Origin of the sequence: Delftia deserti (assembly GCF_042653485.1) — a bacterium.
Lineage (GTDB): Bacteria > Pseudomonadota > Gammaproteobacteria > Burkholderiales > Burkholderiaceae_C > Comamonas > Comamonas acidovorans.
The window spans coordinates 5,562,745-5,674,902 of sequence record NZ_JBHSIH010000001.1 but is presented as its reverse complement, the minus strand read 5'-3'; the positions used below and the strand labels follow the sequence as shown (position 1 = coordinate 5,674,902).

Annotated in this window: 99 protein-coding genes and 1 pseudogene (2 of these 100 cut by a window edge); 43 read left to right on the top strand and 57 right to left on the bottom strand. The window is 67.4% G+C overall.

Features of this window, described 5'->3' with window-relative positions; genetic code table 11:
• The 5 genes from ACFPFG_RS26825 to ahpC form a co-directional block, all read right to left on the bottom strand.
• A protein-coding gene (locus ACFPFG_RS26825) for a hemin-degrading factor (RefSeq protein ID WP_197955535.1) crosses the window boundary here: on the bottom strand, positions 1 to 1,043 show its 5' portion. Its footprint begins 82 nt before the window's first position; 1,043 of the gene's 1,125 nt are visible here — the first part of the coding sequence; it begins with the start codon at positions 1,041 to 1,043; its stop codon lies beyond the left edge, outside the window.
• Positions 1,040 to 1,438 carry a hypothetical protein gene (locus ACFPFG_RS26820; RefSeq protein WP_259649276.1) on the bottom strand — a complete coding sequence of 133 codons (399 nt, stop codon included), beginning with the start codon at positions 1,436 to 1,438 and terminating at the stop codon, positions 1,040 to 1,042. The genes ACFPFG_RS26825 and ACFPFG_RS26820 overlap by 4 nt, the downstream gene beginning before the upstream one ends.
• Before the next feature lie 66 nt (positions 1,439 to 1,504).
• Positions 1,505 to 3,766 carry a TonB-dependent hemoglobin/transferrin/lactoferrin family receptor gene (locus ACFPFG_RS26815; RefSeq protein ID WP_380108943.1) on the bottom strand — a complete coding sequence of 754 codons (2,262 nt, stop codon included), beginning with the start codon at positions 3,764 to 3,766 and terminating at the stop codon, positions 1,505 to 1,507.
• Positions 3,767 to 4,167: 401 nt separating this feature from the next.
• A complete protein-coding gene (gene ahpF, locus ACFPFG_RS26810) occupies positions 4,168 to 5,724 on the bottom strand; it encodes an alkyl hydroperoxide reductase subunit F (protein ID WP_197955529.1) in 1,557 nt (518 codons plus the stop codon).
• 103 nt (positions 5,725 to 5,827) lie between these two features.
• The gene (gene ahpC / locus ACFPFG_RS26805; RefSeq protein ID WP_012206871.1) at positions 5,828 to 6,391 is read right to left on the bottom strand and encodes an alkyl hydroperoxide reductase subunit C; all 564 of its coding nucleotides are present in this window, start codon (positions 6,389 to 6,391) and stop codon (positions 5,828 to 5,830) included.
• Positions 6,392 to 6,760: 369 nt separating this feature from the next.
• On the opposite strand from ahpC, the gene bfr reads away from it, so the two are divergent.
• A complete protein-coding gene (bfr, locus tag ACFPFG_RS26800) occupies positions 6,761 to 7,237 on the top strand; it encodes a bacterioferritin (protein WP_016447611.1) in 477 nt (158 codons plus the stop codon).
• A gap of 94 nt (positions 7,238 to 7,331) precedes the next feature.
• Here the strand turns inward: bfr and ACFPFG_RS26795 are convergent, their stop codons facing one another.
• The 3 genes from ACFPFG_RS26795 to ACFPFG_RS26785 all read right to left on the bottom strand — a co-directional run bounded on the left by ACFPFG_RS26795 (position 7,332) and on the right by ACFPFG_RS26785 (position 10,889).
• The gene (locus ACFPFG_RS26795) at positions 7,332 to 8,630 is read right to left on the bottom strand and encodes a sensor histidine kinase (protein ID WP_312373134.1); all 1,299 of its coding nucleotides are present in this window, start codon (positions 8,628 to 8,630) and stop codon (positions 7,332 to 7,334) included.
• A gap of 98 nt (positions 8,631 to 8,728) precedes the next feature.
• Positions 8,729 to 9,448, bottom strand: coding sequence for a FadR/GntR family transcriptional regulator (locus tag ACFPFG_RS26790; protein ID WP_183020888.1), 720 nt, complete (start codon positions 9,446 to 9,448; stop codon positions 8,729 to 8,731).
• Between the two features lie 106 nt (positions 9,449 to 9,554).
• A complete protein-coding gene (locus ACFPFG_RS26785; protein ID WP_123690735.1) occupies positions 9,555 to 10,889 on the bottom strand; it encodes an MFS transporter in 1,335 nt (444 codons plus the stop codon).
• 203 nt (positions 10,890 to 11,092) lie between these two features.
• On the opposite strand from ACFPFG_RS26785, the gene ACFPFG_RS26780 reads away from it, so the two are divergent.
• Positions 11,093 to 11,635, top strand: a complete 543-nt coding sequence (locus ACFPFG_RS26780) for an ureidoglycolate lyase (RefSeq protein WP_183020890.1) — start codon at positions 11,093 to 11,095, stop codon at positions 11,633 to 11,635.
• A gap of 73 nt (positions 11,636 to 11,708) precedes the next feature.
• Here ACFPFG_RS26780 and ACFPFG_RS26775 read toward each other — a convergent pair whose 3' ends face one another.
• The 3 genes from ACFPFG_RS26775 to ACFPFG_RS26765 all read right to left on the bottom strand — a co-directional run bounded on the left by ACFPFG_RS26775 (position 11,709) and on the right by ACFPFG_RS26765 (position 16,780).
• Positions 11,709 to 12,677 (bottom strand): alpha-E domain-containing protein, encoded by a 969-nt coding sequence (locus tag ACFPFG_RS26775; protein ID WP_197955526.1) that lies wholly within the window; start codon positions 12,675 to 12,677, stop codon positions 11,709 to 11,711.
• Positions 12,678 to 14,147, bottom strand: a complete 1,470-nt coding sequence (locus ACFPFG_RS26770) for a circularly permuted type 2 ATP-grasp protein (RefSeq protein ID WP_183020892.1) — start codon at positions 14,145 to 14,147, stop codon at positions 12,678 to 12,680. It lies immediately after the preceding gene.
• 143 nt (positions 14,148 to 14,290) lie between these two features.
• A complete protein-coding gene (locus tag ACFPFG_RS26765) occupies positions 14,291 to 16,780 on the bottom strand; it encodes a DNA internalization-related competence protein ComEC/Rec2 (RefSeq protein ID WP_380108938.1) in 2,490 nt (829 codons plus the stop codon).
• A gap of 174 nt (positions 16,781 to 16,954) precedes the next feature.
• Between ACFPFG_RS26765 and ACFPFG_RS26760 the strand changes: the two genes are divergently transcribed.
• On the top strand, positions 16,955 to 17,413 hold the full coding sequence (locus ACFPFG_RS26760; RefSeq protein WP_380108936.1) for a RidA family protein: 459 nt from the start codon (positions 16,955 to 16,957) through the stop codon (positions 17,411 to 17,413).
• 40 nt (positions 17,414 to 17,453) lie between these two features.
• Here the strand turns inward: ACFPFG_RS26760 and ACFPFG_RS26755 are convergent, their stop codons facing one another.
• From ACFPFG_RS26755 to ACFPFG_RS26740, 4 genes are all read right to left on the bottom strand, one after another.
• Positions 17,454 to 19,235, bottom strand: a complete 1,782-nt coding sequence (locus tag ACFPFG_RS26755) for a methyl-accepting chemotaxis protein (RefSeq protein WP_183020894.1) — start codon at positions 19,233 to 19,235, stop codon at positions 17,454 to 17,456.
• Positions 19,236 to 19,361: 126 nt separating this feature from the next.
• Entirely contained in the window at positions 19,362 to 21,749 is a 2,388-nt protein-coding gene (gene parC / locus ACFPFG_RS26750) for a DNA topoisomerase IV subunit A (protein ID WP_380108934.1), read from the bottom strand.
• A gap of 39 nt (positions 21,750 to 21,788) precedes the next feature.
• Positions 21,789 to 22,661, bottom strand: a complete 873-nt coding sequence (locus ACFPFG_RS26745; protein WP_183020896.1) for a lytic transglycosylase domain-containing protein — start codon at positions 22,659 to 22,661, stop codon at positions 21,789 to 21,791.
• A 3-nt stretch (positions 22,662 to 22,664) separates the two neighbouring features.
• Positions 22,665 to 24,647: a DNA topoisomerase IV subunit B gene (locus tag ACFPFG_RS26740; protein ID WP_183020897.1), complete on the bottom strand. Its 1,983-nt coding sequence runs from the start codon at positions 24,645 to 24,647 to the stop codon at positions 22,665 to 22,667.
• Positions 24,648 to 24,827: 180 nt separating this feature from the next.
• Between ACFPFG_RS26740 and ACFPFG_RS26735 the strand changes: the two genes are divergently transcribed.
• From ACFPFG_RS26735 to bamC, 5 genes are all read left to right on the top strand, one after another.
• Complete coding sequence (locus ACFPFG_RS26735; protein WP_183020926.1) at positions 24,828 to 26,033, top strand: MFS transporter; 1,206 nt, start codon at positions 24,828 to 24,830, stop codon at positions 26,031 to 26,033.
• Between the two features lies 1 nt (position 26,034).
• The gene (locus ACFPFG_RS26730; RefSeq protein WP_180319011.1) at positions 26,035 to 26,184 is read left to right on the top strand and encodes a hypothetical protein; all 150 of its coding nucleotides are present in this window, start codon (positions 26,035 to 26,037) and stop codon (positions 26,182 to 26,184) included.
• 71 nt (positions 26,185 to 26,255) lie between these two features.
• Positions 26,256 to 26,825 (top strand): class I SAM-dependent methyltransferase, encoded by a 570-nt coding sequence (locus tag ACFPFG_RS26725; protein WP_380108931.1) that lies wholly within the window; start codon positions 26,256 to 26,258, stop codon positions 26,823 to 26,825.
• 75 nt (positions 26,826 to 26,900) lie between these two features.
• The gene (gene dapA, locus ACFPFG_RS26720) at positions 26,901 to 27,797 is read left to right on the top strand and encodes a 4-hydroxy-tetrahydrodipicolinate synthase (RefSeq protein WP_012206888.1); all 897 of its coding nucleotides are present in this window, start codon (positions 26,901 to 26,903) and stop codon (positions 27,795 to 27,797) included.
• 47 nt (positions 27,798 to 27,844) lie between these two features.
• The gene (gene bamC / locus ACFPFG_RS26715; protein ID WP_183020899.1) at positions 27,845 to 28,957 is read left to right on the top strand and encodes an outer membrane protein assembly factor BamC; all 1,113 of its coding nucleotides are present in this window, start codon (positions 27,845 to 27,847) and stop codon (positions 28,955 to 28,957) included.
• A 183-nt stretch (positions 28,958 to 29,140) separates the two neighbouring features.
• On the opposite strand, the gene ACFPFG_RS26710 is transcribed toward bamC, so the two are convergent.
• The 3 genes from ACFPFG_RS26710 to ACFPFG_RS26700 form a co-directional block, all read right to left on the bottom strand.
• Positions 29,141 to 29,425 (bottom strand): hypothetical protein, encoded by a 285-nt coding sequence (locus ACFPFG_RS26710; protein WP_012206890.1) that lies wholly within the window; start codon positions 29,423 to 29,425, stop codon positions 29,141 to 29,143.
• 387 nt (positions 29,426 to 29,812) lie between these two features.
• On the bottom strand, positions 29,813 to 30,943 hold the full coding sequence (locus ACFPFG_RS26705) for a cupin domain-containing protein (protein WP_312373091.1): 1,131 nt from the start codon (positions 30,941 to 30,943) through the stop codon (positions 29,813 to 29,815).
• 103 nt (positions 30,944 to 31,046) lie between these two features.
• A complete protein-coding gene (locus ACFPFG_RS26700; RefSeq protein WP_380108928.1) occupies positions 31,047 to 32,006 on the bottom strand; it encodes an AraC-like ligand-binding domain-containing protein in 960 nt (319 codons plus the stop codon).
• A gap of 272 nt (positions 32,007 to 32,278) precedes the next feature.
• Between ACFPFG_RS26700 and ACFPFG_RS26695 the strand changes: the two genes are divergently transcribed.
• Together ACFPFG_RS26695 and ACFPFG_RS26690 are read left to right on the top strand one after the other, a co-directional pair.
• Positions 32,279 to 33,730, top strand: a complete 1,452-nt coding sequence (locus ACFPFG_RS26695; protein ID WP_183020902.1) for an aldehyde dehydrogenase — start codon at positions 32,279 to 32,281, stop codon at positions 33,728 to 33,730.
• Positions 33,731 to 33,881: 151 nt separating this feature from the next.
• A complete protein-coding gene (locus ACFPFG_RS26690) occupies positions 33,882 to 34,403 on the top strand; it encodes an FKBP-type peptidyl-prolyl cis-trans isomerase (protein ID WP_012206894.1) in 522 nt (173 codons plus the stop codon).
• Between the two features lie 67 nt (positions 34,404 to 34,470).
• Here the strand turns inward: ACFPFG_RS26690 and ACFPFG_RS26685 are convergent, their stop codons facing one another.
• Positions 34,471 to 35,025, bottom strand: coding sequence for a glycine zipper 2TM domain-containing protein (locus ACFPFG_RS26685; RefSeq protein ID WP_380108926.1), 555 nt, complete (start codon positions 35,023 to 35,025; stop codon positions 34,471 to 34,473).
• Between the two features lie 140 nt (positions 35,026 to 35,165).
• Positions 35,166 to 35,546: a PepSY domain-containing protein gene (locus tag ACFPFG_RS26680; protein WP_013801111.1), complete on the bottom strand. Its 381-nt coding sequence runs from the start codon at positions 35,544 to 35,546 to the stop codon at positions 35,166 to 35,168.
• 256 nt (positions 35,547 to 35,802) lie between these two features.
• On the opposite strand from ACFPFG_RS26680, the gene ACFPFG_RS26675 reads away from it, so the two are divergent.
• Genes ACFPFG_RS26675 through ACFPFG_RS26665 form a run of 3 tightly spaced genes read left to right on the top strand, consistent with a single transcriptional unit; the run spans position 35,803 to position 38,231 of the window.
• On the top strand, positions 35,803 to 36,108 hold the full coding sequence (locus ACFPFG_RS26675) for a PepSY domain-containing protein (protein WP_012206897.1): 306 nt from the start codon (positions 35,803 to 35,805) through the stop codon (positions 36,106 to 36,108).
• Between the two features lie 6 nt (positions 36,109 to 36,114).
• A complete protein-coding gene (locus ACFPFG_RS26670) occupies positions 36,115 to 36,786 on the top strand; it encodes a response regulator transcription factor (RefSeq protein ID WP_012206898.1) in 672 nt (223 codons plus the stop codon).
• Positions 36,783 to 38,231 carry a sensor histidine kinase gene (locus ACFPFG_RS26665; protein WP_312373080.1) on the top strand — a complete coding sequence of 483 codons (1,449 nt, stop codon included), beginning with the start codon at positions 36,783 to 36,785 and terminating at the stop codon, positions 38,229 to 38,231. The genes ACFPFG_RS26670 and ACFPFG_RS26665 overlap by 4 nt, the downstream gene beginning before the upstream one ends.
• A gap of 46 nt (positions 38,232 to 38,277) precedes the next feature.
• On the opposite strand, the gene ACFPFG_RS26660 is transcribed toward ACFPFG_RS26665, so the two are convergent.
• From ACFPFG_RS26660 to coaBC, 4 genes are all read right to left on the bottom strand, one after another.
• On the bottom strand, positions 38,278 to 39,093 hold the full coding sequence (locus ACFPFG_RS26660) for a hypothetical protein (protein ID WP_183020906.1): 816 nt from the start codon (positions 39,091 to 39,093) through the stop codon (positions 38,278 to 38,280).
• A 66-nt stretch (positions 39,094 to 39,159) separates the two neighbouring features.
• Positions 39,160 to 39,609 (bottom strand): dUTP diphosphatase, encoded by a 450-nt coding sequence (gene dut, locus ACFPFG_RS26655; protein ID WP_034396440.1) that lies wholly within the window; start codon positions 39,607 to 39,609, stop codon positions 39,160 to 39,162.
• Positions 39,610 to 39,679: 70 nt separating this feature from the next.
• Positions 39,680 to 40,225: a hypothetical protein gene (locus ACFPFG_RS26650; protein WP_197955511.1), complete on the bottom strand. Its 546-nt coding sequence runs from the start codon at positions 40,223 to 40,225 to the stop codon at positions 39,680 to 39,682.
• Between the two features lie 17 nt (positions 40,226 to 40,242).
• The gene (gene coaBC / locus ACFPFG_RS26645) at positions 40,243 to 41,466 is read right to left on the bottom strand and encodes a bifunctional phosphopantothenoylcysteine decarboxylase/phosphopantothenate--cysteine ligase CoaBC (RefSeq protein WP_183020908.1); all 1,224 of its coding nucleotides are present in this window, start codon (positions 41,464 to 41,466) and stop codon (positions 40,243 to 40,245) included.
• 102 nt (positions 41,467 to 41,568) lie between these two features.
• Here coaBC and ACFPFG_RS26640 point away from each other — a divergent pair, with 102 nt between their 5' ends.
• The 6 genes from ACFPFG_RS26640 (at position 41,569) to ACFPFG_RS26615 (ending at position 46,889) form a co-directional block, all read left to right on the top strand.
• Positions 41,569 to 43,227: a CTP synthase gene (locus tag ACFPFG_RS26640; protein ID WP_197955509.1), complete on the top strand. Its 1,659-nt coding sequence runs from the start codon at positions 41,569 to 41,571 to the stop codon at positions 43,225 to 43,227.
• A 41-nt stretch (positions 43,228 to 43,268) separates the two neighbouring features.
• Entirely contained in the window at positions 43,269 to 44,126 is an 858-nt protein-coding gene (kdsA, locus tag ACFPFG_RS26635) for a 3-deoxy-8-phosphooctulonate synthase (protein ID WP_183020910.1), read from the top strand.
• A gap of 3 nt (positions 44,127 to 44,129) precedes the next feature.
• On the top strand, positions 44,130 to 44,420 hold the full coding sequence (locus tag ACFPFG_RS26630; protein WP_183020911.1) for a DUF1330 domain-containing protein: 291 nt from the start codon (positions 44,130 to 44,132) through the stop codon (positions 44,418 to 44,420).
• A gap of 234 nt (positions 44,421 to 44,654) precedes the next feature.
• Positions 44,655 to 45,941, top strand: coding sequence for a phosphopyruvate hydratase (eno, locus tag ACFPFG_RS26625; RefSeq protein ID WP_012206907.1), 1,287 nt, complete (start codon positions 44,655 to 44,657; stop codon positions 45,939 to 45,941).
• 65 nt (positions 45,942 to 46,006) lie between these two features.
• A complete protein-coding gene (ftsB, locus tag ACFPFG_RS26620) occupies positions 46,007 to 46,285 on the top strand; it encodes a cell division protein FtsB (protein ID WP_012206908.1) in 279 nt (92 codons plus the stop codon).
• Positions 46,286 to 46,460: 175 nt separating this feature from the next.
• Entirely contained in the window at positions 46,461 to 46,889 is a 429-nt protein-coding gene (locus ACFPFG_RS26615; RefSeq protein ID WP_380108920.1) for a hypothetical protein, read from the top strand.
• A gap of 12 nt (positions 46,890 to 46,901) precedes the next feature.
• Here the strand turns inward: ACFPFG_RS26615 and hslO are convergent, their stop codons facing one another.
• Together hslO and ACFPFG_RS26605 are read right to left on the bottom strand one after the other, a co-directional pair.
• Complete coding sequence (hslO, locus tag ACFPFG_RS26610; protein WP_183020913.1) at positions 46,902 to 47,894, bottom strand: Hsp33 family molecular chaperone HslO; 993 nt, start codon at positions 47,892 to 47,894, stop codon at positions 46,902 to 46,904.
• A 35-nt stretch (positions 47,895 to 47,929) separates the two neighbouring features.
• On the bottom strand, positions 47,930 to 48,454 hold the full coding sequence (locus tag ACFPFG_RS26605) for a gamma carbonic anhydrase family protein (protein WP_012206911.1): 525 nt from the start codon (positions 48,452 to 48,454) through the stop codon (positions 47,930 to 47,932).
• Between the two features lie 54 nt (positions 48,455 to 48,508).
• Between ACFPFG_RS26605 and ACFPFG_RS26600 the strand changes: the two genes are divergently transcribed.
• The 3 genes from ACFPFG_RS26600 to ACFPFG_RS26590 all read left to right on the top strand — a co-directional run bounded on the left by ACFPFG_RS26600 (position 48,509) and on the right by ACFPFG_RS26590 (position 52,129).
• Positions 48,509 to 49,315, top strand: a complete 807-nt coding sequence (locus ACFPFG_RS26600; RefSeq protein WP_013801101.1) for a ferritin-like domain-containing protein — start codon at positions 48,509 to 48,511, stop codon at positions 49,313 to 49,315.
• 188 nt (positions 49,316 to 49,503) lie between these two features.
• Positions 49,504 to 50,781, top strand: a complete 1,278-nt coding sequence (locus tag ACFPFG_RS26595) for an EAL and HDOD domain-containing protein (RefSeq protein ID WP_183020914.1) — start codon at positions 49,504 to 49,506, stop codon at positions 50,779 to 50,781.
• A gap of 58 nt (positions 50,782 to 50,839) precedes the next feature.
• Positions 50,840 to 52,129 (top strand): EAL and HDOD domain-containing protein, encoded by a 1,290-nt coding sequence (locus tag ACFPFG_RS26590; RefSeq protein ID WP_183020915.1) that lies wholly within the window; start codon positions 50,840 to 50,842, stop codon positions 52,127 to 52,129.
• Positions 52,130 to 52,247: 118 nt separating this feature from the next.
• Here the strand turns inward: ACFPFG_RS26590 and ACFPFG_RS26585 are convergent, their stop codons facing one another.
• From ACFPFG_RS26585 to ACFPFG_RS26575, 3 genes are all read right to left on the bottom strand, one after another.
• A complete protein-coding gene (locus ACFPFG_RS26585) occupies positions 52,248 to 53,246 on the bottom strand; it encodes a Bug family tripartite tricarboxylate transporter substrate binding protein (RefSeq protein ID WP_380108916.1) in 999 nt (332 codons plus the stop codon).
• Positions 53,247 to 53,378: 132 nt separating this feature from the next.
• A complete protein-coding gene (gene xerD / locus ACFPFG_RS26580) occupies positions 53,379 to 54,362 on the bottom strand; it encodes a site-specific tyrosine recombinase XerD (protein ID WP_183020917.1) in 984 nt (327 codons plus the stop codon).
• 76 nt (positions 54,363 to 54,438) lie between these two features.
• Positions 54,439 to 55,401 carry a tripartite tricarboxylate transporter substrate binding protein BugE gene (locus ACFPFG_RS26575; RefSeq protein WP_012206917.1) on the bottom strand — a complete coding sequence of 321 codons (963 nt, stop codon included), beginning with the start codon at positions 55,399 to 55,401 and terminating at the stop codon, positions 54,439 to 54,441.
• Between the two features lie 329 nt (positions 55,402 to 55,730).
• On the opposite strand from ACFPFG_RS26575, the gene ACFPFG_RS26570 reads away from it, so the two are divergent.
• The gene (locus ACFPFG_RS26570; RefSeq protein ID WP_183020918.1) at positions 55,731 to 56,639 is read left to right on the top strand and encodes an AEC family transporter; all 909 of its coding nucleotides are present in this window, start codon (positions 55,731 to 55,733) and stop codon (positions 56,637 to 56,639) included.
• Between the two features lie 21 nt (positions 56,640 to 56,660).
• Here the strand turns inward: ACFPFG_RS26570 and ACFPFG_RS26565 are convergent, their stop codons facing one another.
• Positions 56,661 to 57,554 carry a LysR family transcriptional regulator gene (locus ACFPFG_RS26565; protein WP_380108914.1) on the bottom strand — a complete coding sequence of 298 codons (894 nt, stop codon included), beginning with the start codon at positions 57,552 to 57,554 and terminating at the stop codon, positions 56,661 to 56,663.
• A 230-nt stretch (positions 57,555 to 57,784) separates the two neighbouring features.
• Between ACFPFG_RS26565 and ACFPFG_RS26560 the strand changes: the two genes are divergently transcribed.
• Together ACFPFG_RS26560 and speB are read left to right on the top strand one after the other, a co-directional pair.
• Positions 57,785 to 59,173 carry a sodium:solute symporter family protein gene (locus ACFPFG_RS26560; RefSeq protein WP_380108912.1) on the top strand — a complete coding sequence of 463 codons (1,389 nt, stop codon included), beginning with the start codon at positions 57,785 to 57,787 and terminating at the stop codon, positions 59,171 to 59,173.
• 16 nt (positions 59,174 to 59,189) lie between these two features.
• Positions 59,190 to 60,260: an agmatinase gene (gene speB / locus ACFPFG_RS26555; protein WP_380108910.1), complete on the top strand. Its 1,071-nt coding sequence runs from the start codon at positions 59,190 to 59,192 to the stop codon at positions 60,258 to 60,260.
• Here speB and ACFPFG_RS26550 read toward each other — a convergent pair.
• The 4 genes from ACFPFG_RS26550 to queG form a co-directional block, all read right to left on the bottom strand.
• Entirely contained in the window at positions 60,257 to 61,294 is a 1,038-nt protein-coding gene (locus ACFPFG_RS26550; protein ID WP_380108908.1) for a helix-turn-helix transcriptional regulator, read from the bottom strand. The genes speB and ACFPFG_RS26550 overlap by 4 nt on opposite strands.
• A gap of 226 nt (positions 61,295 to 61,520) precedes the next feature.
• Positions 61,521 to 62,195 carry a GGDEF domain-containing protein gene (locus ACFPFG_RS26545; protein WP_380108906.1) on the bottom strand — a complete coding sequence of 225 codons (675 nt, stop codon included), beginning with the start codon at positions 62,193 to 62,195 and terminating at the stop codon, positions 61,521 to 61,523.
• Positions 62,119 to 64,554, bottom strand: coding sequence for a PAS domain-containing protein (locus tag ACFPFG_RS26540; protein ID WP_380108904.1), 2,436 nt, complete (start codon positions 64,552 to 64,554; stop codon positions 62,119 to 62,121). Before ACFPFG_RS26540 ends, ACFPFG_RS26545 begins: the two co-directional genes overlap by 77 nt.
• 126 nt (positions 64,555 to 64,680) lie before the next feature.
• On the bottom strand, positions 64,681 to 65,736 hold the full coding sequence (gene queG / locus ACFPFG_RS26535) for a tRNA epoxyqueuosine(34) reductase QueG (RefSeq protein WP_380108902.1): 1,056 nt from the start codon (positions 65,734 to 65,736) through the stop codon (positions 64,681 to 64,683).
• Positions 65,737 to 65,748: 12 nt separating this feature from the next.
• Here queG and tsaE point away from each other — a divergent pair, with 12 nt between their 5' ends.
• The 3 genes from tsaE to ACFPFG_RS26520 all read left to right on the top strand — a co-directional run bounded on the left by tsaE (position 65,749) and on the right by ACFPFG_RS26520 (position 68,195).
• Complete coding sequence (tsaE, locus tag ACFPFG_RS26530; protein ID WP_183020925.1) at positions 65,749 to 66,276, top strand: tRNA (adenosine(37)-N6)-threonylcarbamoyltransferase complex ATPase subunit type 1 TsaE; 528 nt, start codon at positions 65,749 to 65,751, stop codon at positions 66,274 to 66,276.
• A complete protein-coding gene (locus tag ACFPFG_RS26525; RefSeq protein WP_380108899.1) occupies positions 66,273 to 67,745 on the top strand; it encodes an N-acetylmuramoyl-L-alanine amidase in 1,473 nt (490 codons plus the stop codon). Before tsaE ends, ACFPFG_RS26525 begins: the two co-directional genes overlap by 4 nt.
• 216 nt (positions 67,746 to 67,961) lie before the next feature.
• Entirely contained in the window at positions 67,962 to 68,195 is a 234-nt protein-coding gene (locus ACFPFG_RS26520) for a glycine zipper domain-containing protein (RefSeq protein WP_197955471.1), read from the top strand.
• A gap of 77 nt (positions 68,196 to 68,272) precedes the next feature.
• Here ACFPFG_RS26520 and ACFPFG_RS26515 read toward each other — a convergent pair whose 3' ends face one another.
• The gene (locus ACFPFG_RS26515) at positions 68,273 to 68,923 is read right to left on the bottom strand and encodes a DedA family protein (protein WP_043782650.1); all 651 of its coding nucleotides are present in this window, start codon (positions 68,921 to 68,923) and stop codon (positions 68,273 to 68,275) included.
• 273 nt (positions 68,924 to 69,196) lie between these two features.
• Between ACFPFG_RS26515 and ACFPFG_RS26510 the strand changes: the two genes are divergently transcribed.
• Complete coding sequence (locus tag ACFPFG_RS26510) at positions 69,197 to 69,487, top strand: glycine zipper 2TM domain-containing protein (protein WP_232245739.1); 291 nt, start codon at positions 69,197 to 69,199, stop codon at positions 69,485 to 69,487.
• Between the two features lie 164 nt (positions 69,488 to 69,651).
• Positions 69,652 to 71,679: a DNA mismatch repair endonuclease MutL gene (mutL, locus tag ACFPFG_RS26505; protein ID WP_380108896.1), complete on the top strand. Its 2,028-nt coding sequence runs from the start codon at positions 69,652 to 69,654 to the stop codon at positions 71,677 to 71,679.
• A 16-nt stretch (positions 71,680 to 71,695) separates the two neighbouring features.
• Here mutL and ACFPFG_RS26500 read toward each other — a convergent pair whose 3' ends face one another.
• Both ACFPFG_RS26500 and ACFPFG_RS26495 read right to left on the bottom strand, forming a co-directional pair.
• Positions 71,696 to 71,899 (bottom strand): type 2 periplasmic-binding domain-containing protein, encoded by a 204-nt coding sequence (locus tag ACFPFG_RS26500; RefSeq protein ID WP_380108894.1) that lies wholly within the window; start codon positions 71,897 to 71,899, stop codon positions 71,696 to 71,698.
• 23 nt (positions 71,900 to 71,922) lie between these two features.
• Positions 71,923 to 72,489, bottom strand: a pseudogene (locus tag ACFPFG_RS26495) (amidohydrolase); the annotation flags it as partial.
• Positions 72,490 to 72,495: 6 nt separating this feature from the next.
• On the opposite strand from ACFPFG_RS26495, the gene ACFPFG_RS26490 reads away from it, so the two are divergent.
• On the top strand, positions 72,496 to 72,963 hold the full coding sequence (locus ACFPFG_RS26490) for a LysR substrate-binding domain-containing protein (protein WP_380110340.1): 468 nt from the start codon (positions 72,496 to 72,498) through the stop codon (positions 72,961 to 72,963).
• 7 nt (positions 72,964 to 72,970) lie between these two features.
• On the opposite strand, the gene ACFPFG_RS26485 is transcribed toward ACFPFG_RS26490, so the two are convergent.
• From ACFPFG_RS26485 to ACFPFG_RS26470, 4 genes are all read right to left on the bottom strand, one after another.
• Positions 72,971 to 74,428 carry an efflux transporter outer membrane subunit gene (locus tag ACFPFG_RS26485; protein ID WP_183019768.1) on the bottom strand — a complete coding sequence of 486 codons (1,458 nt, stop codon included), beginning with the start codon at positions 74,426 to 74,428 and terminating at the stop codon, positions 72,971 to 72,973.
• Positions 74,429 to 74,456: 28 nt separating this feature from the next.
• Positions 74,457 to 77,708 (bottom strand): efflux RND transporter permease subunit, encoded by a 3,252-nt coding sequence (locus tag ACFPFG_RS26480; protein WP_013801083.1) that lies wholly within the window; start codon positions 77,706 to 77,708, stop codon positions 74,457 to 74,459.
• 86 nt (positions 77,709 to 77,794) lie between these two features.
• Complete coding sequence (locus tag ACFPFG_RS26475; protein ID WP_380108892.1) at positions 77,795 to 79,087, bottom strand: efflux RND transporter periplasmic adaptor subunit; 1,293 nt, start codon at positions 79,085 to 79,087, stop codon at positions 77,795 to 77,797.
• A 118-nt stretch (positions 79,088 to 79,205) separates the two neighbouring features.
• Entirely contained in the window at positions 79,206 to 80,066 is an 861-nt protein-coding gene (locus ACFPFG_RS26470) for an alpha/beta hydrolase (protein ID WP_380108890.1), read from the bottom strand.
• 175 nt (positions 80,067 to 80,241) lie between these two features.
• Here ACFPFG_RS26470 and ACFPFG_RS26465 point away from each other — a divergent pair, with 175 nt between their 5' ends.
• Positions 80,242 to 81,156: a LysR family transcriptional regulator gene (locus ACFPFG_RS26465; protein ID WP_183019771.1), complete on the top strand. Its 915-nt coding sequence runs from the start codon at positions 80,242 to 80,244 to the stop codon at positions 81,154 to 81,156.
• A gap of 352 nt (positions 81,157 to 81,508) precedes the next feature.
• The gene (gdhA, locus tag ACFPFG_RS26460; RefSeq protein WP_013801081.1) at positions 81,509 to 82,852 is read left to right on the top strand and encodes an NADP-specific glutamate dehydrogenase; all 1,344 of its coding nucleotides are present in this window, start codon (positions 81,509 to 81,511) and stop codon (positions 82,850 to 82,852) included.
• Between the two features lie 84 nt (positions 82,853 to 82,936).
• Here the strand turns inward: gdhA and ACFPFG_RS26455 are convergent, their stop codons facing one another.
• Positions 82,937 to 84,271, bottom strand: coding sequence for a serine hydrolase domain-containing protein (locus tag ACFPFG_RS26455; protein WP_380108887.1), 1,335 nt, complete (start codon positions 84,269 to 84,271; stop codon positions 82,937 to 82,939).
• A gap of 109 nt (positions 84,272 to 84,380) precedes the next feature.
• On the bottom strand, positions 84,381 to 85,253 hold the full coding sequence (locus tag ACFPFG_RS26450; RefSeq protein WP_012206945.1) for a methylglyoxal synthase: 873 nt from the start codon (positions 85,251 to 85,253) through the stop codon (positions 84,381 to 84,383).
• Between the two features lie 149 nt (positions 85,254 to 85,402).
• On the opposite strand from ACFPFG_RS26450, the gene ACFPFG_RS26445 reads away from it, so the two are divergent.
• Entirely contained in the window at positions 85,403 to 86,305 is a 903-nt protein-coding gene (locus tag ACFPFG_RS26445) for an alpha/beta hydrolase (protein WP_065347720.1), read from the top strand.
• Between the two features lie 27 nt (positions 86,306 to 86,332).
• Here the strand turns inward: ACFPFG_RS26445 and ACFPFG_RS26440 are convergent, their stop codons facing one another.
• Positions 86,333 to 87,772 (bottom strand): alpha/beta hydrolase family protein, encoded by a 1,440-nt coding sequence (locus ACFPFG_RS26440; protein WP_043819206.1) that lies wholly within the window; start codon positions 87,770 to 87,772, stop codon positions 86,333 to 86,335.
• Between the two features lie 311 nt (positions 87,773 to 88,083).
• On the opposite strand from ACFPFG_RS26440, the gene ACFPFG_RS26435 reads away from it, so the two are divergent.
• Entirely contained in the window at positions 88,084 to 89,754 is a 1,671-nt protein-coding gene (locus ACFPFG_RS26435) for an ankyrin repeat domain-containing protein (protein WP_380108885.1), read from the top strand.
• Between the two features lie 6 nt (positions 89,755 to 89,760).
• Here ACFPFG_RS26435 and ACFPFG_RS26430 read toward each other — a convergent pair whose 3' ends face one another.
• Both ACFPFG_RS26430 and ACFPFG_RS26425 read right to left on the bottom strand, forming a co-directional pair.
• Positions 89,761 to 91,011, bottom strand: a complete 1,251-nt coding sequence (locus ACFPFG_RS26430; RefSeq protein ID WP_380108883.1) for a YeeE/YedE family protein — start codon at positions 91,009 to 91,011, stop codon at positions 89,761 to 89,763.
• Positions 91,012 to 91,186: 175 nt separating this feature from the next.
• Complete coding sequence (locus ACFPFG_RS26425; RefSeq protein WP_099753072.1) at positions 91,187 to 92,152, bottom strand: sulfurtransferase; 966 nt, start codon at positions 92,150 to 92,152, stop codon at positions 91,187 to 91,189.
• Positions 92,153 to 92,355: 203 nt separating this feature from the next.
• Here ACFPFG_RS26425 and ACFPFG_RS26420 point away from each other — a divergent pair, with 203 nt between their 5' ends.
• The 8 genes from ACFPFG_RS26420 (at position 92,356) to ACFPFG_RS26385 (ending at position 100,722) form a co-directional block, all read left to right on the top strand.
• Complete coding sequence (locus ACFPFG_RS26420) at positions 92,356 to 93,552, top strand: multidrug effflux MFS transporter (RefSeq protein WP_197955458.1); 1,197 nt, start codon at positions 92,356 to 92,358, stop codon at positions 93,550 to 93,552.
• Between the two features lie 29 nt (positions 93,553 to 93,581).
• Positions 93,582 to 94,571 carry a tRNA (adenosine(37)-N6)-dimethylallyltransferase MiaA gene (gene miaA / locus ACFPFG_RS26415; protein ID WP_380108881.1) on the top strand — a complete coding sequence of 330 codons (990 nt, stop codon included), beginning with the start codon at positions 93,582 to 93,584 and terminating at the stop codon, positions 94,569 to 94,571.
• A 16-nt stretch (positions 94,572 to 94,587) separates the two neighbouring features.
• Positions 94,588 to 95,304: an ABC transporter ATP-binding protein gene (locus ACFPFG_RS26410; RefSeq protein WP_380108879.1), complete on the top strand. Its 717-nt coding sequence runs from the start codon at positions 94,588 to 94,590 to the stop codon at positions 95,302 to 95,304.
• Positions 95,305 to 95,323: 19 nt separating this feature from the next.
• Positions 95,324 to 97,891 (top strand): FtsX-like permease family protein, encoded by a 2,568-nt coding sequence (locus tag ACFPFG_RS26405; RefSeq protein ID WP_380108877.1) that lies wholly within the window; start codon positions 95,324 to 95,326, stop codon positions 97,889 to 97,891.
• Positions 97,892 to 97,907: 16 nt separating this feature from the next.
• A complete protein-coding gene (locus tag ACFPFG_RS26400; protein WP_380108875.1) occupies positions 97,908 to 98,975 on the top strand; it encodes a PLP-dependent cysteine synthase family protein in 1,068 nt (355 codons plus the stop codon).
• A 3-nt stretch (positions 98,976 to 98,978) separates the two neighbouring features.
• The gene (locus tag ACFPFG_RS26395) at positions 98,979 to 100,091 is read left to right on the top strand and encodes a lipocalin-like domain-containing protein (RefSeq protein WP_380108873.1); all 1,113 of its coding nucleotides are present in this window, start codon (positions 98,979 to 98,981) and stop codon (positions 100,089 to 100,091) included.
• 71 nt (positions 100,092 to 100,162) lie between these two features.
• On the top strand, positions 100,163 to 100,396 hold the full coding sequence (locus ACFPFG_RS26390) for a type II toxin-antitoxin system ParD family antitoxin (protein WP_183019783.1): 234 nt from the start codon (positions 100,163 to 100,165) through the stop codon (positions 100,394 to 100,396).
• The gene (locus ACFPFG_RS26385) at positions 100,393 to 100,722 is read left to right on the top strand and encodes a type II toxin-antitoxin system RelE/ParE family toxin (RefSeq protein ID WP_312373005.1); all 330 of its coding nucleotides are present in this window, start codon (positions 100,393 to 100,395) and stop codon (positions 100,720 to 100,722) included. Before ACFPFG_RS26390 ends, ACFPFG_RS26385 begins: the two co-directional genes overlap by 4 nt.
• A 72-nt stretch (positions 100,723 to 100,794) precedes the next feature.
• On the opposite strand, the gene ACFPFG_RS26380 is transcribed toward ACFPFG_RS26385, so the two are convergent.
• The 11 genes from ACFPFG_RS26380 to nuoK all read right to left on the bottom strand — a co-directional run.
• Positions 100,795 to 101,793, bottom strand: coding sequence for a branched-chain amino acid ABC transporter permease (locus tag ACFPFG_RS26380; protein WP_012206959.1), 999 nt, complete (start codon positions 101,791 to 101,793; stop codon positions 100,795 to 100,797).
• Positions 101,794 to 101,820: 27 nt separating this feature from the next.
• The gene (locus ACFPFG_RS26375) at positions 101,821 to 102,705 is read right to left on the bottom strand and encodes a branched-chain amino acid ABC transporter permease (RefSeq protein ID WP_012206960.1); all 885 of its coding nucleotides are present in this window, start codon (positions 102,703 to 102,705) and stop codon (positions 101,821 to 101,823) included.
• A gap of 57 nt (positions 102,706 to 102,762) precedes the next feature.
• Positions 102,763 to 103,959, bottom strand: coding sequence for an ABC transporter substrate-binding protein (locus tag ACFPFG_RS26370; RefSeq protein ID WP_380108870.1), 1,197 nt, complete (start codon positions 103,957 to 103,959; stop codon positions 102,763 to 102,765).
• A 100-nt stretch (positions 103,960 to 104,059) separates the two neighbouring features.
• Positions 104,060 to 104,770 (bottom strand): ABC transporter ATP-binding protein, encoded by a 711-nt coding sequence (locus ACFPFG_RS26365; RefSeq protein ID WP_012206962.1) that lies wholly within the window; start codon positions 104,768 to 104,770, stop codon positions 104,060 to 104,062.
• Position 104,771: 1 nt separating this feature from the next.
• A complete protein-coding gene (locus ACFPFG_RS26360) occupies positions 104,772 to 105,542 on the bottom strand; it encodes an ABC transporter ATP-binding protein (RefSeq protein ID WP_012206963.1) in 771 nt (256 codons plus the stop codon).
• A 613-nt stretch (positions 105,543 to 106,155) separates the two neighbouring features.
• Complete coding sequence (locus tag ACFPFG_RS26355) at positions 106,156 to 106,650, bottom strand: DUF1178 family protein (protein ID WP_183019786.1); 495 nt, start codon at positions 106,648 to 106,650, stop codon at positions 106,156 to 106,158.
• Between the two features lie 38 nt (positions 106,651 to 106,688).
• Positions 106,689 to 106,994 carry a DUF2818 family protein gene (locus ACFPFG_RS26350; RefSeq protein ID WP_183019787.1) on the bottom strand — a complete coding sequence of 102 codons (306 nt, stop codon included), beginning with the start codon at positions 106,992 to 106,994 and terminating at the stop codon, positions 106,689 to 106,691.
• 55 nt (positions 106,995 to 107,049) lie between these two features.
• A complete protein-coding gene (gene nuoN, locus ACFPFG_RS26345) occupies positions 107,050 to 108,543 on the bottom strand; it encodes an NADH-quinone oxidoreductase subunit NuoN (protein WP_183019788.1) in 1,494 nt (497 codons plus the stop codon).
• Positions 108,544 to 108,567: 24 nt separating this feature from the next.
• Positions 108,568 to 110,043 (bottom strand): NADH-quinone oxidoreductase subunit M, encoded by a 1,476-nt coding sequence (locus tag ACFPFG_RS26340; RefSeq protein WP_197955449.1) that lies wholly within the window; start codon positions 110,041 to 110,043, stop codon positions 108,568 to 108,570.
• Positions 110,044 to 110,059: 16 nt separating this feature from the next.
• The gene (nuoL, locus tag ACFPFG_RS26335) at positions 110,060 to 112,099 is read right to left on the bottom strand and encodes an NADH-quinone oxidoreductase subunit L (RefSeq protein WP_013801065.1); all 2,040 of its coding nucleotides are present in this window, start codon (positions 112,097 to 112,099) and stop codon (positions 110,060 to 110,062) included.
• A 29-nt stretch (positions 112,100 to 112,128) separates the two neighbouring features.
• A protein-coding gene (gene nuoK / locus ACFPFG_RS26330; RefSeq protein ID WP_012206969.1) for an NADH-quinone oxidoreductase subunit NuoK crosses the window boundary here: on the bottom strand, positions 112,129 to 112,158 show its 3' end. It continues 279 nt past the right edge of the window; only the last 30 of its 309 coding nucleotides appear in the window; its start codon lies off the right edge, out of view — the gene reads right to left on this strand; it ends in the stop codon at positions 112,129 to 112,131.

The following is a 112,158-nucleotide window of genomic DNA, read 5'->3' as shown; positions in this document are numbered from 1 at the left end:
CGCTCGCCAAAGAACATGGCCATCAGGTCGCCCCGGGCATCGAAGGCCTCGACCGAGGTGACCACGCCATCGGCCGTGGGCTTTTGCACGGCCCAGACGCTGGCGATCAGGTCGCAGCGCAGATGCAGGTTGAAACCCGGGTCCATCACATTGATCCACTGTGCGCCGCCGGGCGTGTCCATGGGCTGGATGTTGTGCACGGGGCCGGTGTGGATCTGGATGCAGCCGCCGCTGTCCACGAAGACCATGATGGGCAGGCCGTCCACGGCCGCATCGCCCAGCAACTGGGCCACGGACTCGGGCGCCAGCCGCGCGCAGTGGCCGGGCACCAGGCGGAAGGCCTGCTGGCGCTCGGCGCCAAACCGGCGCAGCAGGTCGAAGAATTCATGCGTGTCCTGCATGACGGCCCAGGCAGTGCTCAGGCCGGGCACGTCGATGGCCTCGTCGGCCTGCGGCAGCGCACGCGGGCGAGCATGGCGGAACAGGTAACCAGCGCTGGGCTCGGCGAAACGCTGCACCAGCGCCTCCCACGCCTGCAGGTCGGTGGACTCGCGCGCATGGACCTTGTGCACGGCACGGCCCTGCGCATTGAAGAACTGCAGGCTGCGCATGGCCGGCCTGCCGGCCTGGGCAGCCTGTTCGGTCACGGCATAGCCGGCATGCCATTGGGCAAAGAACATTCGCAGGTCGATGTCGCGGCCCAGGGCAAGACCCACGCCGCCGTTGGCCGAAAGCTTCTGGTAGACCCCGGTCTTTTCGTGGACCGCGGACTCGTTGCGCGTCAGCGCCATCACGGGGCCGCAGTCCTGCAAGCCCTTCAGGATGGCCAGCCATTCGGCGCGCAGCGGCACGGCCTGGAGGTTGCCCTCATGCTGGCCCGCATGCGCGGCAATGGCGGCGCCTTCCGGCAGGCCCAGGGAATCGGCGGCCTCCTTGGCGCGCAGGCCATCCTGGCGCGCCCGCGCAAAGCGCTGGCGGACTGCGGGGGCATCGACGGGAATCAGGCGTCCGCCCTCCTCGGCATCGTGGACGGCGCTGCTCATTGCAGGGTGTCCAGCGGTGCGTGCCAGAGCGCATGGGGCACCGGCTGGGCTGCATGGGCTGCATGGGCTAAATCGGCTGCATGGGCTCCGGGCAGGGGCACTCCGGCCTCGGGCACGGCGCGGTGCGAGCGCGACGGCGCGCCCGCATCGGCCACCGCCTGCCAGCGTTGCTGCAGCCGCCCCAGCAGGGCGCGCATGTCGTGGGACAAGCCGCCCGCGCAGGCCAGGTTTTCGAGCTGCTCGGCCACCCGGGCGGCCATGGCCGGCCTATGGGTGTCGCAGCAGCCGTGGCCGAAGCCGGTCATCAGGGCCAGCGTGGCAGCCAGCGCGGCCTCGTTCTCGGGCAGCAGGTATTCCTCGTCCTGGGCAAGGTTCTCACTCTTGGATGGATGCATGGGGTTCTCCTTGCGTTTCAGTTGGCAGCGTTGCACATGCATGCGCCCGCGCCCCAGGCGCATGCTTCAGAAATCCTTGACCATCGACACCCGCACATGGCGGCCGGGCTGGCTGTAGGCGTCGGCAATCGCCGTGCTGGCAGCCAGGCCACGCACATCGGCCCAGCGCCAGTACTTCTTGTCGGTCAGGTTGTAGATGCCTGCGTTCAGGCGCAGGTCGGGGCGTATGCGCCACTGGGCGCTCAGGTCGGCCACGGTGGCCGAGGGGCTGAGCCAGGCGGCGCTGCCGTTGGACACGTCGCCGGCCATCTTGCCGCTCCAGTGCGAGACGTTGAACTGCACGCCCACGGCAGAGTGCTCGTAGCGCACGCCCAGCACAATTTGCTGGGGCGAGATGGTGTCCAGCGGCTTGTCGGACTGCGTGTCCTTGCCATCGGTATAGCCGTAGGCCAGGCGCGTCTGCCAGTCGCCACCGGCCCAGCGGCCCCAGTCGTAGTCGGCCTTGAGTTCGAAGCCGCTGATGCGGGCGCGGCCCACGTTGATGGACTGGTAGATGGCGGGGTTGGCCGCGTTGCCGGGCTGGCCCGAGACCAGTTGCTGGTCGACGATGAAGTCCTTGTAGCGCCCAGTGAACACGGCCGCATCCATGCGCAGCCTGTCCATGCGCCCGCGCAGGCCCAGCTCGAAGGTCTGGCTCTTTTCGGGCCGCAGGTCGGGGTTGGGGATGTTGCGGTAGAACGCCACCGGGTTCTCGAAGAAGGCGTTGATCTGGCCGGCATTGGGCGCCCGGAAACCTGCCGCGTAGTTGCCATAGACGGACCAGGCCGGGCTGGCCTGCAGCATGACGCCCAGCTTGGGCGAGAGCGCGGAGTCGGAGTTGCTGACCACGGTGGGCAGAAAACCGTTCTGCCGGGGCTTGATGCTGTAGTGCTCGGCGCGCAGGCCCGGGGTCACGCTCCAGGGGCCGTTGTGCAGTTCGGCCTGGGCGAACAGGGCGGTGGCGCTTTCGGTGGTGTCGGGGAAGCGCTTGAGCGGGAAGCTCTCGCCCACGGGCGGCGTGATGCCGTTTTGCTCGTTGACCACCTTGTTGCGGAGGTAGTCCAGCCCGTAGGTGAACTTGCCGCTGGCCGAGGAACTCCAGCGCAGCAGGCGGCTGGCCTGGGCGTGCAGCTGGATCGCGTCCTCGTCATAGGTCACGTCGCGCTCGCGGTAGGGCAGGCCGATGCGCGTCTCGGTGACGAATTCGCGCGCGTCGGACTTCTGGTAGCTGGCCATCAGCTGCAGTTCGTCGGCCAGCGCCGTGCCCAGCTGCTGCCACTGGCCCTGCCAGCTGGCCCGCCAGCGCTTCATGTCGGTACGCGAATCCGAGTTGGCCACGGTGGCCGAGCGCGCGGACAGCAGGGCGTAGTCGGCACGCTTGTCCACGTTCTCGAAGGTGAAGACATGCTTTTGCACGGCACTGGGCGTGAAGACCAGGCGGCCCATCAGCGACTCGCTGCGGTCTTTCTCGGGATTGGGCGTGGTGCGCGCAGCCCCCGTCACGTTGTTCGTGCCCATGTTCTCCAGCGCGTGCGAACGGCCCAGGCCCGCCGACAGCAGCCATGCCCATTCGGGGCTGGCACGGCCCGCCACGGTGGCGCCCAGCTTGCGGCCGTTGTCCGAGCCGTCATGGCCGGCAGCCACGCGGCCGGCGATGCGCTTGTCCTTGCCCAGCAGATCGTCCGGCTGCACGGTCACGAAGTTGACCAGGCCGCCCATGCCGTCCGAGCCATAGAGCGCGGGCGTGGAGCCGCGCAGGATTTCCACGCGCTGCACCAGGCCCAGGTCCAGGTAGTCGCGGCCGAAGCTGTTGGCGCTGAAGCTGTAGCTGCGCGGCAGGCGCACGCCATCGACCAGCATGAGCACGCGGTTGCCATCCAGGCCACGGATGTTGAAGCCGCTGTTCTGGTCGCGCCCGGCCGGAGAGGCCGCCAGCGAGAAGCGGGCCGGGGCACGCGGCACCTCCACATTGGGCAGCAGGTTGACCATCTCGCGGATGTCGCTGGCCTGCTCGCGTTCCATGCGGCCGGCGTCGATCACGTCGATGCTCATGGGCAGGATGTCGGGGTCCTGCACCTCGCGCGAGGCGCTGATCACCATCTCCTTGAGGGCCGGGGCACGGCTCCGTGCCCCGGACGCGGCCTGCGCCAGCAATTGCGTGTCGGCGTCTGCGGCGGCCTGCCCCGGCTCCTGTGCCACGGCGATGGAGGCACACAGCAGCGCACAGGCTGCGGCCAGTGGACGGCGCGCCAGCAAGGCGCGTGGTTGCGTCGCGAAGATGTCAGCCATTCCAGAAACCCTCTCTCTGATCGACATGGATTTGCGAGAGCTGGCTTCTGGTTGCAGCAGCTGGCGGATGGCCCGCCAGCCGTTGGCGCGTCATGTGCTGGCTGGATGAAGAAAAATTATATGCGAATAGTTCTCATTTATTGGTTTGACTTGGCGCATGGAACCCGGAACAAACCCTGCTGGCGCCGCGTGCCGCCAGGCAGCCATCGGTACGACACGCGCAGCGACAAGGCCCGCGCCTGGAGCCGCAGGCATGAAAAATGGAGCCCGCACTCCCCTTGCCGCGCAAGGTCTTCTACCCCTGGCCGGGCAATGAAAAAAGGGCCCGGATGCCTTGGCATCCGGGCCCTTTCCATGGCCTGCTCCGCGCCATGGCGCAACAGCGGCTGGTCAGCGGCTGGTCAGTGGCGGATCAGGTGGTCGAAGGCCGACAGCGCGGCGGTGGAGCCGGCGCCGGCAGCGATGATGATCTGCTTGTACGGCACGTTGGTGCAGTCGCCTGCGCCGAACACGCCGGGCACGCTGGTGTGGCCCTTGGCGTCGATCACGATCTCGCCGAAGCGCGTCAGCTCCACCGTGCCCTTGAGCCAGTCGGTGTTGGGCAGCAGGCCGATCTGCACGAAGATGCCTTCCAGCGCCACGGTCTTGACCTCTTCCGTCGTGCGGTCCTTGTAGGTCAGGCCGGTGACCTTCTTGCCATCGCCGTTGACCTCGGTGGTCTGGGCGTTGAGGATGACGGTCACATTGGGCAGGCTCTTGAGCTTCTTCTGCAGCACGGCATCGGCCTTGAGTTCGCCGGCGAACTCCAGCAGCGTCACGCTGCGCACGATGCCGGCCAGGTCGATGGCCGCTTCCACGCCCGAGTTGCCGCCGCCGATCACGGCCACATTCTTGCCCTTGAACAGCGGGCCGTCGCAGTGCGGGCAGTAGGTCACGCCCTTGGTGCGGTACTTGTCCTCGCCCGGCACGTTCATGTTGCGCCAGCGCGCGCCGGTCGAGAGGATGACGGTCTTGGCCTTGAGGCTGGCGCCCGAGGCGGTCTGCACCTCGATCAGCCCGCCTTCCGTGGCGGCCGGGATCAGTTTGGACGCCGTCTGCAGGTTCATGATGTCCACCTCATAGTCGCGCACATGGCGCTCCATGGCGGCGGCCAGTTGCGGGCCTTCGGTCTTGGAGACCGAGATGAAGTTCTCGATGTCCACGGTGTCCAGCACCTGGCCACCGAAGCGCTCGGCGGCAATGCCGGTGCGGATGCCCTTGCGCGCCGCATAGATGGCAGCGGCCGCGCCGGCGGGGCCACCACCGACGATCAGCACATCGAAGGCGTCCTTGGCGGAAATCTTGGCCGCTTCACGCGAAGCGGCGCCGGTGTCGACCTTGGCCACGATCTCGGCCAGCTCCATGCGGCCCTGGCCGAAGCGCTGGCCGTTGACGAAGACGGTGGGCACGCCCATGACTTCGCGCTGCTCGACCTCCTTCTGGAACAGCCCGCCGTCGATGGCGGTGTGGCTGATCTTGGGATTGAGCACGGACATCAGGTTCAGCGCCTGCACCACGTCCGGGCAGTTGTGGCAGGACAGCGAGTAATAGGTCTCGAAGTGCAGCGGCACATCGATATTGCGCACCTGCTCCAGCAGCTCGGCCGATTCCTTGGACGGATGGCCGCCGACCTGCAGCAGGGCCAGCACCAGCGAGGTGAACTCATGGCCCAGGGGGACGCCTGCGAAACGCACGCCGCTGTCCACGCCGGGATTGGTGATCAGGAACGAGGGCTTGCGCACCTCGGCGTCGTTGTGCTCGACGACGGTGATCTTGTCGCTCAGCTCGCGGATTTCCAGCAGCAGTTCCTTCAGCTCGCGCGCACCCTGGCTGTCATCCAGCGAAGCCACCAGCTCCACCGGACGCTGCAGGCGCTCCAGGTAGGCCTGCAATTGGGCTTTCAGGTTGTTGTCAAGCATGTCGGACTCCTAGGGAAATACGAATTTTCGGAAAAAAAAGCCCGGGCGCCAGGCACCCGGGCGTCTTCAACAGTTCAACTGTGAACAGGAAGCGGTGTACCGCTTAGATCTTGCCGACCAGGTCGAGCGAGGGAGCCAGGGTCTTGTCGCCTTCTTCCCACTTGGCGGGGCAGACTTCACCGGGGTGGTTGCGGACGTACTGGGCAGCCTTGACCTTGCGCAGCAGATCGACGGCGTTGCGGCCAATGCCTTCGGCGGTGATTTCCACGGCCTGGATCACGCCATCGGGGTCGACGATGAAGGTGCCACGGTCAGCCAGGCCCTGGCCGGGACGCAGGACTTCGAAGTTGTTGCTGATTTCCCAGGTGGGATCGCCCAGCATCGTGTACTTGATCTTGCGGATGGTGTCCGACGTGTCGTGCCATGCCTTGTGCACGAAGTGGGTGTCGGTGGACACGGAGAAGACTTCCACGCCCAGCTTTTGCAGTTCGTCGTAGTGGTCGGCCACGTCGCCCAGTTCGGTGGGGCACACGAAGGTGAAGTCAGCGGGGTAGAAGAAGAACACGGCCCACTTGCCCAGGACGTCCTTTTCGGTCACTTCGATGAACTTGCCGTTCTTGAAGGCCTGCGTCTTGAAGGGCTTGATTTGGGTGTTGATCACGGACATTGCTGTTTCCTTTGTGGTTGGTGAGTGAACACAGGACGAAGTCTAGGCCCAGGCAGTCAATTGATCCAATGAATTGATTGCATTCATTTGATTGCCAAAAACTATGCGGACATCCTTGTCTCCAGGCCTGCGGGCTTAGCCAACCCGCTAACGGCCTGAAGAGTCTATTTTGGGCCGAAATATGACAAGGCAATGCAGCAACCCCGCAGCCGCGTCGGCCTGCAGGGCCGCGAACGAGAACGCGCCTCATAAGCAGCCAATGCGCGGTAACAGGGGTTTGCTTGATCTGACGCAGAAACCCTAGACAATCCATCCCTATAGCGATCAGCACCCGGCGCGGTCGCCCCACGCACAACAAAGGAGTCCCCCATGCAAGGCGACGCACAAGTCATCACCTGGCTGCAAGCCCAACTCAAGAACGAGCTGACGGCCATCAACCAGTACTTCCTGCACTACCGCATGTACAAGCACTGGGGCTTCGACAAGCTGGCCAAGAAGGAATACAAGGAATCCATCGGCGAGATGAAGCATGCCGACTGGCTCATGGACCGCATCTTCGTGCTCGACGGCCTGCCCAACCTGCAGGACCTGGGCAAGCTGCAAGTCGGCGAGGACGTGCCCGAAGCCCTGGCTTGCGACCTGAGCAGCGAGAAAACCGCGCAGCAGACCATCAAGGACGGCATTGCCCACTGCGAAAGCGTGCGCGACTACGTCTCGCGCGACCTGCTGCAGAAGATCCTGGACGACACCGAGGAGCACATCGACTACCTGGAGACCCAGCTGGACCTGATCGACAAGGTCGGCATCCAGAACTACCTGCAGTCGCAGATGGACGAAGAGTCCTGAGCATCGGACTCAGGGGCGGCGGCACAGGCCGCACCCCGCACTCGAAACGACGGGCCTGTGTGCCCGTTTTTTCATCTTCTGGCCCAGCTATCGGTCACTCGTCGGCATATCGCAGCGGAAACAACAAAAGAAAGGTCGTGCCGGCCTGCGCGGCAGACTGCACCTCGATCGTGGCGTCCAGCAATTCCGCCAGCCGCTTGACGATGGACAGGCCTATCCCCTCGCCTGCACCGCTGCGGTAGCTGGTCGCCGCAACGCCTTGCTGCGGCACGCCCCCGGTGCGGACCTCTCCGGACGCACCCGACGCCAGGTGGCCCGAAGGGTCCATGTCCGTGGCCTGCTTGAGGGCGGCAACCAAGGGCGCCGCAGGCGCCATGCCAGGACCCGTGTCCCCGATGGAGAGCATCCAGCGGCGCCGGTCCTCCCCATCGCAAAGAGCCCACTTCACCGTGACACCACCCTCCTGGGTGTACTTGAGCGCGTTGAGTATCAGGTTCTGCGCGATGCGGCGCAGTTTCAAGGCATCCCCTTCCACCGGCATCGTCCCCGGCCCCTGCAGATGCAGGTACAGGCCGCGATCGTTGGCCAGGGCCTGCAGCCCCTCGCACAGATGGGTGATCACCTCGGCTGCGTCAAAGGAGGTCAGCTGGCGATGCTCGCGCCCGGCGTGCAGCTTGGCCAGTTCCGTCACGTCATCCAGCAGATGACGCAGCGACTGGACGTTGCGGTCCAGCATGCGCAGGAGTTTCTCGCGCGAGTGCGCCGGCGCATGCTGCATGCCCAGGCCATGCGTCACATTGGCCACCACGCCGACGTTGCTGCGCAGGTCATGCGCGACCTGCTCCCACAGCTGCGAGCGCTGCAGGTCCAGCGCGCTCACGTCATGCAGCGCCGCTTCCAGGTCCCGCACATGGCCCTCTGCCTCCTGCTGCTGCAGGCGGAAATACTGGGTGCTGCTGTCCTGCACATCGCGCGTATAGGTGGCGGCCCAGGCCTTGCGCGCAACGGGCATGGCGCCATGCGCATCGGGACGCTCCTCGGCATAGGCCTCCAGTTGCGCCACCATGACTTCGTTGAGCAGGCCCAGCTCGCGCACGACTTCATGCAGGTCATAGCCCTGTTGCCAGCGGTGCAGGCCATGGGCGGCGGCCTGCTCGCCATCGACCGGCGGCTCGGCAGCGCCTGCCGGGGCACCGCCGAGGGCCCGCAATTGCTGCTCGAACGCGGCCAGCACGGCCGGAATGTGATCGTTCAACTGGGTGCGGGGCAGCGCCTCGCCGGCGGTCAGTGCCGGGTCCCGCCTGACGGCCTTGCGCCATGTCTGCAAGAGTCCTTCGCGCTGCGCCGCGAGGGCATCTGCCAGTATGCAGAGTTCATTTCCTTGGCTTGTCATGGATCGGCATCCGTGGCGGTCTGTAGATAGGGGGAAAATGCGTTGCGCCGATGATGGTAAGGCCAAAAACACGGCCCATCGGGCACGCGCTGGCTCGCCTACAGGCCGGTGGGAAAGTGCACACCCGCGCGCTGGGCGGCCTGCACGATGTGCGTGGCCATGGCCTGCTGGGCCAGCTCGGGCCGGCCCTGGGACAGGGCATCGATGATGGCGGCATGCTCCTCGGCGGTCGCATGGCGCGCGCCGCGCTTGTAGTACGGCAGGCGCTGGCTTTCCTGCATGACCTCGCCGCTGCCGCGCAGCACGTCGGCAATCGCATGGTTGCCCGAGATGGTGGCGATCTGCAGGTGAAACTCGAAATCCAGGCGCGTGGCCTGCACGAAATCGGCCAGCTCGATGCTCTGCTGCATGGCCTGCAGGTTGGCCTGCAGGGCCGCCACGTCCTCGGGCTGCACCACCAAGGCTGCCAGGCGCGCGACAAAGCCCTCCAGCGCATAGCGCAGCTGATAGACATCGGTGAGCGCATGCGAGTCGGCAAAGCGCCAGGCCTCTGCGGCAGAGGCCGGGGCGTCGGTGGCCTCGGTCACGTACATGCCCTTGCCGGGCCGCGCCACGACCAGGCCCAGCCCCTGCAGCGTGGACAGCGCCTCGCGCAGCGAGGTCCGGCTGATGCCCAGTTGCTCCGACAGGTCGCGCTGCGACGGCAGCAGCGCGCCCACCGGATACACGCCGCCCTCGATCCACTCGCGGATCACGCGGGCGGCATTGCCGGCAACGGCGGTGCTGGAGGAAGGACTGGAAGCGGTGCTGGGTTCCATGCGTTGGCAGGTCTCGGGGTCGGGGGCGGCAGGTGCGCTGATCTTAGCGACTGCGCACCGCTGCCGCATGGTCGCATGGTCGTGTGGTCGCGGGGCGTCGGTGCCTCTACTTGTTGACCAGCTTGGCCGGCACCGTATAGGTCAGGAAGGCGCCGAACAGCAGCACGCCGGCCAGCACGAACATGGCGGCATTGGTGCTCTGCGTCGCATCCTTGATGAGGCCGATCATGTAGGGACTGATGAAGCCGGCCAGGTTGGCAAAGGAGTTGATCAGCGCAATGCCGGCTGCCGCACCCGCGCTGGACAGGATGGCCGTGGGCAGGCTCCAGAACAGCGGCGAGGTCGCCAGGCTGCCGCCCGCGGCCAGCGCCAGGGCGGCCAGCGACAGATAGACGTTGCCGCTGAAGATGGCCGACAGCATCAGGCCCGCTGCGCCCACGCAGAACGGCACGATCAGGTGCCAGCGGCGCTCGCGCATGCGGTCCGAACTGCGGCTGACCAGGTTCATGGACACCACGGCCACCGAGAACGGCACGGCCGTCAGCAGGCCGATGTGAAAGGCCCCCTCCACGCCCGACTGGCGGATCAGGCTGGGCAGCCAGAACGTGAGCCCGTACTGGCCCATGACGGTGCAAAAGCAGATCAGGGCCATCTTGATGATGCGCGGGTCGGAGAACAGCGCGCGCAGCGTCACATGGCTATCGCTCTTGCTGGCGTTCTCGCGGGCGATGTTGCGCTCCAGCAGGGTCTTTTCCGCCTCGGTCAACCAGCGGGCGGCGCGGATGCCGTTGTCCAGGTACCAGAGCACGGCCAGGCCCAGGATCAGCGAGGGGATGGCCTCGAGCAGGAACAGCCATTGCCAGCCGCGCAGCCCCGCCACGCCCTGCATCAGGTCCATGATGCCGCCCGACAGCGGGCCGCCCAGGATGCCCGAGACCGGAATCGCGCACATGAACAGCGCCACCATGCGGGCGCGCCGGTACGACGGAAACCAGTAGGTCATGTACAGGATCATGCCGGGGTAGAAGCCCGCCTCGGCCGCGCCCAGCAGAAAGCGCAGCACGTAGAACTGCGTGGGCGTGCTCACGAACATCATGGCCGCCGAGATCAGGCTCCACATGATCATGATCCGCGAGATGGTGGCCTTGGCGCCTATGCGGTGCATCAGCATGTTGCTGGGCACCTCGAAGAAGAAGTAGCCGATGAAGAACAGCCCCGCACCCAGGCCGTACATGGCCTCGCTGAACTGCAGGTCGGCCAGCATGTGCAGCTTGGCGAAGCCCACGTTCACCCGGTCCAGGTAGGCCGCCACATAGCAGGCCATGATGAAGGGCAGCAGGCGCCAGGCCACCTTGCGGTAGACGGCGGCCTCGGCCGGCGTTTCGCTGGCCAGCGCCGGCGCCGCGCCGGCGACCTCGGCAGATGCGGGAAGAGATGACATCAGGGAGTCCTTGGTTGAGGAGTTGCGACCAACTGGTATTACCGGTATGAAATTACGAAGCAAACGGTACCCCCAGCGCTTTACCGTGTGCACTCGCATTTACCCCAATTCAACGCAAGCAAAACCAATTCCCCGAGGTTTGACAAAAATCCGGTCCAACTGCAAACTGGTATTACCAGTATGAAAACAAGAGGCCAAACTTCGTGAACACCTTGTCAGAGACCCGCCCCGCCAGCCTTTGCCTGCGCGCCCAGCCGCTGACCGCCGAGGCCTTTGCCGAGTTTGGCGAGGTCCTGGACAGCACAGGCCACACGCCGCTGCTCATCAACGACGGCATGACCGAGCGCTACCACGCCCTGGCCCGCGTGGACACGGGCGGCAGCGAAGGCCATGGGCTGATCAACCTGTTCCATGCCCGGCCCTATGCGCTGCCCCTGCGGCTGACCAGCATGGAGCGCCACCCCCTGGGCAGCCAGGCCTTCATGCCGCTGGATGCGCAGCCCTTCATCGTGGTGGTGGCCCCCCTGGGCGAACAGGTGGCAACCGGCGACCTGCGCGCCTTCATCACCGACGGCCGCCAGGGCGTGAACTACCGGCGCGGCGTCTGGCACCACTCGCTGATCGCGTTGAATGCGCCGGCGCGCTTCATCGTGATCGACCGTGGCGGCCCTGGCGACAACTGCGACGTGCTGCCCATCGGCGGCGCCGAGGGCGTTGTGCTGGACCTGGGCAGCGCGCAGGCCTGAATTCGGCCCGCCCAATGAACCAATGAACAAAGCCGCCCGAGGGCGGCTTTGCGCTGCATGGCGGCCGGCGGACTCAGGCCGGCACCAGAAAGTCCCGGCTGATGCCCTGGCCCAGGTCGTGCACGCGGTCCAGGAACTGCGTGAGATAGGCGTGCAGGCCCGTGGCCAGGATTTCGTCGATGCGCGCATAGCGCAGGTCGGCCAGCAGGCGGCCTGCCTTGCGCTGGGTCTCGCGCGACTGGCCGTTGGCCACGCTTTCCAGGTTGGCCACCACCTCCAGCAGGCTGGCCAGCAGCGAGCGCGGCATGTCGCTGCGCAGCATCAGCAGTTCGGCCACGCGCTCGGGCGTGATCACGTCGCGGTAGACCTTGCGGTAGACCTCGAAGGCCGAGACGCTGCGCAGCAGCGCGCTCCAGTGGTAGAAGTCGAACGGCGTGGCCGCCTTGCCCGATGCGCCGTTGCGTGCGCTGCCGTGGTAGTCGCGCTCGATGGCGTGGAACTTCACGTCCAGCAGGCGTGCCGTGTTGTCGGCGCGCTCGATGAAGGTGCCCAGGCGCAGGAAGTGGAAGGCCTCGTCCTGCAGCATGGTGCCCAGCGTCACGCCGCGCGACAGGTGCGAGCGGTGCTTGACCCATTCGAAGAACTGGCCCGGATCGCGCTCCCAGTCGCCCTCGGCCAGCAGGCGCTTGAGCTCCAGCCAGGTCTGGTTCTGGGTCTCCCAGGCCTCGGTGGTCAGGGCGCCGCGCACGGCGCGCGCGTTCTCCCGCGCAGCGCGCAGGCAGGAGGCGATGGACGAGGAGTTGCTCTCGTCGCACACCATGAAGTGCAGCACGGCCTCGCGCTGCACCTCGCCGTGGCGGGAGGCGTAGGCGGGGATCAGCTCGCTGATGGACAGCACGCCCTGCCAGGCCTTGCGCGCCACCTGCGGCGCCTGGGGCAGCATGGAGGTGTCATAGGAGACGTTGAGCATGCGGGCGGTGTTCTCCGCACGCTCCGTGTAGCGGGACATCCAGTACAGATGATCGGCAGTACGGCTGAGCATTCAATGTCCTCCCTCGTTTGACTCACCGGCCCCCAGCACCCAGGTGTCCTTGGTGCCGCCGCCCTGTGATGAATTGACCACCAGCGAGCCCTCCTTGAGCGCCACGCGGGTGAGGCCGCCGGCCACCATGCGCACCCGGTTGCCGCTGAGCACGAAGGGCCGCAGATCGATGTGCCTTGGCGCTATGCCCTGCTCCACCAGGGTGGGGCAGGTGGACAGCGCCAGCGTGGGCTGCGCGATATAGCCGCCGGGATTGGCGATGAGCGCGCGGCGGAAATCTTCGATCTCGCCGCGCGAGGCGGCAGGCCCGATCAGCATCCCGTAGCCACCGGCGCCGTGGACTTCCTTGACCACCAGCTCGTCCAGGTGGTCGAGCACGTAGCGCAGGTCATCGGGCTTGCGGCACAGCCAGGTCGGCACGTTCTGCAGGATGGGCTCCTCGCCCAGGTAGAAGCGGATCATCTCCGGCACATAGGGGTAGACCGATTTGTCATCGGCCACACCCGTGCCCGCTGCATTGCAGATGCTCACGTTGCCGGCACGGTAGGCGCGCATGAGGCCGGGGCAGCCCAGCGTGGAGGTGGGGCGGAAGACTTCGGGGTCGAGAAAATCATCGTCCACGCGCCGGTAGATCACGTCCACGCGCTGCGGGCCGCGCGTGGTGCGCATGTAGACCACGTCCTTGTCCACCACCAGGTCCTGGCCCTCGACCAGCTCCACGCCCATTTGCTGGGCCAGGAAGGCATGCTCGAAGTAGGCGCTGTTGTGCATGCCGGGCGTCAGCACCACCACCGTGGGCTCGGGCGTGCCGGCCGGCGCGCTGGCGCGCAGCGTCTCCAGCAGCATGTCGGGATAGTGGGCCACGGGCTCCACGGGATGGCGCGAGAACAGGTCAGGGAACAGCCGCATCATCATGCGCCGGTTCTCCAGCATGTACGACACGCCCGAGGGCACGCGCAGGTTGTCCTCCAGCACGTAGTACACGCCCTCGCCCTGGGCATCGGCAGCGCGCACGATGTCGATGCCGGCAATGTGGGCGTAGATGCCGCCCTGCACCGCCAGGCCCCGCATCTCGGGCCGGTACTGGCTGTTGTTCAGCACCAGTTCGCGCGGCACCAGGCCCGCGCGCAGGATCTCCTGGTCGTGATAGACATCGTGCAGGAAGCGGTTGAGCGCGGTCACGCGCTGCACCAGGCCCGCCTGCATGCGCGACCACTCATGTGCGGGAATGACGCGCGGTATCAGGTCGAAGGGGATGAGGCGCTCGTTGCCGGCGCCGCTTTCGTCCTTGTCGCCGTAGACGGCGAACGTGATGCCGACGCGCCGGAAGATGATCTCGGCCTCGGCGCTGCGCGCTCGCAGCGTCTGTTCGGACTGGCGCGCAAGCCATTGCGCGTAGTCCTTGTAGTGCAGGCGCACATCGCTGCCGTCGAACGGCGTCATCGTGTACATCTCGTCAAATGGATGCATTCGTCACCTCCTGTCGCTGCATGTGTACGGGGTCTAGCAAGCTACGGGCCAGCCCTCGTATCGCACCAGTGTAGCGATAGGTAACCTCAATCCGGACAAGCGGTATCCAGCATATGCATCCTGTTCCGCCATCGGCGCACGCCCTATCCGCCCTGCCCCTGCGTGACGTGCACATCCCAATAGCGGCGCGCCCTTTCCCGCTCGCAGACCAGGTGCGCGGGGTCCGAAGAGCGCCAGTGCGCCGCGCCGCAGCGGGCCGACTGCACCACGCCGGCGCCATGGGCCTCATAGCGGCGCACCACCTCGGGGACAGGATGGCCATAACGGCTGCGATATCCCGCCTGCACCATGGCCCAGCGAGGTGCCAGGGCCTGCACCAGGGCGGTGCTCGATGAAGTGCGGCTGCCGTGGTGGGGCACCAGCAGCCACTGCACGGGCGTGAGGGCGCCGGTCCTTGCCAGTGACCGCTCCTGCGCAGCCTCGATGTCACCGGCCAGCAAGGCCTGCACGCCAGCTGCCGAGCGCAGCAGCAGCACGCAGCTGCCCGCATTGGCATGGGCCAGCGCCCGTGCGGGCGGCAACAGCTCGCCGGCAGGCGGATGCAGCACCTCCAGCCGCACGCCATCCCATTCCCAGTGCTGGCCCGCCTGGCAGCGGCGCACAGCGCCCAGGCCGGCCAGCGCAGGGTCGAGGATCACGGAATCCGATCCCCAGACCTCCGCCTGCGGCTGCGCGGCCCGCACGGCCAACGCGCCGCCGGTATGGTCGCTGTCACGGTGGCTGAGCCACAGGGCATCCAGCCTCAGGCCCAGAGCCTGCAACAGCGGCACCAGCACCCGGTCGCCTGCGTTGCTGTCCAGGCCGTACTGCGGCCCCGTGTCATACAGCAGGCTGTGCCGCGCCGTACGCACCAGCACGGCATTGCCCTGGCCTATGTCCACGGCCATCAGATCGAACTCGCCATGCGCCGGTGACGGCGACGGCCACCACAGGGCCGGCAGGCACATGGCCAGGCCCCAGCAGCGCCATCCGGCAGGCACCGGCGCCACCAGCGCCAGGCCGCCGCACAGCGCAGCCAGCCCCGCCCACAGCGGCGGCTGCGGCAGTTGCACCACGGCCCAGGCCCACTGGTCCAGCCATTGCAGCAGCTCCAGCAGCGGAGCCAGCGCCAGCGCAGCGCCTGTCCACAAGGGCGGCCACAAGGCCCCCAGCAGGGCCAGCGGCGTGACCACGAAGGTCACCCAGGGAATGGCTGCCAGATTGGCCAGCAGCCCCGACAGCGACAGCTGGCCGAACAGCATCAGGCCCAGCGGTGCCAGAGCCAGCGAGATGCGCCATTGCTCGCCCCACAAGGCCAGCGCACGGGCAGGCAGCGAAGGCCGCTGCGCGCCCTGCATGCGCGCATCGGTGGCCAGCAGCACGCCCACGGCCACAAAGCTCAGCCAGAAGCCGGCCTGCCACAGGGCCCAGGGGTCCAGCACCACGACCACGGCCAGCGCCAGGCACCACACGGCGGGCCAGGGCCAGCGCAGTCCGGCGCCGCGCAGCGCAGCCACGCTGGCCAGCATGCAGACGGTGCGCTGCGCAGGCAGTCCCCAGCCGCTGAACAGCGCATAGCCGCCCGCCAGCAGCACGCCGGCCAGCAGCGCCGCCTGCGGCGCCGGACACCACAGGCAGGCCCGTGCGCTGCAGCGCCACAGCCGCCCCACCACCAGTGCTGCCAGCCATGCGAACAAGGTGATGTGCAGGCCGGAAATGCTCATCAGATGGGCAACGCCTGTATGTCGGAACAGCGCCCAGTCATCACGCGCAATGGCCTGCTGGTCGCCCATGGCCAGGGCGGCCACCACACCCAGCATGCGCGGCGCATGGGCAGGGTCCAGGCCGATGCGCTGCAGGGATGCCGCAAGCGCGGATGTGCGGCCCAAGATGGCGTCGCGCATCTGCTGGCGCCAGCGCTGCAGGGCATGGCTGCCGGTATCGGCCAGTTGGCGTGCAGCGGGCTGTTCGCGCACATGGCCCGTGGCCTGCACGCCCTGCTCCCACTGCCACAGCTCATAGTCGAAACCATGGGGATTGCGCGTGCCATGCGGGCGCTTGAGCCGCACGGTCAACGCCCAGCGCTGGCCGGGACGCAGGTCGGGCAGCATGGCAACACCCCTGGACTGCCGGCCCCGGGGGGCATACCAGGACAGTTCGATCAGTGCAGGAAACGGCGCCAAGACCTCTTCGCTGCCAGCGATCCGAGCCTGCTCCACCTCCATGCGCCAGCGCATGCCCTGGGCCAGGTTCTGGGGAAGCGATGCAACGACGCCGACGATGCGCAGGTCACGCCCCTCCAACGGCGGAGACAGCGCCTGGCCCGCAAAGTCCTGGGCCCTCCAGCCGGTCAACCCGCCCACCAGCAAGGCGGCGCAGACAGCGGCCCACAGGCGGTGCACACCACGACCGCGCCGGCCTGCCCATGCCCGCAAGGCCAGGCCCGCCAGCCCCATGCCCGCCAAGAGCAGATACATCCACAGCGGCCACAGGCGCGACTGCGTGACCTGCCAGGCCGCACCGGCCACGCAGCCGAGCAGCAGGGGGGTCAAGGAAGACGGCCAGAGGGTTCGGGCAGGTGTCGGAGCGTGCATCCACGCATGCTAGGAGCGGATGCCGCACAGCCACCATGCACCGCCTCGGATTCAGACAACAATCAGACTGGCGCACGCCCAGGCCCTGACGTGCCAGGGTGCACAAGGGCTGTGTCACACTGTCCGCCACCCCGGCACTGGCGCCGGATTTTTCATGTCTCGAAGGAATCAACGATGAGCGTTTACGAACAACTGAAGGCCCTGAACATCGAACTGCCGTCGCCTGCCATCCCGGCGGCGGCCTACGTGCCCTATGTGCAGACGGGCAATCTGGTGTTCCTGAGCGGCCATATCGCGCGCAAGGACGGCAAGGTCTGGGCAGGCCAGCTGGGCCGTGATCTGCAGACCGCCGACGGCCAGCAGGCCGCGCGCGCCATCGCCATCGACTTGATGGGGACGCTGCAGCATGCCGCCGACGGCGACCTGGGCCGCGTGCGCCGCATCGTCAAGCTGATGTGCCTGGTCAACTCCACGGGCGACTACACCGAACAGCACCTGGTGGCCAACGGCTGCAGCGAGCTGCTGGGCCAGGTCTTCGGCGATGCCGGCACGCATGCGCGCAGCGCCTTCGGCGTGGCCCAGATCCCGCTGGGCTCCTGCGTGGAAATCGAGCTGATCGCCGAACTGGCCTGATCGGCATGCCGCCGCACGGTGCCCTGGTACTCGCAGGCGGCTAGAAACTCTCCCATTGGCCATCCTCGGCCGCCGGTGCGGCAGGCCGGGGCGCCGAAGCCAGCTTGGGCGCTGTCGCCCTGGCGGCTGCAGGCTTGGCGGCAACCGAACGGGCAGGTGCGGCAGCAGGCGCAGGAACAGAGGCCGCCGCAGGGCGCCTGGGCATTTGCACCGCTGCCTGCGGCGCCGACCGTGGCGCCGGATGTGGCGCCAGGTGTGTCACCGGATGCGTCGCCAGGTGCCCCACCTTGAACACCGCCACCGTGCGCGACAGATGCTCGGCCTGCTCCCGCAGGCTTTGCGCTGCTGCCGCGCTTTGCTCGACCAGGGCCGCGTTCTGCTGGGTCATCTGGTCCAGTTGTCCCACGGCCTGGTTGACCTGGGCCACGCCCGCGCTCTGCTCCGAAGAGGCCGCCGTGATTTCGCCGATGGTGTCGGCCACGCGCTGCACGGACTGCACGATGCCGTCCATGGCGGTGCCCGCGTCGCCCACCAGGCGGGCGCCGTCCTCCACCCGCTCCACAGAAGCACCGATGAGCTGGCGGATCTCCTTGGCGGCCGCCGCACTGCGCTGCGCCAGCGTGCGCACCTCGCTCGCCACCACGGCAAAGCCCCGGCCCTGCTCGCCCGCGCGTGCCGCTTCCACGGCGGCATTCAGCGCCAGGATGTTGGTCTGGAAGGCAATGGAGTCGATGACGCCCACGATGTCGGCAATCTGCCGGCTGCTGTCGTTGATGCCCTTCATGGTCTGGACCACCCGGGCCACGACCTCGCCGCCGCGCTGCGCCACCTGTGACGCGCCGGCCGCCAGGCTGCTGGCCTGCTGGGCGCTGCTGGCGCTTTGCTGCAGTGTGCTGGTGAACTGCTCCATGGCGGCAGCCGTCTCCTGCAGGTTGCTGGAGGTCTGCTCGGTGCGCACGGACAGGTCGTGGTTGCCGGTGGCAATCTCGGCGCTGGCGATGGCGATGCTGTCCGTGCTCTGGCGCACCTGCTGCACCATGCCCGACAGCGATTCGCTCATGGCCTGCAGCGAGCGCAGCAGGTCGCCGAATTCATCGGATCGCTGCGCCTGCCCCTGCGTGCCGGTGCTCAGGTCTCCTGAGGCAATGCGCTCGGCCAGTGCGCTGGCCTCGGCCAGGGGCCTGCGGATGCTGGTGATCAGGAAATGCGCGCCGATGACGATGCACAACAACAGGATCCCCACGGCCACGGCGGCAAAGGCCACGGTGAGCCTGCGTGAGGACGCCATCTCCTGCTGGCTGTCCCGCGCGGCCTGCTCCTGCATCTGCACGAAGTCGCGCAGCGACTGCAGATAGGCCGCCACGGCGGGGTTGTAGGACTCTCGGACCAGGGCCACGGCCCGTTCCTGCTGGCCATCGGCCTTGAGCTGGCGCGCCTGGCCACGCAGATCGGTCATGGTCTTGCGGGCAGCCGCAATCCTGGCCATCTGCGCCTTGTCGGCATCGGACAAAGGCATGGACTCCAGCGACTTCTGCACCTCGGTGATCCGCGCCGAGGTGGCGGGGATCACGTCCTTGAACTCGGCCTCGACGGCGGCATCACTGCTGACCACCACGGCCTGGGTGCGCGCCGCATTGGTTTCGGTCAGCCCCATCCAGCGCACGGCGGCCTGGACCCGCGCCTCCATTTCCCTGGCAACCGCCTCGGACTGCGTCTGCACCTGGGCCGAGCGGTAGCCCGATACACCCACGACTGCCATCAGCGCCAGCACGATGGCTGCCACGGCAATCCATAGCTTGTGCGCCATGCGAAGTCTCAACATCTTCAGTCCCCCTCATTCTTTTGGAAGACTCCATGTTGAGGCCTGCAATAGCCCCGGGAGTCCGGAAAAACCCACAGAAAACCCCGCTTCGCTACCTTTGCAGCCGCGGGGATTCTGGTCGCGGACTCACTCCACCCGCGTCACACTGTGCGGCTTGAAGCCCAGGTCCGCCGACTTGCCCTTGCGCCCGCGCGTGCCGCGGGCGTTGTTCAGGCTGCGGATCTCCAGCGTCTCGCTGCGCTCCTTGCCGCCACGGCCCACGCCATCGATGCGGATGCTGCGCGTATAGGCGGCGGCACCGGCCAGGGTGTCCTTGTCCTCCAGGTCGAGCAGCATGAGTCCGCGCCCGCCCTTGGCCATGTGCTTGAGGCTGGCGATCTCGAAGGTGAGGATGCGCCCGCCCGTGGAGGCACAGATCACATGCGTGGCCGGCAGCAGCAGGCCCGCGCCCTGCTCGCCCTCCTGTGGCTCGGCGCGTGCGCCCATGGGCACGCCGTAGGCCGTGGACGGGGCGCACAGCGTCTCGCCGTCGGCCAGCGTGACGAAGGCCTTGCCCGCCTTCTGGCGCGAGACCATGTCGCTCACCATGGCCACGAAGCCGTAGCCGCCCGACCCCGACAGCAGCAGCGCCGTGCCCTCGGCACCGGCGAAGTAGTACAGGATCTGGGTGCCGGCCTCCAGCTCGATGAGCGTGGTCACGGGCTGGCCATCGCCGCGCCCGCCGGGCAATTGCGCCACCGGCACCGAGTAGATGCGGCCGTTGCTGCCGAAGGCCAGCAACTGGTCCACGGTGCGGCACTCGAAGGTGCCGTGCAGGCTGTCGCCGGCCTTGAAGCTCAGCGTGCCCGCATCGACGCCATGGCCCTGGCGTGTGCGCACCCAGCCCTTGTCCGAGATGATGACCGTGGTGGGTTCGTCGACCACCTTGACTTCGGCGACGACCTTCTTTTCCTCCTGGATCAGCGTGCGGCGCGCATCGGCGAACTGCTTGGCATCGGCCTCGATCTCCTTGCAGATCAGGCGGCGCATGGTGCTTTCGCTGCCCAGGATGTCTTCGAGCTTGCCCTGTTCGGTACGCAGCTCCTTGAGTTCCTGCTCGATCTTGATGGCCTCCAGCCGCGCCAGCTGGCGCAGGCGGATTTCCAGAATGTCATCGGCCTGCCGTTCGGACAGTGCAAAGGCATCGATCAGCGCCTGCCTGGGCTCGTCGCTGGCCCGGATGATGGCAATGACCTTGTCGATGTTCAGCAGCACGGCCTGGCGGCCTTCGAGGATGTGGATGCGGTCCAGCACCTTGGCCAGCCGGTGCTGGCTGCGCCGCGTGACCGTGGTCTGGCGGAAGGCCACCCACTCTTCCAGCATCAGGCGCAGGCTTTTCTGCACCGGGCGGCCATCCAGGCCGATCATGGTCAGGTTGATGGAGCTGGACGACTCCAGGCTGGTATGCGCCAGCAGCGCCGTGATCAGTTCCTGCTGCGGCACCTTGCCGGTCTTGGGCTCGAAGACCAGGCGCACGGGCGCATCCTTGCTGGACTCGTCGCGCACGCCGTCGAGCACGGCCAGCATGCTGGCCTTGAGCTGGGTCTGCTCCTGGCTCAAGGCCTTCTTGCCGGTCTTGACCTTGGGATTGGTGATGTCCTCGATCTCTTCGAGCACCTTCTGCGCCGAGACGCCGGGCGGCAGCTCGGTCACCACGATCTGCCACTGGCCGCGCGCCAGCTCCTCGATCTTCCAGCGCGCGCGCAGCTTGAGGCTGCCACGGCCCGTGCGATAGGCGTCCTGGATGTCGGAGGCGCTGCTGATGATCTGGCCGCCACCCGGATAGTCGGGGCCGGGGATGATCTGGAACAGTTCCTCGTCGCTGAGCTGGGGCCGCTTGATCAGGGCCACGCAGGCGTCGGCCACCTCGCGCAGGTTATGGCTGGGGATTTCCGTGGCCAGGCCCACGGCAATGCCGCTGGCGCCATTGAGCAGGGCGAACGGCAGGCGCGCGGGCAGTTGCTGCGGCTCCTGCGTGCTGCCGTCGTAGTTGGGCACGAAGTCCACCGTGCCCATGTCGATTTCGTCGAGCAGCAGGCCCGTGATCTTGGACAGGCGCGCCTCGGTGTAGCGCATGGCGGCTGCGCCGTCGCCGTCGCGGCTGCCGAAGTTGCCTTGGCCGTCGACCAGCGGATAGCGCTGGTTGAAGTCCTGGGCCATGCGCACCAGCGCGTCGTAGGCCGACTGGTCGCCATGCGGGTGAAAGCGGCCCAGCACGTCGCCGACCACGCGTGCGCTCTTGACGGGCTTGGCCGCCGTGCTGTGGTTGGGACCGCTGTAGCTCAGGCCCATGCGGTCCATGGCGTACAGAATGCGCCGCTGCACGGGCTTGAGGCCGTCGGTCACATCGGGCAGTGCCCGGCCCTTGACCACGGACAGCGCGTATTCGAGATAGGCCCGTTGCGCGTACTGGCCCAGGTCCAGTGCATCGCCGGCCGCCTGTTGTGCCAGATCCAGAGAAGTTTGGTCGCTCATGAAGAAATTCGTGATCTCAAAAAATGCAATGAATGCCGCTCATCGCGGCGTGGGCAGTCCTGTGGGCAGCGTCATGCGCACCCGGGGCGTGGTGCCCGGCAACGCCGCTGCTGCAGGCGCTGCAGGGCCCGCGCGCTCGCGCCCGCCCTGCAGCTGCTCGTAGATGCCAAGCACGGCCTTCACGTAATTGCGGGTTTCCTGGAAGGGAGGAATGGCCTGGCCCGCGCGCCGCACGGCGCCCTCGCCTGCGTTGTAGGCGGCCAGCACCAGGTCCAGCCGGCCGGGGAACAGCCCCATCAGATGATTGAGGTAGCGTGCGCCGGCCGGCACGTTGACGGCCGGATCGGCCAGTTGCTGCTGCACGCTGCGCTGGCGGCTGGCCTCCACGCCGAAGCGCTGGGCCGTGGCCGGCATCAGCTGCATCAGGCCGACCGCCCCCTTGGGCGAGATGGCCTGCGCGTCAAAGCCCGACTCGACGGCGATCACGGCCTTGAGCAGGTCGTAGTCCACGCCCGTGTGGTCCGCCGCCTTGCGCAGATGGCTGCGCACGCTCTTGTAGCGCGGCGAGATGTCGAAGAAGCTTTGCAGCCGCGTATGCGCCTGCAGCATGCGACCCGCATCACCGCTGCCGTGATCGTCGGCTGCGGCCTCGGCCGCCACCATGGGGGGCTTGAGCCCCTGCTCGGTGCTGTCATAGACCGAGCCGCGAAAGTACAGCCTGTAGCGCTCGTCCAGCGCCTCGGCAGCAAAGTGCGTGATGCCACGCTCGTCCACGAAGGCCCAGAGATCGGCATGCGCCGGCCGCGCCAGCCCCCACAGCGCCAGGGCCAGGCCCAGCGCCGCCAGCGCGCGCACCCCGGCGCCGCGCGCCGGGGGCGGGCGGTGCTTCAGGGCGGCGCGGAGCACAGGCATGGGTCAGATGTCGACTTCAATGGCGTCGCCATGGAGCTCCATGAGCTCGCGGCGCGCTGCGGCCTCGCCCTTGCCCATGAGCTTGGTGACGACCTGCTCGGCCGCCGCGAAATCCAGGTTCATGAACTGCACGGGCAGCAGGCGGCGCGTGTCGGGGTTGAGCGTGGTCTCCCACAGCTGCTCCGCATTCATCTCGCCCAGGCCCTTGAAACGGCTGATCTGGCATTTCTCGCGCGGCACGCCGTCCTTGGCCGATTTGTCCAGGATGGCGGTCAGCTCGCCCTCGTCCAGCGCGTACATCTTGGCCGCAGGCTTCTTGCCGCGCGCAGGCACGTCCACACGGAACAGCGGCGGCAGCGCCACATGGATGTGGCCGGCCTCGATGAGCTTGGGGAAATGGCGGAAGAACAGCGTCAGCAGCAGCACCTGGATGTGCGAGCCGTCCACGTCGGCATCCGAAAGAATGCAGACCTTGCCGTAGCGCAGGCCCGACAGGTCGGGCGTGTCGTTGGGGCCGTGCGGGTCCACGCCGATGGCCACCGAGATGTCATGGATTTCGTTGTTGGCGAACAACCGGTCGCGGTCCACTTCCCAGGTGTTGAGCACCTTGCCGCGCAGGGGCAGCACGGCCTGCGTTTCCTTGTCGCGGCCCATCTTGGCGCTGCCGCCGGCCGAGTCGCCCTCGACCAGGAAGACCTCGTTCAGGCTCAGGTCGCGGCTTTCGCAATCGGTGAGCTTGCCCGGCAGCACGGCCACGCCCGAGCCCTTGCGCTTTTCGACCTTCTGGCCCGCCTTCTGGCGGGTCTGCGCGGCCTTGATGGCGATCTCGGCCAGCTTGCGGCCCCATTCCACGTGCTCGTTGAGCCACAGCTCCAGCGCGGGGCGCACATAGCCGCTGACCAGGCGCACGGCATCGCGCGAGTTCAGGCGCTCCTTGATCTGGCCCTGGAACTGCGGGTCCAGCACCTTGGCGTTGAGCACATAGCTGGCGCGCGCAAAGACGTCGTCCGGCATGAGCTTGACGCCCTTGGGCAGCAGCGAGTGCATCTCGATGAAGGCCTTGACCGCCTGGAACAGGCCGTCGCGCAGCCCGCTGTCGTGCGTGCCGCCGGCAGTGGTCGGGATCAGGTTGACATAGCTTTCGCGCAGCGGTGCGCCGTCCTCGGTGAAGGCCACGCACCAGGCGGCGCCCTCGCCTTCGGCAAAGCTGTCGTGGTGGCGGTCGGCAAAGCCCTCACCCTCGAACAGGGGGATGACGGCCTCGCCATGCAGGCTTTGCTGCAGGTAGTCGCGCAGGCCGCCCTTGAACTGCCAGGTCTGGGTGTCGCGCGTCTTCTCGTTGACCAGGGTCACCGAGACGCCGGGCATGAGCACGGCCTTGCTGCGCAGCAGGTGCATCAGCTCGCCCATGGGCAGCTGGGGCGATTCGAAATAGCGGGCATCGGGCCACACGCGCACGGTCGTGCCCTGCTTGCGCTCGCCCGCGGCCAGCGGCCGCGACTGCAGGGGCTCGACAACGTCGCCGCCCGAGAAGGCGATGGTGGCCACCTTGCCCTCGCGGTGGATGCAGGCCTCGAGGCGCGTGGCCAGCGCATTCGTGACCGAGACGCCCACGCCGTGCAGGCCGCCCGAGAAGCTGTAGGCGCCGCCCTTGCCCTTGTCGAACTTGCCGCCCGCATGCAGGCGCGTGAAGACCAGCTCCACCACGGGCGCGTTTTCCTCGGGATGCATGCCGAAGGGGATGCCCCGGCCATCGTCTTCGACGCTGTAGGAGCCGTCGGAATGCAGGGTGAAGCGGATTTTCTTGCCGAAGCCGGCCAGTGCCTCGTCGGCCGCGTTGTCTATCACCTCCTGCAGCACGTGCAGGGGGTTGTCGGTGCGCGTGTACATGCCGGGACGCTGCTTGACGGGCTCAAGGCCCTTGAGCACGCGTATCGAGCCTTCGGAGTATTCGCTGGCGGAAGTGGGAGATGGTTTGACTGCCATGGGGGCGGATTGTAGTGCGCGGCCCGGCTCAGTGCTGGATACATTCACAGTCATTGACCGTGACCACCCCGTAAAGCCGCTGCCATCAAGGGCCGTGCTGGCGCATGGGCGACCCAGGCGACGCAGCGCAAAACCCGGAGTTTCGCTAAAGTTTGCCGCATGCAAAAAAACAACCAACCCATGTCCATGGTGCAGATACTGCTGTGCGGGGGCGCAGTCGTGACGCTGTCCATGGGAATCCGCCACGGCTTCGGCCTGTGGCTGCAGCCCATCACCCAGGAGATGGGCTGGACGCGCGAGTCCTTCGCGCTGGCCATCGCCATCCAGAACCTGTCCTGGGGCGTGCTCGGCATCTTCGGCGGCATGCTGGCCGACCGCTTCGGCGCCTTCCGCGTGCTCCTCGTCGGCGCGCTGCTGTATGCGCTGGGCCTGGCCGGCATGGCCATGGCGCCCACGACAACCTGGTTCGCCCTGATGGCAGGCGTGGTGATCGGCGCAGCCCAGGCCGGCACCACCTATGCCGTGATCTACGGCGTGCTGGGCCGCCAGATCCCCGTGGCGCGGCGCAGCTGGGCCATGGGCGTGACGGCGGCGGCAGGCTCCTTCGGCCAGTTCTTCATGGTGCCCGTGGAAGGCAGCCTGATCTCGAACTTCGGCTGGTCCAACGCCCTGCTGCTGCTGTCGCTGTGCGCGCTGATGATCATTCCTCTGGCCTTCGGCCTGCGCGAGCCGGGCTTCCAGGCCGGCAACGCCCGTCCCCTGCGCGACCAGAGCGCGGGCCAGGCCGTCGCCGAAGCGCTGCGCACGCCCAGCTTCGTGCTGCTGACGGCCGGCTACTTCGTCTGCGGCTTCCAGGTAATGTTCATCGGCGTGCACATGCCCAGCTACCTCAAGGACTACGGCCTGGCGCCGCAGGTGGCCAGCATCTCGCTGGCGCTGGTGGGGCTGTTCAACATCATTGGCACCTACGTGGCCGGCAACCTGGGCCAGCGCCTGCCCAAGCGCTACCTGCTGTCCACCATCTACTTCACGCGCTCGGTGGTGATCGTGCTCTTCCTGCTGGCGCCGCTGACGCCCTGGTCGGTCTACATCTTCTCTGCCGCCATGGGCCTGCTGTGGCTGTCCACCGTGCCGCTGACCAATGCCACCGTGGCCCAGATCTTCGGCGTGCAGCATCTGTCCATGTTGAGCGGCATGGTGTTCTTCAGCCACCAGGTGGGCAGCTTCCTGGGCGTCTGGCTGGGGGGCTATCTCTATGACCACACGGGCAGCTACCAGGTGGTCTGGTACCTGGCCATCGGCCTGGGCGTGGCCGCCGGCCTGCTGAACCTGCCCATACGCGAAGCCCCGGTGGCACGGTTGCGCGCGGCCCAGGCCGTTGCCTGACATGACGACATCCACCAGGCCCCGCCCACGCATCCTGCGCAGGCTGGCGCTGTGGGCCGCCGTGCTGATGGTGCTGGGCCTGGTCTTCATGCTCTACCTGCAGCCGCAGTTCATGCTGGGCATGGCAGACCAGATCTGGGCCTGCTTCTGAAATGGAAGCGGCAGCGGCGAAGGCCTGGCGGCACAATGTCGGCCGCTTTCACTTTATTTCCAAAATTGCACATGCACGCAGCCACGCCGCCCTCGCCCTGGATCCAACGCTGGTCGCACCTTCTGGCGCCCCAGGCCTCGGTGCTTGACGTGGCCTGCGGCCCGGGCCGGCACATGCGCTGGTTCCATGCGCGTGGCCACGAGGTCACCGGCGTGGACCGCGACGCCCAGGCCCTGGCCGGCCTGCAGGGCGTGGGCGAGCTGCTGTGCGCCGACATCGAAAACGGCCCCTGGCCCCTGCCCGGCCGGCAGTTCGGCGCCGTGGTCGTGACCCACTATCTGTGGCGCCCGCTGTGGCCGGCACTGCTGGACAGCGTGGCCCCCGGCGGCGTGCTGCTGTACGAAACCTTTGCCCAGGGCAACGAGGCCTTCGGCAAGCCTTCCCGCCCCGATTTCCTGCTGGCGCCCGGCGAGCTGCTGCAGGCCTGCGCGGACTGGCACATCGTGGCCTACGAGCACGGCCAGCTGGGCGAGCCCGATCGCATGGTCCAGCGCATTGCAGCGCTGCGCCCCGACGCAACAGGCCGGGAACCCGTGGCCATGCTGGCGCATCAGAAGGCGTCAGGCTCCGCAATCGCCTGAATCCCTACAGGCGCCCGCCTTGGGCCTGCCTCAGACACTCGTTAGAATGATCCTTTCCCGTTTTTTCTTGCGGACATGACATCCTCCTCCGTCGCTCTCACTGGCAGCATCGTTGCCCTCATCACGCCCATGCACGAGGACGGTAGTGTTGACTACCCGGCGCTGCGAAAACTCATCGACTGGCATGTGGCCGAAGGCACGGACTGCATCGGCGTGGTGGGAACGACAGGTGAATCCCCCACCGTCAACGTGGAGGAGCACTGCGAAATCATCCGCGTGTCCGTCGAGCAGGCCGCAGGCCGCGTGCCCGTGATGGCCGGCTGCGGCGCCAACAGCACGCACGAAGCCATCGAACTGGCCCGCTACGCCAAGAAGGTCGGTGCCGACAGCCAGCTGCAGGTCGTGCCCTACTACAACAAGCCCACGCAGGAAGGCCAGTACCAGCACTTCAAGGCGATTGCCGAAGCGGTGGGCGACCTGCCGGTGGTGCTCTACAACGTGCCCGGCCGCTCCGTGGCCGACATGCAGCACGACACCGTGCTGCGCCTGGCGCAGATCCCCGCCATCATCGGCATCAAGGAAGCCACGGGCAACATCGAGCGCGCCCAATGGCTGATCCGTGAAGTGCCCAAGGACTTCGGCGTGTACTCCGGCGATGATCCGACCGCTGTGGCCCTGATGCTGTGTGGCGGCCATGGCAACATCAGCGTCACGGCCAACGTGGCGCCGCGCCTGATGAGCGATCTGTGCAAGGCGGCCCTGGCCGGCGATGTGCGCACCGCCATGGACATCCAGCTGCGCCTGATGCCCGTGCACAAGAACCTCTTCGTCGAGGCCAACCCCATTCCCGTCAAGTGGGCCGCAGCGCGCCTGGGCCTGTGCGGCCCGGCCATGCGCCTGCCGATGACACCCCTGAGCAAGAACCTGGAAGCCACCGTGGAAGCCGCCCTGGGCTCCGCTGGCCTGCTGTGAGGCGCCCCGCCCCACCGCCACCGACCGAACGCACCAAGGATATTCGCGTGAAACAGCCCATTGCACGTCTGAGCCTGCTGAGCCTGGCCATCGGCCTGACAGCCTGCACGACCACGTTCCAAGAGAGCAAGATCGACTACAAGAGCGCCGGCAAGCAACAGGCGCCCACCCTGGAAGTCCCCCCGGATCTGACCCAGCTGTCCACGGATTCCCGCTATGCCGTGCCCGGCGGCGTGGTCTCCGCCGCAGCCATGGAAGCCAACTCCAAGGCGCAAAAGCCCAGCGAAGGCCGCACGGCCACCGTTGCAATGGGCGATGTGCGCATCGAGCGCAACGGCGAACAGCGCTGGCTGGTGATCAAGCGCCCGGCCGACCAGCTGTGGGAGCCGGTGCGTGACTTCTGGTTGGAAAATGGCTTCATCTTCACCACCGAAGACCGCCAGCTCGGCATCATCGAGACCGACTGGGCAGAGAACCGCGCCAAGATCCCGCAGGACGTGATCCGCAAGACACTGGGCAAGGTCTTCGACGGCCTGTACTCCACCAGCGAGCGCGACCGCTTCCGCACACGACTGGAGCGCTCGGCCGACGGCTCCACCGAGGTCTACATCACGCACCGCGGCATGCAGGAGGTCTACACCAGCGCACAGAAGGACCAGACCATCTGGCAGCCGCGCCCCTCCGACCCGGAACTGGAGACCGAATTCCTGCGCCGCCTGATGGTCAAGCTCGGCGTGAGCCAGGAACAGGCCGATGCCGTGGCCAAGGCCAACACCACCACGGCAGCCGCCACCGGCAGCGTGCGCATGGAAACCGCCAACGGACAGCCCGTACTGCAGATCGACGAAGGCTTTGACCGCGCATGGCGCCGTGTCGGCGTGGCCCTGGACCGCACGGGCTTCACCGTCGAGGACCGTGACCGCAGCCGCGGCATCTACTTCGTGCGCTATGTCGCGCCTGACGCCAAGGTCGAGCCCAAGGGCTTCTTCAGCAAGCTGTTCAGCCGCTCGCCCGATGCGGCCGCGCCGGTCAAGTACCAGATCCAGGTGCGCAGCGAAGGCGACAAGTCCACCGTCACCGTGCTCAACACCCAGGGCCAGCCCGAGACATCGGCCAATGCCCAGCGCATCGTGCGCGTCATCACCGACGACATGAAGTAAGCGAGCCTCTTTTCAGACCTTGGGGCGGCAGCGTCCGCCCTTGGCTTGCAGCCACCGCGCAGTCACTTGCCGGTGGCTTTTTTGCAGGACAAAAGCAAGGCGAAGACGAAAAAAAACCGCAACCCGAAGGATGCGGTTCTTTCGCGGCAGAGGCCGAAACCTCTTCCATCGGCGAGGGCCGAATTACTGCTTGGTGGCTTCCTTGGCGGCAGCGTCGGCAGCAGCCTTGGCGGCGTCTGCAGCGGCAGCGTCAGCAGCGGGAGCAGGTGCTGCAGCGTCGGCGGCAGGCGCTGCGGGAGCGGCTGCGTCGGCGGCGGGAGCAGCGGGAGCTTCTGCAGGCGCGGGAGCTGCCGGTGCGGGAGCTTCAACGGCGGGTGCGGGAGCGGGGGCCGGAGCCTCTTCCTTCTTGCCGCAAGCGGCCAGAGCTGCAGCAGCGATCACGGTAGCCAGGATCAGAGAGTTCTTCATCACAGTTTCCTAGAGAGTAGGTAAGAAGACAGTACACAGGAGGGGCCCCGCCACTTGCGCCACCGGATGCAGGCAACCGGTACGCGGCGGCCAGGCCACGTCAAACACATTCATTCGACTTGGAGCGGATTATAGGGAGGTTTTCCCGAGGCTGACTGAAACTGACAACCCCTGAACAATTCCGCACAAATCCTCTTGCCAAGTCCGAATGGGGCAGCAAGAAACTGCCTTGGCGTCCACTGTGTAACAAAACCAGGTTGCTGTCAATTTACTGACGGACCCAAGACAATTCTTTACAAATCTATCGGAGTCCGCCATGAATCAGCAGAACGCTGTCAACGGTGAATGCCCGAACTTAGCATGACTGCGCCACAGCGTCTACCCGGTTCAGGACAGCGGCCCGCCTCGCACCCAGCCGGCATCGAACCAGGAGGACAGCAGCTCCAGCGCGTCATCGCTGGCCTTGGCCAGATCGGCGCGTGACAGGGCCCGCGTATCAGCCAGCCTGCGCATCAGGGTGGCATCTCGGCCACCGGCCAGATAGCTTTCGCCGTTGATGAAGATGTGTTTTGCGTCATACATCATGCGCGTGCGGCGGTCCAGGACCACGCTCTCGAACATGCCGTGTTCCTCGCCGTGCTCGAACCAGACATTGGCCTTGGGCTCGGTCATGTACTCGCCCAGCGCGCGCTCCAGCGCCAGCGGCTCGGCCAGCGCGCGCTCCAGCGCCTTGCGCGCGAAGTCGTGCAGGCTCGACGGAATCTCGCCCGGGGCCTCGACGGCGGGCTGGTCGGGATCGCGGTAGACCACGGGCGCTTCGGGTTCATCGGGCTCGTCGGACATGCGCAGCAGCAGCTCGCGGGCCAGTTCGTCGCGCGCGGGCGAGCGAAAGCCGATGGAGTAGGTCATGCATTCGCCCTCGGCAATGCCGTCATGGGCCCACTTGGGCGGCAGGTAGAGCATGTCGCCGGGCTCAAGCACGAATTCCTCTTCCGGCTCGAAATTCGAGAGCACCTTCAGCGGCACATCGGGCTGCAGCGACAGGTCCTTCTGCCGGCCGATGCGCCAGCGCCGGCGACCATGCGCCTGCAGCAGGAAGACATCGTAGCTGTCGAAATGCGGGCCCACGCCGCCCTGGTCGGTGGCAAAGCTGATCATCAGATCGTCCAGACGCGCCTCGGGCACGAAGCGGAACTGCTGCATGAGCTGGTGCACGCCGTCGTCGTGCAGGTCCACGCCCTGCACGAGCACGGTCCAGCCGGGCTTTTGCAGTGAGGGCAGGCTGCGGCGCGACAGCGGGCCGTGGCTGAGCTTCCAGCTGCCACCGTCGTGCTGCTGGATCAGGCGCGACTCCACACCGTCCTCGCCTGCCATGGCCAGCAGCCTGGCGCGGGGAATCAGGGGCTTGAAGCCCGGGATCGCCTGGCGCACCAGCAAGGGCTTCTTGTGCCAGTGGCGGCGCATGAATTGGGAAGCGGTAAGCCCGCCCAGCAGGGCAAGCGGTGTGTTGGTGTCCATGAAATGGTCCGAAGTGAGCGAAGAGACAGGGCGGCATTGTCCTATGCGGCCATTGCCCTGTCCTGGCGCCAGCGCAAGCTGCCCCGCAATGGCTTCGTCGCGGTCAGCCGGCCGGCTTGCGCATGGCCCTGAAATCCGAGGGCGACAGGCCCGTATAGGCCTTGAAGGCGCGACTGAAATGGGCGCTGCTGCCAAAGCCGCAATCCATGGCGACCTCGGTGATGGTGCGCTGCGCCTGGGCGGGCTGCAGCAACTCGCGCATGCACAGCTCCAGGCGGCTGTGCTGTATGAAGGCACCCAGGCTGGTCTGGCTGTCCACAAAGGCATTGTGCAGATGACGCTTGCTGCAGTTGAGCGCGGCGGCCACGGACTCCACCGACAGGCACGGATCGCGCAGATGGGCCGCCACATGGGCGCGGATGCGGTCCTGCAGCGCCAGCTGCTGCGTGCCTGCCGTGCTCTGCCCGGCCAGCTCCTGCAGCGACAGATGGACCATGTCCACCAGCAGCTCGCCCGCGCGGCGCGCCAGATGAGGCGCCATGCCGGGCAACTCCTGGTAGGTGCTGCGCATGGTCTCCAGCGCGATGCGGGCAATGCCCGAGCTGCCGCCCACGTTGCGCCCCATCAGCCCTTCCAGCCGGATGCCCCGCTCCACGATGGCCTGGCGCGGCAGCATCACGATGAGGTGTTCGGACCATTCGGGGTTGGTGACCTCGTACTCCTGCGCCGTGTCATAGATCACCCAGCTGCCCTTGCGCACGCTGGCCTCGCGGTTGTGCTGGCGCACGCTGGCCACGCCCTCCCAGGGCGCGACGATCTTCAGATAGGGGGACTCATGGGCGCGCAGGCCCTGCATGCTGCGCATGACGCGGTGGCGGCCCGCCTCCAGCCGGGTCAGCACCACATCGCCGGCATTGGCCACGCGCACATGGCCTTCGAACAGGCGATCGCCATAGACATCGGTGTCCAGGCCCGCAAACAGGCGCGACATCCAGGCATGCCAGGCCGACGCCGTCTCGCCGGGCGGCAGTCCGTCGGTGCTCAACACCATGGCATCGGTCATGTGCGGTTTCTCCTGCTTGCCGCACGGGTGAAGGATCTGTGTGCGGCCATGGACGTGATTATGGGAAAGTGCAGGCCCATCGCGCCCCATGGCTTTCCCCGCGGACAGCCAGGACAAGGGTAAACCCCGGAGCCTGTGCACGATCCGTCATGCGCTTTGTGCGCGCAGCGGGCTGCCTGCGCCAGCACCTGCTTCTACGATGACCGGCACGCCCGGCGGCGCCAACGCCATTGCCAATGCCAACGCCACAACCGCATACCAAGGAGACAGTCATGATCGAACAAACCATGCTTATCGCAGGCCAGGCCGCACAGGCCGGCAACGGCGCCACCTTCGAGCGCCGCAATCCGCTGGACGGATCGGTGGCCACGCGCGCCCCGGCCGCCACGCCCGAAGATGCCGTGCGCGCCGTCGAGGCCGCGCAAAAGGCCTTCCCCGCCTGGGCCGCGCTGGGTCCGACCGAACGCCGCCAGATGCTGATGAAGGCATCGCAGGCGCTGGAAGCCAAGACCGAGGCCTTTGCCGCCGCCATGGCCGCCGAGACGGGCGCCTCGGGCATCTGGGCCGGCTTCAACGTGCACCTGGCCGCCAACATGTTCCTGGAGGCCGCATCGCTGACCACCCAGATCAATGGCCAGATCATTCCCTCGGACGTGCCCGGCAGCCTGGCCATGGCCGTGCGCCAGCCCGCCGGCGTGGTGCTGGGCATTGCGCCCTGGAATGCACCCGTCATCCTGGCCGTGCGCGCCATTGCGACGCCGCTGGCCTGCGGCAACACCGTGGTGCTCAAGGGCTCCGAGCTGTGCCCCGCCACGCACGGCCTGATCATCGAGGCCCTGCAGGAAGGCGGCCTGCCGCCCGGCGTGGTCAACTTCGTGACCAATGCGCCCGAAGATGCGGGCGCCGTGGTCGAAGCCATGGTGGCCCACCCGGCCGTGCGCCGCGTGAACTTCACCGGATCCACGCGCGTGGGCCGCATCCTCGGCCAGACCTGCGCCAAGTACCTCAAGCCCGCCATCCTGGAGCTGGGCGGCAAGGCGCCCTTCGTGGTGCTGGACGATGCCGACATCGACGCCGCCGTGGCCGGCTGCACTTTCGGCGCCTTCGCCAACTCGGGCCAGATCTGCATGTCCACCGAACGCATCATCGTGGACGAGTCCGTGGCCGGCGATTTCCTGGACAAGCTGGTGGCCCGCGCCACCTCGCTGCCGCTGGGCGATCCGCGCAAGGGCCCCGTGGTGCTGGGCTCGGTGGTGGATATGGCCACCGTGGAACGCGCCAACCGCCTGATCGACGACGCGCTGGCCAAGGGCGCAAAACTGCTGTGCGGCGGCAAGGCCACCAACACCCTGATGGCGGCCACGCTGATCGACGGCGTCACGCCCGAGATGGACATCTTCCGCGAGGAAACCTTCGCCCCCGTCAAGGCCATCGTGCGCGTGCGCGGCGAGGAGCAGGCCATCGCCATGGCCAATGACAACGAATTCGGCCTGTCCTCGTCCGTCTACACCCGCGACACCGCACGCGGCTGGCGCGTGGCCGCGCGCATCGAGGCCGGCATCTGCCACATCAACGGCCCCACCGTGCATGACGAGGCACAGATGCCCTTTGGCGGCGTGAAAAACTCGGGCTACGGCCACTTCGGCGGCCAGGCAGGCATCGATGCCTTCACCGAGACGCGCTGGATCACCATGCAGACCGCGCCCCGCCACTATCCGTTCTGATCGGCAGGACTCGCCGCCCGGCCTGCGCAGCAGCCGGGCAGCCGTGGGAAAATCGCGCCAACGCGGCCGCCGGCACGCCTTCGTCAAACACGGGCGCGCGCGGCGGTCTTTCTTTTCCCCACCGCGGCATGGGCCGCACAAGCTGCACACCATGGAAATCACAGAACAATGCGTGGTCGCTCTGACCTGGACCCTCAAGGACACCCTGGGCGAGGAACTGGACGTGCTCGACGAGCCCGTGGAGTTCCTGGTCGGCGGCGACGATCTGCTCAAGCGCATCGAGGAAGCCCTGCAGGGCCACGGCCAGGGCAAGACCCTGGACCTGCACCTGGAGCCCGAGGAAGCCTTTGGCGACTACAACGAAAGCCTGATCTTCCTGGAGCCGCGCGCCCTGTTCCCGGCCGAGCTGGAGGAAGGCATGAGCTTCGAAGCCAGCGCCCTGCCCAAGGGCTGCAGCGCCGTGCAGCCTGACCTGCTCTACACCGTCACGGAAATCTATCCCGAGCATGTGGTGCTGGACGGCAACCACCCGCTGGCCGGCATTGCGCTGCGCCTGCACCTGAAGGTCGAAGGCGTGCGCGAAGCCACCGAGGAGGAAATCGGCCGCGGCTCGGCCGGCACCGGCTTCTTCCGCATCCAGCCCATGGCACCGGGCAACGACACGCTGCACTGAAATTGCCGCGCTGAAATGGCAAAGGGCTCCCTGCGGGGAGCCCTTTTGCATGGAGCGAGCCTGGTACTCAGCGAATCAGCTGGTTGTTGTCCACGCGCACGCTCTCGCCTATGCGCAGCTGCGGATTGTTCTGGTAGTCGAACACGCGCGTGCTGCCGTCGTTCAACTGCACGGTGACGCGGTAGACATCGCGCAGGTCGCCAGGGCCGGTGTTCTTCTCGATGGCATTGCCCGCCATGGCACCGCCCACCACGCCCGCAATGGTGGCGATGTCGCGCCCACTGCCCTTGCCCACCTGGCGGCCCAGCACCCCGCCGACCACGCCGCCCACCACGGCCCCGGCGCCTATGCCCGAGCCGCCAATGCCGCTGGGCTGCTGGATCTGCACCAGTTGCACATTGGTCACGCGCCCCTGCTGCGCATAGCCGCCGCCCGGGTAAGCCGTGCCGGGCTGGCCGCCGTTGGGATAGCCACCGCTGGGGTAGCCGCTGGTCGGATAGCCCCCGGCTGGATAGCCACCACCCGGGTATCCGCCCTGCTGGGGGTAGCCCGCGCAGGCGCTGAGCAGCAGCGCGGCAATGCAGCCGGCGCCCATGGCGCTCAAGCGATGAATGGAAGGCATGAGAATCTCCTGTGTACTGTCCGTGGATCGATCAAGGGCAGCCACCGGCCGGCGGCTGCATACCGCTTCAACGTCCCAGGCCGCATGCCTGCCGACCGGACAGAACACTTGCTGACAAAAATCAGCCTGCCCGCCCGGCCTCAATTGCGTGCGCGGATGCTGAGCACGTTGCCGTTGTTGCCATCGACGTAGAGCTTCACAGGGCGGCCGTCGCCGGTCTGGCCCTTGACCTGGTAGAGGCCGTCCTCCCACTCGATCTCGCGCAGGTCGCGGTAGCCCAGGACCTCCATGCGCTCGAAGATTTCGCGGATGCTCAGGCCCGGCCCCTGGAAGGCGCCGCGCACGGAGGCCACCGTGGTGGCCACGGCCTCGCCGGCCTGTACGGTCACGGAAGGCCCGCCCGTGGCGGCGGCCTGGGCCTGCACCTGGGCGACCAGCCCGGCAGTGGCGATCAGAACAATGCCCAGGCCCGTCAGGCCATGGCGTGCAGCGCGGGAAATCAGTTGTCGGATGGAAGGCATGAGGTTCTCCTTGGCATGTGAAGGTCGGCGATCGGGTCGGCGATCGGGTCGGCGATTGGGCTGGCGATGCATTTGAAAAGGCCGCATCTGCCGGCTGCTGCGCCTTCGTTTCCGGTGGATTGCGACGGCGTGCAGCCATTGTTCGATGCAGGCCATGAACGCAAGCTGAAGCAGCCGTTCATCCGAGGTTCATCCACGCTGGGCTATAAAGTTTTCCATGCCCACTCCATCCTTCTCCATTCCTCGCAGGTCCTGGATGCTGCTGGCCGCACTGCTGCTGATGGCGGCGGCCCTGGCCTCCTGGACCACGCCCTCGGACGCCGGCGACAGCGACCATGAACTCGCGCGCCAGGCCCTGCAGCAAGGCCGCGTGCTGCCGCTGCGCACCGTGCTCGACCAGGTCGAGCGCGACTACCAGGGCCAGGTCATCAAGGTCGAGTTCGAGCATGACGACGGCCGCTTCATCTACGAGATCCGGTTGCTGCAATCGGGCGGCCGCGTGGCCAAGCTCAAGATCGATGCGCGCGATGGCAAGGTGCTGAGCTTCAAGCGCAAGGACTAGACGCAGATGCGAATCCTCGTGGTGGAAGACGAGCCCACGCTCTGCGGGCAACTGGTACAGGCCTTGCAGCAGGCAGGCCATACGGTGGAGACGGCCGCGGACGGCGCAACGGCCCAGTACCTGGGCGAGGTCGAGGAATTCGACGCCGCCGTGCTGGACCTGGGCCTGCCCGTGCGCGACGGGCTCACCGTGCTGCGTGCCTGGCGCGCGCAGGGCCGGGTCATGCCGGTGATGATCCTCACGGCGCGCGGCGCCTGGCATGAGAAGGTGGCCGGCATGGATGCCGGCGCCGACGACTACCTGGCCAAGCCCTTCCACATGGAAGAGCTGATGGCCCGCCTGCGCGCCCTGCTGCGCCGGCTCAGCCCGCACGCCAGCGCCCAGTGGCAATGCGGCCCCATCGTGCTGGACTCGCGCCATGCCCGCGTGAGCGTCGCCGGCCAGCCGCTCACGCTCACCAGCCATGAATTCAAGGTGCTGGCCCTGCTGATGCAGCGCGTGGGCCAGGTGATATCGCGCACCGAACTGTCAGAACACATCTACCCGCAGGACAGCGACCGCGACTCCAACACCATCGAGGTCTTCGTCGGCCGCCTGCGCAAGAAGCTGCCGGCCGGCAGCATAGAGACCGTGCGCGGACTGGGCTACCGGCTGGTGGAAGGCGCGCCCGCGGCATGAACGCACCACAGGAAAGACAGGTATCCCGGCTTGGCGATTCGCTGCGCCTGCGCCTGCTGGCCGGCACGCTGGCCTGGGTGCTGGCGGCCGTGCTGCTGGCCGGCTGGGGGCTGCGCGGCCTGTTCCGCGACCACATCGCGCAGCAGTTGCAGGCGCAGCTGGTGCTGCAGCTCGACCAGCTCAGCGCAGCCGTCAACAGCCTGCCCGGAGGGCGCATCGAAGTCGGACTGGCCGTGGGCGATCCGCGCCTGGCGCAGCCGCTGTCGGGCCTGTACTGGCAGATCGACCAGGTGAGCGATGGCGCGGGTCCGCCCGAGAAGGCCGGCTTGCTGCGCTCTCGTTCGCTGTGGGACCAGACGCTGGACTGGCACCAGTTCCGCGCCGATGCCGGCCGCCCGGATGAGCACCACGAGGACACGGCGCTGAACACCGGCATGCTGCCCGATGGCCAGGGCCACCAGCTCGTGGCCGTGGCACGCCCCCTGCAATTGCCCGAAGCCGACGCGCCGCCGTTGCGCCTGATCGTTGCGGCCGACAGCGCCCTGCTGGCCGAGCCCATGCAGCGCTTCACCACCATGCTGATCGCCGCACTGGGCACGCTGGCGGCCGGGCTGGTGCTGGCCGTGGTGCTGCAGCTGCGCCTGGCGCTGCGGCCGCTGCAGTTGCTGCGCAAGGGCCTGTCCGACGTGCGCAAGGGGGCAACGCCACGCCTCGAAGGCCGGTTTCCGCAGGAACTGCGCCCCCTGGTGCAGGAATTCAACCATGTGCTGGATGTGAACGCCGACATGGTGCAGCGCGCGCGCACGCAGGCCGGCAACCTGGCCCATGCGGTGAACACGCCGCTGTCCATCCTCGGCAACGCCGCCGCGCAGGAAGGCGGGGCGCTGGCCGAACTGGTGCGCGAGCAGGTGGCAAGCGCCAGCCGCCAGGTGGACCACCATCTGGCACGCGCCCGCGCTGCGGCCCGCCAGGCCACGGGCCTGCGCACGCCGCTGGAGCCGCCGCTGGCCTCGCTGGTGCGCACCATGGAGCGGTTGCACGCCGGCCGCGGCATCCGCTTCGCGCTGAAGGGCGATGCGCAGCCTTGGGACTTTCTGGGCGATGGCCAGGACCTGATGGAAATCCTGGGCAACCTGCTGGACAACGCCGGCAAGTGGGCGGCCCAGGCCGTGAGCCTGGAAGTCCAGGGCCTGGAGCACGATCAGGCCGGCTGCCCCTTGCTGCTGACGGTGGACGATGACGGCCCCGGCATCGAAGACGCCGACCTTGGCCGCATCTTCGAGCGCGGCGAGCGCCTGGACGAACGCAGGCCCGGCGCAGGCCTGGGCCTGGATATCGTGCGTGACCTGGTGCAAACCTATGGCGGCAGCATCGCGGCCAGCCGCTCGCCGCTGGGCGGCCTGCGCATGCAGCTGCGCCTGCCGGGGGCAAAAAGACAGGCGTGACGGCAGGAGCCGCGCAGCGGCGGCTCAGTGCCCTCCCAGTGCCCTCTCAGTGTCCTCTCAGCGCGCGCAGCACCTGCACCAGGGTATCTGCCTGGGGAAACAGCCAGTCGCCCAGTGCGCCAAGCGCCACGGCGGCCACCAGTGCGCCCAGCACCGGCTTCCAGCTCAGGCGCAGCGCGGCCAGCAGCCAGCCTTCGCGCTCCACCACATAGAGCGTGCGCGCCATCAGCAGCGCAAAGGCCACCTCCACCGCCACGGCCAGGAACAGGTCGGCGCCAAAGACCAGCCACAGCAGCGAGCCTGCGCCCGTGACCGCGACCAGCAGCGCCGCGAACACCAGCAGCACCGGGACCAGGACGACGGCGCCGTCGTCCAGCCCATCGATGCCAGGCACGTCAAAGCCTTGCGACGCCGAGGAAGCGGCCTCGGACATGGCACCGCCATCGTCCCAGCTGCCGCTGGAGCCACCGCCGCCATAAGAACCGCCCTGCCCGCTGTCGAATCCGCCAGCCTCCGGCGTGCGGGCCGGTGAAGAACCACTGCCGTCGGGCGTGACATCCGGCACATCCCAGTCGCGGCGCAGCATGCATTCGGCCCACAGGCGCAGCAGCAGCAGGTACAGCAGATAGCCGCAGGCCAGGGCCACGCCATAGCGCAGCGCCATGCTGTGCATGCCCGCGTGCAGCAGGCCCAGGCTCAACAGCGACATGCCGGCCAGGCTCAACCCGCCCGTCAGTGCCGCATGCAGGCGCAGCCAGTGGCGCTGCTGCAGGCGACGGCGCATGCGGTCTTCCTGCGTCAGCATCACGCGCGTCCATGACGCGGATGGGCGGTGGCGCGTGCGCCGGGATGGCCTGGCCATGCGGATTCCTCCCTGGAGCGATGCCCGGGCAGCGCGGCTGCGGGCGATGATGTCTGGCGGAAAGCCTTATTGCTTGCCGGTAGAGCCGTAGCCGCCCGCGCCGCGCTCGGAAGCCGACTCGAACTCCTCGACCACATTGAAGCTGGGCTGCACCACGGGCACGATGATCAGCTGGGCCAGACGGTCCATGGGCTGCAGCGTGAAGGCCGTGGTCGAGCGGTTCCAGGCGCTGACCATGAGCTGGCCCTGGTAGTCGCTGTCGATCAGCCCGACCAGGTTGCCCAGCACGATGCCGTGCTTGTGGCCCATGCCCGAGCGCGGCAGGATCATGGCGGCGTAGCCGGGGTCCTTGAGGTACATGGCCATGCCCGTGGGCACCAGTTGCCATTGGCCGGGCTCCAGCGTCAGCGGCGCATCGATGCAGGCGCGCAGGTCCAGGCCCGCGCTTCCCGGCGTGGCGTAGGCGGGCATGTTCTCGCGCAGGCGCGCGTCAAGGATCTTGATATCAACGTTCATGGAAACAATCTGGGGAGCGCCTCACGGCAGGCTCTCTTGAAAAGCAAAGCGCGCATTGTGCCCCGCGCCGTCACCCGGACGACTTGAGCCCGCTGCGAAAGCCTTTGACGATGGCATTGATGATGGTGAGCAGCAGGATGAAGGGGCCGATGCCCGGAATCACCACGGCCAGGATCAGGCCGATCACGATGCCCAGCAACTGGCCCGGACCTATCTTGAAGACCGTCTTCTTGACAGCCTTGGCGGCGGAGGAGGCCTGGGCTTGCTGTGCCCGCGCCGCCTGCCGGCCGCGATCGGCCCTGCCACCATTTCTATCGCCGTTCCTGTCGCCATGCCTGTCGCCTGCAGACGGCTGGCGTCCCGGCAAGGCGGGCACCGAAGCCTGCTGCGCGGCGATGCGCGCCTTCTCGGCCGCAGCCTGCACCTGCTCGCGCACGCGCTCGACCACGGACTGGGACTGCGCGCCCGGCGTGGCCACCGCATCGGTGAAATCGCTGCGTCCCTGCACCATCCAGCCGTGGGCCGCAGAGCGATACAGGGGGCTGGCGCGCAGCAGCTCATCCACATAGCGCACATAGTCGCCGTGGCGGGGGCCTTCATAGGTGTTCTGTGACATGCGGGCCTTCGGTGGTGTCAGCGGACGGGCGGCAGGCGCCGGGCGATCTCGGCCACCAGCTGGCGCGCCAGCAGGGACTTGGAGGCGTGCGGCAGCTCCATGGTGCCAGCCTCGTCGATCAGCAGCAGGGCATTGTCATCCCGCCCAAAGGTCGCGGGGCCGATGTTGCCCACCAGCAGCGGCACCTGCTTGCGCAGGCGCTTGGCGCTAGCGTGCTGCAGCAGGTCATGGCTTTCGGCGGCAAAGCCCACGCAGTACAGCCGGCCGCTGCGTGCGGGCTCGGACTGCGCGGCTGCCGCCAGGATGTCGGGGTTCTCGACGAAGGTCAGCGTGGGCGTCTGGCCCGAGCCGTCCTTCTTGATCTTCTGGTCCGACGCCGTGGCCGGGCGCCAGTCGGCCACGGCCGCCGTGGCGATGAACACGCCAGCCTGGGGCAGTTGCTGCTGCACGGCATCGAACATCTGCTGCGCCGATTGCACGTCGATGCGCTGCACGCCGCGCGGCGTGCGCAGGTGCACGGGTCCGGCCACCAGGGTCACCTGGGCGCCCGCCTCGCGTGCGGCGCGCGCAATGGCAAAGCCCATCTTTCCGCTGGAATGGTTGGTGATGCCGCGCACGGGGTCGATGGCCTCGAAGGTCGGGCCCGCCGTGACCAGCACCTGGCGGCCCTGCAGCAGCCGGGGCGTGAAGAAGGCAGCCAGCTCCTCCATGATTTCCTCGGGCTCCAGCATGCGGCCGTCGCCCACCTCGCCACAGGCCTGGTCGCCCGTTCCCACGCCCAGCACCAGCGCACCGTCGGCCGCCACCTGCGCCAGGTTGCGCTGCGTGGCCGGGTGCGCCCACATCTCGCGGTTCATGGCAGGCGCCAGCAACAGGGGCACGCGGTCCATGGGACGCGCCAGGCACATCAGGCTCAGCAGCTCGTCGGAGCGGCCCTGCACCAGGCGTGCGATGAAGTCGGCGCTGCAGGGCGCGATCAGCATGGCGTCGGCCTCGCGACTGAGGTTGATGTGGGGCATGTTGTTGGGCTCGCGTGCGTCCCACTGCGAGCCATAGACCGGACGGCCCGACAGCGCCTGCATGGTCACCGGCGTGATGAACTGCTCTGCCGCCTCGGTCATCACCACCTGCACGGTGGCCCCGGCCTGCACCAGCAGGCGCACCAGCTGGGCAGATTTGTAACAAGCCACGCCTCCGGAGAGGCCGAGCACCAGATGTTTACCTGCGAACACTTCAGTCATGGCGCGCAATTTAGCAGAGCCGGAGCATCCGAGCAGCCCCGCGCGGCGCGGCGAATTCGGCGGCGCATCTATAATCCTGCTTTACCACCACCAATAAAAGACATGACCAAATTTGTCTTCGTCACAGGCGGTGTGGTGTCTTCCCTGGGCAAGGGAATCGCCTCAGCCTCCCTTGCTGCGATCCTCGAATCGCGCGGCCTCAAAGTCACCCTCATCAAGCTGGATCCCTACATCAACGTGGACCCGGGCACCATGTCGCCCTTCCAGCACGGTGAAGTGTTCGTGACCGATGATGGCGCCGAGACCGATCTGGACCTTGGCCACTACGAGCGTTTCATCGAAACGCGCATGAAGCAGTCCAACAACTTCACCACCGGCCGCATCTACCAGAGCGTTCTGGAAAAAGAGCGCCGCGGCGACTACCTGGGCAAGACCGTGCAGGTGATCCCGCACGTGACCAACGAAATCCAGGAATACATCAAGCGCGGCGCCGGCCTGGGCACGCCTGACGCCGTCGATGTCGCCATCTGCGAGGTCGGCGGCACGGTGGGCGATATCGAGTCCCTGCCCTTCCTCGAAGCCGTGCGCCAGCTGGCCCTCAAGCAGGGGCCCAACAACACGGCCTTCGTGCACCTGACCTACCTGCCCTGGATTGCCACGGCGGGCGAGCTCAAGACCAAGCCCACGCAGCACACCGTGCAGAAGCTGCGCGAGATCGGCATCCAGCCCGACGCCCTGCTGTGCCGTGCGCAGCACCAGGTGCCGGAAGAGGAGAAGGAAAAGATCTCGCTGTTCACCAACGTTCCCGAGTGGGGCGTGATCTCCATGTGGGACGTGGACACCATCTACAAGGTGCCCCGCATGCTGCACGAGCAGGGCCTGGACGGCCTGATCTGCGACAAGCTGCGCCTGAACACGCCGCCCACCAACCTCAAGCGCTGGGATGACCTGGTCCACGAGACCGAGCACCCGCAGGGCGAGGTCAAGATCGCCATGGTCGGCAAGTACGTCGAGCTGTCGGACGCCTACAAGTCCGTCAACGAGGCACTCAAGCACGCCGGCATGCAAAGCCATGTGGCAGTGAAGATCACCCACGTCGATTCCGAGACCATCAGCGACGCCAATGCGCGCGACAAGCTCTCGCAGTACGACGCCATCCTCGTGCCAGGCGGCTTCGGCTCGCGCGGCGTGGAAGGCAAGATCTCCACCGCCCGCTTCGCCCGCGAGAACAAGGTGCCCTACCTGGGCATCTGCCTGGGCATGCAGGTGGCCACCATCGAATACGCCCGCCACGTGGCCGGCCTCGAAGGCGCCAACTCCACCGAGTTCGACCCCAAGTCCGCCAACCCCGTGATCGCCCTGATCACCGAGTGGAAGGACGCCGACGGCACGGTCAAGACCCGCGACGAGAACTCCGACCTGGGCGGCACCATGCGCCTGGGCGCGCAGTCCTCCGACGTGCAGGCCGGCACGCTGGCACACAGCATCTACGGTGATGTGGTCACCGAGCGCCATCGCCACCGCTATGAAGCCAACGTCCAGTACCTGGACCAGCTGCGCGAAGCGGGCCTGGTGATCTCGGCGCTGACCCAGCGCGAGCAGCTGACCGAGATCGTCGAGCTGCCCCAGCAAGTTCACCCCTGGTACATCGGCGTGCAGTTCCACCCCGAGTTCAAGTCCACGCCGTGGAGCGGCCACCCTCTGTTCAATGCCTTCGTGAAGGCTGCGATCGAGCGCCAGAAGGCACCGCGCAAGTCCTGAGCCCCGCAACGCCGCCCACCATTTCCCAAGGAATCCCCACCATGAAACTCTGCGGCTTCGACGTCGGCCTCGACCGGCGCTTCTTTCTCATTGCAGGCCCCTGCGTCGTCGAGTCCGAACAGCTGCAGATGGACGTGGCGGGGCAGCTCAAGGAAATCACGGCGGCCCTGGGCATCCACTTCATCTTCAAGAGCAGCTACGACAAGGCCAACCGCAGCTCGGGCGCCAGCTTCCGCGGCCCGGGCATGGACAAGGGCCTGGAGATCCTGGCCAAGGTGAAGAAGGACCTGCAGGTCCCCATCCTGACCGACGTGCACACCGAGTCCGAAATCCCGGCCGTGTCCCAGGTCGTGGACGTGCTGCAGACGCCGGCCTTCCTGTGCCGCCAGACCGACTTCATCCGCGCCGTCGCCCAGTCGGGCCGGCCGGTGAACATCAAGAAGGGCCAGTTCCTGGCCCCGCATGACATGAAGAATGTCATCGACAAGGCCCGTGCGGCCGCAAGGGAAGCCGGCCTGCCCGAGGACAGCTTCATGGCCTGCGAGCGCGGCGCCAGCTTCGGCTACAACAACCTGGTCTCGGACATGCGCAGCCTGTCCATCATGCGCGAGACTGGCGCGCCCGTCGTCTTCGATGCCACCCACAGCGTGCAACTGCCCGGCGGCAACGGCACCAGCAGCGGCGGCATGCGCGAGATGGTTCCCGTGCTCTCGCGCGCGGCCGTGGCCGTGGGCGTGGCGGGCCTGTTCATGGAAACCCATCCCAACCCTCCCTGCGCTCTCAGCGACGGCCCCAACGCCGTGCCGCTCAAGCACATGAAGGCCCTGCTCGAAACCCTGGTCGCGCTCGACGACGTGACCAAGCGCAACGGCTTCCTCGAAAACGACTTTGGAGTCTGACCCATGGCCAGCGGCTACATCATCGCGTCCGTCACCGTCACCAAGTCCGAGCAGTACGAGGAATACCGCAAGTGGAGCACCGAGGCCATGCGCGTGCATGGCGCCGAAGTCTGCGTGCGCGGCGGCAAGGTCGAAGTGCTGGAAGGCGACTGGAATCCCGGCCGCACCGTGATCCTCAAGTTCCCCAGCTTCGAGGCCGCCCGGGCCTTCTACGACACGCCCGAGTACCTGCGTGCACGCGAGGCCCGCGAAGGCGCGTCCATCATGCGCATGGTCTGCGTGGAGGGCGTCTGACGGCCAGCCATCCCGGCCCGTCAAGAGCGCAGCGCATACAAAGCCATACAACCAATTTGTGCACAATAGCCGCCGCCCGATCGCAGATACTGCGCCGCGGAGCATGGCTGTGCCCGGTGGCGCGGCAGCCCGCCACGCCACCGACCACCCACACCGCTTGCCCGGCAAGCACCAGGGCGCAACCTCACCGGAACCCGCCTGCACACCGATTTCAAAAACCGCAAAGGAAATGCCATGAGTGCAATCGTTGACATCGTAGGCCGCGAAGTGCTGGACAGCCGCGGCAACCCCACCGTCGAGTGCGACGTGCTGCTGGAATCGGGCGTGATGGGCCGCGCCGCCGTGCCTTCGGGTGCGTCCACCGGTTCGCGCGAAGCCATCGAGCTGCGCGACGGCGACAAGAGCCGCTACCTGGGCAAGGGCGTGCTCAAGGCCGTCGAGCACATCAACACCGAGATCTCGGAAGCCGTGCTGGGCCTGGATGCCTCCGAGCAGGCCTTCCTGGACAAGACCCTGATCGACCTGGACGGCACCGACAACAAGGGCCGCCTGGGCGCCAATGCCATGCTGGCCGTCTCCATGGCCGTGGCCCGCGCCGCCGCCGAAGAGGCCGGCCTGCCGCTGTACCGCTACCTGGGCGGCATGGGCGGCATGCAGCTTCCCGTGCCGATGATGAACGTCATCAACGGCGGCGCGCACGCCAACAACAGCCTGGACCTGCAGGAATTCATGATCATCCCCGTGGGCGCGCCTTCGTTCCGCGAAGCCGTGCGCTGGGGCGCCGAAGTCTTCCACGCGCTCAAGAAGATCATCCATGACAAGGGCATGAGCACGGCCGTGGGCGACGAAGGCGGTTTCGCGCCTTCCGTGGAAAACCACGAAGCCGCCATCCAGCTGATCCTGCAGGCCATCGAAAACGCAGGCTACAAGGCCGGCGAACAGATCGCCCTGGGCCTGGACTGCGCCGCCAGCGAGTTCTACAAGGACGGCATGTACGTGCTGGCCGGTGAAGGCAACCTGACGCTGACCGCCACCCAGTGGACCGACATGCTGGCCGGCTGGTGCGACAAGTACCCCATCATCTCCATCGAGGACGGCATGGCCGAAGGCGACTGGGATGGCTGGAAGATCCTGACCGACCGCCTGGCCGCCAAGGTCCAGCTGGTGGGCGACGACCTGTTCGTCACCAACACCAAGATCCTGAAGGAAGGCATCGACAAGAAGATCGCCAACTCCATCCTGATCAAGATCAACCAGATCGGCACGCTGACCGAAACCTTTGCCGCCATCGAAATGGCCAAGCGCGCGGGCTACACGGCCGTGATCTCGCACCGCTCGGGCGAAACCGAAGACTCGACGATCGCCGACATCTCGGTGGGCACCAACGCCGGCCAGATCAAGACCGGCTCGCTGAGCCGCTCTGACCGCATCGCCAAGTACAACCAGCTGCTGCGCATCGAGGAAGACCTGGGCGACATCGCCCACTACCCTGGCCGCGAGGCGTTCTACAACCTGCGCTGAAAAAGCGTTAGGCTTGCAAGCCATCCGGCCGGCAAGCCTTTTTCCTTTCAGCCACGTCCGCTCCCATGGTCAATCGCGTCGTACCTCTCGTCCTGCTCGCCCTGCTCGCTGCCGTGCATGCACAGCTGTGGCTGGGCCATGGCAGCGTGGCCTATGTCAAGGAACTGCAGCAGCAGATCCATGACCAGAACGTGGCCAACGCGCTGGAAAAGGCCGAGAACGACCGCCTGGCCTCCGAGGTCAACGACCTCAAGGACGGCCTGGCCATGGTCGAGGAAAAGGCCCGCAGCGAGCTGGGCATGGTCAAGCCCAACGAGATCTTCGTGCAGATCGTGAGGCGCTGAAGGTTGGGATTTTCTGCATCAAGGCCGGCTACATGCCGGCCTTGTGCTTTTGCAACAAGGCGCCTGCGCCCCTCACCCGGGCCTGCGCGCAAGCCGAGACAGGTACTTGGACACAGACCGCTTGCCCCCGCCCCCGGTGATTCTTCTGGGATCTCCGCCCGCGCTCGCGCTTTCCATGGCCCATGCACTGCGCCAGGCCTGGCGGCACCACGGAACACCTCCTGCCGACTGGCAATGCCTGGCGGCCGAGCCGGGGCAGCCTCTGCCGGAACATGGGGCCGTCTACCTGCTGGGACTGGATTGGAGAGCCCCCGTACCTGAGCACGAAGGAGTCAGCGATGGTCCTGCCGCACAGCTCCAGCATTGGCGCGACCAGCTGCAAAGCCAGTCACGCGACTATGTGGTGCTCTACGGCAATACCGCCCGGCAATGGCAGCAGCTGGCAGATTCGCTCAGGCTCAGGGCCCCGCAACTGGACTGGTCCTGGCTGCCCGCAAGCCCCGTGCAACGCAGCGCCCGCCTTCGCCCCTACGGCTGCGAACAATGCAGCGACCCCGACTGCGAGCGGCGCTTGTTCGATGCGCTGCGCAGCGGGCGGGACTGACTCCGAGCGTATTTACTGGACGTTCGTCGAGGTCGGCGGCTGCTTGCCGGCCTCGGTGAACAGCTGGGCTGCATCGATGGGATCGAACTCGTACTGCTTGCCGCAGAAGTCGCAGCCCACCTCGATATTGCCGCGCTCCTCCAGGATGCTGTCCACCTCTTCAATGCCGAGCGAAACCAGCATGGCGCCCACACGCTCACGGCTGCAGGTGCAGGCAAAGCGCGGGCGCTCTTCGTCCTGCTGGGGGACGAAGCGCATCAGCTTTTCTTCCCAGAACAGGCGCCGCAGGATGGTTTCCACGTCGAGCGTGAGCAGTTCGTCGCGCGTCAGGCTGGCGGCCAGCATGGCGATGCGGTTGTAGTCCTCGTTCAGGCCGATGGCATCCTGGCCCGACTGCTCGCTTTCGGTGGCGGAGGCAAGGTTGGCTTCCCCCTTGACCGGCATGCGCTGGATCAGCAGGCCGGCGGCCAGCTGGTCATTGGCGGCCAGCACCAGCACGGTGTCCAGCTGCTCGGACTGCAGCATGTAGTGCTGCAGTGCGTCCGACAGCCTGGAGAACCTGCGGCCTTGCGCGTCCTGCAGCGGCACCACGCCCTGGTAGGGCTGCTGGCCCGGCTGGCGACCCTTGGGATCCAGCGTGATGGCGCAGCGGCCACCACCGTTCACATTGAGCAATTGCTCCAGCGTGGCGCCTTCGGGAGCCTCCCCGATCAGGGTGGCGGTGGCGCGCAGTCCGAAGTCGGACTGCACCTCGGCCACGGCCAGCTTGACCGGGCCATCGCCCATGACCTGGAAGACCAGGGCGCCGTTGAACTTGATGTTGGACTGCATGAGCACGCCCGCAGCCGCCATTTCTCCCAGCAGTTCGCGCACGGCGGCGGGGTAGGCGCCGGTCTCGCCGTTGTCCGCGCGGCGTTGCAGGATTTCCTGCCAGGCGTCGGTGAGGCGGACGATGGAGCCGCGCACGGGCAGGCCTTCGAAGATGAATTTATGCAGTTCAGACACGCTGATGGATTCCGTAAAAAAGTGCCGGGCCTCGCTCAGCCCAGCTTGCGCAGCCCGGTCTTGAACCGGCGCGCATTATCGACATAGTGTTGGGCGCTGCGGCGCAAGCCTTCGATCTGCTCGGGCGTCAATTGGCGCACGGCCTTGGCCGGGCTGCCGATGATCATCGAGCCATCGGGAAACTCCTTGCCCTCGGTGATGAGGGCACCTGCGCCGACCAGGCAGTTCCTGCCGATCTTCGCGCCGTTGAGCACCACGGCACCGATGCCGATCAGCGATTCGTCGCCGATGGTGCAGCCATGCAGCATGACCTGGTGGCCCACGGTCACATGGCGCCCCACGACCAGCGGCTTGCCCAGGTCGGCATGCAGCACGCTGGCGTCCTGGATGTTGCTTCCCTCGCCGATGGAAATGCTCTCGCAGTCGCCGCGCAGCACGGCGCCGAACCAGATGCTGGCGTCTTCGGCCAGCTGCACATTGCCCATGACCTCGGCGCTGTCGGCCACCCAGGCCGATGCTGCCACTTCAGGGGCCACTCCATCCAGTTCATAAATCGCCATGGGTCTTTGTCTCCGTCAATTATTGGTGATGGCAGGAAACCTAGAATTGTAGGGATGGAGTTACGTCACCGCGCCCTTGAGGTTTTGTGCCTCCCGGATCCCGAAGAAAAGGCCGCCGCCGCGTTGGACATGTATGCACGGCAGGCGCTTTATTCAATAGCAGCGCAGGCACCGGCCCTGCCCGATCCCGCACCGGACCTGCCCGGCCGCCCGCTGCGGCCCGAGCTGCGCCACCACACCGCCGTTGCAAGGCGCTCGCCGGCCACGCCCGAGGGACGGGCCGTGCTGATCCACGCCATTGCCCACATCGAGTTCAACGCCATCAACCTGGCGCTGGATGCCGTCTGGCGCTTTGACGGCATGCCGCAGCAGTACTACCTGGACTGGCTGCAGGTGGCTGCCGAGGAGGCCAAGCACTTTCGCCTGCTGCGCGAGCATCTGCGCGCGCACCTGGGCCACGACTACGGCGACTTCCCGGCCCACCAGGGTCTGTGGACCATGTGCGAGAAGACTGCGCATGACGTGGTGGCCCGCATGGCCCTGGTGCCACGCACGCTGGAGGCACGGGGCCTGGACGCCACGCCCCAGATCCAGAACAAGCTGCGCAACACGCGCGCGCCCGATGCGCTGGCGGCCGTGGACATCCTCGACATCATCCTGCGCGAGGAAGTGGGCCACGTGGCCATAGGCAACCACTGGTACCGCTGGCTGTGCGAGCGGGAAGGCCTGGAGCCCGAGGCGCACTACCAGCACCTGACGCAACGCTACGAGGCACCGCGCCTGCGCCCGCCCTTCAACGAGCGCGCGCGCCGCGCGGCCGGCTTCACCGATACCGAACTGGCCTGGTTGCAGCAGGTCTGAAGAAAGACTGCCACAGCCGCGCGGACAGGCACCGCCCGTACGCATGGCCACACAATGGTTTACAAACTAGGATGGGTCCGACCCCGCAATCGGACTTGTCCCAGCAGACACTGCCTGTCGGCATATTTATTCAGAACATTCCTACAATCAGATCTGCTGCTTCCCGTGCCTCCTTGACCGAACACTCCATGACCGAATTGCCTGTCCATCTCTTCAACGATGCCCCTGCGGCCAGCCCCGCGTCCACAGACCGGGGAATGATTGCGCGCCAGGCCATCGTCAACGGGGTGCAGCAGATCATCGGCTACGAGCTTTTCAACCGTTCGCGCGCCTACCCGGACCATACGGCGGCCTCGGACGTGTCCCTGGTGTTCACGGCCCTGTCGCATGCCGGCGAGGAGGATCTGGTCGGCACCAAGCTGATGTTCGTCAACTGCACGCATGAAAGCCTGGCCGGCGGGCATCTGGAGCTGCTCAATCCCGACAAGGTGGTGCTGGAGATCCCGCCGCTGGGCCTGGCCGCACAGCAAGAGGTGCAGGCCCGCCTGCCCATCCTCAGCAATCTGCGCGCGCGCGGCTTCAACCTGGCCTTCAATCACACGGTGCTGGAGTCCGCCTATGCGGCCTGGCTGCCCCTGGCCGACTACATCAAGTTCGACCTGTCCGTGCTGGCACCCGATCAACTGGCCGTGCTGGTCAACTTCGCCGGCCGCCACACGCGCGCCGAGCTGATCGCCGAGAAGGTGGAAAGCGCCCAGCAGCATGAGCAGGTCGGCCGCCTGGGCATTGAGCTGTTCCAGGGCTTCTGGTTCGCGCGGCCCACGGTGGTGCGCACCAAGCTGCTGTCACCCTCGCAGCAAAGCATCGTCCAGCTGCTGAATCTGGTGCGCCAGCAGGCCAGCACCGATGCCATCGAGGATGTACTCAAGAAGGATGCAGGCCTGGCCTTCAACCTGATGCGCCTGATCAATTCCGTGGGTTTCGGCGTGCAGCGCGAGATCACCTCCTTTCGCCAGGCCGTGATGCTCATGGGCCTCAAGAAGCTGTTCCGCTGGGCAGCCATGCTGCTGACCGCATCGCGCAACGGCGGGCCGCCGCCGGCCATCGGCCAGACCGCCGTGATCCGCGGGCGGCTGATGGAGCTGCTGGCCCAGGAATCGCTGAGCGAGGAAGACGCCGACCAGGCCTTCGTCGTCGGCATTTTTTCGCTGCTGGGCAGCATGCTGGACCTGCCCCAGGACGTGGCCATGAGCCTGATCCCCGTGCCCGATGCCGTCTCCGCCGCCGTGCTGCGCCATGAAGGCGTGCTGGGCGAGCTGCTGATCCTGGCCCAGGCCTGCGAAGCCAGCGACGACGCAGCCTTCAACCGCAGCGCAGGCGCACTGCGCCTGAGCAGCCAGCAGATCAACTGGGCCCATCTGCAGGCCCTGGCCTGGACCGATCAACTGGCAGACAGCTCTCTATAGCCATAAGCTATAGGATGCAACTGAACGCCGCCGCTCCTTCATCTTTTTCAGCTTCCAAATGACTACCAACGACAACTCCTCCGCTCCGCCGCCCCCCCTGCCAGCCGGGGTGGAGGACGGACAGGTGGCCGTCATTGCGCGCCAGGCCATCGTCAACGAGGCGCGCGATGTCTTCGGCTATGAGCTCTTCGACCGCTCCACAGCCCAGCATGCGCACACGGCGGCCTCCGATGCCGCCCTGCTGTTCAACGCGCTGTCGTATGCGGGAGCCGAAGCGCTGGTGGGCAAGAAGACGGTCTTCATCAACTGCACGCATGACAGCCTGGCCGGCGGCCACCTGGAGCTGATCCACCCCGACAAGGTGGTGCTGGAGGTGCCCACGCTGGGCGAGAACGCCACGGCAGCCGATATCGAGGAACGCCTGCCCACCTTCCAGGCCCTGCGCCAGCGCGGCTTCCGCCTGGCCTTCAACCAGCACCTGCTGCGCCGCGCCTATGCCAGCTGGCTGCCTGCGGCCGCCTTCATCAAGCTGGACATGCAGACCTTTGCGCTGGCCGATGCCGAGACCCTGGTGAAGTTCGCGCGCTCCCACACCAACGCCCAGATCGTGGCCGAAAAGGTCGAGACCTCCGAGCAGTTCGAGCGCATGCGCGACCTGGGCGTGCGGCTGTTCCAGGGCTTCTGGTTCGCCCAGCCGCAACTCGTGCAGGCGCGCACCATCCGCCCCACGCAGGCCACCATCATCCAGCTGATCAATCTGGTGCGCCAGCAGGCCGGCACGGACGAGATCGAAGCCCTGCTCAAGAAGGACCCCACGCTGTCCTTCAACCTGCTGCGCTTCATCAACTCCTCGGGATTCGGCCTGTCCTGCGAGATCACCTCGTTCCGCCACGCGGTGATGATCCTGGGCCTCAAGAAGCTGTTCCGCTGGGCAGCGCTGCTGCTGACCACCTCGCGCGCGGGCGGCACGCCACCGGCCGTGGGCCAGACCGCCGTGGTCCGCGGCCGCCTGATGGAGTTGCTGACGGCCGAGCTGCTCTCGCCCGAGGAGTGCGACAACGCCTTCGTGGTCGGCGTGTTCTCGCTGCTGGACGTGATGCTGGGCCAGCCCATGGAAAAGGCGCTGGAATCCATCGCCCTGCCCCAGCCCGTGATCGATGCGCTGGTGCACAACAAGGGCGTGTTCGCGCCCTTCCTGGAGCTGACGCGCGCCTGCGAAAGCGGTGACGACGAAGGCTTTGCGCGCGCCGCCAACTCCTTGCAGCTGTCCAACCACCAGGTCAACTGGGCGCATCTGCAGGCCCTGGCCTGGGCCGACAACCTCACGGCGGACGAGCCCACGGCCTGAACTGCCTGGACGGGCCTGGACGGCCTGGGCGCGCACCGCACGCAAGGCGCCAGAACAAAGGGCTTGCAGCCGTCACGGCTGCAAGCCCTTTTTGCGTGGGCGCCCGGCGCCACGGTGGTCAGTTCAGCTGGATGCCCGCGGCGCGGATGATGCGCGCGTTGGACTGAGACTCGGCCTCGATCTGGCGTGCGAAGTCCTCGGCCTTGCCGCCCGTGGCCACGTTGTCGGTGGCCTCCAGCTTGGCACGCATGTCGGGCTGGGCCAGCACCTGGTTGATCTCGGTATTGAGCCTTTGCAGCACGGGCGCGGGCGTGCCTGCGGGCGCGAAGATGCCGAACACCGAAGTCATGTTGGCGTTCTTGTAGCCCAGCTCGGCCAGCGTGGGCACGCCGGGCAGCGACTCCAGGCGCTGGGGGGCGCCCACGGCCAGGGCCTTGAACTTGCCCGCCTTGATGTGCTGCAGCACGGCCGGGCCGGCATTGGTGGACAGCACCTCGAACTGCGCGCTCAGGCCATCATTGAGCTGCTGGCCGCCACCCTTGTAGGGAATGTGCGTGATCCTGGCCTGCGAGGCATACATGATCTGCTCGAGCATGATGTGGCCCAGCGAGGCCAGGCCGGCCGTGGCCCAGCGGACTTCACCGGGCTGGGCCTTGGCCTGCGCCACCAGTGCCTTGAAATCGGTCGCCGTGGAGCGGGCCGTGCCCAGCAGCAGCACGGGCGAATACATCACGCTGGTCACGGGCACGAGATCGCGCTGCGGATCGAACAGCGGCTTGCCCAGGTGCGGGCTCAGCGTCAGCGGGCTGATGGAGGAAAAGCCCAGCGTGTAGCCATCGGGTGCGGCCTTGGCCACCAGGTCCAGGCCGATGGCGCCACCCGCGCCGGCCTTGTTGTCCACCACCACGGGCTGGCCCAGGCGGGCGGCCAGCTTCTCGCCCAGGGCGCGCGCCACCACATCGCTGACGCCGCCGGCCGGGTAGGAAACCACCACGCGGATGGGCCGGCTGGGCCAGGCCGCATCGGCAGCCGAAACAGACATCGGCAGGGCCGCGGCAGCCACCGCCGCCGCCAGCATGGAAGTCACCAGCACATGCCGGCGCAGGAAATCAGTCATCGAGAACTCCGCAGAAAACACATCGAACACGGCGGTGATTGTTGTGCAAAGCACATATCCCCGGGACAGGCTTTGCCACTTCGACGGTTTCAACAGCAGAGACACCCAAACCGGCGAACCATCCACACACAATCAACCACGCGGATGGTGCAAAGCGTGCAATGCCTTGAGCCGCTCGCGCGCCACATGGGTGTAGATGGTGGTGGTGGAGATGTCGGCATGGCCCAGCAGCATCTGCACCACGCGCAGGTCTGCGCCATGGTTGAGCAGATGGGTGGCGAAGGCATGGCGCAGCGTATGCGGCGACAGCGGTGCCGTGACGCCGGCAACCTGCGCGCAGCGCTTGACGATGACCCAGAACATCACGCGGCTCATGGCCGCTCCGCGCTGGGTCACGAAGACCGCGTCGCTGCGCTGTCCGCCCAGGATGGCGCCACGCGCCGTGGCCAGGTAGCGCTCCAGCCACCAATGCGCCTCCTGGCCGAAGGGCACCAGTCTTTCCTTTTGCCCCTTGCCGGTCACGCGCAACACGCCCGAGCGCAGATCGATGCCATGCACGGGCAGATCCACCAGCTCGCTCACGCGCAGGCCGCTGGCATACATCAGCTCCAGCATGGCGCGGTCGCGCAGGCCCAGCGGCGTATCGACATCGGGTGCCCTGAGCAGCGCCTCCACCTGGGCCTGCGTCAGCGTATGCGGCACGCGCGGGGGCTGCCGGGCCGCAAGCATGCGCACCGTGGGATCGGCGGCAATGCGCTGCTCGCGCAGCGCCCAGTGGTAGTAGCGGCGCAGCACCGTCAGCCGCCGGTTGGAAGAACTGGCCTTGGTCTGCTCCACGCGCACCGCGAAATAGCCCTGCAGCTCCAGCTCGCCCGCCGCATCCAGCGCCAGCGGCGGCCGCTGGTGCGCCAGCCACCGCCCCCAGGCCGTCAGGTCCCGGCGATAGGCCGCCAGCGTATTGCGCGACAGCCCGTCTTCCAGCAGCAGCGCATCCATGAACAGGTCCAGCGCATCCAGGCTGGCAGGCAGCGGCGCCGGCCAGGATGCCGGATCGGCAGCAGATTCGGCTTCGGCAGCCGATGGGGAGGCGATGGAAGCAACAGGCACTTGGGACATCCCGTCAAGCCTACAACGAAAAAACCCGAGGTCCGCAAGGAGCCTCGGGTTCTGAGCCAACCGCTCAAGGCGGTGCTTACTCCAGCGTGAGTTTCTGCTGAGCAACCACCTTCTTGTACGTCTCGTACTCGTCCTTGATCTGCTTGGCGAACTCTTCAGGCGAATTGCCGATGACCAGGGAGCCCGTGTCCTCGATGCGCTTGCGCACGGCGGGGTCCTGCAGCACCTTGCGCACGGCGGCGTTGATCTTGTCCACCACGTCCTTGGGCATGTTCTTGGGGCCCAGGATGCCGTAGTAGGCCATGCGGTTCACCGGCTCCAGGCCCACTTCCTTGAAGGTGGGCACATTGGGCAGCACGGCCAGGCGCTGGGGCGCGGCCACCACGATGGGCACCAGGCGGTTGTCCTTGATGAACGGCAGGGCCGAGGGCAGGTTGTCCAGCACCATGGGCACCTGGCCCGCCACCACGTCGTTGAGCGCCGGGCCCGCACCGCGGTAGGGGATGTGGGTGACGAAGGTGTTGGTCAGGCTCTTGTACAGCTCCATCAGCATGTGCTGGATGCCGCCCGTGCCCGAGGAGGCATAGGAGTACTTGCCCTGGGACTTCTTGAGTTCGGCCTCGAAGCTCTTGTAGTCCTTGGCGGGGAACTTGGGGTTCACCGCGATCACGTTGGGCGTGGCCGCCACGTTGATGATGGGCGTGAAGTCCGTCAGCGTGTTGTACGAGATCTTGGGGTTGATCGCGGGGTTGGTCGCCGTGGTCGAGACCGTGGCGATGCCCAGGCTGTAGCCATCGGGCTGCGAGCGCGCGGTTTCCATGGCGCCGATCACGCCGCCGCCACCGCCGCGGTTGTCCACCACCACGGGCTGGCCCAGTTCCTTGGTCAGGGGTTCGGCGATCACGCGGGCGATGATGTCGGTCGTGCCACCGGGGGCGAAGGGCACCACCAGCTTGATCGGCTTGGTGGGATAGGCCTGGGCCAGGGCTCCGGTGCTTGCGAGGACCAGGGTCAGGCCCATCCAGCTGCGACGATTCATACAAGATCTCCTTTTGGGGGTCGTGTTGACGAAGAAGGTTTCATGGACATCCGCAAGGCCGTGCCTGCGGATGGATGGTCTGCGAAATGAAGGCTCGCAAACGCTGCCACGGAACAGCCATGGTGGGGCCTGGAGCCCGCTGCGCGCTTGACGGTCGTCAGGACCTGCGCTTTCGGATCGGCTGTGTGGACCCCAGCGATGCTAAGGCCCGGGGCCCGGTTGTCACAGTTTGTCGCAGCACTGATTTCCCGGTGTTTACCCGTAGGCCATCCCGCCCCTGCCGCCACCCCGGCCGTGCGACTGCGGGGTTGCGCTTATGCTCTGCCCCCGTGAACTACGCCGTGCTGCTCTTCCCCGATTTTTCGCTCATCGTGCTCGGCTACGTGCTGTGCCGCTTCACACAGCTCAACCGCACGGTCTGGCAGGCAGTGGAGGCGCTGGTGTACTACCTGCTGTTCCCGGTGCTGCTGTTCCACTCCATCGTCAAGAGCCCGGTGGACTGGGGTGCCACCTCCCACTTGCTGGCCGCTGGCGTGTGTGCGGCCCTGGTCGGCATCGGCCTGGCCTACAGCCTGCCCTGGTGGCCCGGCCTGCGCGGCCGCATCGATGTGCGCGAGCATGCGGGCGCCGTGCAGGTGGCGTTTCGCTTCAACTCCTTCATCGGCCTGGCGCTGGCCAGCCGGCTGGCGGGGCCTGAGGGCCTGCTGTTCATCTCGGTGCTGATCGGCGTGAGCGTGCCGCTGTGCAATATCGCGGCCGTCTGGCCCATGGCGCGCGGCAGCAACCAGCATTTCCTGGGCCAGCTGGTGCGCAATCCGCTGATCGTGGGCACGCTGTCGGGCCTGGTGTTCAGCGCGCTGGGGCTGAAACTGCCGGCGCTGATCGAGCCGTCGATCTCCCGCATAGGCGCAGCCTCCATCGCGCTGGGCCTGATGTCGGCCGGCGCCGGCATGCAGTTCGGCGCGCTGGCCGCCGGCAAGCTGCTGGCCGTGTGCCTGCTGGCCGTGCGGCATCTGGTGCAGCCGCTGATCGCCTATGCCATGGTGCGGGCGTTTGGCCTGAGCGGTGCGCAGGCCCTGATCCTCATGGCCTTCTCGGCCCTGCCCACGGCATCGTCATGCTATGTGCTGGCCGCACGCATGGGCTACAACGGCTCGTATGTGGCGGGGCTGGTCACGCTGTCCACGCTGCTGGGCGTGCTCAGCCTGCCGTTTGCGCTGAGCCTGCTGCAGTTCTGATGCCGCTGTGCCACGGCTCCCCTACAGCACGGCACGCATGTCGTCCGTGAACGCGGCCGTGATGTCGTCCTGGCGTGCGCGCTTCCTGGCCACCAGGGTGATGTCCACGTCGTAGCTGAAGAGGGATTCGTCCAGCGCATGCAGCAGGCCGGCAGCCACATAGGGCGCCGCATAGTGCTCGGGCAGATAGCCCAGGTGGGCGCCTGACAGGATGAGGATGGCGGCCGCCTCCATGTTGTCCGCCTCTGAGGTGACATGGCGCGGGCGCCCCGTCAGCGGTGCCTGCGGCAGTGGATAGGTGCGCCAGGTCCAGTCGGCCTCGCCCGCCTCCTGCGCGCCGATGCGGCCCGCGCGTGCGGCAAAGGGATGGCTGACGCTGCAATAGGCCACCTGCCTTTCGCTGAACAGCAGCGTGTATTCCAGCGCCGGGGCGCGGTGCAGGAAATAGCCCACGGCGACCTGCAGCTCGTCGCGCAGCAGCATCTCCTCCAGCTCGCGCGGCCCGCGCACCAGCACCGACAGGCGCACGGCCTCGTCGCGCTGGCGAAAACGCTGTATGGCCCGCCCCATCAGCGCGTTGTATTCCATGGGTGCATTGCCGATCAGGCCGATGGCCAGGCTGCCGACCAGCTGCCGGTGCATGTTGCGTGCCTGCGCACTGAAGCCTTCCAGTCCCTGCAGGGCCGTGCGAGCCATATCGACGAAGCGCCGGCCCTTGGCCGTCAGGCGAAAGCCGCCACGCCCACGCTCGCACAGGCTGAATCCCAGGCGCGTCTCCAACGTGGACAGCTGGCTGCTGAGCGTGGACTGGCCTACGCCAAGGCTGGCCTGCGCCGCCGACACGCCGCCCGCATCGACGATGGCCAGAAACACGCGCAGCAGCCGCAGATCCAGGTCTGAAACGGTATGGAGCATGGGGTTTTCACTCGGGAAAGATCGATTCTTATCGATGTTTGTAAATGGAACTTGAAATGGATGCAATCCGGGCTGCTGTCTAGCATCCACGGCTGTTGCAGCACATCTGGATTGAACAAAGAGGGACTGCAATACAGAACAAGAGGGGCGGGCCAGGGAATTCACTTCCACGGATACCGCTGTTTCAAGAGGCCCCTGCCAACAGGGCCGCAACAAAAGGGAGACAAACCATGTTGCTCGATATCTCGGTCGTGGTGATCTACGCGGTAGCCATGCTGCTGCTGGGCTGGTACGGCATGCGCCGCGCGAAGACGCAGGAGGACTTTCTCGTGGCCGGCCGCAACCTCGGGCCGGGCCTGTACATGGGCACCATGGCCGCCACGGTGATAGGCGGCGCCAGCACCGTGGGCACGGTGCGGTTGGGCTATGTGTACGGCATCTCCGGATTCTGGCTGTGCGCGGCGCTGGGCGCGGGCCTGCTGGTACTCAACCTGTTCCTGGCCAAGCCCCTGCTCAGGCTGCGCATCTGCACCGTGACCCAGGTGCTGGAGCGGCGCTACAGCGCCCGCACCAAGCAGGCCAGCGCCCTGGTGATGCTGGCCTACTCGCTGATGCTGGCGGCCACGTCGGTGATCGCCATCGGCACCGTGATGCAGGTGCTGTTCGACCTGCCGCTGTGGATCTCCATCCTGGTGGGCGGGGGCGTCGTGGTCATCTACTCGGCCGTGGGCGGCATGTGGTCGCTGACGCTGACGGACATCGTGCAGTTCGTGATCAAGACCGCGGGCCTGATGCTGATCCTGCTGCCCATCTGCCTGTACCGCGTCGGCGGCTGGGACCAGTTGGTGGCGCGACTGCCGGCGTCCAGCTTCGATGTCACCCACATCGGCTGGGACACCATCGCCACCTACTTCGTGATCTATTTCTTCGGAATCATGATCGGCCAGGACGTGTGGCAGCGCGTATTCACGGCCCGCAGCGAACGGGTGGCCGCCGTGGCGGGCAGCATTGCCGGCCTGTACTGCGTGGTCTACGGGCTGGTCGGCGCCCTGGTGGGCATGGCAGCGCGCGTGCTGCTTCCGGACCTGGACAACGCCAACAATGCCTTTGCCGCCATCGTGCAGGCCAGCCTGCCGGACGGCATCCGCGGCCTGGTCATCGCTGCCGCACTGGCGGCCATGATGTCCACGGCCAGCGCCGCCATGCTGGCCGGCTCCACCGTGCTGGCCGAGGACCTCGTGCCCCTGCTGCGGGGCGGCCGGCCGCTGGTCGATGTGCGCTGGCACCGGCTGCTGACGCTGCTGGTGGGGTTGGCCGTGCTCGGCATCGCCCTGGTGGTGGACGATGTGCTCAATGCCCTGACCACGGCCTACAACCTGCTCGTGGGCGGCATGCTGGTGCCGCTGATCGGCGCCATCTACTGGCGCCGGGCCACCACGGCGGGCGCCATCGCCAGCATGCTGCTGGGCTGCGCCACGGCCGTCGCCTTCATGGTCAGGGACGGCCTGGCCGCCAACACGCCCATCTATGCCAGCCTGGCCGTGAGCACGGCCAGCTTCATCCTCATCAGCCTGGCGCAGCGCACGCAGCAGCGCTCCCTGTCGGGCATCCAATCCTGAACCAAGGGACACACCCATGACCCTCTTTACTGCAGACAGGCTGGCCGCGCTGCGTGCGCGCTTCGGCGGGGACAACGAGTCCGTGATCCACGACCCGCATTTCCGCGCCGTGGCGGCCCACATCATCGACGCCAGCGGCACGCGCAGCGCGCCCTATGCGGGCATGCCCACGCTGCTGGACGCGCCCATGCGTCCCATGGACTGGAGCCATCCGGACTTCGGCGACCTCCAGGCCGCGCTGATCGGCGTGCCCATGGACCTGGGCATCAGCAACCGCAGCGGCTGCCGCTTCGGCCCCCGGGCCCTGCGTTCCATCGAACGCGTGGGCCCCTACAACCATGTGCTTCGATCCGCTCCCACGCGCGAGCTGCGCGTGGCGGACATCGGCGACGTGCCGCTGTCCAGCCGCTACAGCCTGGAGCAGTCGCACCGCGACATAGAGTCGACCTTCGCGAAGATCCATGCGGCCGGCGTGATTCCGCTGGCCGCTGGTGGAGACCATTCCATCACCCTGCCCGTATTGCGCGCACTGGGCCGCGAGCGGCCACTGGCCCTGGTGCATTTCGACGCCCACTGCGACACCGGGGGCCCCTTCGACGGCAGCCGCTTCCACCACGGCGGCCCGTTTCGTCAGGCCGTGCTGGACGGCGTGCTCGACCCCACGCGGACCATTCAGATCGGCATACGCGGCGCAGCCGAATATCTCTGGGAGTTTTCCTATGAGTCGGGCATGACCGTGATCCACGCCGAGGAGCTTCCCGCGCTGGGCGTGGACGGCATCATTGCCCGCGCACGCGAGGTGGTGGGCGATGCGCCCGTCTACGTCTCCTTCGACATCGACTGCCTGGACCCGGCCTTTGCGCCCGGCACGGGCACGCCCGAGGTCGGCGGACTCACCGTGCGCGAGGCACAGGCCATGGTGCGCGGCCTGGCCGGCATCCACATCGTGGGCGGCGATGTGGTCGAGGTGTCGCCGGCCTACGACGCCACCACCAACACCGCCCATGCGGGCGCGCAGATGATGTTCGAAATCCTCGGCCTGATCTGCGCACGCCACGCCGGGCGCGGCCCCGCCAAGCCTGCCTAGGCACCCTCCCCGCCCTCCGCATCCCGCAGCAGCCCCAGCGGCGTGCTGCCGTAGCGTGCCCTGAACCGGCGGGAAAAATGCGCGGGCGAGTTGAAACCGCAGTGCTGCGAGATCTCCGCGATGCCCAGCGTTCCCGGCTGCGTCCCACGCAGCAGCGCATGGGCACGCTCCAGCCGATAGGCCATGAGTTCGGCGCTGAGGCTGGTGCCTTCGCGCGACAGCTGGGCTTGCAGCGAGCGCACGGACAGCCCCAGGCTGGACGCCACGCGCTCGGGCCCCAACGCCGGGTCCGGGTACTGGCGGGCGATGAGCTGGCGCACCCTGCGCAACAGCACGTGCATGGGCGCACCGGGTCGGGCCATCGCCATGTCGGCGCCGGCCTGCAGCACGGTCTTCAAGGTGTTGATGACCAAGTCGGACAGCCTGGCGGATTCGGCATCGGGCAAGGGGTTCTGCCACGCAGCCAGCAATTGCATCTGCTGGACCAGCAGCTGAAGCGATGCACAGTCGGGCAGTCTGCGTGCCAGCAGTTGCGGGGCCAGGCCGCCACGCGAATCGATCAGTGCCAGCGGCACGGCCAGCACCACCAGGTCCACGGCCTCTTTCTGCCAGATGCGGTAGCCGCGCCGCTCGTCCAGCAGGAACAGCTGGCCGGGTTGCGCCTGCAGCCCGCTGCCAGCAGCCGCCATGCCCGGCTCCTCAGGCGAGGCTGATGCATCCGGTACATCCGTCAAATCCGGCAAATCCGGTGCGAATACCTGGGCACCACCTTTGGCGTAGAGCATGCACAGCAGGCAGGGCGGGCCTGCGCGCTGGCCATGGGCATGCAGGCGCTCCATGCCATGTTCGGCCGCCATCTGGATGCGGTTGAGCACCACCGCACCCACGCCGCGCGACGTCAGCACGGCCTCGAAGCGCTCGGGCTGCGCGACCAAAGGCGTGTGCGGCATCTGCGCCTCGCGGCTGGCATCGCTCCAGAACTGCGCTCGCGAAAGCGGCGCGATATGCACCGTGGACCAGCGGTTGTATGTCATACATTCCTCGCCCTGCGCTCGGCGCGCAGCCTCTTTTTTGTGATGGGTTGCGCGGAGAGCCGACCGCACCCGGGTGCTGGGGCCAAGGAAGATGCGGCAGGTCCACGCGGCAGCATGAACCCAGGATTTTCGGGATTGCGGCCCGATCAGGCCATTGGATGATTCTGAAAATTCACCGGGGTGTATTCCTAGGCCTTTGCGCCGCACCAGCCCGGATCAACCCGGATCAGCGCGCGATGGCAGGCAGCCGCTCGCTCCACAGCGTGGACTGGTTGCGGCCATTGCGCTTGGAGTAGTACAGCGCCGCATCGGCCCGCTCCAGGCAGCCCTGGGCCGATGCATCGCTGCGCTGCAGCTCGTACACGCCCAGGCTGATGGCAATGTGCAGGTCTCCGGCCTTGCCCGCATCGATGGCCCGCCCGGCAATGGCTTCGCGCAGGCTTTCGGCGCGGCGCAGGCCCACCTCGGCGTCGGTGTCGGACAGCAGCACGGCAAACTCCTCGCCGCCCAGCCGACCTACCATGTCTTCCTTGCGCATTTCCTGCGCCACCGAGACCAGCAGCTCCTTGAGCACGATATCGCCCACCGCGTGGCCGTAGCCGTCGTTCACCTGCTTGAAGTGGTCTATGTCCAGCATGATCAGCGTGGAATGCGCCACCAGTCCGCTGCGCAGATGGTCCAGCTCCATCGCCAGCCGCTCCATGAAGGCGCGGCGGTTGGGAATGCCGGTCAGCGCGTCGGTGAGCGCCAGGGTCTCCAGTTGGGATTCGCGCTGCTGCCGCTCCGTCGCGTCGTGGAAGACCCAGCAGTGGCCGATGGAGCGATCACCGTCGCGCAGCTGCATGCCCTCGATCTCCACATAGTGGCCATCGGGCAGCGCATGCAGGGAACGGCCAGCCACGGGCCCCGCGCTGAGCACGTCCGCCACCGAAGGCGGAAGCAGCTGGATCAGCGACGGCATGCCCAGCCCCACCAGGGCGGCAGGCGCCATGTCCAGCCGCAGCGCGGCCGCCAGCATGCGGTTGGCGGCCAGCACCTGGCGGCCCTGGGCGTCGGTGACCAGAATGCCTGCGGGAAAGCGGTCGATGATGGCCTCCAGCCGGTGCTGGGTTTCGGCCAGCGCGGTCTCGGCACGCCGGCGCGCGTCGATATCGATCATGGTCCAGATGACGCGACCGTCGTCCTCGTCGGGGTCCAGCAGCGAGCCCTGCATGTCGAACCAGTGGCCCGCGCCCGAAGGCATGCGCAAAATCCATTCCGTTCGCACCGTGCCGCGTGCGTTGAGCTGGCCGTAGAACTGGCCGAAGCGCTCGAAGCTCTCGTCGCTGACATGCAGGGCGCGCAAGTCCACGCCGCCGGGCAGCCGGTCTGCCTCGATCTCGAAGGTCTGCACCGCGCTCGTTGGCATAGAGGATTTCGCGCTGGGGACCGGTCATGACGATCAGGGCGCTGCCCCGGTCAAGCAAGGCCTTGATAAGGCGGGACTGCTCCACGCGCTGCTGTATATCGGTGTGCGTACCCAGCATGCGCACGGGCTTGCCATCGGAATCGCGCTGGGTGATTTCGCCGCGCGACTCCACCCACAGCCAGCTTTCGGCCGAGCTGCGCAGTCGCATCTCCACGCGGAAGTCAGCCCCGGCCTCGGCATGGCGCTGAAGCAGCGCCAGCATCCGCGCCCTGTCCGAGGGATGGACCATGGCGCAGAAGGCGTCGTAGTTCATGGGGAACTGCGCAGCCGCGAAGCCCAGCATCTGGTAGCAGCGGGCATCCCATTCCACATGGCCGCTGCGGCAGTCCCACTGCCACAGGCCGTCGCGCACGGCGCCCACGGTCAGGCGCAGGCGTTCCTCGCTGTGACGTATGGATTCCTGCATGGCCTGGTCCTGCGTCACATCGTGCACATAGCCATGCCACAGCAGGGAGCCGTCTTCCTCCTGCTGAGGCCTGGCATGGCCATGCAGCCAGCGCAGCTCGCCACCTGGGCCGTAGACGCGGTACTTGTGCTCCCAGACATCCTTGCTGTCCACGCTGGCCCGCACCGAAGTCGCCAGGGCCGGCAAATCCTCGGGGTGGACGCGCTTGAGCAGTTCATGGTCGGCAAACCGGGCGGCATCGGCCTTGGCGCCATGCAGTTCGAAGAAACCGGCGCTGGTGAAAGGGAACCGGAACTGTCCATCCGCATCTATGCGGAACTGGAACAGCCCGCCCGGCACCTCCTGCGCCAGCCGCGCAAAGCGCCGCTCACCCTGCAGCCGCATGCGCTCGCTGAGCTGGCGCTGGCGCGCCAGCCACAGCGTCAGCAGCATGCCCAGCAGCAGCACGGCCGTGCCTATGCCGTTGCGCAGCAGGCCGCGCTCCAAAGAAGCCTCCAGCGGCTCGAAGATGGCCTTCTTGTCCAGTCCTGCACTGACGATCAGCGGATAGCCCCCCACCCGGCTCCAGGCATACATGCGCTGCACGCCATCGACGGTCGATTCGGCCTCGTAGGTGCCGCGCTCCAGGGCCGGAGCGAACAGCGCCACGCGCACATCGGAGACCGAACGGCCCATCACCTCATCCTGCCCCTGCGAGCGCGCCAGGTAGGCGCCATCGGTGCGCAGCAGCAGGATGACGTCGCGGGCACCATCGAAGATGGACTGGAAGTAGCTCGAGATGTATTCAGGCGACAGCGACAGCACCAGCACGCCCGAGAACCGCCCCTGGCGGTACAGCGCGCGGCTCAGCTGTATGGTCCATTTGTGGGAGACGCGCCCCTGCACGGGGCGGCCGATGAACATGCCCATGTTCTCGCGGCTGGCATGCACCTGGAAATGCTCGCGGTCTCGGATGGAGACCTTGGCGGCCCGCGTCTCCGCCTCCTGCTGGAGGTTGGAGTAGACGATGTCCCCGTTCTCGTCGGCCACGGCGATCTGCAGGAAGGTGCCGGCTGGATAGGCGTCGAACGTGGTCTGCACGGCACGCCGGAACCCGTCGGCATCGCCGTCGGCAAAGTCGGACTCCAGGCCGCGCATGGTGTAGTCCAGGCCGGACAGCAGGGTCTGCACCTGCACTGACACCGCATGCGACATTTGCCCCACCCGCAGCCAGGACTGGGACTCGGTAAAGCTGCGCTGCGTTCGGTGGCTGTCCACCAGCACCGTCCAGTACGCCACCGTGGCCAGCAGCACGCAGCACACGCCCACCCAGACCGCCACGGCGGTCTGGGCCAGCGGTTCTGCGTTCAGTAGGCGGGACAGGCTGCGGGGAGGCTTTGCGCGCATATCGAACATCATGTTGAGACACACAGACCCCGCGCCTTCAAGGGCGGTGGCCCGCAACAGGCCGCCGGGGGCACTCCGACAGGGCGCAACAATTGTTTCACATACAAGCACCCCGGTTTTATCGGCTCAATCCGATCTTTGCGACAGCGCCCAGGCTACGTGCTCGCGCACCAGGGCGTCCGGATGGTCGGCGCGGCTGGCCAGCGCCTGCTGCAATGCCGCGTCGCCTGTTTCGCGCCAGGCATTGCCCAGCGCCACGGCCACATTGCGCAGCCAGCGCGCATGGCCTATGCGCCGTATGGGACTGCCTTCGGTCAGGCGCAGGAAGGTGGGCTCGTCCCAGGCGAAGAAATGCACCAGCTGCCCGCCTGACAGGGCCTCGCGCGTATCGAAGTCGGGCAGGCGGCTGGGCTGGGCGAACTTGTTCCAGGGGCAGGCCAGCTGGCAGTCGTCGCAGCCATAGATGCGGTTGGCCATCAGTGGCCGCAGCTCCTCGGGAATGGCGCCCGCATGCTCGATGGTCAGATAGGAGATGCAGCGCCGCGCGTCCACCCTGTGCGGCGCCACGATGGCGCCCGTGGGGCAGGCCGTGATGCAGGCAGCGCAGCTGCCGCAGTGCGCGGTCACCGGCGCCGTGGGCTCCAGCGCAAGGTCCACATAGATCTCGCCCAGGAAGAACATGGAGCCCGCTTCGCGGTTGAGCACCAGCGTGTGCTTGCCGCGCCAGCCCTGGCCGCTGCGCCGGGCCAGCTCGGCCTCCAGCACGGGCGCGGAATCGGTGAAGGCGCGGTGCCCGAAGGGGCCGACTTCCTGTGCAATGCGCTCGGCCAGCTTCTGCAGCCGGTTGCGCAGCACCTTGTGGTAGTCGCGCCCTCGGGCATAGACGGAGACAATGCCCTCGCCGGGCCGCTGCTGCCTCGCCCACTCCACGGCCTGCCAGGCGCCAGGCACATCGGCAGGCGTGTCGCGCGGCAGGTAGTCCATGCGCGCCGTGATCACGCTGACCGTGCCCGGCACCAGCTCGGCAGGCCGCGCGCGGCGCAGGCCGTGGGCCTGCATATAGTCCATCCCGCCATGGAACCCTTGGGCCAGCCACTGCATCAAACCCGGCTCCGCAGAAGACAAATCCACGCCGGCCACGCCAATTTGGGAAAATCCCAGCTCGCGGGCCCAGCCTTGCATCAAAGGAACCAATTGACTGCTGCACAACATACTCCCTCGATTGTAGAAAGCGCCCAGCCGCAGGATGCGGAAACTGCGGGCCATCGCTGGATATGGGGCAGCGAGGAAGACACGCAGCGGTTTGCACAGCAGCTCGCGGCCCATCCCGCGCTGCGCAACGCCTACGTCACGCTGCACGGCGACCTGGGCGCGGGCAAGACCACGCTGGTGCGGCACTGGCTGCGCGCACTGGGTGTGCAGGGCCGCATCAAGAGCCCCACCTATGCCGTGGTGGAGCCGCATGAGGCGCCGGACCTGGCCATCTGGCACTTCGACTTCTACCGCTTCGATGATCCGCGCGAGTGGGAGGATGCTGGATTTCGCGATATTTTCGCCAGCCCCGGTCTCAAGCTGGCAGAATGGCCCGAAAAGGCTGCAGCGCTTACGCCTGCGGCAGATATAGCTATTCATATCGAAGCAATCGACGAGACGCAGCGCCAGGTGACCCTGCTCGCCGGCACGCCCGTCGGACGCGCCGTGATCCAAGCACTCAAGGCATGAGCGACGCCAACTCCTCCTCCTATCCGTCCGGCCTGTCGCGCCGCAATCTTTTGCAGGCGGGCTCCATCGTGCTGCTGCTGGGACGCCAGCACATCGCGCACGGCGCCACCATCGTGGCCGTGCGCGTCTGGCCTGCGCCCGAATACACGCGCGTGACCATAGAGTCCGACCGGCCGCTGGCTGCCAAGCAGTTCTTCGTGGACCAGCCCCCGCGGCTGGCCGTGGACATCGAGGGCATCGAACTCAATCCCGCGCTGCGTGAACTGGTGGCCAAGGTCCGCTCCGACGATCCCAACATCGCCTCCATCCGCGTCGGCCAGAACTCGCCCAGCGTGGTGCGCCTGGTGATCGATCTCAAGCAGCCCGCCAAGCCCCAGGTCTTCACGCTGCAGCCCGTGGCGGCCTACAAGCACAGGCTGGTGTTCGACCTGTACCCCGCCAAGGCCGTGGACCCGCTGGAGGCGCTGATCAGCGAACGCCTGCGCGATGCGTCCGGCGACGAGACCGCCGTCGCATCGGCGCCGCTGCCACGCCCCTCAGGCCCCACGGCGCCAGCCCCCGACCCGCTGGGCGACCTGATCGCCCAGCACAGCAGCGGCTCCGGGGGCAAGACGCCTGCGCCGCCCGCCGTGGTGGCACAGGCCCCTTCCCCAGCCGCCCCGGCGCCGGCGCCCCGCCCTTCACCTGCGCCCGTTCCGGCCCCTGCCCCCATTGCAGCGCCCAACATCGCCACCTCGCGCCAGACCGACCGCATCATCATCGTGGCGCTGGACCCCGGCCACGGCGGCGAGGACCCCGGCGCCACCGGCCCCAGCGGCACGCGCGAAAAGGACGTGGTGCTCAAGATCGCCCACCTGCTGCGCGACCGCATCAACGACACCCGCATCGGCGGCAGCCCCATGCGCGCCTTCATGACGCGCGACGCCGACTTCTTCGTGCCCCTGGCCACGCGCGTGGAAAAGGCCCGGCGCGTGCAGGCCGACCTGTTCATCAGCATCCACGCCGATGCCTTCACCACGCCGGCCGCCCGTGGTGCCAGCGTCTTTGCGCTCAGCGACAAGGGCGCCTCCAGCACGGCCGCGCGCTGGCTGGCCAACAAGGAAAACCAGTCCGACATCGTCGGTGGCCTGAACATGGGCTCGCAGGACCAGCATGTGCAGCGCATGCTGCTGGACATGAGCACCACGGCCCAGATCAAGGACAGCCTCAAGCTCGGCGGCGCCCTGCTCGGCGAGATCGGCAACATGGCCAAGCTGCACAAGCCGCGCGTGGAGCAGGCCGGGTTTGCCGTGCTCAAGGCGCCCGACATTCCCAGCGTGCTGGTGGAAACCGCCTTCATCAGCAACCCCGAGGAAGAGGCCCGGCTGCGCAGCAGCGCCTACCAGGTGCAGCTGGCCGACGCGCTGATGCGCGGCATCCGCAACTACTTCGCGCACAACCCGCCGCTGGCACGCAGCCGCTCCGTCTGACAGAGCCAAAAGGCACGAGCGTAGGGCACGGGCGATGCCGCCCGCAGCCGCTGTCGGACGGCAAAGACGGGACACGTCCGAGCCGCCCGGCGCCAGCTCGGGCAGATCTCCTACCGCTGCCGCAAGCCCTGAATGAGAGCATGCAAACATGTTCCACACAGTGCTTGCGCCATACGCCACTCACGGCGACAAGGCAGGCCATCACAGGAGATGAACATGAAGACACGCCAGACACGCCTCTATTCCATTGCCGCCGCAGCAGCCATTGCCCTGTTCTCTGCCGGCTGTTCCACCAACCCCAGCAGTGCACAGATCGGTACCGGCGTGGGCGCCGTGGCCGGTGGTGTCGTCGGGGATGCCCTGTTCGGCAGCACGCTGGGCACCGTGGGCGGTGCAGCCGCCGGTGCACTGATCGGTAACGAGGTGGGCAAGCGCAACGATCGCCGCTGATCCACTTTGCCCCCACTCCCATGAAAAAACCCCTTGCGCCATGAAGGTGCAAGGGGTTTTTTCTGTGCGCTGGCAGCTCAGGCAGCCGTCTTGGGCGCGCGCCCCGCGCGCCAGGCACCAAAGATGGCGATCAGGCCAGGCACCAGGATCAGGCCCCAGATGATCTTCTCCAGGTTCTCGCGCACCCAGGGCAGGTTGCCGAAGAAATAGCCGGCTGCGCTGATACCGAACACCCAGACAATCGCCCCGCCCACATTGAAGGCAGTGAACTTGCCCCGGTTCATCGCAGCCACCCCGGCCACGAAGGGCGCAAAGGTGCGGATGAACGGCATGAAGCGGGCCAGCACGATGGTGATGCCGCCATAGCGCTCGTAGAACGCATGGGCCTGGTCGAAGGCGCGGCGGTTGAACCAGCGCGAGTCCTCCCACTGGAACACCTTGGGCCCTATGTAGCGGCCGATGGTGTAGTTGCACTGGTCGCCCAGCACGGCCGCCACCAGCAGCACGGTGCAGGCGATCGAATAGTCCATGAGGCCCACGCCGCACAGCGCGCCGACGATGAACAGCAGCGAGTCGCCGGGCAGAAAGGGCATGACCACCACGCCCGTCTCCACGAAGACGATGAGAAACAGCAGCGCATACACCCAGGGTCCATAGGCCACGACAAAGGCCTCCAGATGCTTGTCGATGTGCAGGATGAAGTCGATCAGGAACTGAATGATTTCCAAAAGAGAGTCCTCCGCGGCGGGCGCCGCACCGGCCCGTACTGTACTTCGCCGACATGCCCCCACGGCCGAGCCGGAGCGGGTCACGCCATCGCACATACCGGCGCTTGCAGGAATCTACAAATGCTTGAAATCACGCTTGTTTTGTTACACAACTTGATAAAACTCTACGAAAAACTCATGAGTGCGTCAGCTTTTTGCAGGCAAAGTGCTTCCATGCCGTCGGCAATGCCGGCCCGGCCTCACCACCATCGCCAAGACACAAGGAAGCAAGCCATGAACAAGACCCTTCGCACTTTCGCGCACAAGTCCGAACGCCAGCCCGGCTCCACGATGGGCCGCACCCTGGCCATCGCCGCCCTGCTGACCGGCGCGCTCGCGATGGGCGGCTGCGCCCACCGTCCCAACAATGCGCAACTGGGCACGGGCGTGGGCGCCGTGGCCGGTGGCGTGCTGGGCAGCGCGCTGTTCGGCACCACGCTGGGCACCGTGGGCGGCGCCGCGGCCGGTGCGCTGGTCGGCAACCAGATGGGCAGCAACAGCGACCGCGCAGGCCGCCGCCGCTGACCCTGCAGCCACCCTCATTCAAGAAGTGCCCCCGGCTCCGGCCTTTGTTGCCGGGGACGCCTCTTGGAGCCGCTTTCGCGGCTCCTTTTTTTTTCGGGGGCCGGCATCGCACACCCCATTCCCACAGCCACGAAGCGGTGGATGCCAGCACCTAGAATTGCCGCGTGAACGCATCCATCCACTCTTCCGACACCCTCCCCCGCCGCCCCATCCGCGACCTGCCCGACGAGCTGATCAGCCAGATCGCGGCAGGCGAAGTCGTCGAGCGCCCTGCCTCGGTGGTGCGCGAACTCGTGGACAACGCCCTGGATGCGGGCGCCCGCCAGATCAACGTGCGGCTGCTGGCCGGCGGCGTGCGGCTGATCTCGGTGGAGGACGACGGCGGCGGCATCCCGCGCGACGAGCTGCCCGTGGCATTGCGCCGCCATGCCACCAGCAAGATCACCGACCTGCACGACCTGGAGACCGTGGCCACCATGGGCTTTCGCGGCGAGGCGCTGGCGGCCATCTGCTCGGTGTCGGAGGCATCCATCCTCTCGCGCCCTGCAGGCCAGGACTCGGCCTACCTGCTCGATGCGCGCAGCGGCGAGCTGCGCCCCGCCGCCCGCAACCAGGGCACGACGGTCGAGGTCAAGGAGCTGTTCTTCTCCACGCCGGCCCGTCGCAAATTCCTCAAGAGCGACGCCACGGAGCTGGCCCACTGCATCGAGTCCGTGCGTCGCCATGCACTGGCCAGGCCCGACGTGGGCTTTGCCATCTGGCACGAAGGCAAGCTGGTCGAGCAGTGGCGTGCCGCCGGCAGCATGTCGGATGAAGCCCTTGCGCGCCGCCTGGGCGATGTGCTGGGCGACGCCTTCGTGCAGAACTCCGTGACAGTGGAGCATTGGTCGGGTGCCGTCCACGTCACGGGCCGCGCGGGCATTCCCGATGCGGCGCGCTCCCGGCCCGACCACCAGTTCTGCTACGTCAATGGCCGCTTCGTGCGCGACAAGGTGTTGACCCACGCTTCGCGCAGCGCCTACGAGGATGTGCTGCACGGCCACAAGCAGCCCGTCTATGCGCTGTATGTGGAGATCGACCCTGCGCGCGTGGACGTGAACGTGCACCCCACCAAGATCGAGGTGCGCTTTCGCGACAGCCGCGAGGTGCACCAGGCCGTGCGCCACGCCATAGAGAACGCGCTGGCCGCCCCGCGTGCCGCCGCAGCAGCCGCTGCGGCTGCCGAAGAGGCCGCGCGCACGCCCGAGCTTGCGCCCGCAGCTGCGGCAGCGCCGGCCACGGCGCCCAAGGCATCCATGCCCGCCTGGCCCCAGGCCCGCATGAGCTTTGGCGATGAGCAGGGCGGCCACAAGGTCAGCAATATGGCGGGCCTGTGGGCCCCCATGCGCGAGACCGCTGCCGCAACGGCTGCAGGTCCGGCCCAGGCCTTGGCCGTCGAGCAGCCAGCCGTGCCCACTGCGGCCCTGCCCCCCGTCAGCTACGCGCCGCCGGCTTACGCGCCGGCCGTCCAGTCCCCGCCTGTTTCCGTTGCCGAGCCCTCTCCAGCGGATTTCTCTGCGCCCCAAACATCGCCCGCAGCGGCCCAGGCAGCGTCCGACGAGCCCGTCTGGCCCCTGGGCCGCGCCGTCGCCCAGATCCATGGCGTGTACATCCTGGCCGAGAACGCCCAGGGCATGGTCGTGGTGGACATGCATGCGGCGCACGAGCGCATCGTCTACGAGCAACTCAAGAATGCCGTCAACGCGGCAGAGCAAATCCCCAGCCAGCCGCTGCTGATTCCCGCCACCTTCGCCGCCACGGCCGAGGAAGTGGCCACGGCCGAGGCCCATGGCGACACGCTGCAGGCCCTGGGCATGGAGGTTTCCCCCTTCTCGCCCAAGACGCTGGCCGTGCGTGCCGTGCCCGCCACCCTGGCCCAGGGCGATGCCGTGGAGCTGGCGCGCAGCGTGCTGGCCGAGCTGGCCCAGCACGACGCCAGCACCGTGGTGCAGCGCGCGCGCAATGAGATCCTCGCCACCATGGCCTGCCACGGCGCCGTGCGCGCCAACCGCCGCCTGACGCTGGACGAGATGAACGCCCTGCTGCGCCAGATGGAAGTCACCGAGCGCTCCGACCAATGCAACCACGGCCGCCCCACCTGGCGGCAGATGAGCATGAAGGAGCTGGACGCGCTGTTCCTGCGCGGCCGCTGAAAGCCCCCGCCCCGCGTCAGTCGCGCATCCGGCTGAACGCCACCAGTGGCTCGTACTTGCGGTCTTCCTCGGTGGTCAGGCGTGCCAAGCCCTCGCGGCCCGTGGCCGGCACCATGCCCGCATCTGCCAGGCGCTTGCGCACGGCGGACTCGGCCAGCGCCTGCTGCAATGCGGCGGAAATACGTCCTGCGGTGGGCGCAGCCAGTCCACGCAGCGCCATCAGCGCGAACCAGCCGACCAGTTGCGTTCGCGCAGCAGGGCACGCACCTCGGGCCGGTAGGCGCGCACGGACGGGCGCAGCTCCACCTCGCCGGGGATGACATTCGGTGCATCGCCGCCATGGATGGCACCCACGCTGACCACGGCCATGTCGCGCGGATCGACATTGCGCGAGACCACGGTCTGCAGCGCCAGCACCAGGTGGGCAGCCGCCACCACCGGATCGGCCGACAGGTGCGGCGCCGAGCCATGCCCGCCCTTGCCGCGCACGGTGATGATCACCGTTTCCGACGAGGCCATGAACGAGCCCTCCCGGAAGCCGAACTGCCCGGCCGCAAAGCCCGGCATGTTGTGCAGCGCAAAGATGGCATCGCAGGGGAAAAGATCGAACAGGCCGTCCTCCACCATCTTGCGGCCGCCACCCAGGCCCTCCTCGGCCGGCTGGAAGATCAGGTGCAGCGTGCCGTCGAAGCCGCGCGCCTGGGCCAGCTCGCGCGCGGCGGCCAGCAGGATGGCGGTATGGCCGTCATGCCCGCAGGCATGCATGCGGCCCGCGTGGCGGCTGGCATAGGGCAGGCCGGTCTGCTCGTGCCGAGCCTGCTGCCCCATGTGCTGCGCGCCTTCCGCGCCGGACATCCGCTGGCAGGCGCCCGCTCGCTGGCCGAGCTGATGGACTGCGACTGGCTGCTCAACTACACCCCGCCCGAAGAGGACGACCTGGTGCGGCGCCTGTTCCTGCGCCACGGCCTGCCCATGCCTGTGGGCCACATCCACCTGGTGCATTCGGCATCGCTGCTGCTGCACCTGATCGCGCACAGCGACATGCTCTCGTTGTGCCCCTGGCCGCTGATCGAATCGGGCGTGCCCCAGGGCACCCTGGTGCCGCTGTCCCTGCGCGAACAGTTCGAGCCCCACACGGTGGGCGTGGTCCAGCGCGGCCACGGCCCCCTGCCCTGGGTGGCCGAGCGCTTCGTGCACCACCTCATGGAGCAGGTCCACGCCTGCCGCCACAGCCCGGACCCGGTGCTGCAGCGCGTGTTCCGCTCCATCGACGTGCTGGCCTGAGAGTGCCTCAGCGCAACGTGGCCTGGGCCACCGGCACGTCAGCCGGTACATCCCAGCCCCCGCCCAGCGCGCGGATCAGGCCCACGGCTGCCTGGTACTGGGCGGATTTCACCTGCAGCGCCTGGCGGCGGTTGCGCAGTTCGCTGCGGCGCGCATCCAGCAGGTCCAGCTGGCTGACGTAGCCATTGCGGTAGCGCGTGTCCGACAGGCTGGTGGCACGCTTGGCGGCCACCACGGCCTGGCCCTGCACGGTGGACTGCTCCTGCAGGATGCGGATGGACGACAGCTGGTCCTCCACCTCCTGGAAGGCCACCAGCGCCTGCTGGCGGTAGGCGGCCAGCGCGGCATCGAGCTGTGCGCCTGCGGCCTGCACACCGGCCTCGCGCCGGCCGCCGTCGAACAGCGGCAGCGACAGCAGGGCGCCCACGCCCCAGGAGCGCATGGACCACTTGAACAGGTCACCGACCTCGGGCGAGGCATGGCCGGCCGCGCCGGTCAGCGAGATGCTGGGAAACCATGCCGTCTTGGCCACGCCCACGCGCGACTGGGCCGCGAACACGGCGCGCTGCGCGGCCGAGATGTCGGGCCTGCGCATGAGCACCGTGGCCGGCACGCCGGCTGGAATAGAAGGCAGCGCCGTGGTCCAGGCGCCTTCGCCCAGGCCGAAGCGCGAGGCCGAGTCGCCCACCAGCACGGCCAGCGCATGCTCGACCTGGGCGCGCTGGCGGTCCAGTGCCAGCGCGTCCGATTCGGTGGCCGACAGCTCGGCCTGGATGCGGGCCACGTCCAGCTCGGCAATGTCGCCGGCCTGCAGCCTTCGCTCCGACAGGCGCAGCGTGTCGCGGTAGGCCTCCACGGTCTCGCGCATCAGGGCGCGCTCGGCGTCCAGTGCGCGCAGCTGCAGATAGGTCTGTGCGACCTCGGCCTGCACGGCCAGCCGGGTGCTTTGCAGCAGGGCCTCCCGGCCCTCGGCATCCAGCCGCGATGCGTCGGCCGCCTGGGAAATGCGGCCGAACAGATCGACCTCATACGACAGGTTCAGCCCCGCATTGACCAGGGTGGCAGGCCGCGTGCCCGAGGCCTTGTCCAGCCCCGCGCCGCGCGTGGCCCCTGCGCCCAGGCCCAGTTGGGGCATGCGCTCGGCATTGGCGCTGCGCGCCAGGGCGCGGGCCTCGGCCAGGCGTGCGGCCGCGGCCTGGATGCCCTGGTTGTCCAGCGTGGCCTTGTCCACCAGCGCGTTCAGCGCCGGATCGGCAAAGGCCAGCCACCATTGGCCGCGTGCCTGGGCTTCGGCGGGCAGGGCCTGGGTCCAGCCCGCCTGCGGCGCGGCGCCCTGCTCTTTGAAGGCAGGGGCGGCCGGCAGCTCTGGCAGGCTCTGGGACACGCTGGCGCAGCCGGCCAGGGCCAGCGCCGCCACCAGGGGCAGCAGACGCCTGGACAGTTTCGAAAGCGATGGGATCTTCATGATCGGTTCCTGTTCTTGTGGTGTGGGCTCATTCATGCTCGCCACGCGCAGCAGAGGGCATGGGCAGCGCGCCGCCACCCGAGGCATGGCCGTGGGCGGGTGCATGTGCAGGGGCCTCTTCCTCCATCTCGGGCCCATGCTGCTTGAGCGGCCTGTTGCCTGCCAGGCGGCGCATCAGCACGTAGAACACGGGCGTCAGGAACAGGCCGAAGGCCGTCACCCCGATCATTCCCGAGAACACGGCCACGCCCATGGCACGGCGCATTTCCGAGCCCGCGCCCGTGGACAGCACCAGGGGCAGCACGCCCATGACGAAGGCCAGCGAGGTCATCAGGATGGGGCGCAGGCGCAGCCGGCTGGCCTCGATGGCGGCCTGTATGGGCGTGCGGCCCTCGAACTCCAGCTCCCGTGCGAACTCCACGATCAGGATGGCGTTCTTCGCACTCAACCCCACCAGCACGATGAGCCCGATCTGCGTGAAGACATTGCTGTCCCCGCCCGACAGCCAGACGCCGGTCATGGCCGCCAGCAGGCCCATGGGAACGATCAGGATGATGGCAATCGGCAGGGTCAGGCTTTCGTACTGCGCGGCCAGCACCAGGAAGACCAGCAGCAGGGCCAGCGGGAACACGATCACCGCCGAATTGCCGGCCAGGATTTCCTGGTAGGTCAGGTCGGTCCATTCGAAGTCGATGCCCTTGGGCAGGGTCTCGGCCGCGATGCGTTTGATGGCGTCCTGCGCCTGGCCCGAAGAGAAGCCCGGTGCGGCACCGCCGTTGATGTCGGCCGTGAGGTAGCCGTTGTAGCGCATGGCGCGCTCGGGGCCGAAGCTGGAGTCCACCTTCATCAGCGCCGACAGCGGAATCATCTCGCCCGAGCTGGAGCGCACTTTGAGCATGCCCACGTCCTCGGCACGCGCGCGGTAGGGCGCGTCGGCCTGCACGCGCACGCTGTAGGTGCGGCCGAACTTGTTGAAGTCGTTCGCATACAGGCTGCCCAGGTAGATCTGCATGGTGTCGAAGATGTCCGTCACCGGCACGCCGAGCTGGCGCGCCTTGGTGCGGTCGATGTCGGCATACAGCTGGGGCACGTTGACCTGCCAGCTGGTGAACATGCCGGTCAGCTCGGGCGTCTGGTAGGCCTTGGCCATGAAGGCCTTCACGGCCGCATCCATCTGGTCATAGCCCAGGGAGGCGCGGTCTTCCAGCTGCAGCTTGAAGCCGCCCGTCGTGCCCAGCCCCGCCACTGGTGGCGGCGGGAACATGACGATGAAGGCGTCCTGGATGCCTGCGAAGGCCTGGTTGAGCTGGCCGGCCACGGCGCCGCCGCTCTGGTCGGCGCGCTTGCGCTCGTCGAAGGGCTTGAGCGTGGCGAAGACGATGCCCGAGTTGGAGCTGTTGGTGAAGCCGTTGATGGACAGGCCCGGGAAGGCGATGGTGTCCTCCACGTTGGGGTTGTCCTTCATGATCTCGCCCATGCGGCGGATCACCTCGTCCGTGCGGTCCAGCGTGGCGCCGTCGGGCAACTGGGCAAAGCCGATCAGGTACTGCTTGTCCTGCGCGGGCACGAAGCCCGAAGGCACGGCCTTGAACAGGCCGAAGGTCACGGCGATCAGCGCCAGGTAGATGGCCAGCATCAGCGCCTTGCGCGAGATCACGCGGCCCACGCCGCCGCTGTAGGCCTCGGAGCCCCGGTGGAACATGCGGTTGAAGCCGCGGAACAGCCAGCCGAAGGCACGGTCCATGCCGCGCGTCAGCGCGTCCTTGGGTGCATCGTGGCCGCGCAGCAGCAGGGCTGCCAGCGCGGGCGACAGGGTCAGCGAGTTGATGGCCGAGATCACCGTGGAGATGGCGATGGTCACCGCGAACTGCTTGTAGAACTGGCCCGTGAGGCCGCTGATGAAGGCCAGCGGCACGAACACCGCCACCAGCACCAGGGCGATGGCGATGATGGGCCCGGACACTTCGCGCATGGCGCGGTAGGTGGCGTTGCGCGGCGTGAGACCGGCCTCGATGTTGCGCTCCACGTTCTCGACCACGACGATGGCGTCATCCACCACGATGCCGATGGCCAGCACCAGGCCGAACAGGCTCAGCGCGTTGATGGAAAAGCCCAGCAGATGCAGCACGGCAAAGGTGCCGATCACCGACACCGGCACGGCCAGCAGCGGGATGATGGAGGCGCGCCAGGTCTGCAGGAACAGGATCACCACCAGCACCACGAGCACGATGGCCTCCAGCAGCGTGTGCACCACCGATTCGATGGAGGCGCGCACGAACTGCGTGGGGTCGTAGGCGATGCGGTACTCCAAGCCCTCGGGCATGTTCTTGTTCAGGGCCTCCATGGTCTTGCGCACATTGGCCGAGATTTCCAGCGCATTGGAGCCCGGCGCCTGGAACACGCCCATGCCCACGGCCGGGTCGTTGTTCAGCAGCGAGCGCAGCGAATAGTCGGCCGCGCCCATCTCCAGGCGGCCGATGTCGCGCAGGCGGGTCACGGCGCCATCGCTTCCGCTCTTGACGATGATGTCGCCGAAGTCCTCCTCGCTCTGCAGGCGGCCCTGGGCGTTGATGGACAACTGCATGTCCACGCCCGGCAGCCCCGGCGAGGCGCCGACCACGCCGGCTGCGGCCTGCACGTTCTGGCCGCGGATGGCGGCCACCACATCGCTGGCCGACAGGCCGCGCTGCGCCACCTTCTGCGGGTCCAGCCACACGCGCATGGCGTAGTCGCCGCCGCCGAAGATCTGGATCTGGCCCACGCCCTCGATGCGCGCCAGCGGGTCCTTGACGTTCAGCACCGCGTAGTTGCGCAGGTAGTTGATGTCATAGCGCTGGTTGGGCGAGACCAGGTGGACCACCATGGTCAGGTCGGGTGCGCTCTTGACCGTGGTGATGCCCAGGCGGCGCACTTCCTCGGGCAGGCGCGGCTCGGCCTGCGAGACGCGGTTTTGCACCATCTGCTGCGCCTTGTCGGGGTCGGTGCCCAGGCGGAAGGTGACGGTCAGCGTCATCACGCCGTCGCTGGTGGCCTGGCTGCCCATGTAGAGCATGCCTTCGACGCCGTTGATCTGCTCTTCCAGCGGCGTGGCCACGGTCTCGGCGATCACCTTGGGATTGGCGCCCGGGTACTGGGCGCGCACCACCACGGACGGCGGCGCGACCTCGGGGTATTCCGAGATCGGCAGCCCGCCCATGGCGATCAGGCCGGCGATCAGCATCAGCAGCGAAAGCACGCCTGCGAAGATCGGCCGGTCAATGAAGAATTTGGATAGGTTCATGGTGTTTGGCTCCGCCACGGCAAAGCGCGGCCCATGCCGCCTGCGGTCAGGCGGCATTTCAGAGGCAGGAAAGGTGTGCGGCTAGATCAGGACTTGGTTGCGTCAGCCACTTGTTCGGCCGCCTGCCGGGTGCCCGGCTGGCGGGCATCGGCTCGCGCATCCATGGACACCTCCTTGGGCGCGACCAGGGCGCCGGGGCGGATGTGCTGCAGTCCGTTGACGACCACGCGCTCGCCGGGCTGCAGGCCCTGGGTCACGTTGCGCAGGCCGTTGACCGAGGCGCCCAGGGCCACCTCGCGGTACACGGCCTTGTTGTCGCCGCCCACCACCATCACGTACTTCTTGCTCTGGTCCGTGCCGATGGCGCGCTCGCTGACCAGCAGCATGCTGCTGTCGCGCGCCTGGCCCATGCGGATGCGGGCGAACTGGCCGGGCATGAGGGCGCCGTCCTTGTTGTCGAAGGCGGCGCGCACGCGCACCGTGCCGCTTCGGGCATCGACCTGGTTGTCGATCAGCTGCAGCCGGCCCTCGAAGGGCGTGCTGCCGGCCGTGGCCGTGCCCATCTGCACGGGAATGCTGTCGATCCTGGCGCGGTTGCCCGCGCCGCCGCCCAGCTCCTTGAGCGCGCGCGTGATGACCTGCTCATCGGCATCGAAGCTGGCATAGATGGGGCTGACCGAGACCAGCGTGGTCAGCACCGGCGCGCCCGGGCCTGCGGCCACCAGGTTGCCCACGGTGATCTCGCGCTTGCCGATGCGGCCCGACACGGGGGCACGCACCTGGGTGTAGCCCAGGTTCAGCCGCGCCGATTGCAGGGACGCCTGGGCCGCGCGCAGATTGGCCTCGGCCTCGCTGCCCGCATTGATGCGCTCGTCCAGCTCGCGCTGGGCAATCGCCCGCTCGTCCCACAGGCGGCGTGCGCGCTCCTGCTCGCTGCGCGCATAGGACTGGCGCGCCTGGGCCGAGGCCACCTGGGCTTCGGCACGCTCGACCTCGGCCGCATACGGTGCGGGGTCGATGGTGATCAGCAGGTCGCCCTGTTTGACCAGCGCGCCTTCGCGAAAGTGCACGGCCTGCACGGCGCCAGCCACGCGCGAGCGTATGTCCACGCGCTCCACGGCTTCGAGGCGGCCCGAGAACTCGTCCCAGGCGGTGACCTCGCTTTCAGCGACCGTGGCCACCGACACGGGCGTGGCGGCGGGCTGGGCGCTGGCGGGCGCGTCATCGGCCTTGGCATCGAAGCCATGCAGGCCGAACAGGCCGGCGCTGACGGCAAGGATGGCCGCAGCGGCGGCAGGCAGCTTCCAGCCCTTGCGCTGGGCCGAGGCGGAAGAAGAGGGTGAGGAGGATGAGGTGGATTGGGTGGATTGGGTGGACATGGTGTTTTTTGCGTAATTCAGGGAACACGATGCCCGCCCGGCGCCTGAACGCGCCGGGAAGGCGGAATCGGAATGGAAAACGGGGCAGCAAGGTTCGCCGGCTGCAGCGGCGCGGGGCCTAGCCCGGTGCTGCGGGCTTAGTCATGGTGGCCTCGAAGAAGTCATGCACATGCTGGGACACGGCGGCGCTGCAGGCCGTACAGGCCTGGGCCTCGGACAGGGCCTGCGGCCAGTTCGACGCGCTGGGCAGCACATGGCTGCTGGCCGTCACCCCGGCCGCGCGCAGGCGGGCCGCATAGGCCTGGGCCTCGTCGCGCAGCGGATCGTCGCCGCCCACCAGCACCAGGGCCGGCGGCAGCTGGGCCAGGCGCAGCGAGCTGCCGGGCACGGCATAGGGATGCATGGCGTCCTTGGGGCAGCTCAGGTACTCGCGCCAGCCCGTGGCCCAGCGGCATTCGCCGGCCTCGGGCGTGGCCTCGCGCTGCGAGGCGGTGCCCGTGCAGGGATCGAGCATGGGCGACACCAGGATCTGGCCCGCCAGCGGCGGATGGCCCCGGTCGCGCGAGATCACGGCCACGGCGGCGGCCAGGTTGCCGCCCGCCTCCTCGCCGGCGAGGAACAGCGGCGCGCCCTTGCCCGCCATCTTCACGCGGTGCTTGTACAGCCACTGCAGCACGGCGTAGCCCACCTCGATGGGCTGGGGAAACGGATGCTCGGGCGCCAGCGGGTAGGCCAGCGACACCACGACGGCGCCCGCCTCGGCCAGCAGCCTGCCGATGTAGCGCCCGTTGTCCAGCGTGCCGCAGACAAAGGTGCCGCCATGGAAATGCAGCACCAGCGGCGAGACCGTGCCGGGCCTGCGCTGGCCATAGGCGCGCGCAGCCACGGCGCCGTGCTCGGGCAGCTCGATGCTGAATTCTGTTTCGGCAATCTGCGCCCCGGCGGCGGGGCCATTCGGAAGCGACGGGGAAGTGGACATGGCGCGAACCTGCGGCAATGGTCGATGGTTGGAATATAGGCGGCGCCGGCCATGTCTGAAATAGCAACGCAGCCATCGCTCTGTTTCCGTTTCACGAACAATCGCCCGATACCGCGCATGTGAGAATTCCGCCGAGCCGGCATTCCCTTGCCGGGCGCTGCAGGAGCAACTTTCCATGGACCAGATCCAGGCCATGCGTGTCTTCGTTCGCGTGGTGGAAGCCGGCAACTTCACCCGCGCCGCCGATTCGCTGGACCTGCCCAAGGGCACGGTCACCAAACAGATACAGGCGCTGGAGGCGCGCGTGCGCGTCAAGCTGCTCAACCGCACGACGCGGCGCGTCACCGTCACGCCCGATGGCGCGGCCTACTACGAACGCGCGGCGCGCCTGCTCAACGACTTCGACGATCTCGAAGCCAGCATGGTCAACACCCAGACCGCGCCCAGCGGGCGGCTGCGGCTGGACGTGGGCAGCTCCATGGCCCGGCTGATCATCATTCCGGCGCTGACCGAATTCTGCGAACGCTACCCCGACATACAGATCGACCTGGGCGTGGGCGACCGCCTGGTGGACCTGATCAGCGACAACGTGGACTGCGTGATCCGCGGGGGCGAGCTCAGTGACCAGTCCCTGGTGGCGCGGCGCATCGGCTCGATGAACTGGGTCACCGTGGCCTCGCCCGCCTACCTGGCGCGCCATGGCGTGCCCCAGCATCCCGGCGAACTCGAGACGAAGCACCAGATCGTCGCCTTCTTCTCGGGCCATACGCGGCGCATGTACCCACTGGAATTCCACCAGGGCGATGAGTCCATCGAGGTGGCGGGCAACTACCGCATCGCGGCCAACGACAGCAATGCCTACACGGCCGCCGTGCTGGCGGGCTTTGGCGTCGCGCAACTGGTCACCGCCTTTGCCCAGCCGCTGATCGACAGCGGCGAGCTGGTCGAGGTGCTGCCGGGGTGGACCCAGCCGCCGCTGCCCATTCACGTGGTCTATCCGCCCAACCGTCACCTCAGCGCCAAGGTGCGGGCCTTCGTGGACTGGGCGGCCGACCTGTTCGCGCGCCATCCCCAGCTGCAGCGCAGCTGAAGGAGCTGCCGGCTGAAGCTCCGGCGGGCCAAGCCCCGCCCGGCTGCAAGGCCTTCCTGGCCACTCTTCATGTCAGCTGGCATCGCGCCAGCCATTCCCATTCGCCATGGCCATGCACGCCACCGGATAAGGCTGATCCAGGCTACCGCCTGCCCCGCTCACTCCGGCATGCAGGCCCTGGCCGTGCACCAAATGCCGTCAACACCCCTCTGAAGATGCACCGAAAAACGGCATTCAAGCACCAAGCACGGGCACCTCTCACCAAAACGATGCATGACGGCATAACTTTTTGGCATAATTTTGGTTTGCACTCACCCCTTCCCGCAGCCGTTTTTTAGTCAGAGGTTTTTCCATGAAGTACGAGTCCGTCGGCCAATTCCTTGAAGAAGTGGCGCAACGCAACCCCGGCCAGCCCGAATTCCTGCAAGCCGTCACCGAAGTGATGGAAAGCCTCTGGCCCTTCATCGAGAAGAACCCCAAGTACGCCGAACTCGGCCTGCTGGAGCGCCTGGTCGAGCCCGAGCGCGTGGTCATGTTCCGCGTGAGCTGGACCGACGACAAGGGCCATGTGCAGGTCAACCGCGGTTTCCGCATCCAGCACAGCATGGCCATCGGCCCCTACAAGGGCGGCCTGCGTTTCCACCCCTCGGTCACGCTGTCCGTGCTCAAGTTCCTGGCCTTCGAGCAGACCTTCAAGAACGCGCTGACCACCCTGCCCATGGGCGGCGGCAAGGGCGGCTCGGACTTCGATCCCAAGGGCAAGAGCCCCGCTGAAGTCATGCGCTTTTGCCAGGCCTTCGTCACCGAGCTGTTCCGCCACGTGGGCCCGGATACCGACGTGCCGGCAGGCGACATCGGCGTGGGCGGCCGCGAAGTGGGCTTCATGGCCGGCATGTACAAGAAGCTGTCCAACAGCGCCGCCAGCGTGTTCACGGGCAAGGGCCTGTCCTTCGGCGGCTCGCTGATCCGCCCCGAAGCCACCGGCTACGGCACCGTCTACTTCGCCCAGGAAATGCTGGCCACGCGCGGCCAGTCCTTCGCAGGCAAGACCGTCTCCGTCTCGGGTTCGGGCAATGTAGCCCAGTACGCCGTGGAGAAGGCCTTGCAGCTGGGCGCCAAGGTGGTGTCGGTCTCCGACTCCTCGGGCACCGTGTATGACCAGGACGGCTTCACCACCGAGAAGCTGGCCATCCTGATGGACGTGAAGAACCACCGCTACGGCCGCGTGGACGAGTACGCCAAGCTGGTGGGCGCCGAGTTCCTGCGCGGCAAGACGCCGTGGCACCTGAAGGTGGACGTGGCCCTGCCCTGCGCCACGCAGAACGAACTGACCGAGGAAGACGCCAAGGTGCTGATCGCCAACGGCGTGGTCTGCGTGGCCGAAGGCGCCAACATGCCCTCGACCATCGAAGCCGCCAAGGCCTTCGAGAAGGCCGGCGTGCTGTACGCGCCGGGCAAGGCCAGCAACGCCGGTGGCGTGGCCACCTCGGGGCTGGAGATGAGCCAGAACGCGGCCCGCCTGTCCTGGCCCGCCGAGGAAGTCGATGCCCGCCTGCTGCAGATCATGCAAGGCATCCACGCCGCCTGCCTGAAGTACGGCAAGCGCGAGGACGGCACGGTCAGCTACATCGACGGCGCCAACATCGCCGGCTTCGTCAAGGTGGCCGACGCCATGCTGGCACAGGGCGTGATCTGAGCATCAAAGCTCCCAATCCCTGACGAAAGCCCATGCAGCCTGCTGCATGGGCTTTTTTCATGGAAAGAGATGGATTCGCACGCCTTACCTATCGCGCACCGCATCGGCCAGCGCCGCCCAGGCCTTGAGCGTCAGCGCCTGGGTGAAGGCCGCGCCCGCCACCGGGTGCGATGACAGCTTGACCACCACCATCTGCGCGGCCGGGTTCACGTGGATGAACTGGCCGTGTATGCCGGCCGCCTCGTAGGCGCCATCGGCGTTGTGCAGCACCCACCATTGGTTGCGGTAGCTGTAGCCGGGCCGCGCGGCCTGGATGCCGCGGAACTTGAACTGCTCGCGGTCGCCGCCGCGCGCAATGTCGTCCAGCACCGCCTTGTCGAAGATCTTGTGGCCGTTGAAGCTGCCGCCCAGGCGCAGCATCTCGCCCACGCGCGCCAGGTCGCGCGCCGTGGCGTTCAGGCCCGCGCCCTGCAGGGGCGTGCCGGTGCTGTCCACCATCACATAGGCGTCTTCCTGCATGCCCAGCTTCTGCCAGAAGTTCTCGCTCATGAGATCGCTCCAGCGCCGCTGGGTGACGCGCGAGACGATCCAGCCCAGCACCTCGGAATGCACGGTGCGGTAGACAAAGCCCTCGCCGTGGGTGCCCTCCTTGGGCAGGGTCTTGAGAAAGTCGTAGACATTGGTCGGCCCCGCGTAGCCGGGAGGACGCGGCAGCATGCCCGAGGCCCAGGAGTAGCCGAAGATCTCGGTCCTGGGGTCGGTGTAGTCCTCGCGAAAGCGCACGGCCCCGGTCATGTCCATGACCTGGCGCACCGTCATGTCGCCCCAGGCCGAGCCTTCCAGCTCGGGCACGTACTTCGTCACCAGCGCCTGGGGGTCGATGCGCCCCTCGTGGGCCAGTTGCGCGGCCATCAGGCCGGTGAACGATTTGGTGACCGAGAACAGCAGGTGCGGCGAGCTGGCCTGCATCTGGTTCTGGTAGCGCTCGAAGACCACCCGCCCCTTGTGCAGCACCACGATGGCGTCGGTGTAGGTGCGGTCCAGCCACTGGTCCACGGTGACGGGCTGGCCCTTGTCGTCGTCAAAGCGCAGGCCGCCCAGGGCCATGGGCGCCTCGGGCAGGGCCGAGGGCGCCGCCGCGCCGCGCCGGATGTTCTGCGTAGGCTGGATTTCGCGCAGGTGCTGCACCACCCAGCGCAGTTGCGGATAGCGGTAGCCGTTGGACACATCCACACGCTTGTCTGCGGCCGGAGGAAAGCCCTGCATCAGCCCCAGTTGCTCCAGGCGCACGCTGTCGGGCGGCGGCAGCGCGGGCGCTGCGGGGGCCTGTGCCTGGGCCGCCACCCAGCCGGGCAGTAGCGCCAGCAGGGCCAGCATGGCCATGGCATGCCGGGAACGCCGAAAGAGCGGACTGACCATCGTTGTCTCCTTGGTTTTGGAAACGGCCAGTCTTGCAGAAAGCCCTCGGCCGGTCACGGGTGTTCGCCCGCCCGCAGGCCGCAAGGCTGTCGTCTGCGCGACGAAGGTTTCAGCGGCGCATCAAGGCCGCATCGCACCAGCGCTGCGCCACGGCCGGAGAAGTGGTGCAGACCGTGTCGTGCGTCACCGTGGTCACGGCACGCTCCAGCAGCTGGATGTCGGCCTCGTGCTGGCGCGCCACATGCGGGTCCTCGAAGAAGATCACGCGCTGGCAGCGGCGGTCCAGCACCAGGTCGGCGATCTGCGCATCGCCGCCCAGCGGGCCGCTGTTGTAGCGGTCCACCCAGGGTCGGTCCTCGGGCCAGCCACGGCTCCAGGCCATTTCGTTGAGCCGCTGGCCCGTGGTGCCCGTGCCCACACGCCGGCCGAAGCGCGACAGCAGCTCGAAGTTGCGTGCCGCGAAATCCAGCATGGTGGGCTTGAGCGCATCGTGGGCGATCAGCGCCAGCGTCTGCTGCGCGTAGTCGTGGAAGCGCTGCGCGCCGGCATCCCTGGGAAGGCCGGCATGGATGCGCTCCATCTCGATCCAGTCCCGCGCCGAGGCCACGGTGGACAGGAAGGGCTTGCCGTGGATCACGCATTGGCGCTTGAGCGCCACGGCCTCGGGGAAGATGGAGGACGGATCGACCGGGTCGGTCAGATAAATGGCGCCGTCAATCGTGCGCTCGTCGCCTTCCACGCCCACCACCTCGGCCACCAGCTTCATCAGCCCGCCTTCGCGGCCATAGGGATAGCGGCGCAGGCCCCGGTAGGACGCCAGCATGCCGGCGGCCTGGATGGCGTCGAAGGTACGGCCCACGGCATGCAGGCCCAGCTGCAGCTCGCGGATGCCGGACTCGCAGGCGCGCAGCCAGCCGAACAGTGCGGCATCCTCGGTTTGGTGGTGGATTCGGTTGGCGGCCAGGCCCAGGCGTATCGGCATACAGGTTCACTCATCAACAGTGGGGAGAGGCCCGCATCGCCTTGTCGGCCCGCGAACCAGCGGCAAGAATAGCGCCAATCCATGACAGCGCCGGCCCGCAGGGCAGCGGCGCTGAACTTTTGGCCGGCCCGTGCATCCATTGTTGCGTCATGCCCTCAATGCTTCCCTTTCTGTGGCCCCGAAGGCGCCTGCACCGGATCACGGCGGCGCTGGGCGTGGCCGCGCTGCTGGCGGCCAGCGGCTGCTCCGTGCTGGACACCAAGCAGCGCGAATGGATCTTCCAGCCCAGCGACCGCAGCTGGCCCGGCGCCAACACGGCCGGCATGGAAGATGTCTGGATCGACATGCCGGCGCAGGACGGCGCCCGCCTGCATGCGCTGTGGCTGCCCCAGCCGGCCACGGCCGGCAACGCCCCCGTGCTGCTGTACCTGCATGGCGCGCGCTGGAACGTTGCCGGCTCCTCGCCGCGCATCCGGCGGCTGCACGAACTGGGCTTTTCGGTGCTGGCCATCGACTACCGGGGCTTTGGCAAGAGCAGCGCCGGCCTGCCGTCCGAGGAATCGGCCGCAGAGGATGCCCGCGCAGGCTGGGACTGGCTGGGCCGGCACGCGCCTGACCGGCCGCGCTTCATCTTCGGCCATTCGCTGGGGGGCGCCATCGCCATCGACCTGGCACGCAGCGTCCAGGATGAGGCCGGCGTCATGGTCGAGGCCACCTTCACCAGCATTCCCGACGTGGTCCGCAGCTTCCGCTGGGGCTGGCTGCCCGTGGGGCCGCTGATCACCCAGCGCTTTGCCTCCATCGACAAGGTGGCCGGCATAGGCTCGCCGCTGCTGGTCGTGCACGGCAGCGCCGATCCGCTGATCCCCGCCACGCTGGGCCGCCAGCTGTTCGAGGCGGCCAGCGAGCCCAAGCGCTTCGTGCTCATCGAAGGCGGCAACCACCACAACACCCAGTCGCGCGCCATGGAGCAATACCGGCAGGCGCTGGACGAGCTGTTCGGGCTGCGCCTGCTCGCACAGGCGCCCACCGCGCCGGCAAGCCCGCGCTGAGCGGCGCAGCCTGCGCCGCCTTCCGCGCTACGGGCAGCTTGCCGCGTTCTGCGAGATCACGGCGCGCAACTGCCGCGTGGTGGTGCTGTCATCCGGGCCCAGCGTGTTGCGCGTGTAGCGGCAGCCATAGGTGGGCGCGGCCACCGTGGCGGCCGTCTGCACATCGTCACCGCCCGGCTTGGCGCCGCCCTGCTCCCACTGCACCATGGCATCGAAGGCTTCCACCTGTTCGGCCACGGTGAAGTCGCAGTGCGATGCGCCGCGGATGGCGCGCTGCACCAGCCACTGGCTCCGGCCCTTGTCGGCCACGCGGCGCTGGTAGATCTGCTCCATGCTGAAGGGCACATACAGATCGCCCAGCGTATGCAGGGTCACCACGGGGATGTTGATATCGCCGGAAGTCACGGGAATCCAGCGCAGGCCGTCGCGGCGCGGCCGGTTGGCATCGGGAGCGGCCGTGCGCTTTTGCGCGGCGGCATTGAGCGCGGCCGAGGCCGCGGCATCCCCGTCGATGCGGTAGGTGAAGCGGTTGGTATCAGTCACATTGCGGTTCAGGATGCCGTTGACCGAGCCATCGCTGCCGAACACGCCCCAGACCGGCGCGAACGAGCCGCCCACGGCCACGCCCAGATCGAACAGCGGGCGCGGGCCACCCGTGAGGTTCTGGATGACCGACAGATAGGCGCGCCCCGTCGCGGTGGGAGCCGACGGAAAGGTGGTGAACAGGGCCGAGGTCACCTGGCCCTGGATGGCGGCCCACTCGGTGACAGGGCGCTGGGCCACGCCGGCCATGGCCTGCGCGGTGACCTGGGCCGCGGCGAAGTAGTCGAACAGTTCGGTATCTCCCGTCACGCCGCACATGGGCACGGCGCCCTGGTAGCGCACCTTGTTCCTCGCGGTGGCCTGGGCCTCGGCCTCGATGGCCGCCGCCGTGACATGGCCGCCCATGGAATGGCCGGTGATGTACAGGCGCTGCGGCTGCGCCAGCGGCCGGCCGTGGGATGCGGCCAGGCGGTTGAAGGCCAGCGCCAGCGCATTCGTGTCCTCCACGCCGGCGCGCACGTCGTAGTAGTTCTTGCTGTAGCTGGACGCCGCCCAGGCATAGCCGTTCTGGATCAGGTAGCGGCGTATGGACGGATTGGTGACGTTGAGCGCACTGCCCTCGCCCGCATAGCCGTGGGCATACATCACCAGGCGGCCATTCCAGTTGGCCGGCACCTCGATGCGGTAGGCCGCGCCTTCCAGCACACCGGCCCAGCGGCTGGTGCTGGCGTTGTCGACCACATCGCCCGAAGCGGCGGCCAGCGCATCGAAGCTGGTGGCCGAAGGATTGGCCGGCGCAAAGCTGCGGCTGTCCTGTGCCCGCGTCTCCTCGGGCGCATCACCGTCCCCCCCGCCGCAGGCCGCAAGGCCCGTGGCCGCCAGCAGACCGAGATACTTCCAACGATTCCAACGCAGGGCTCGCATAAGACTGTCTCCTTGGGATGAAGGTTTGGAGGGGAACGCGCGCAAAAAATCCGTTTCAAGGGGGAGTGCCGACGCAGCCTATGCCAGACAACTGGCCCGCCATGCGGGTAGGAACCCGCAAGCAGGGGCTGCCGGCTGTCACCCAGATGACTGTCGCCTTGCGCTAACATCCGCGCCTGCGGTGCAGGCCGCACCCGGACCTGCGGGAAGGGTTGAACCCACCTGTATGCGCCTCCCGGCGTTTTTCTCTTGCCACATGCCTTTGTGCGCCAAGCTGCAGGTCATTGGCCTTCGTGCACGGAGGTATTCCTGTGAAACGCATTCCCGCCCGGCCCGACATGGGCCACCTCAAGAAACAGGCCAAGCAACTGCTGGCCGCCTATCGCGCAGGCTCGGCCCAGGCCATGGAGTCCTTGCGCTCCCACCTGCCAGCGGCCAAAGGCCTTGCCGATGAGGCACTGGCCGCCAAGGACCTGCGGCTGCACGACGCCCAGTCCTGCGTGGCGCGCGAGCACGGTTTCGCTTCATGGAGCGAGCTGTCGGGCTACGTCCAGGCATGCCAGCGCCTGGCGGCGGACCCCGAGAAATCCCGGCTGCACTGGCTGGCCCTGGTCTATGCCGGCGATGTGGCGGGCGGCACGCACCGCGCGCAGCCCGCGCTGGCCCGGCGCCTGCTGGACGAGCGGCCGGAACTGGCGGGCAGTGATGGCAGTGATCCCTGGGTGGCCTGCGCCACCGGCAATCTGGCCGTGCTGCGCGAGGCCGGGCGCAACGACCCCGGCTGGCTGCGCCGTGCAGGCGGGCCGTTGGCGCTGCCGCCGCTGATGGCCGTCACCCATTCCTGCCTGCTGCGCCTGCCCGAATTCACCGAGCACCTGCACGCATGCGCGCGCTGGCTGCTGGACGCAGGCGCCGACCCGCTGCAGACCATAGGCAACCGCTGGCCGCCCGCCTCGCTGCAGGTCCCCTCCGATACCGAGCGGCTGTCGGCCCTCTATGGCGCGGCAGGCCAGAACCATGATGCGCAACTGACGCAGATGCTGCTGCAGGCCGGTGCCGACCCCAACGACGGCGAATCGCTCTACCACTCGCTGGAAGGCACGCCCGCCAGCCGCGAATGCACGCGGCTGCTGCTGCAAGCCGGCGCACGCGTGGACGGCAGCAATGCCCTGTTCCGCGTGCTGGACCTGGACGATGTGCAGGCCCTGCGCCTGCTGCTGGAGCATGGCGCCGATCCGAACGAGGACAACGGCCAGGGCGAATGGGGCCGCCCGCTGCTGTGGGCCATCCGCCGGCGCCGCTCGCCCGCCCATGTGCAGGCGCTGCTGGATGCCGGCGCCGATCCGTCGGTCCGCACGCCGCAGGGCCTGAGTGCCGCTGCACTGGCGCGGCGCTTCGGCCTGCCCGACGTGGCCGCCCTGCTGGAACAGGCGGCGGGCAGAGAGCCCACCACGCCGCAGGAGCAACTCCTGGCCGCCTGCGCCGTGGGCGACGCAGCACAGGCCCGCCGTCTTGCCGCAGCCCACCCCGGGCTGCTCCAGGGCCTGGCGCCCGAACAACTGCGCATGCTGCCCGAACTGGCGGCCCTGGGCTGCATGGACGCAGTGCGCTGCATGGTGGAACTGGGCTGGCCCATCGCCGCGCGCGGCGGCGACTGGGATGCATCCGCACTGAACCAGGCCGTGTTCCGTGGCGATGCCGCCATGGCGCGCTTCCTGCTGGAGCACGGCGCACGGTGGACCGAACGCCACGCCTATGGCGACAACTGCGCAGGCACCCTGTGCTGGGCATCGCTGAACCGGCCTGAATCCACGGAACCCGGCGGCGGCGACTGGCTGGGCTGCGCCCAGGCCCTCATCGACCACGGCATGCCCCTGGCCAGGCCCGACCCCGAGGCGCCCGGCTGCGTGCTCATCGACGGAAGCCGGCAGCGGTATCCGGAGGAGATCGCGGATCTGCTGCTGGGTGTGGCTGCCGGCTGAAGGCCCTCAGTCCCGGCTGGCCTGCCAGCGCCGCAGCACGAAACCCGCCCACAGCGCCGTGAACACGGCCGCGCCAAAGACCCAGCCCGACAGCGCGCCCGCCATGCTGCCCGACAGCAGCGTGCCGATGGTGCAGCCCAGCCCCGTCATGGCGCCCCAGCCCAGCAAGGCGCCACCGGCCAGGCCGCGAGCCGCATCGCGCCAGGTGGGGCGGCGCGGCGTCCACTGGCGGCTGGCCACGGCAGCGCCCCAGGCACCGGCCACCAGGCCCAGCAGCAGCACGGCATGAGGGGTGAGCAGGCTGTTGAGTACGGCCGTGGCGCATCCGCCCAGGGTGTCGAGGCCATGCAGGCGCTCGGGCACCCAGCCGCCCGCCTGGGCCCAGCCACGCACGGTGCTGCCCAGCGTGGTGGTCACGCCCAGCGGCCGCATGCGCACGATGGCGGCGGCCGCGATCAGGCCCACGGCCAGGCCGCCCAGCGCGGCATTCCAGCGGCCTTGCCACAGTGACAGCCACAGCTGGCGCAGGCCCGGTGGCTGCGCCGGTTCTGCCGCAGGCCGGGGCTGTACGCGGCCCGAGCGCCCATGAATGCGCCAGACCCAGGCCGCCAGCAGGCCCAGCACGGCCAGTTGCAGCGCCAGCGCGCCGCCATAGCCCAGATGGGCCGGCAGCCAGATGACGGGCGCATCGGCAATGGCCAGGCTGTACAGCGGGTTCCAGCTGCGAAACCCCAGCACGAAGCCCAGGCCCGTGCCGACCAGGGCAAACGGCGCCACGGGCGAGCCCTCGCCCAGCCGGTACCAGTGCGCGCTGATGCACGAGCCCGAGACCGACATGCCCGCGCCAAAGGCCAGGCCCGCCAGCACCAGCACCCAGCTCACGGGGCCTATGTGCATGTCGGGCGGCAACTGGCCCGGCTGGGGCACGGCCACCCAGCTGCCCAGCACCACGGTCATGCCCGCCGATCCCACGGCCAGCGCCAGCAGGATGGAGAGCACGCCGCGCGGATCGCCGAACTCGAACCAGTCGCGCGCATGGCAGTAAAAGCAAAAGCGCGAGCGCTGCAGCACCAGCCCCAGCAGCAGGCCCAGCGCCAGCGCAAAGACCAGGGTGCGCCCGCCGCCTTGCAGCTGCAGCTGCGCCGCCACAGGCCAGGCCGCGGCCAGCACGGCGGCCAAGGGCAGCCATCTGGTCCAGTCCCGTGCCCTGCGCCTGCCATTCACGTTCTGCGTGTGCTCACCGGTCACGCTTGTCATTCCTGCCCCCTTTGTTGCCATCCACGCATAAAAAAAAGGGGCCCGCAGACTGCGGGCCCCAAAGGAGCCGAGCTTTTGCCAAAGCCACTCGTCACCACCCCTGATCCGTCGAACCAAGAGCACCGACACCCCTCGCCCGGCCCCCGCCTTCAAGACAGGTTGATCGACTGCAGGATCATTTCGCGGCCCAGACCGTGCCGGCCGGGTTGTTGATGGGCACGCCCACGGAGTTGCCGTATTCGGTCCACGAGCCGTCGTAGTTGCGCACCTGGTAGCCCAGGATCTTGGACAGCGCAAACCAGGTGTGGCTGGAGCGCTCGCCGATGCGGCAGTAGGTGATGACGGGCTTGCTGCCGTCGATGCCCACGCCCGCATAGAGCTTCTTGAGTTCTTCGGCGGACTTGAAGCTGCCGTCCTCGCGCACGGCCTGCCCCCAGGGCACGTTGACGGCGCCGGGGATGTGGCCGGCGCGGATGGCCAGCTCCGGCACGCCGGCCGGGGCGAAGACCTTGCCCTGGTATTCGTCGGCCGAGCGGATGTCGACGAGCCTGGCGTCGCTGCGCCCTTCGGCCGAGGCCAGCGCATCGGTCAGGCGCGCGCGCAGCGCGGTGTTGACCTTGCCCACGCGGTAGGTGGTGGCCGCATATTCCGGGGCGCGGTTGTTGAGGGGGCGGTTCTCGGCCTCCCACTTCTTGCGGCCGCCGTCCAGCAGCTTGACGTTCTGCACGCCATAGATGTCGAAGACCCAGGCCCCCCAGGCCGCGAACCAGTTGTTGGTATCGCCGTACAGCACGACCGTGGTGCCGTCCTTCACGCCGGCCTGGGACAGCAGCTTCTCGAACTGCTCCTTGCCCACGATGTCGCGGCGCACCTTGTCGTTGAGGTCGTTGTGCCACGAGAAATTGACCGCGCCCGGCACATGGGAGCGCTCGTACAGGCCGGGGTTGACGCTGACCTCGACGATGCGCACATCGGCGCGGTTGAGGTTGGCCGCCAGCCATTCGGTGCTGACCAGCGGGCCTTCGGGCACAGGCGCATTGGCATGGGCCGCACCACCGACCAGGGCCACGCCCCACAGCAGGGTGCACGCCCCCTGACGCAGCGCGGCGGGAAGGGAGGAGAAAGCGGTCAGCGTTGCCATTGCGGTCCTTTGTTCACAGTTGCGTTGATCGGGTTGATTCCTCTGCAATGCAATGTAGGCAGGGCCCGGCCGGTTCCCAACTGCGCAATCCGCAGATGGATATGCACCGCCAGACATGGACAGCGGCACCCCTTGTTCTCTGCTACCCTCGGTCGCCTATGTCAGCGCCCCTGTCTCCCGCCGCCGCGCAAGCGCAGCCGGCCATGTCCCCCGTCCTGGTCGTCGTCCTGCTCGGCCTGCTGCTGGGGCTGCAGCCGCTGGCCACCGACCTGTACCTGCCGGCCCTGCCGTCGATACAGGCGGCCTTCTCCACCCAGGTGTCCCAGGTGCAGCTCACGCTGACGGCGTTCCTGCTGGCCTTCGGCTGCTCGCAGCTGGCCTGGGGGCCGCTGTCCGACCGCTTCGGGCGCCGGCCCATCCTGCTGGCGGGCATGTCCATCTACGTGCTGGCCGCGCTGGGCAGCGCCAGTGCAGAGACCATGGAGTCGCTGATCGCCTGGCGCGCGCTGCAGGGGGCATCGCTGGGCGCCGGCGTGATGTGTGCGCGTGCCATGGTGCGCGACCTGTTCGCGCCGCACCTGGGCGCCCAGGTCATGTCCAAGGCGCTGACCGGGCTGGGCGTGATCGCCTTCCTGAGCCCCGTCAGCGGCAGCCTGCTGGTGGATTCGCTGGGCTGGCGCTCGACCATGCTGGCCCAGGCCGTGATGGGCGCGCTGGCCCTGCTGCTGGTGGCCCTGCGCTTCACCGAGACACTGGCCCGCACCAATCCCACGGCGCTGCAGCCGCTGGCCCTGGCGCGCAACTGGATCACCATCGTACGCCACCCGGGATTCCAGTCCTACCAGTTGCTGACCTGCTGCACCTATGCGGCCCTGTTCACCAACCTGGCCGCATCTTCCTTCACCTATATCCATGTGCTGGGCGTGAGCCGCACGGGCTACGGCCTGCTGATGGGCAGCAACGCGCTGTGCTACATCGCGGGCACCTTCCTGTGCCGCTGGCTGCTGCAGCGCATGGATGTGCGGCGCGCCGTGCAGCTCGCCGGGCTGGCCAGCCTGCTGTCGGCCACGGCCATCGGCATTGCGGCGCTGGCCGATGCGCGCAGCCTCTGGGCCTATGCCCTGCCCTTCTATATCTTCCAGATCGCCCATGGCGTGCACATGCCCTGCGGCCAGAGCAATGCCATCGCGCCCTTCCCGCAGTCGGCGGGCACGGCCTCGGCGCTGAACGGCTTCACCATGATGCTCATCGCCTTTGCCATGGGACACTGGCTGGGGCTGCACCTGGACGGCCAGTCCACCCGGCCCATGGCCTTCGGCATCTGGTTCTGGGGCGTGTGCACGGCCCTGGTCGCCTGGGGGCTGGTGCGCCGCCATGGCCGCGTCGACGGCCACCGTTGATTCCACTTTCCTGCGTTCCCGTTTCTCGAATGTCCACCGCTTCCCCGCTCCCCTGCCTGGCCATCGCCGGCCCCACCGCTTCCGGCAAGACCGCTGCCGCCCTGGCCCTGGCCAGGCTGCTGGCCGAACGCGGCCAGGCGGCAGAAATCATCAGCGTGGACTCGGCCCTGGTCTATCGCGGCATGGACATCGGCACGGCCAAGCCCACGCCCGAAGAACTGGCAGCCTGCCCCCATCACCTGATCGATATCCGCGACCCGCTGCAGGCCTACAGCGCGGCCGAGTTCGTGCAGGACACGCAGCGCCTGGCGGCCGAGATTCGCGCGCGCGGCGCCCTGCCGCTGCTGGTGGGCGGCACCATGCTGTATTTCAAGGCCCTGCAGGATGGCATTGACGACATGCCGGCCGCCGATCCCGCCGTGCGCGAGCGGCTGGACGCCCAGGCCGCGCAGATCGGCTGGCCCGCCATGCATGCGCTGCTGGCCCAGGTCGATCCCGCCACGGCCGCACGCCTGGCGCCAGCCGACAGCCAGCGCATACAGCGCGCGCTGGAGGTCTGGCATGTGTCGGGCAAGCCGCTGTCCAGCTTTCATACGCGGGCAGGCAAGGATGCGGCACAGGGCCTGATCAGCCCCGGCGGTTTCTTCTCGCTGGAGCCGCAGGACCGCGCCTGGCTGCATGCGCGCATCGCCCAGCGGTTCGACGCCATGCTGGATGCCGGTTTCATCGACGAGGTGCAGCAACTGCGTGCGCGCGGCGACCTGCACCTGGACCTGCCCTCCATCCGCTGCGTGGGCTACCGCCAGGCCTGGGAATCGCTGGACGGCCTGTACCCCATGGACTCGCTGCGCGAACGCGGCATTGCCGCCACGCGCCAGCTGGCCAAGCGCCAGATCACCTGGCTGCGCAGCATGCCCGCCCGCCATGCCATTGCCTGCGATGCGCCCGATGCCCAGCAGCAACTGCTGCAGGCAGCGATGGCCGTGGTGGCTGCAGCAAACCAGGCCCGCAACGGCTGAACAGGAAACCGCCTTCATGACTGCCGCGCCCCGGAACAACACGCCGCTGACTCAGCCGCCGCTGCTTCAGGTCCAGGGCCTGGCGCGGCGCTACCGCAACGACGGCGGCACGGAAACCGCCGTCTTCGAGAACGTGGACTGCAGCGTGGCGCGCGGCGAGTTCGTGGCCATCGTGGGTGACTCGGGCGTAGGCAAGTCCACCTTTCTCAACTGCCTGGCCGGGCTCGATGAATGGCAGCAGGGCCGCGTGCTGCACCAAGGCCAGGACCTGTCGGCCCTGGATGAAACCGGCCGCGCGCTGTGGCGGCGCAGCCATGTGGGCTTCGTGTTCCAGGCCTTCCATGTGCTGCCGCACCTGGATGTCTGGCACAACGTGGCCCTGCCGCTGATGCTGCTGCAGCGGCTGGATGCCGCAGGCCGCCTGCGCGTGCAGCAGTTGCTGCAGGCCGTGGGACTGCAGGGGCTGGAGCAGCGCCTGCCCTGGCAGCTCAGCGGCGGCCAGCTGCAGCGCGTGGCGATTGCACGCGCCCTGGTCCATGGCCCGGCCCTGCTGCTGGCCGACGAGCCCACCGGCAACCTGGACCCCGGCACGGCCGCGCAGGTCATGGAGCTGCTGCTGCAGCAGACACGCGAGCACCAGGCCGCCCTGGTGCTGGTCACGCACTCCATCGAGGCCGCGCGCCGTGCAGACCGGGTGCTGCGCCTGACCGCACAGGGCATGCAGCCCGCCTAGCGCCAGAGATCTTCCGCCCATGTTCGCCCTGCTTCGCACCTTTTCCTGGCAGGAGCTGCGCCAGCACCCCTGGCGCACGGCCACCGCCTTGGTGGCCATCATGCTGGGCGTGGCCCTGGGCTTTGCCGTGCATGTGATCAACCAGTCCGCGCTGGATGAGTTCTCGCGCGCCGTGCGCACGGTCAGCGGCCAGCCGGACCTGGAGCTGCGGGCCATGCAGGGCGGCCTGCCCGAAGCGCTGTATGGGCGTGTTGCCCAGCAGCCCCAGGTCAGCTTGGCCGCACCCTGGATCGAAGCCACGGCACTGGCCGGTACCGCCACGCCGGTGCAGTTGCACGTGCTGGGCGGCGATGCGCTGCGGCTGGCGCCCGTGGCGCCTGCGCTCATGCCTCGGCTGTTCGATGGCGGCGGGCGGCTGGACCTGTTCGCGCCCGATGCGGTCTTCCTCAATGCAACGGCACTCGAAGCCCTGGGCCTGACGCCGGAGCAGGCGCGGCACACGCCCCTGCCATGGCAACTGGGCGGGCGCGCGCAGACCCTGCGCATCGCGGGCACGGTGGCCGCATCCGGCCCGCCGCTGGCCGTGATGGACATAGGCGCGCTGCAGGACAGCCTGCAGCGCTGGGGCCAGGTGGACCGCATCGATGTGCTGCTGGCCGAAGGCGCCACGCGCGAGTCCCTGCTGGCCGAGCTGCGCCGCCTGCCCGACTGGCCCGCCCAGGCCCTGGCCAGCCGCCCCGGCGACGACCAGCAGCGAATTGCCGAGATGTCGCGCGCCTACCGCGTCAACCTCACGGTGCTGGCCCTGGTGGCGCTGTTCACGGGGGCCTTCCTGGTGTTCTCGGTGCTGGCGCTCAGCGTGGCCCAGCGCGCGCCGCAATTCGCCCTGCTGGCCGTGCTGGGACTGACGCCGCGCCAGCGCCTGGGCCTGGTGCTGCTGGAATCGCTGCTGCTGGGTATTATGGGCAGCGCGGCCGGCATCGCCCTGGGCGCGGGCCTGGCCTGGCTGGCCCTGCACCTGCTGGGCGGCGACCTGGGTGGCGGCTACTTTGCCGGCGTGCAGCCCGCGCTGCAGTGGAGCGCCAGCGCCGCGCTGACCTTTGGCCTGCTGGGCGTGGCCGCCACGGTGGCTGGCGGCTGGTGGCCGGCGCGCCAAGCCATGGAGTTGCCCCCCGCCGCCACGCTCAAGGGCCAGGGCGCCGGCTCTGAGCGCGCAGCGCGCGGCCTGCCGGCCCTGCTGCTGATGGCAGCCAGCGTGGCGCTGGCCTTTGTTCCCCCCGTGGCCGGCATCCCCCTCGCCGCCTATGCCGCCGTGGCCCTGCTGCTGCTGGGCGGCATGGCAGCCCTGCCCTGGTTGCTGGGCCAGTTGCTGCGCCTGGTGCCGCAATCGCTGCTGCGCCAGCCGCTGGCCCTGCTGCCCGTGGAGCGCGCGCGGCGCATGCGCCGCAGCACCACCGTGGCCGTGGGCGGCGTGGTGGCCAGCCTGAGCCTGGCCGTGGCGCTGACCGTGATGGTGGCCAGCTTCAGGGACAGCATGATCGCCTGGCTGGACGCCGTGCTGCCCGCCCCGCTGTACCTGCGCACGGCCGGCAGCGCAGGCCGCGCCGATGCCGCCCGGTTGCCTGCCGACCTGGCCACACGCATTGCCGCCCTGCCTGGCGTGCAGCGCGCCCAGCCCATGCGCAGCACCAGCCTGTGGCTCAGTCCGGACCGCCCCGCCGTCAGCCTGCTGCTGCGACCGCTGCATGGCCCCCAGGGCCAGCAGCTGCCGTGGATACAAGGCCCCGTGCAAGCGCCCGCTGGCAGCACGCCCGTCTATGTCAGTGAAGCGGTGGCCCAACTCTATGGCGTGCGGCCGGGCCAGGAGTGGCCGCTGCTGGCCCAGGCCCTGCCGTCGGGAGATTCCCGCGTGTTTGTGGCCGGCATCTGGCGTGACTACGTTCGCCAGTTCGGCGCCATCGCCATGGACTGGGATGACTACCACCAGCTTGCACATGACAGAGCCACCACCGCGGGCCCCACCGAAATCGCCATCTGGCCGGTGGTTGATGACGCCGCCACGGCGCAGCAACTGCAGGCGCGCATCCAGTCCCTGATGGACGGGCCCGGTGGCGCCCAGGCACTGGAGTTCGCCAGCAGCGGCGCGCTGCGCGAGCGCTCCATGCGCATCTTCGACCGCAGCTTTGCCGTGACCTACTGGCTGCAGGCCGTGGCCATCGGCATCGGCCTGTTCGGCATTGCAGCCAGCTTCAGCGCCCAGGTTCTGGCGCGGCGCAAGGAATTCGGCCTGCTCGCCCACCTGGGCCTGACGCGGCGCGACATCCTGGCCGTGGTGGCCGGCGAAGGCATGGCCTGGACCACGGCGGGCGCCATCGCCGGCAGCCTGCTGGGCCTGGGCGTGGCCGTGATCCTGGTGCATGTGGTGAATCCGCAAAGCTTTCACTGGACCATGGAGTTGTCCCTGCCGTGGCCCCGCCTTTTTGCGCTGGCTGCCAGCGTGATCGCGGCAGGCACGCTGACGGCCTGGCTGGCCGGGCGTGCGGCTGCAGGGCGCGAGGCAGTGCTGGCCGTCAAGGAGGATTGGTAAGAGGCAGCCTGCGACAATGGCCGCCATGCCGCACACCACCTCTTCCTGGCTGCATGAGGCCATCAACCGCATCGAGGCCGATTACCAGCGCAGTGCCGACACGCACCTGATCCCGTTGCCCCTGCCCGGCTTTGCCGGCCTGGGGATCGACCTCTACCTCAAGGACGAATCCACCCACCCCACGGGCAGCCTCAAGCACCGGCTGGCGCGCTCGCTGTTTCTCTATGCGCTGTGCAATGGCTGGGTGCACGAGGGCTCGACCATCGTCGAGGCATCGAGCGGCTCCACGGCCGTGAGCGAGGCGTATTTCGCGCGCCTGCTGGGCCTGCCTTTCGTGGCCGTGATGCCGCGCAGCACCTCGGCCGAGAAGATTGCGCTGATCGAGTTCTACGGCGGCCGCTGCCATCTGGTGGACAGCGCAGGCCAGGTCTACGACGAGGCACGCGCCGTGGCCGCGCAGACCGACGGCCACTACATGGACCAGTTCACCTATGCCGAGCGCGCCACCGACTGGCGCGGCAACAACAACATCGCGGAGAGCATGTTCACCCAGATGCGGCGCGAGCGCCATGCCGTGCCGCGCTGGATCGTGGTGGGCGCGGGCACGGGCGGCACCAGTGCCACCATTGGCCGCTACGTGCGTTTCCAGCGCCATGCCACGGGCATCTGCGTGGCCGATCCCGAGGGCTCGGTGTTCGCCGCCTACCACCGCACGGGCGATGCCGCCCTCACCGCGCCGGGCTCGCGCATCGAAGGCATAGGCCGCCCGCGCGTGGAGCCCAGCTTTGTGCGCACCTTGGTGGACCGCATGGAGGAGGTGGCGGACTGCGATTCCCTGGCCGCCATGCGCAGCCTGTCCGCACTGCTGGGCCGACGCGTGGGGCCGTCCACGGGCACCAACTACGTGGCCATGCTCAGGCTGGCCAGCGAGATGCGCCAGCGCGGCGAGCAGGGCTCCATCCTCTCGCTGCTGTGCGATGCGGGCGAACGCTACCTGCCCACCTACCATGATGCGGACTGGGTGATGCAGCGCATCGGCGACTGCGGGCCGGCCCAGGCGCGCATCGCGCAGTTGCAAAGCTGATCCATGATGCCCCTGCCCCGCCGCCATCTGCTGGGACTGGCTGCCGGCCTGGGCCTGGGGGCCGCGGGCCTGCCCGCCCAGGCACTGCCGCAGCGCACGCTGGTCTTCCCGCGCGACCATGGCAGCCACCCCGGGCTGCGCACCGAGTGGTGGTACATCACCGGCCAGGCACGCGCGGCGGGGCGGGCCTGGGGTTTCCAGATCACCTTCTTCCGATCGCGCGTGCCGGCCACACAGGAGCTGCGCTCCGCCTTTGCGGCGCGCCAGTTGCTGTTTGCCCATGCGGCGCTGTGCGATGTGCAGGGCGCCCGCCTGCACCACGACCAGCGCATCGCGCGCGCAGGCTTCGGCATTGCCCAGGCCAGCGAGACCGATGCCGGCGTGCGGCTGCAGGACTGGTCGCTGCAGCGCACCGATGAAGGCCCTGCCGAACGCTACACCACCCGCATACGCAGCACCGCATTCGCACTGGACCTGCGCTTCGAGACCCGCGAGCACCCGCTGCTGCAGGGCCGCGCCGGCCTCTCGCGCAAGGGGCCGGAGCCCGAGCAGGCCAGCTACTACTACAGCCGCCCGCAACTGCAGGTGAGCGGCATGCTGGAGCTGGCAGGCCAGCGCATGGAGATCGAGGCCGCGCGCGAACCCGGTGACAACCGCGCCTGGCTGGACCATGAATGGAGCCAGGCCCTGATGCACCCCGAGGCCGTGGGCTGGGACTGGATAGGCATGAACCTGTTCGACGGCGGCGCGCTCACGGCCTTTCGCGTGCGACGGGCGGATGGCAGCGCATTGTGGGCCGGTGGCTCGCTGCGCGGTGTGGATGGCACGCTGCAGGTCTTCACCCACGATGCAGTGCAGTTCACGCCGCTGCGCCACTGGAGCAGCCCTGCCAGCGGAGCGCGCTACCCCGTGCAATGGCAGGTGGACACACCGGCAGGCCGTTTTTCGGTGACCGCCCTGGTCGATGACCAGGAGCTGGACAGCAGCGCCTCCACCGGCGCCATCTACTGGGAAGGCCTGTGCAGCCTGCAAAGGCCGACCGGCCCGGGCCAGGAGGCACGAGCCGGTCAGGGATATCTGGAGATGACGGGCTACGCCCGGCCGCTGCAGCTATGAGAACCTGCTCGTGATCGCTTTGGCGGAATGGGAATCTTGCCAAATTTTGCCAAGGAACCCACACTTGCGACATGAGCACCATGAACATTTCCCTGCCTGACACCCTCAAGTCCTTTGTGGATGAGCAGGTTCGCCAGCGTGGCTACGGCACAAGCAGCGAGTATGTCCGCGAGCTGATCCGCAGGGATCAGGAGCGCCTGCAACTGCGCAACCTGATGCTGGCCGGAGCGGGCTCGGCGCCGGCTGCCGTGGTGGATGCGGGCTATTTCGATGGACTGCGTGAGCGGGCGAAGGCCAGCAGGTGAAGGCCAAGGCCATCGTCCCCCACGAGCAGGCCAACCGGGACGTCGAAGAGATACTTGCCTGGTACCTGGACGAGGAGGCAGCACACGCAGCCCTGGGCTTCATCGACGCGCTGGAGAAGGCCTACGCACACATAGGCCGCCACCCCGCCACAGGCTCGCTGCGCTATGCCCATGAACTCCATCTGCCGGGCCTGCGCGCCTGGCCGCTGACGCGCTACCCGTACATGGTGTTCTATGTGGAGCACGCCCATCACGTCGATGTATGGCGTGTGCTGCACGGCCAGCGGGACCTGCCGGCATGGATGCAGGAACCCGACAACGGATAAGGGCAGGCCAACAGGATCAGATGCGGTCCTGGTGGCCTGCCCTTCCCTGCGCTCGGTGCGGTCTTCAGGATCTCAAGGAGTACGCTTTTTCTGCAGCCAGGCGATCAGCTCGCCCATGATGCCCTTGCGGAACAGCAGCACGCAGACCACGAAGATCAGGCCGGTGACGATGGTCACCGACTCGCCCAGCGTGGAGAACCACTCCACGCCCGTGAGGCGCTGCAGGAAGCTGCCGAACTCGCCGATCTTGTTCTCCAGCATGACCACCACGGCCGAGCCCAGGATGGGGCCGGACAGCGTGCCCAGGCCGCCCATCAGCGTCATCAGGATCACATGGCCGGAGGTGGTCCAGTGCACATCCGACAGCGTGGCAAAGCCCAGCACCACGGTCTTGAGCGAGCCGGCCAGGCCCGTGAGCGCGGCCGAGATCACGAAGGCCAGCAGCTTGAAGCGCGCCACGTCGTAGCCCAGCGAGGTTGCACGCGGCTCGTTCTCCTTGATGGCCTTGAGCACCTGGCCGAAGGGCGAGTGGATGGTGCGCACGATCAGCAGGAAGGCCAGGACCACGATGACCAGCGTGACGTAGTACATGGTCAGGTCGCTGGTCAGGTCGATGAGGCCGAACAGCTTGCCGCGCGGCACGCCCTGCAGTCCGTCCTCGCCGCCCGTGAAGGGCGCCTGCAGGCACACGAAGAACAGCATCTGGGCCAGCGCCAGCGTGATCATCGAGAAATAAATGCCCTGGCGCCGGATGGCCAGCCAGCCGAAGATCAGCCCCAGCAGCGCGCCCCCGGCCGTGCCGGCCAGCATGGCCAGCTCGGGCGTGAAGCCCCAGCCCTTGATGGCGTAGCCCGTCACATAGGCCGCGCCGCCCAGGAAGGCCGCGTGGCCGAAGGACAGCAGGCCCGTGTAGCCCAGCAGCAGGTTGAAGGCCGAGGCGAACAGTGCGAAGCACATGAGCTTCATCACGAACACCGGGTAGGCGCCCAGCATGGGCGCCGCCAGCAGGCCCAGCAGCAGCAGGCCATAGCCCCAGGGGGCGATGCGTTGAACGAGAGTCTTGGATTTCATGTGGTCGGCCCCTTGTCCTCGTTCTTGTTATTTCTCTTTGCCGAACAGGCCGGCGGGGCGGATGAGCAAAACGATGACCATGATGAAGAACACCACGGTGGACGACGCCTCGGGCCAGAAGACCTTGGTCAGGCCCTCGATCACGCCCAGGCCCAGGCCGGTGAGGATGGAGCCCATGATAGAGCCCATGCCGCCGATCACCACCACGGCGAAGACCACGATGATGAGGTTCTGCCCCATCAGCGGCGTGACCTGGTAGACGGGCGCCGCCAGCACGCCGGCAAAGGCCGCCAGGGCCGCGCCGAAGGCATAGGTCAGCGTGATCATCACGGGCACGTTGACGCCGAAGGCCTCGACCAGCCGCGGGTTCTCGGTGCCCGCCCGCAGGTAGGCGCCGATGCGCGTCTTCTCGATCATGAACCAGGTGGCCACGCAGACCACGATGGAGGCCAGCACCACCCAGGCGCGGTAGTTGGGCAGGATCATGAAGCCCAGGTTGGTCGCGCCCTCCAGCAGCTCGGGCGTGTCGTAGCCCAGGCCCGAGACGCCGTAGACCGAGCGGAACAGGCCCTCGATCAGCAGCGACAGGCCCAGGGTCAGCAGCAGGCCGTAGAGGTGGTCGAGCTTGTAGATCCAGCGCAACAGGAAGCGCTCTATCAGCACCCCCAGCAGGCCCACCAGCAACGGCGACAGCACCAGCATCACCCAGTAGTTGATGTTGAAGTAGCTCATGGCCATCCAGGTGACCATGGCGCCCAGCATGAACAACGCGCCGTGGGCGAAGTTGATCACGTTGAGCAGGCCGAAGATCACCGCCAGCCCCAGGCTGAGGATGGCGTAGAACGAGCCGTTGACCAGCCCCAGAAGGAGCTGGCTCATCAGGCCTGGCAGGGAAACACCAAAGATTTCCATGGGATACAGCTGTCGTGGTTGGCCGGGTGGCGGTTGGGGGTCAGTGGCGGTGCAGCGTTACTTCCACAGCGCGCACTTGGTCTCGGCCTTGGTGGTCCAGACCTGGTCGGCGGGCAGCGTGGCCACGACCTTCAGGTAGTCCCAGGGCCTCTTGGACTCGGCGGGCTTCTTGACCTCGACCAGGTACATGTCGTGGGCGAAGGTGCCATCGGGACGGATCACGCCCTTGCCGTAGAAGTCGTCGATGGGCGTGCTCTTGAGATAGGCCATGACCTTGTCGGCATCGGTGTACTTCACGGCCTGCACGGCCTTGAGGTAGCTGGTCACGGCCGAGTAGTCGGCAGCCTGGATCGAGGTGGGCATGCGCTTGGTCTTGGCGAAGAAGCGCTCGCCGAACTTGCGCGCCGCATCGTTCTGGTCCCAGTACCAGCTGGTGGTGAACTGCATGCCTTCGGTGTTCTTCAGGCCCAGGCTGTGGATGTCGGTCAGGAACACCAGCAGGCCCACGGTCTTCATGCTCTTGTTGATGCCGAATTCCTTGGCCGCCTTGATCGAATTGATGGTGTCACCGCCGGCATTGGCCAGGCCCAGGATCTGGGCCTTGGAGGCCTGCGCCTGCAGCAGGAAGGACGAGAAGTCCGAGGCATTGAGCGGATGCTTCACGCCGCCCACCACCTTGCCGCCCTTGGCCTTGATGACGGCCGTGGTGTCGTTCTCCAGCGCGTGGCCGAAGGCGTAGTCGGCCGTCAGGAAGAACCAGTCCTTGCCGCCGCGCTCGACCACGGCCGTACCCGTGCCCTTGGCCAGGGCCACGGTGTCATAGGCGTAGTGCACGGTGTAGGGATTGCACTGCTCGTTGGTCAGTGCCGACGAACCCGCGCCGCTGTTGAAGTGCACGCGCTTTTTCTCATTGGCCACCTGCGAGACCGCCAGGGCCGTGCCGGAATTGGTGCCGCTGAACACCAGCGAGATGCCTTGCGTGTCCACCCACTCGCGCACCTTGGAGGCGGCGATGTCGGCCTTGTTCTGGTGGTCGGCGCTCAGCAGCTCGATGGGCTGGCCCAGCACCTTGCCGCCGAAGTCATCGATGGCCATCTGCATGGCGGTGACGGCGTTCTTGCCTTCCACGTCCGCATACAGGCTGGACATGTCGGTCACGAAGCCGATCTTCACCTTCTCCTGTGCCATGGCAAGCGGGCTGGCCAGGCCGGCAGCGGCCAGCATGCACGACAGTGCGGTCAGTTTTGCTTTCATTGGTGTCTCCTTCGCGTTGATGTCTTGGGTTTTTTGTCACAGGGCCATGGCAGGAATGCAGCCGGCGAGCCCCAGGCGCCAGCCACGATGGATATCCGGGTCAGACTCCGAGCAGTTCGTTGAGCACGGGCATCTTGGCCTGCAGCTCGGACGCGCCGAAACGCTCGACCACATGGCCGTGCTCGACCACGTAGAAGCGGTCGGCCAGCGGCGCCGCGAAGTGGAAGTTCTGCTCCACCATGACCACGGTATAGCCCTTGGTGCGCAGCATGGTGATCATGCGGGCCAGCGCCTGCACGATGACCGGGGCCAGGCCTTCCGAGATTTCGTCGAGCAGCAGCAGCCGCGCGCCCGTGCGCAGGATGCGCGCCACCGCCAGCATCTGCTGCTCGCCGCCCGACAGGCGCGTGCCCTGGCTGTGGCGGCGCTCGGCCAGGTTGGGGAACATGGCGTAGATCTCGTCCACGCTCATGCCCGGCTGGCCGGTCTTGAGCGGCGGCGGCAGCATCAGGTTCTCCTCGCACGAGAGGCTGGAGAAGATGCCGCGCTCTTCAGGGCAGTAGCCCACGCCCAGGTGGGCAATGCGGTGCGTGGGCAGGTGGATGGCTTCCACGCCATTGATCCGGATGGAGCCCTTGCGCGCGCCCGTCAGACCCATGATGGCGCGCAGCGTGGACGTGCGGCCCGCGCCGTTGCGCCCCAGCAGCGTGACCACCTCGCCGGGCTGGACCACCAGGTCCATGCCGTGCAGCACATGGGATTCGCCGTACCAGGCCTGCAGGCCCTTGATTTCCAATGCCGGTGCAGTCATCTCAATGCGCTCCCTGCAGTTGGCCGTCGGTCGTGCCCATGTACGCTTCCATCACCTGCGGGTTGCGTGAAACCTCTTCATAGGGGCCTTCCGCCAGCACGGCGCCGCGCTGCAGCACCGTGATGCGGTCGGCAATGGTGGAGATCACCTTCATGTTGTGCTCCACCATGAGAATCGTCCGGCCGGCCGAGACCTTCTTGATCAGCTGGGTCACGCGGTCCACGTCCTCGTGGCCCATGCCCTGCGTGGGTTCGTCCAGCAGCATCAGCTCGGGCTCCATGGCCAGCGTGGTGGCGATCTCCAGCGCGCGCTTGCGGCCATAGGGCAGGTTGACCGTGACCTCGTCGGCCAGATCCTGCAGGCCCACTTCGGCCAGCAACTGCATGGCGCGGTCATCGAGCTGCGACAGGCTCTTCTCGCTGCGCCAGAAATGGAACTCCGTGCCCAGCTTGCGCTGCAGGCCGATGCGCACGTTCTCCAGCAGCGTGCAATGCGGGAACACAGCCGAGATCTGGAAGGACCGGATCACGCCACGGCGCGCAATCTGCGCAGGAGCCTCCCGCGTGATGTCCTCGCCATTGAAACGGATGGTGCCGGAGGTGGGCTCCAGGAACTTGGTCAGCAGGTTGAAGCAGGTGGTCTTGCCTGCGCCATTGGGGCCGATCAAGGCATGGATGGAGCCACGGCGCACCGAAAGGTCCACCTTGCTCACCGCCGTAAATCCCTTGAACTCTTTGGTCAGGTTCCGGGTTTCGAGAATAACGTCGCTCATGTGCGCTTCGCCTGCTCCGTTGATGCTGCCAGCCCCCAACGCGTCGCCAGAGGCTCTGGCGGGCGTTGTGCAGGGTCGGACGCATCGTAGGCTTGCCGACGTTGTGCACCGCAGCGGGAAAACGCCTACGTAAGTGCTCCTAAGCACAGGCCCTGCCCCGCACTGCAGCATGGCGCATCGAGCCTGGCTGTCACAGACAACGGAAGCAATCACTCACACTTCAAATAATCAAGCACACGCGGGGCTGTAAGGTGCCGCGGCGGCAGGCAGGGCCTAGGGTTCTCCACCATCTCGGCCCGGCGAGGCCCCCAGGGAAGGACAGAGCGCTTCCAAAGCGATAGCAAACTACCCTTTTTGCGACTTACAGGGCAGCGGCCAATGTCCGCAGTCTTACGGGAAACACCCAGGTCGGCAATCTCCCTGTGGCCTGCTCAGTCACTATGCGAAAAGCCGCAGATATGCTTGAGTTTGTCGCTTCATCAATTAACGGGCGACAAAGTTGGCCGGAATGCTACTTAATAAATAGCAACAAACAAAGGCGTGGCTTGGAAATTGCCGATGCATTGCAATCAGTGCAATTGTCGTCGCCAAGACAGCATGTGCCAGTCGCCGCTTACTGCAGTGTTTCCTTGCTGCCTTCCGGCAAGGCCAATGGAAGGACGGCAATGCCTTCATCCAGCAATTGCATGGCCTGCTCGGGGCTGGCCTTGCCGCGGATGGCACGCTCGTCCGTCTCGCCATAGTGCATGCGGCGCGCTTCATCGGCGAAGCGCTCGCCCACGTCCTCGGTCTGCTGCGCCACCTGGCGCGACCATTTCAGCCAGGCGGCCTGCATGGCCTGCAGCTGCTCGCGCGCCTCGGGCGGCATGGACGGTGAAGGCATGGCGGCTGCCGCAGGCTCGGCGGCCGGTGCGGCAGCCGGGGGCAAGGCCGCAGGCTTGGCACCAAGATTGATGCGGGGGGCGCTCAGGCGCTTGGTGATGTCGCTGTGCCCACAGACAGGGCACAGCACCAGCTTGCGCTGCAGCTGGCCCTGGAAATCATCCTCCGAGGCGAACCAGCCCTCGAACAGATGGCCGTGCGGGCAATGCAGGTCGAGCACTTTCATCACGCACCCCCACCCATGAGACAACCGGCACCGCAGCCTCAGCCGCGGCGGTGAATCAGGAAACGATAAACGAAACCGGGGAAGGCCAGCGTCAGGAACAATGCCCCCGTGACGGCATAGAACTCCCAGCCCTGGGGCGCGATCTGCCCCACGCGGCGCTCCAGCAGCAGCGCCACGCCGCCGACGATGAAGTACAGCAGCACCATCTCCAGCAGGCACAGGGCCAGCGGCTTGCGCTGGGCGCGCAGCGGCCCCAACTGCAGCCAGCGGGCGTTGAAGAAAGGCAAATTGGCTGCCACAAGGGCAGCCAATATCACGAGCCAGATCGAAGCGGTTTGCGACAAGCCGATGTCCTCACCGCGGAGCCCTGCGTGCAGAGCCCCGCATCGGGAAAGTGGATCAGGAAGCCAGGGCGCGCACGACGGCGTCGGCGCACAGGGCCATCAGGCCACCCGGCAGAAGGCCCAGCCCCAGCACCAGGGCGCCGTTGAGGGTCAGCACAACGCGCACGTCCAGCGACGCGGAAACGCTGGTGGCGGTGATGGGTTCGTCAAAGTACATGACCTTGACGACGCGCAGGTAGTAGAAGGCGCCGATCAGCGACATGACCACGGCAAACACGGCCAGCGCGATGTACAGGCTGTGGCCCGATGCCACGAGCGCCTGCAGCACCGACAGCTTGGCGTAGAAGCCCACCAGGGGGGGGATACCGGCCATGGAGAACAGGCAGATCGCCATCACGCCGGCATACAGCGGGCTGCGCTGGTTGAGGCCGGCAAAGTCGGCGACCTCTTCGCTCTCGAAGCCTTCGCGGGCCAGCAGCTGGATCACGCCGAAGGCGGCCAGCGTGGTCAGCACGTAGGTCACCACGTAGAACATGGCCGAGCTGTAGGCGTTCTCGATGGTGGCCGGATCGACCTTGCCATCCACCACACCCGACATCAGGCCCAGCAGCACGAAGCCCATCTGCGAGATGGTCGAGTAGGCCAGCATGCGCTTGAGGTTGGTCTGCTGCAGGCCGGCCAGGTTGCCGATCAGCAGCGAGGCGATGGCAAGCACCGCCAGCATCTGCTGCCAGTCGATGGCCAGCGGCAGCAGGCCGTCCACCAGCAGGCGGATGACGATGGCGAAGGCGGCCAGCTTGGGCGCGCCGCCGATCATGGTGGTGATGGCCGTGGGAGCGCCCTGGTAGACGTCGGGAACCCACATGTGGAAGGGAACCACGCCCAGCTTGAAGGCCAGGCCGGAGACCACGAAGACCAGGCCGAACACCAGCACCTGGTGCTTGATCTCGCCCGAGTTGATGGCCTTGAAGACCTGGCCGATGTCCAGCGAGCCGGTCGCGCCGTAGAGCATGGACATGCCGTACAGCAGGAAGCCGCTGGCCATTGCGCCGAGCACGAAGTACTTCATCGCGGCCTCGACCGAAGCCGTGTGGTCGCGGCGCAGGGCCACCAGGGCGTAGCTGGACAGCGTCAGCAGCTCCAGGCCCAGGTAGATGACCAGGAAGTTGTTGCCCGAGATCATGATGAACATGCCCAGCAGCGCGAGCATGGCCAGCGTGAACAGCTCGCCGCCGCGCAGCATGTCGCGGTCGGCGGCGTAGGGACGGCCGTAGACCAGGGTGACCATCATGGCCACGGTGGCGAAGCACTTGAGCCAGTTGCCCATGGCGTCGGAGACCACCATGTTGCCCCAGCCATAGAAGGTGTTGCCGCTGGAGGCGTACATGCCTTGCAGCACGGCCACCACGCCCAGCGTCAGCAGCGTCAGAACATAGGTGCCCGTGCGGCGCGGGCTTTTGACGCCCAGGTCCACCAGGGCGATCACGCAGGCCATGACCAGGAGAAGGATCTCCGGATAGATGGCCAGCCAGCTGATGTTGTCAATCATCTCGATTCTCTCGTTTCAGTCTGGTCACTGCAGCTTGCTCATGGCCACATGCTTGAGCAGCTCGGCCACGGACACATCCATCACGTCAGTGAAGGGCTTGGGATACAGACCCATGTACAGCACGGCGATGGCCAGCAGACCCAGCACCAGGAACTCGCGGTTGCCGATGTCGGTCAGGCCGCGCACATTGTCGTTGGTGACCGGACCCAGGTAGACGCGCTTGTACATCCACAGGGTGTAGGCGGCGCCGAAGATCAGCGCCGTGGCAGCGCCCAGGCCGATCCAGAAGTTGTACTGGACTGCACCCAGGATCACCATCCACTCGCCCACGAAGCCGGCCGTTGCGGGCAGGCCGCAGTTGGCCATGGCGAACAGCAGTGCGAAGGCCGCGAACTTGGGCATGGTGTTGACCACGCCGCCGTAGGAGGCGATTTCACGCGAGTGCACGCGGTCGTAGAGCACGCCGATGCACAGGAACATGGCGCCCGACACGAAGCCGTGGGCAATCATCTGCACGATGCCGCCGGCAACGCCCAGCGGGTTGAAGATGAAGAAGCCCAGGGTCACGAAGCCCATGTGGGCCACGGAAGAGTAGGCCACCAGCTTCTTCATGTCCTTTTGCACCAGCGCGACCACGCCCACGTAGATCACGGCGATCAGCGACAGCGCGATGACCAGCCAGGCCCACTTGTGCGATGCATCAGGGGCGATGGGCATGGAAAAGCGCAGGAAACCGTAGGCACCGAGCTTCAGCATGATGGCGGCCAGCACGGCGGAACCGCCGGTGGGCGCTTCCACGTGCACGTCGGGCAGCCAGGTGTGCACCGGCCACATCGGCACCTTCACGGCGAAGGCCGCGAAGAAGGCGAAGAAGATCAGCGTCTGGGCCGTCATGGACAGCGGCAGCTTGTGCCAGTCGAGGATCTCGAAGCTGCCACCGGACTGGGTGTACAGATAGATCAGCGCGACCAGGGTCAGCAGCGAACCCATCAGCGTGTACAGGAAGAACTTGAAGGCCGCGTAGATGCGGTTGGGGCCGCCCCAGATGCCGATGATCAGGTACATCGGGATCAGCGTGGCTTCGAAGAACACGTAGAACAGCAGGCCGTCCAGCGCGCTGAACACGCCGACCATCAGGCCGGACAGGATCAGGAACGCGCCCATGTACTGGTTCACGCGCTCGGTGATGTTTTCCCACGACGCGATCACCACGATCACGGTGATGAAGGCCGTCAGCGGCACGAACCAGAACGAGATGCCATCCACGCCCAGGTGGTAGTAGATGTTGAAGCGCTCGATCCACAGCGCCTTCTCCACGAACTGCATCGCAGCCGTGCTGTTGTCGAACTGCTGGATCAGCGGCAGCGTGACCGCCAGGCCGGCCAGGGCGCCGACCAGGGCCAGCCAGCGCACCGCCTTGACCTGGTCCTCGCGGCCCAGGGCCAGCAGGAGGGCGCCGAATGCGATCGGCACCCAGATTGAAAGACTCAACCAATGCATTTTTGTTCTTCCTCTACTACTTGTTGAGCCACACGAAATACGTCATGAGAGCGAACACGCCCAGCAGCATGACCAACGCGTAGTGATAGAGATAGCCCGACTGCAGCTTGCGCACCCACTGGCCGATGCGGCCGATGAGCTTCCACGAACCGTTGACGATGGCGCCATCGATGATGGCCTGGTCGCCGACCTTCCAGAAGAAGCTGCCGAAGGCGCGAGCACCCCGGGCGAAGATGTTTTCGTAGACCCAGTCCACGCCGTACTTGCCTTCCAGTGCCTGGTAGACACCGATCTTCTGCATGGCCGACTTGATGGCCGCAGGGACTTCGGGCTTGACCATGTAGAACAGGTAGGAGACGACGACGCCTGCCAGTGCCAGCCAGAACGGCGCGGCCGTGAAGCCGTGCAGTGCCATGGGCACCCAGCCGTGGATCTTCTCGGCCAGTTCGGCCATGGCGCCGTGCTTTGCGCCATCGACGTGGATCACGCCCTTGAAGAAGTCACCGAACAGCATGGGCATCAGCGCGATGGCACCGATCACCACCGAGGGGATGGCCAGCAGCATCAGCGGGCCGGTCACGACCAGGGGCGACTCGTGCGGCTTGGCATCGTGGCCATGGCCGTGGTGGTCGTCATGGGCATGATGGTCATCGTGGTGCGCGTCCGGGTTCTGGTCGTAGCGCTCCTTGCCGTGGAAGACGATGAAGTACAGGCGGAAGGAGTAGAAGGCCGTGATGAACACGCCGGCCAGCACCGCGAAGTTCGCGAAGCCTGCGCCCGGCAGGTTCGTGGCGTGCACGGCTTCGATGATGGCGTCCTTCGAGTAGAAGCCCGAGAAGAACGGCGTACCGATCAGAGCCAGGTTGCCCAGCAGGAAGGTGATCCAGGTGATGGGCATGTACTTGCGCACGCCGCCCATCCAGCGGATGTCCTGGTTGTGGTGCATGCCCATGATCACCGAGCCGGCGCCAAGGAACAGCAGGGCCTTGAAGAAGGCGTGGGTCATCAGGTGGAACACGGCCACCGAGTAGGCGGAGGCGCCCAGGGCCACGGTCATGTAGCCCAGCTGCGACAGCGTGGAGTACGCGATCACGCGCTTGATGTCGTTCTGGATGATGCCCAGCACGCCCATGAACAGCGCCGTGATGGAGCCGATCACCAGGATGAAGCTCAGTGCCGTGTCCGACAGCTCGTACAGCGGCGACATGCGCGAGACCATGAAGATGCCGGCCGTCACCATGGTGGCGGCGTGGATCAGTGCCGAGATGGGGGTCGGGCCTTCCATCGAATCGGGCAGCCAGGCGTGCAGCGGGAACTGTGCCGACTTGCCCATGGCGCCGATGAACAGGCAGATGGCCGTCACCGTCACCAGCAGCCAGCCGGTGCCCGGCAGCAGGGTGTTCTGGATCTCGGGCAGCTTGGCGAAGATTTCGCCGTAGTTCATGGTGCCGGTGTAGGCGGCGATCAGGCCGATGCCCAGGATGAAGCCGAAGTCACCCACACGGTTGACCAGGAAGGCCTTCATGTTGGCGAAGATGGCCGTGGGCTTGTTGTAGTAGAAGCCGATCAGCAGGTAGGACACCAGGCCCACGGCTTCCCAGCCGAAGAACAGCTGCAGCAGGTTGTTGCTCATGACGAGCATCAACATGGAGAAGGTGAACAGCGAGATGTAGGAGAAGAAACGGTTGTAGCCGTCATCTTCCTGCATGTAGCCGATGGTGTAGATGTGCACCATCAGCGACACGAAGGTCACCACGCACATCATCATGGCCGTGATGCTGTCGATCAGGAAACCGACCTCCATCTTCAGGCCGCCGATTTCCATCCAGGTGTAGATGGACTGGTCGAAGCGCGCGCCGTCGAAGATCACGCTGTTGAACGTGATGGCCGACAGGATGAAGGCGATCAGCACGCCCGCGATGGTGAGGGTATGGCTGCCGCCGCGACCGATCTTGTTGCCGCCGAAGGCCGTGCCCCAGATGCCCGCGAGCACGGAGCCCGCCAACGGTGCCAGCGGCACCGCCAGGAGCATGGATGCAGAGAGTGTTTGACTCATTCTTAAGAACCTTGCAAGTTACGGCGGACTCAACCCTTGAGGGAGTTGAGATCTTCCGC

Excerpts from the sequence above, each read along its gene's own strand:
- ACFPFG_RS26820 (WP_259649276.1), bottom strand. The coding sequence starts at position 1,438 with ATGCATCCATCCAAGAGTGAGAACCTTGCCCAGGACGAGGAATACCTG.
- ACFPFG_RS26815 (WP_380108943.1), bottom strand. The coding sequence starts at position 3,766 with ATGGCTGACATCTTCGCGACGCAACCACGCGCCTTGCTGGCGCGCCGT.
- ahpF (WP_197955529.1), bottom strand. The coding sequence starts at position 5,724 with ATGCTTGACAACAACCTGAAAGCCCAATTGCAGGCCTACCTGGAGCGC.
- ahpC (WP_012206871.1), bottom strand. The coding sequence starts at position 6,391 with ATGTCCGTGATCAACACCCAAATCAAGCCCTTCAAGACGCAGGCCTTC.
- bfr (WP_016447611.1), top strand. The coding sequence starts at position 6,761 with ATGCAAGGCGACGCACAAGTCATCACCTGGCTGCAAGCCCAACTCAAG.
- ACFPFG_RS26795 (WP_312373134.1), bottom strand. The coding sequence starts at position 8,630 with ATGACAAGCCAAGGAAATGAACTCTGCATACTGGCAGATGCCCTCGCG.
- ACFPFG_RS26790 (WP_183020888.1), bottom strand. The coding sequence starts at position 9,448 with ATGGAACCCAGCACCGCTTCCAGTCCTTCCTCCAGCACCGCCGTTGCC.
- ACFPFG_RS26785 (WP_123690735.1), bottom strand. The coding sequence starts at position 10,889 with ATGTCATCTCTTCCCGCATCTGCCGAGGTCGCCGGCGCGGCGCCGGCG.
- ACFPFG_RS26775 (WP_197955526.1), bottom strand. The coding sequence starts at position 12,677 with ATGCTCAGCCGTACTGCCGATCATCTGTACTGGATGTCCCGCTACACG.
- ACFPFG_RS26770 (WP_183020892.1), bottom strand. The coding sequence starts at position 14,147 with ATGCATCCATTTGACGAGATGTACACGATGACGCCGTTCGACGGCAGC.
- ACFPFG_RS26765 (WP_380108938.1), bottom strand. The coding sequence starts at position 16,780 with ATGCACGCTCCGACACCTGCCCGAACCCTCTGGCCGTCTTCCTTGACC.
- ACFPFG_RS26760 (WP_380108936.1), top strand. The coding sequence starts at position 16,955 with ATGAGCGTTTACGAACAACTGAAGGCCCTGAACATCGAACTGCCGTCG.
- ACFPFG_RS26755 (WP_183020894.1), bottom strand. The coding sequence starts at position 19,235 with ATGTTGAGACTTCGCATGGCGCACAAGCTATGGATTGCCGTGGCAGCC.
- parC (WP_380108934.1), bottom strand. The coding sequence starts at position 21,749 with ATGAGCGACCAAACTTCTCTGGATCTGGCACAACAGGCGGCCGGCGAT.
- ACFPFG_RS26745 (WP_183020896.1), bottom strand. The coding sequence starts at position 22,661 with ATGCCTGTGCTCCGCGCCGCCCTGAAGCACCGCCCGCCCCCGGCGCGC.
- ACFPFG_RS26740 (WP_183020897.1), bottom strand. The coding sequence starts at position 24,647 with ATGGCAGTCAAACCATCTCCCACTTCCGCCAGCGAATACTCCGAAGGC.
- ACFPFG_RS26735 (WP_183020926.1), top strand. The coding sequence starts at position 24,828 with ATGTCCATGGTGCAGATACTGCTGTGCGGGGGCGCAGTCGTGACGCTG.
- ACFPFG_RS26730 (WP_180319011.1), top strand. The coding sequence starts at position 26,035 with ATGACGACATCCACCAGGCCCCGCCCACGCATCCTGCGCAGGCTGGCG.
- ACFPFG_RS26725 (WP_380108931.1), top strand. The coding sequence starts at position 26,256 with ATGCACGCAGCCACGCCGCCCTCGCCCTGGATCCAACGCTGGTCGCAC.
- dapA (WP_012206888.1), top strand. The coding sequence starts at position 26,901 with ATGACATCCTCCTCCGTCGCTCTCACTGGCAGCATCGTTGCCCTCATC.
- ACFPFG_RS26710 (WP_012206890.1), bottom strand. The coding sequence starts at position 29,425 with ATGAAGAACTCTCTGATCCTGGCTACCGTGATCGCTGCTGCAGCTCTG.
- ACFPFG_RS26705 (WP_312373091.1), bottom strand. The coding sequence starts at position 30,943 with ATGGACACCAACACACCGCTTGCCCTGCTGGGCGGGCTTACCGCTTCC.
- ACFPFG_RS26700 (WP_380108928.1), bottom strand. The coding sequence starts at position 32,006 with ATGACCGATGCCATGGTGTTGAGCACCGACGGACTGCCGCCCGGCGAG.
- ACFPFG_RS26695 (WP_183020902.1), top strand. The coding sequence starts at position 32,279 with ATGATCGAACAAACCATGCTTATCGCAGGCCAGGCCGCACAGGCCGGC.
- ACFPFG_RS26690 (WP_012206894.1), top strand. The coding sequence starts at position 33,882 with ATGGAAATCACAGAACAATGCGTGGTCGCTCTGACCTGGACCCTCAAG.
- ACFPFG_RS26685 (WP_380108926.1), bottom strand. The coding sequence starts at position 35,025 with ATGCCTTCCATTCATCGCTTGAGCGCCATGGGCGCCGGCTGCATTGCC.
- ACFPFG_RS26680 (WP_013801111.1), bottom strand. The coding sequence starts at position 35,546 with ATGCCTTCCATCCGACAACTGATTTCCCGCGCTGCACGCCATGGCCTG.
- ACFPFG_RS26675 (WP_012206897.1), top strand. The coding sequence starts at position 35,803 with ATGCTGCTGGCCGCACTGCTGCTGATGGCGGCGGCCCTGGCCTCCTGG.
- ACFPFG_RS26670 (WP_012206898.1), top strand. The coding sequence starts at position 36,115 with ATGCGAATCCTCGTGGTGGAAGACGAGCCCACGCTCTGCGGGCAACTG.
- ACFPFG_RS26665 (WP_312373080.1), top strand. The coding sequence starts at position 36,783 with ATGAACGCACCACAGGAAAGACAGGTATCCCGGCTTGGCGATTCGCTG.
- ACFPFG_RS26660 (WP_183020906.1), bottom strand. The coding sequence starts at position 39,093 with ATGGCCAGGCCATCCCGGCGCACGCGCCACCGCCCATCCGCGTCATGG.
- dut (WP_034396440.1), bottom strand. The coding sequence starts at position 39,609 with ATGAACGTTGATATCAAGATCCTTGACGCGCGCCTGCGCGAGAACATG.
- ACFPFG_RS26650 (WP_197955511.1), bottom strand. The coding sequence starts at position 40,225 with ATGTCACAGAACACCTATGAAGGCCCCCGCCACGGCGACTATGTGCGC.
- coaBC (WP_183020908.1), bottom strand. The coding sequence starts at position 41,466 with ATGACTGAAGTGTTCGCAGGTAAACATCTGGTGCTCGGCCTCTCCGGA.
- ACFPFG_RS26640 (WP_197955509.1), top strand. The coding sequence starts at position 41,569 with ATGACCAAATTTGTCTTCGTCACAGGCGGTGTGGTGTCTTCCCTGGGC.
- kdsA (WP_183020910.1), top strand. The coding sequence starts at position 43,269 with ATGAAACTCTGCGGCTTCGACGTCGGCCTCGACCGGCGCTTCTTTCTC.
- ACFPFG_RS26630 (WP_183020911.1), top strand. The coding sequence starts at position 44,130 with ATGGCCAGCGGCTACATCATCGCGTCCGTCACCGTCACCAAGTCCGAG.
- eno (WP_012206907.1), top strand. The coding sequence starts at position 44,655 with ATGAGTGCAATCGTTGACATCGTAGGCCGCGAAGTGCTGGACAGCCGC.
- ftsB (WP_012206908.1), top strand. The coding sequence starts at position 46,007 with ATGGTCAATCGCGTCGTACCTCTCGTCCTGCTCGCCCTGCTCGCTGCC.
- ACFPFG_RS26615 (WP_380108920.1), top strand. The coding sequence starts at position 46,461 with ATGGCCCATGCACTGCGCCAGGCCTGGCGGCACCACGGAACACCTCCT.
- ACFPFG_RS26605 (WP_012206911.1), bottom strand. The coding sequence starts at position 48,454 with ATGGCGATTTATGAACTGGATGGAGTGGCCCCTGAAGTGGCAGCATCG.
- ACFPFG_RS26600 (WP_013801101.1), top strand. The coding sequence starts at position 48,509 with ATGGAGTTACGTCACCGCGCCCTTGAGGTTTTGTGCCTCCCGGATCCC.
- ACFPFG_RS26595 (WP_183020914.1), top strand. The coding sequence starts at position 49,504 with ATGACCGAATTGCCTGTCCATCTCTTCAACGATGCCCCTGCGGCCAGC.
- ACFPFG_RS26590 (WP_183020915.1), top strand. The coding sequence starts at position 50,840 with ATGACTACCAACGACAACTCCTCCGCTCCGCCGCCCCCCCTGCCAGCC.
- ACFPFG_RS26585 (WP_380108916.1), bottom strand. The coding sequence starts at position 53,246 with ATGACTGATTTCCTGCGCCGGCATGTGCTGGTGACTTCCATGCTGGCG.
- xerD (WP_183020917.1), bottom strand. The coding sequence starts at position 54,362 with ATGTCCCAAGTGCCTGTTGCTTCCATCGCCTCCCCATCGGCTGCCGAA.
- ACFPFG_RS26575 (WP_012206917.1), bottom strand. The coding sequence starts at position 55,401 with ATGAATCGTCGCAGCTGGATGGGCCTGACCCTGGTCCTCGCAAGCACC.
- ACFPFG_RS26565 (WP_380108914.1), bottom strand. The coding sequence starts at position 57,554 with ATGCTCCATACCGTTTCAGACCTGGATCTGCGGCTGCTGCGCGTGTTT.
- ACFPFG_RS26560 (WP_380108912.1), top strand. The coding sequence starts at position 57,785 with ATGTTGCTCGATATCTCGGTCGTGGTGATCTACGCGGTAGCCATGCTG.
- speB (WP_380108910.1), top strand. The coding sequence starts at position 59,190 with ATGACCCTCTTTACTGCAGACAGGCTGGCCGCGCTGCGTGCGCGCTTC.
- ACFPFG_RS26550 (WP_380108908.1), bottom strand. The coding sequence starts at position 61,294 with ATGACATACAACCGCTGGTCCACGGTGCATATCGCGCCGCTTTCGCGA.
- ACFPFG_RS26540 (WP_380108904.1), bottom strand. The coding sequence starts at position 64,554 with ATGCGCGCAAAGCCTCCCCGCAGCCTGTCCCGCCTACTGAACGCAGAA.
- queG (WP_380108902.1), bottom strand. The coding sequence starts at position 65,736 with ATGCAAGGCTGGGCCCGCGAGCTGGGATTTTCCCAAATTGGCGTGGCC.
- ACFPFG_RS26525 (WP_380108899.1), top strand. The coding sequence starts at position 66,273 with ATGAGCGACGCCAACTCCTCCTCCTATCCGTCCGGCCTGTCGCGCCGC.
- ACFPFG_RS26520 (WP_197955471.1), top strand. The coding sequence starts at position 67,962 with ATGAAGACACGCCAGACACGCCTCTATTCCATTGCCGCCGCAGCAGCC.
- ACFPFG_RS26510 (WP_232245739.1), top strand. The coding sequence starts at position 69,197 with ATGAACAAGACCCTTCGCACTTTCGCGCACAAGTCCGAACGCCAGCCC.
- ACFPFG_RS26500 (WP_380108894.1), bottom strand. The coding sequence starts at position 71,899 with ATGGCGCTGCGTGGACTGGCTGCGCCCACCGCAGGACGTATTTCCGCC.
- ACFPFG_RS26485 (WP_183019768.1), bottom strand. The coding sequence starts at position 74,428 with ATGAAGATCCCATCGCTTTCGAAACTGTCCAGGCGTCTGCTGCCCCTG.
- ACFPFG_RS26480 (WP_013801083.1), bottom strand. The coding sequence starts at position 77,708 with ATGAACCTATCCAAATTCTTCATTGACCGGCCGATCTTCGCAGGCGTG.
- ACFPFG_RS26475 (WP_380108892.1), bottom strand. The coding sequence starts at position 79,087 with ATGTCCACCCAATCCACCCAATCCACCTCATCCTCCTCACCCTCTTCT.
- ACFPFG_RS26470 (WP_380108890.1), bottom strand. The coding sequence starts at position 80,066 with ATGTCCACTTCCCCGTCGCTTCCGAATGGCCCCGCCGCCGGGGCGCAG.
- ACFPFG_RS26465 (WP_183019771.1), top strand. The coding sequence starts at position 80,242 with ATGGACCAGATCCAGGCCATGCGTGTCTTCGTTCGCGTGGTGGAAGCC.
- gdhA (WP_013801081.1), top strand. The coding sequence starts at position 81,509 with ATGAAGTACGAGTCCGTCGGCCAATTCCTTGAAGAAGTGGCGCAACGC.
- ACFPFG_RS26455 (WP_380108887.1), bottom strand. The coding sequence starts at position 84,271 with ATGGTCAGTCCGCTCTTTCGGCGTTCCCGGCATGCCATGGCCATGCTG.
- ACFPFG_RS26450 (WP_012206945.1), bottom strand. The coding sequence starts at position 85,253 with ATGCCGATACGCCTGGGCCTGGCCGCCAACCGAATCCACCACCAAACC.
- ACFPFG_RS26445 (WP_065347720.1), top strand. The coding sequence starts at position 85,403 with ATGCCCTCAATGCTTCCCTTTCTGTGGCCCCGAAGGCGCCTGCACCGG.
- ACFPFG_RS26440 (WP_043819206.1), bottom strand. The coding sequence starts at position 87,772 with ATGCGAGCCCTGCGTTGGAATCGTTGGAAGTATCTCGGTCTGCTGGCG.
- ACFPFG_RS26430 (WP_380108883.1), bottom strand. The coding sequence starts at position 91,011 with ATGACAAGCGTGACCGGTGAGCACACGCAGAACGTGAATGGCAGGCGC.
- ACFPFG_RS26425 (WP_099753072.1), bottom strand. The coding sequence starts at position 92,152 with ATGGCAACGCTGACCGCTTTCTCCTCCCTTCCCGCCGCGCTGCGTCAG.
- ACFPFG_RS26420 (WP_197955458.1), top strand. The coding sequence starts at position 92,356 with ATGTCCCCCGTCCTGGTCGTCGTCCTGCTCGGCCTGCTGCTGGGGCTG.
- miaA (WP_380108881.1), top strand. The coding sequence starts at position 93,582 with ATGTCCACCGCTTCCCCGCTCCCCTGCCTGGCCATCGCCGGCCCCACC.
- ACFPFG_RS26410 (WP_380108879.1), top strand. The coding sequence starts at position 94,588 with ATGACTGCCGCGCCCCGGAACAACACGCCGCTGACTCAGCCGCCGCTG.
- ACFPFG_RS26405 (WP_380108877.1), top strand. The coding sequence starts at position 95,324 with ATGTTCGCCCTGCTTCGCACCTTTTCCTGGCAGGAGCTGCGCCAGCAC.
- ACFPFG_RS26400 (WP_380108875.1), top strand. The coding sequence starts at position 97,908 with ATGGCCGCCATGCCGCACACCACCTCTTCCTGGCTGCATGAGGCCATC.
- ACFPFG_RS26395 (WP_380108873.1), top strand. The coding sequence starts at position 98,979 with ATGATGCCCCTGCCCCGCCGCCATCTGCTGGGACTGGCTGCCGGCCTG.
- ACFPFG_RS26390 (WP_183019783.1), top strand. The coding sequence starts at position 100,163 with ATGAGCACCATGAACATTTCCCTGCCTGACACCCTCAAGTCCTTTGTG.
- ACFPFG_RS26380 (WP_012206959.1), bottom strand. The coding sequence starts at position 101,793 with ATGAAATCCAAGACTCTCGTTCAACGCATCGCCCCCTGGGGCTATGGC.
- ACFPFG_RS26375 (WP_012206960.1), bottom strand. The coding sequence starts at position 102,705 with ATGGAAATCTTTGGTGTTTCCCTGCCAGGCCTGATGAGCCAGCTCCTT.
- ACFPFG_RS26370 (WP_380108870.1), bottom strand. The coding sequence starts at position 103,959 with ATGAAAGCAAAACTGACCGCACTGTCGTGCATGCTGGCCGCTGCCGGC.
- ACFPFG_RS26365 (WP_012206962.1), bottom strand. The coding sequence starts at position 104,770 with ATGACTGCACCGGCATTGGAAATCAAGGGCCTGCAGGCCTGGTACGGC.
- ACFPFG_RS26360 (WP_012206963.1), bottom strand. The coding sequence starts at position 105,542 with ATGAGCGACGTTATTCTCGAAACCCGGAACCTGACCAAAGAGTTCAAG.
- ACFPFG_RS26355 (WP_183019786.1), bottom strand. The coding sequence starts at position 106,650 with ATGAAAGTGCTCGACCTGCATTGCCCGCACGGCCATCTGTTCGAGGGC.
- nuoN (WP_183019788.1), bottom strand. The coding sequence starts at position 108,543 with ATGATTGACAACATCAGCTGGCTGGCCATCTATCCGGAGATCCTTCTC.
- ACFPFG_RS26340 (WP_197955449.1), bottom strand. The coding sequence starts at position 110,043 with ATGCATTGGTTGAGTCTTTCAATCTGGGTGCCGATCGCATTCGGCGCC.
- nuoL (WP_013801065.1), bottom strand. The coding sequence starts at position 112,099 with ATGAGTCAAACACTCTCTGCATCCATGCTCCTGGCGGTGCCGCTGGCA.